This window comes from Pseudomonas sp. W2Oct36 (genome assembly GCF_041060465.1).
GTDB lineage: Bacteria > Pseudomonadota > Gammaproteobacteria > Pseudomonadales > Pseudomonadaceae > Aquipseudomonas > Aquipseudomonas graminis_B.
In genome coordinates, this window is record NZ_JAUERW010000007.1 from 57672 (window position 1) to 173014 (window position 115343).

General features: G+C 59.2%; 100 protein-coding genes, 7 tRNA genes, 1 other RNA gene and 2 pseudogenes (2 of these 110 cut by a window edge). 61 read left to right on the forward strand and 49 right to left on the reverse strand.

Annotation, left to right across the window (positions count from 1 at the left end; genetic code table 11):
- Positions 1–129, forward strand: partial view of a PilX N-terminal domain-containing pilus assembly protein gene (locus tag QWI18_RS12025; RefSeq protein WP_369318909.1) — the 3' portion only. The gene continues 363 nt to the left of window position 1, outside the view; the window shows 129 of its 492 coding nt (coding positions 364–492); the start codon falls outside the window, past its left edge; it ends in the stop codon at positions 127–129.
- Entirely contained in the window at positions 126–548 is a 423-nt protein-coding gene (locus QWI18_RS12030) for a type IV pilin protein (protein WP_369318910.1), read from the forward strand. The genes QWI18_RS12025 and QWI18_RS12030 overlap by 4 nt, the downstream gene beginning before the upstream one ends.
- 3 nt (positions 549–551) lie before the next feature.
- On the opposite strand, the gene QWI18_RS12035 is transcribed toward QWI18_RS12030, so the two are convergent.
- From QWI18_RS12035 to QWI18_RS12060, 6 genes are read right to left on the reverse strand one after another with little or no spacing between them, the layout of a single operon-like run.
- The gene (locus tag QWI18_RS12035) at positions 552–962 is read right to left on the reverse strand and encodes a type IV pilin protein (RefSeq protein ID WP_065987665.1); all 411 of its coding nucleotides are present in this window, start codon (positions 960–962) and stop codon (positions 552–554) included.
- Positions 963–973: 11 nt separating this feature from the next.
- Complete coding sequence (locus QWI18_RS12040) at positions 974–5335, reverse strand: pilus assembly protein (RefSeq protein WP_369318911.1); 4362 nt, start codon at positions 5333–5335, stop codon at positions 974–976.
- Positions 5336–5359: 24 nt separating this feature from the next.
- Positions 5360–5938 (reverse strand): PilX N-terminal domain-containing pilus assembly protein, encoded by a 579-nt coding sequence (locus QWI18_RS12045; RefSeq protein WP_369318912.1) that lies wholly within the window; start codon positions 5936–5938, stop codon positions 5360–5362.
- Positions 5935–6729, reverse strand: coding sequence for a PilW family protein (locus tag QWI18_RS12050; RefSeq protein ID WP_369318913.1), 795 nt, complete (start codon positions 6727–6729; stop codon positions 5935–5937). Before QWI18_RS12050 ends, QWI18_RS12045 begins: the two co-directional genes overlap by 4 nt.
- Positions 6726–7286 (reverse strand): type IV pilus modification protein PilV, encoded by a 561-nt coding sequence (gene pilV / locus QWI18_RS12055; RefSeq protein WP_369318914.1) that lies wholly within the window; start codon positions 7284–7286, stop codon positions 6726–6728. Before pilV ends, QWI18_RS12050 begins: the two co-directional genes overlap by 4 nt.
- Positions 7280–7816: a GspH/FimT family pseudopilin gene (locus tag QWI18_RS12060; protein WP_369318915.1), complete on the reverse strand. Its 537-nt coding sequence runs from the start codon at positions 7814–7816 to the stop codon at positions 7280–7282. Before QWI18_RS12060 ends, pilV begins: the two co-directional genes overlap by 7 nt.
- A 191-nt stretch (positions 7817–8007) precedes the next feature.
- On the opposite strand from QWI18_RS12060, the gene thiO reads away from it, so the two are divergent.
- The gene (gene thiO / locus QWI18_RS12065; protein WP_369318916.1) at positions 8008–9105 is read left to right on the forward strand and encodes a glycine oxidase ThiO; all 1098 of its coding nucleotides are present in this window, start codon (positions 8008–8010) and stop codon (positions 9103–9105) included.
- Here thiO and QWI18_RS12070 read toward each other — a convergent pair.
- The 6 genes and pseudogenes from QWI18_RS12070 to QWI18_RS12095 form a co-directional block, all read right to left on the reverse strand.
- A pseudogene (locus QWI18_RS12070) lies at positions 9081–9525 on the reverse strand (hypothetical protein). The gene thiO and the pseudogene QWI18_RS12070 overlap by 25 nt on opposite strands.
- 14 nt (positions 9526–9539) lie before the next feature.
- Positions 9540–10109: a nucleotidyltransferase domain-containing protein gene (locus QWI18_RS12075; RefSeq protein ID WP_192133138.1), complete on the reverse strand. Its 570-nt coding sequence runs from the start codon at positions 10107–10109 to the stop codon at positions 9540–9542.
- Between the two features lie 76 nt (positions 10110–10185).
- Positions 10186–11526: a sigma-54-dependent transcriptional regulator gene (locus tag QWI18_RS12080; RefSeq protein ID WP_369318917.1), complete on the reverse strand. Its 1341-nt coding sequence runs from the start codon at positions 11524–11526 to the stop codon at positions 10186–10188.
- Between the two features lie 2 nt (positions 11527–11528).
- A complete protein-coding gene (locus tag QWI18_RS12085) occupies positions 11529–13121 on the reverse strand; it encodes a PAS domain-containing sensor histidine kinase (RefSeq protein ID WP_296308078.1) in 1593 nt (530 codons plus the stop codon).
- Complete coding sequence (locus QWI18_RS12090; protein WP_369318918.1) at positions 13111–13350, reverse strand: PP0621 family protein; 240 nt, start codon at positions 13348–13350, stop codon at positions 13111–13113. Before QWI18_RS12090 ends, QWI18_RS12085 begins: the two co-directional genes overlap by 11 nt.
- A gap of 152 nt (positions 13351–13502) precedes the next feature.
- Complete coding sequence (locus tag QWI18_RS12095) at positions 13503–14525, reverse strand: outer membrane protein assembly factor BamD (protein WP_065987656.1); 1023 nt, start codon at positions 14523–14525, stop codon at positions 13503–13505.
- Positions 14526–14676: 151 nt separating this feature from the next.
- Here QWI18_RS12095 and rluD point away from each other — a divergent pair, with 151 nt between their 5' ends.
- From rluD to QWI18_RS12130, 7 genes are all read left to right on the forward strand, one after another.
- Positions 14677–15639, forward strand: coding sequence for a 23S rRNA pseudouridine(1911/1915/1917) synthase RluD (gene rluD, locus QWI18_RS12100; protein WP_065987655.1), 963 nt, complete (start codon positions 14677–14679; stop codon positions 15637–15639).
- 8 nt (positions 15640–15647) lie between these two features.
- Positions 15648–16376: a peptidoglycan editing factor PgeF gene (gene pgeF / locus QWI18_RS12105; protein ID WP_369318983.1), complete on the forward strand. Its 729-nt coding sequence runs from the start codon at positions 15648–15650 to the stop codon at positions 16374–16376.
- A gap of 174 nt (positions 16377–16550) precedes the next feature.
- Positions 16551–19115: an ATP-dependent chaperone ClpB gene (clpB, locus tag QWI18_RS12110; protein WP_065987654.1), complete on the forward strand. Its 2565-nt coding sequence runs from the start codon at positions 16551–16553 to the stop codon at positions 19113–19115.
- Between the two features lie 348 nt (positions 19116–19463).
- Positions 19464–19539: transfer RNA gene (locus tag QWI18_RS12115), tRNA-Asn, on the forward strand.
- A 20-nt stretch (positions 19540–19559) separates the two neighbouring features.
- Positions 19560–19636: transfer RNA gene (locus tag QWI18_RS12120), tRNA-Pro, on the forward strand.
- Positions 19637–19642: 6 nt separating this feature from the next.
- A tRNA-Lys gene (locus tag QWI18_RS12125) sits at positions 19643–19718 on the forward strand.
- A 93-nt stretch (positions 19719–19811) separates the two neighbouring features.
- A tRNA-Pro gene (locus QWI18_RS12130) sits at positions 19812–19888 on the forward strand.
- A gap of 102 nt (positions 19889–19990) precedes the next feature.
- Here QWI18_RS12130 and pstS read toward each other — a convergent pair.
- Positions 19991–21025 (reverse strand): phosphate ABC transporter substrate-binding protein PstS, encoded by a 1035-nt coding sequence (pstS, locus tag QWI18_RS12135; protein WP_369318919.1) that lies wholly within the window; start codon positions 21023–21025, stop codon positions 19991–19993.
- Positions 21026–21236: 211 nt separating this feature from the next.
- On the opposite strand from pstS, the gene QWI18_RS12140 reads away from it, so the two are divergent.
- Complete coding sequence (locus QWI18_RS12140; RefSeq protein ID WP_369318920.1) at positions 21237–22637, forward strand: diguanylate cyclase; 1401 nt, start codon at positions 21237–21239, stop codon at positions 22635–22637.
- 102 nt (positions 22638–22739) lie between these two features.
- On the opposite strand, the gene QWI18_RS12145 is transcribed toward QWI18_RS12140, so the two are convergent.
- The 8 genes from QWI18_RS12145 to pilB form a co-directional block, all read right to left on the reverse strand.
- Positions 22740–24038 carry an NAD(P)/FAD-dependent oxidoreductase gene (locus tag QWI18_RS12145; RefSeq protein ID WP_065987651.1) on the reverse strand — a complete coding sequence of 433 codons (1299 nt, stop codon included), beginning with the start codon at positions 24036–24038 and terminating at the stop codon, positions 22740–22742.
- Between the two features lie 252 nt (positions 24039–24290).
- The gene (locus tag QWI18_RS12150) at positions 24291–24830 is read right to left on the reverse strand and encodes an MOSC domain-containing protein (RefSeq protein ID WP_065987650.1); all 540 of its coding nucleotides are present in this window, start codon (positions 24828–24830) and stop codon (positions 24291–24293) included.
- Entirely contained in the window at positions 24827–25456 is a 630-nt protein-coding gene (locus QWI18_RS12155) for a DUF1780 domain-containing protein (RefSeq protein ID WP_065987649.1), read from the reverse strand. The genes QWI18_RS12150 and QWI18_RS12155 overlap by 4 nt, the downstream gene beginning before the upstream one ends.
- 298 nt (positions 25457–25754) lie before the next feature.
- Positions 25755–25958, reverse strand: a complete 204-nt coding sequence (yacG, locus tag QWI18_RS12160) for a DNA gyrase inhibitor YacG (protein WP_369318921.1) — start codon at positions 25956–25958, stop codon at positions 25755–25757.
- Positions 25958–26578: a dephospho-CoA kinase gene (gene coaE / locus QWI18_RS12165; RefSeq protein WP_369318922.1), complete on the reverse strand. Its 621-nt coding sequence runs from the start codon at positions 26576–26578 to the stop codon at positions 25958–25960. The genes yacG and coaE overlap by 1 nt, the downstream gene beginning before the upstream one ends.
- Positions 26575–27447 (reverse strand): A24 family peptidase, encoded by an 873-nt coding sequence (locus tag QWI18_RS12170; protein WP_369318923.1) that lies wholly within the window; start codon positions 27445–27447, stop codon positions 26575–26577. The genes coaE and QWI18_RS12170 overlap by 4 nt, the downstream gene beginning before the upstream one ends.
- Before the next feature lie 2 nt (positions 27448–27449).
- Entirely contained in the window at positions 27450–28667 is a 1218-nt protein-coding gene (locus QWI18_RS12175) for a type II secretion system F family protein (RefSeq protein ID WP_369318924.1), read from the reverse strand.
- 2 nt (positions 28668–28669) lie between these two features.
- On the reverse strand, positions 28670–30364 hold the full coding sequence (gene pilB / locus QWI18_RS12180) for a type IV-A pilus assembly ATPase PilB (RefSeq protein ID WP_369318925.1): 1695 nt from the start codon (positions 30362–30364) through the stop codon (positions 28670–28672).
- A gap of 224 nt (positions 30365–30588) precedes the next feature.
- Between pilB and QWI18_RS12185 the strand changes: the two genes are divergently transcribed.
- From QWI18_RS12185 to QWI18_RS12205, 5 genes are all read left to right on the forward strand, one after another.
- Positions 30589–31023 (forward strand): prepilin-type N-terminal cleavage/methylation domain-containing protein, encoded by a 435-nt coding sequence (locus QWI18_RS12185; protein WP_369318926.1) that lies wholly within the window; start codon positions 30589–30591, stop codon positions 31021–31023.
- 70 nt (positions 31024–31093) lie between these two features.
- Positions 31094–31169: transfer RNA gene (locus QWI18_RS12190), tRNA-Thr, on the forward strand.
- A 529-nt stretch (positions 31170–31698) separates the two neighbouring features.
- Complete coding sequence (yecR, locus tag QWI18_RS12195) at positions 31699–32154, forward strand: YecR family lipoprotein (RefSeq protein ID WP_369318927.1); 456 nt, start codon at positions 31699–31701, stop codon at positions 32152–32154.
- Positions 32155–32241: 87 nt separating this feature from the next.
- Entirely contained in the window at positions 32242–32448 is a 207-nt protein-coding gene (locus QWI18_RS12200; protein ID WP_369318928.1) for a hypothetical protein, read from the forward strand.
- A 91-nt stretch (positions 32449–32539) separates the two neighbouring features.
- Complete coding sequence (locus QWI18_RS12205; protein WP_369318929.1) at positions 32540–32830, forward strand: hypothetical protein; 291 nt, start codon at positions 32540–32542, stop codon at positions 32828–32830.
- Positions 32831–33159: 329 nt separating this feature from the next.
- On the opposite strand, the gene nadC is transcribed toward QWI18_RS12205, so the two are convergent.
- Complete coding sequence (gene nadC, locus QWI18_RS12210) at positions 33160–34008, reverse strand: carboxylating nicotinate-nucleotide diphosphorylase (protein ID WP_369318930.1); 849 nt, start codon at positions 34006–34008, stop codon at positions 33160–33162.
- A gap of 384 nt (positions 34009–34392) precedes the next feature.
- Here nadC and QWI18_RS12215 point away from each other — a divergent pair, with 384 nt between their 5' ends.
- The 5 genes and pseudogenes from QWI18_RS12215 to QWI18_RS12235 all read left to right on the forward strand — a co-directional run.
- Positions 34393–36633, forward strand: a complete 2241-nt coding sequence (locus QWI18_RS12215) for a DUF1631 domain-containing protein (protein ID WP_192133104.1) — start codon at positions 34393–34395, stop codon at positions 36631–36633.
- Positions 36634–36757: 124 nt separating this feature from the next.
- Entirely contained in the window at positions 36758–37306 is a 549-nt protein-coding gene (gene ampD, locus QWI18_RS12220) for a 1,6-anhydro-N-acetylmuramyl-L-alanine amidase AmpD (RefSeq protein WP_296310638.1), read from the forward strand.
- A gap of 15 nt (positions 37307–37321) precedes the next feature.
- On the forward strand, positions 37322–38158 hold the full coding sequence (gene ampE, locus QWI18_RS12225; protein ID WP_369318931.1) for a regulatory signaling modulator protein AmpE: 837 nt from the start codon (positions 37322–37324) through the stop codon (positions 38156–38158).
- A 365-nt stretch (positions 38159–38523) separates the two neighbouring features.
- Positions 38524–39933, forward strand: a complete 1410-nt coding sequence (potE, locus tag QWI18_RS12230) for a putrescine-ornithine antiporter (protein ID WP_369318932.1) — start codon at positions 38524–38526, stop codon at positions 39931–39933.
- Positions 39930–42212: pseudogene (locus QWI18_RS12235) on the forward strand (Orn/Lys/Arg decarboxylase N-terminal domain-containing protein); the annotation flags it as partial. The gene potE and the pseudogene QWI18_RS12235, both read left to right, overlap by 4 nt.
- 45 nt (positions 42213–42257) lie before the next feature.
- On the opposite strand, the gene QWI18_RS12240 reads toward QWI18_RS12235, so the two are convergent.
- From QWI18_RS12240 to QWI18_RS12255, 4 genes are all read right to left on the reverse strand, one after another.
- The gene (locus QWI18_RS12240) at positions 42258–42530 is read right to left on the reverse strand and encodes a hypothetical protein (protein ID WP_296310633.1); all 273 of its coding nucleotides are present in this window, start codon (positions 42528–42530) and stop codon (positions 42258–42260) included.
- Positions 42531–42633: 103 nt separating this feature from the next.
- Positions 42634–43482, reverse strand: a complete 849-nt coding sequence (locus QWI18_RS12245) for an HPP family protein (RefSeq protein ID WP_369318933.1) — start codon at positions 43480–43482, stop codon at positions 42634–42636.
- A 2-nt stretch (positions 43483–43484) separates the two neighbouring features.
- Positions 43485–43688 (reverse strand): hypothetical protein, encoded by a 204-nt coding sequence (locus QWI18_RS12250; protein WP_369318934.1) that lies wholly within the window; start codon positions 43686–43688, stop codon positions 43485–43487.
- Between the two features lie 476 nt (positions 43689–44164).
- On the reverse strand, positions 44165–45343 hold the full coding sequence (locus QWI18_RS12255; RefSeq protein WP_192133090.1) for a sugar transporter: 1179 nt from the start codon (positions 45341–45343) through the stop codon (positions 44165–44167).
- A 407-nt stretch (positions 45344–45750) separates the two neighbouring features.
- Here QWI18_RS12255 and QWI18_RS12260 point away from each other — a divergent pair, with 407 nt between their 5' ends.
- The 3 genes from QWI18_RS12260 (at position 45751) to QWI18_RS12270 (ending at position 49581) form a co-directional block, all read left to right on the forward strand.
- Positions 45751–48522 carry an autotransporter outer membrane beta-barrel domain-containing protein gene (locus QWI18_RS12260; RefSeq protein WP_369318935.1) on the forward strand — a complete coding sequence of 924 codons (2772 nt, stop codon included), beginning with the start codon at positions 45751–45753 and terminating at the stop codon, positions 48520–48522.
- 119 nt (positions 48523–48641) lie between these two features.
- Positions 48642–48845 (forward strand): DUF6021 family protein, encoded by a 204-nt coding sequence (locus QWI18_RS12265; protein ID WP_369318936.1) that lies wholly within the window; start codon positions 48642–48644, stop codon positions 48843–48845.
- Between the two features lie 280 nt (positions 48846–49125).
- Positions 49126–49581 (forward strand): lysozyme inhibitor LprI family protein, encoded by a 456-nt coding sequence (locus QWI18_RS12270; RefSeq protein WP_369318937.1) that lies wholly within the window; start codon positions 49126–49128, stop codon positions 49579–49581.
- Between the two features lie 176 nt (positions 49582–49757).
- On the opposite strand, the gene ssrA is transcribed toward QWI18_RS12270, so the two are convergent.
- From ssrA to QWI18_RS12295, 5 genes are all read right to left on the reverse strand, one after another.
- Positions 49758–50149, reverse strand: a transfer-messenger RNA (tmRNA) gene (gene ssrA, locus QWI18_RS12275).
- Between the two features lie 113 nt (positions 50150–50262).
- Complete coding sequence (locus tag QWI18_RS12280) at positions 50263–50553, reverse strand: hypothetical protein (RefSeq protein WP_065987624.1); 291 nt, start codon at positions 50551–50553, stop codon at positions 50263–50265.
- Between the two features lie 208 nt (positions 50554–50761).
- Positions 50762–53578: an FAD-binding and (Fe-S)-binding domain-containing protein gene (locus QWI18_RS12285; RefSeq protein WP_369318938.1), complete on the reverse strand. Its 2817-nt coding sequence runs from the start codon at positions 53576–53578 to the stop codon at positions 50762–50764.
- A gap of 74 nt (positions 53579–53652) precedes the next feature.
- Positions 53653–54798 carry an FMN-dependent L-lactate dehydrogenase LldD gene (gene lldD / locus QWI18_RS12290; RefSeq protein WP_369318939.1) on the reverse strand — a complete coding sequence of 382 codons (1146 nt, stop codon included), beginning with the start codon at positions 54796–54798 and terminating at the stop codon, positions 53653–53655.
- A 67-nt stretch (positions 54799–54865) separates the two neighbouring features.
- Positions 54866–56572: a lactate permease LctP family transporter gene (locus QWI18_RS12295; protein WP_369318940.1), complete on the reverse strand. Its 1707-nt coding sequence runs from the start codon at positions 56570–56572 to the stop codon at positions 54866–54868.
- A 428-nt stretch (positions 56573–57000) separates the two neighbouring features.
- Here QWI18_RS12295 and QWI18_RS12300 point away from each other — a divergent pair, with 428 nt between their 5' ends.
- The gene (locus tag QWI18_RS12300; protein ID WP_192132982.1) at positions 57001–57768 is read left to right on the forward strand and encodes a GntR family transcriptional regulator; all 768 of its coding nucleotides are present in this window, start codon (positions 57001–57003) and stop codon (positions 57766–57768) included.
- Between the two features lie 122 nt (positions 57769–57890).
- Here the strand turns inward: QWI18_RS12300 and smpB are convergent, their stop codons facing one another.
- A complete protein-coding gene (gene smpB / locus QWI18_RS12305; protein ID WP_065987620.1) occupies positions 57891–58373 on the reverse strand; it encodes an SsrA-binding protein SmpB in 483 nt (160 codons plus the stop codon).
- 127 nt (positions 58374–58500) lie between these two features.
- Here smpB and QWI18_RS12310 point away from each other — a divergent pair, with 127 nt between their 5' ends.
- The 3 genes from QWI18_RS12310 to QWI18_RS12320 are packed head-to-tail and all read left to right on the forward strand — an operon-like array spanning position 58501 to position 60659.
- A complete protein-coding gene (locus tag QWI18_RS12310; RefSeq protein WP_065987700.1) occupies positions 58501–59904 on the forward strand; it encodes a sodium-dependent transporter in 1404 nt (467 codons plus the stop codon).
- A 7-nt stretch (positions 59905–59911) separates the two neighbouring features.
- Positions 59912–60346, forward strand: coding sequence for a type II toxin-antitoxin system RatA family toxin (locus QWI18_RS12315; protein WP_065987619.1), 435 nt, complete (start codon positions 59912–59914; stop codon positions 60344–60346).
- Complete coding sequence (locus QWI18_RS12320; protein ID WP_192132978.1) at positions 60339–60659, forward strand: RnfH family protein; 321 nt, start codon at positions 60339–60341, stop codon at positions 60657–60659. Before QWI18_RS12315 ends, QWI18_RS12320 begins: the two co-directional genes overlap by 8 nt.
- An 87-nt stretch (positions 60660–60746) precedes the next feature.
- On the opposite strand, the gene QWI18_RS12325 is transcribed toward QWI18_RS12320, so the two are convergent.
- Positions 60747–61271, reverse strand: a complete 525-nt coding sequence (locus QWI18_RS12325) for an outer membrane protein assembly factor BamE (protein WP_192132976.1) — start codon at positions 61269–61271, stop codon at positions 60747–60749.
- Positions 61272–61369: 98 nt separating this feature from the next.
- Between QWI18_RS12325 and fur the strand changes: the two genes are divergently transcribed.
- On the forward strand, positions 61370–61777 hold the full coding sequence (gene fur / locus QWI18_RS12330) for a ferric iron uptake transcriptional regulator (RefSeq protein ID WP_065987616.1): 408 nt from the start codon (positions 61370–61372) through the stop codon (positions 61775–61777).
- 111 nt (positions 61778–61888) lie between these two features.
- Here the strand turns inward: fur and recN are convergent, their stop codons facing one another.
- The gene (gene recN / locus QWI18_RS12335) at positions 61889–63562 is read right to left on the reverse strand and encodes a DNA repair protein RecN (RefSeq protein ID WP_369318941.1); all 1674 of its coding nucleotides are present in this window, start codon (positions 63560–63562) and stop codon (positions 61889–61891) included.
- 277 nt (positions 63563–63839) lie between these two features.
- Here recN and grpE point away from each other — a divergent pair, with 277 nt between their 5' ends.
- The 7 genes from grpE (at position 63840) to greA (ending at position 73953) form a co-directional block, all read left to right on the forward strand.
- Complete coding sequence (gene grpE, locus QWI18_RS12340) at positions 63840–64406, forward strand: nucleotide exchange factor GrpE (protein ID WP_065987614.1); 567 nt, start codon at positions 63840–63842, stop codon at positions 64404–64406.
- A gap of 102 nt (positions 64407–64508) precedes the next feature.
- Positions 64509–66428 carry a molecular chaperone DnaK gene (gene dnaK / locus QWI18_RS12345; protein ID WP_065987613.1) on the forward strand — a complete coding sequence of 640 codons (1920 nt, stop codon included), beginning with the start codon at positions 64509–64511 and terminating at the stop codon, positions 66426–66428.
- 322 nt (positions 66429–66750) lie between these two features.
- Positions 66751–67881: a molecular chaperone DnaJ gene (dnaJ, locus tag QWI18_RS12350; RefSeq protein WP_065987612.1), complete on the forward strand. Its 1131-nt coding sequence runs from the start codon at positions 66751–66753 to the stop codon at positions 67879–67881.
- 10 nt (positions 67882–67891) lie between these two features.
- A complete protein-coding gene (gene dapB, locus QWI18_RS12355; protein WP_369318942.1) occupies positions 67892–68698 on the forward strand; it encodes a 4-hydroxy-tetrahydrodipicolinate reductase in 807 nt (268 codons plus the stop codon).
- Positions 68699–68999: 301 nt separating this feature from the next.
- Complete coding sequence (gene carA / locus QWI18_RS12360; RefSeq protein ID WP_065987610.1) at positions 69000–70136, forward strand: glutamine-hydrolyzing carbamoyl-phosphate synthase small subunit; 1137 nt, start codon at positions 69000–69002, stop codon at positions 70134–70136.
- A 122-nt stretch (positions 70137–70258) separates the two neighbouring features.
- The gene (carB, locus tag QWI18_RS12365) at positions 70259–73480 is read left to right on the forward strand and encodes a carbamoyl-phosphate synthase large subunit (RefSeq protein WP_369318943.1); all 3222 of its coding nucleotides are present in this window, start codon (positions 70259–70261) and stop codon (positions 73478–73480) included.
- Entirely contained in the window at positions 73477–73953 is a 477-nt protein-coding gene (greA, locus tag QWI18_RS12370; RefSeq protein ID WP_037015137.1) for a transcription elongation factor GreA, read from the forward strand. Before carB ends, greA begins: the two co-directional genes overlap by 4 nt.
- 171 nt (positions 73954–74124) lie before the next feature.
- Here the strand turns inward: greA and QWI18_RS12375 are convergent, their stop codons facing one another.
- Positions 74125–74433 (reverse strand): YhbY family RNA-binding protein, encoded by a 309-nt coding sequence (locus QWI18_RS12375; protein ID WP_369318944.1) that lies wholly within the window; start codon positions 74431–74433, stop codon positions 74125–74127.
- A gap of 107 nt (positions 74434–74540) precedes the next feature.
- Between QWI18_RS12375 and rlmE the strand changes: the two genes are divergently transcribed.
- The 18 genes from rlmE to QWI18_RS12465 all read left to right on the forward strand — a co-directional run bounded on the left by rlmE (position 74541) and on the right by QWI18_RS12465 (position 92952).
- A complete protein-coding gene (rlmE, locus tag QWI18_RS12380) occupies positions 74541–75191 on the forward strand; it encodes a 23S rRNA (uridine(2552)-2'-O)-methyltransferase RlmE (protein ID WP_192132956.1) in 651 nt (216 codons plus the stop codon).
- Positions 75192–75380: 189 nt separating this feature from the next.
- Positions 75381–77291, forward strand: a complete 1911-nt coding sequence (ftsH, locus tag QWI18_RS12385) for an ATP-dependent zinc metalloprotease FtsH (RefSeq protein ID WP_065987606.1) — start codon at positions 75381–75383, stop codon at positions 77289–77291.
- An 8-nt stretch (positions 77292–77299) separates the two neighbouring features.
- A complete protein-coding gene (folP, locus tag QWI18_RS12390) occupies positions 77300–78151 on the forward strand; it encodes a dihydropteroate synthase (protein WP_369318945.1) in 852 nt (283 codons plus the stop codon).
- Between the two features lie 16 nt (positions 78152–78167).
- Positions 78168–79511 (forward strand): phosphoglucosamine mutase, encoded by a 1344-nt coding sequence (glmM, locus tag QWI18_RS12395; RefSeq protein ID WP_192132954.1) that lies wholly within the window; start codon positions 78168–78170, stop codon positions 79509–79511.
- A gap of 66 nt (positions 79512–79577) precedes the next feature.
- Positions 79578–80333, forward strand: a complete 756-nt coding sequence (gene tpiA, locus QWI18_RS12400) for a triose-phosphate isomerase (protein WP_192132953.1) — start codon at positions 79578–79580, stop codon at positions 80331–80333.
- A 4-nt stretch (positions 80334–80337) separates the two neighbouring features.
- Positions 80338–80721, forward strand: a complete 384-nt coding sequence (gene secG, locus QWI18_RS12405; protein WP_122535425.1) for a preprotein translocase subunit SecG — start codon at positions 80338–80340, stop codon at positions 80719–80721.
- Between the two features lie 44 nt (positions 80722–80765).
- Positions 80766–80851: transfer RNA gene (locus tag QWI18_RS12410), tRNA-Leu, on the forward strand.
- A gap of 97 nt (positions 80852–80948) precedes the next feature.
- Positions 80949–81025, forward strand: a tRNA-Met gene (locus tag QWI18_RS12415).
- 127 nt (positions 81026–81152) lie between these two features.
- Complete coding sequence (rimP, locus tag QWI18_RS12420) at positions 81153–81611, forward strand: ribosome maturation factor RimP (RefSeq protein ID WP_065987699.1); 459 nt, start codon at positions 81153–81155, stop codon at positions 81609–81611.
- A gap of 59 nt (positions 81612–81670) precedes the next feature.
- Positions 81671–83152 carry a transcription termination factor NusA gene (gene nusA, locus QWI18_RS12425; RefSeq protein ID WP_065987602.1) on the forward strand — a complete coding sequence of 494 codons (1482 nt, stop codon included), beginning with the start codon at positions 81671–81673 and terminating at the stop codon, positions 83150–83152.
- Between the two features lie 27 nt (positions 83153–83179).
- Entirely contained in the window at positions 83180–85705 is a 2526-nt protein-coding gene (gene infB, locus QWI18_RS12430; protein WP_369318946.1) for a translation initiation factor IF-2, read from the forward strand.
- Positions 85706–85866: 161 nt separating this feature from the next.
- Positions 85867–86268 carry a 30S ribosome-binding factor RbfA gene (gene rbfA, locus QWI18_RS12435; RefSeq protein WP_065987600.1) on the forward strand — a complete coding sequence of 134 codons (402 nt, stop codon included), beginning with the start codon at positions 85867–85869 and terminating at the stop codon, positions 86266–86268.
- A 3-nt stretch (positions 86269–86271) separates the two neighbouring features.
- Positions 86272–87189: a tRNA pseudouridine(55) synthase TruB gene (gene truB, locus QWI18_RS12440; protein WP_065987599.1), complete on the forward strand. Its 918-nt coding sequence runs from the start codon at positions 86272–86274 to the stop codon at positions 87187–87189.
- A 151-nt stretch (positions 87190–87340) separates the two neighbouring features.
- Entirely contained in the window at positions 87341–87610 is a 270-nt protein-coding gene (gene rpsO, locus QWI18_RS12445; protein ID WP_037015114.1) for a 30S ribosomal protein S15, read from the forward strand.
- A 172-nt stretch (positions 87611–87782) separates the two neighbouring features.
- Positions 87783–89888, forward strand: coding sequence for a polyribonucleotide nucleotidyltransferase (gene pnp, locus QWI18_RS12450; protein WP_065987598.1), 2106 nt, complete (start codon positions 87783–87785; stop codon positions 89886–89888).
- Between the two features lie 294 nt (positions 89889–90182).
- Positions 90183–90533, forward strand: a complete 351-nt coding sequence (locus QWI18_RS12455; RefSeq protein WP_065987597.1) for a BON domain-containing protein — start codon at positions 90183–90185, stop codon at positions 90531–90533.
- Between the two features lie 454 nt (positions 90534–90987).
- Positions 90988–91989, forward strand: a complete 1002-nt coding sequence (locus QWI18_RS12460) for a response regulator (protein ID WP_192132949.1) — start codon at positions 90988–90990, stop codon at positions 91987–91989.
- Between the two features lie 3 nt (positions 91990–91992).
- Positions 91993–92952, forward strand: a complete 960-nt coding sequence (locus tag QWI18_RS12465) for a GGDEF domain-containing protein (protein ID WP_192132947.1) — start codon at positions 91993–91995, stop codon at positions 92950–92952.
- A 40-nt stretch (positions 92953–92992) separates the two neighbouring features.
- Here QWI18_RS12465 and QWI18_RS12470 read toward each other — a convergent pair whose 3' ends face one another.
- The 12 genes from QWI18_RS12470 to QWI18_RS12525 form a co-directional block, all read right to left on the reverse strand.
- Positions 92993–93796, reverse strand: a complete 804-nt coding sequence (locus QWI18_RS12470; RefSeq protein WP_192132945.1) for an ABC transporter ATP-binding protein — start codon at positions 93794–93796, stop codon at positions 92993–92995.
- A gap of 65 nt (positions 93797–93861) precedes the next feature.
- Positions 93862–94650, reverse strand: coding sequence for an ABC transporter permease (locus QWI18_RS12475; RefSeq protein WP_192132943.1), 789 nt, complete (start codon positions 94648–94650; stop codon positions 93862–93864).
- On the reverse strand, positions 94647–95555 hold the full coding sequence (locus tag QWI18_RS12480) for an ABC transporter permease (protein WP_192132942.1): 909 nt from the start codon (positions 95553–95555) through the stop codon (positions 94647–94649). Before QWI18_RS12480 ends, QWI18_RS12475 begins: the two co-directional genes overlap by 4 nt.
- A gap of 4 nt (positions 95556–95559) precedes the next feature.
- A complete protein-coding gene (locus tag QWI18_RS12485) occupies positions 95560–96675 on the reverse strand; it encodes an ABC transporter substrate-binding protein (protein ID WP_192132940.1) in 1116 nt (371 codons plus the stop codon).
- 34 nt (positions 96676–96709) lie between these two features.
- Entirely contained in the window at positions 96710–97621 is a 912-nt protein-coding gene (locus tag QWI18_RS12490) for a TauD/TfdA family dioxygenase (protein WP_296307482.1), read from the reverse strand.
- 165 nt (positions 97622–97786) lie between these two features.
- Positions 97787–98548, reverse strand: a complete 762-nt coding sequence (locus tag QWI18_RS12495; protein ID WP_296307480.1) for a hypothetical protein — start codon at positions 98546–98548, stop codon at positions 97787–97789.
- A gap of 362 nt (positions 98549–98910) precedes the next feature.
- The gene (locus tag QWI18_RS12500; RefSeq protein ID WP_074888520.1) at positions 98911–100191 is read right to left on the reverse strand and encodes a TRAP transporter large permease; all 1281 of its coding nucleotides are present in this window, start codon (positions 100189–100191) and stop codon (positions 98911–98913) included.
- A complete protein-coding gene (locus tag QWI18_RS12505; RefSeq protein WP_065987588.1) occupies positions 100191–100718 on the reverse strand; it encodes a TRAP transporter small permease in 528 nt (175 codons plus the stop codon). Before QWI18_RS12505 ends, QWI18_RS12500 begins: the two co-directional genes overlap by 1 nt.
- A gap of 63 nt (positions 100719–100781) precedes the next feature.
- Positions 100782–101765, reverse strand: a complete 984-nt coding sequence (locus tag QWI18_RS12510) for a TRAP transporter substrate-binding protein (RefSeq protein WP_369318947.1) — start codon at positions 101763–101765, stop codon at positions 100782–100784.
- Positions 101766–101847: 82 nt separating this feature from the next.
- Positions 101848–102735 carry an SMP-30/gluconolactonase/LRE family protein gene (locus tag QWI18_RS12515; protein ID WP_369318948.1) on the reverse strand — a complete coding sequence of 296 codons (888 nt, stop codon included), beginning with the start codon at positions 102733–102735 and terminating at the stop codon, positions 101848–101850.
- A 66-nt stretch (positions 102736–102801) separates the two neighbouring features.
- Positions 102802–103626: an NAD-dependent epimerase/dehydratase family protein gene (locus tag QWI18_RS12520; protein WP_369318949.1), complete on the reverse strand. Its 825-nt coding sequence runs from the start codon at positions 103624–103626 to the stop codon at positions 102802–102804.
- A gap of 253 nt (positions 103627–103879) precedes the next feature.
- On the reverse strand, positions 103880–105136 hold the full coding sequence (locus QWI18_RS12525) for an OprD family porin (RefSeq protein ID WP_065987584.1): 1257 nt from the start codon (positions 105134–105136) through the stop codon (positions 103880–103882).
- A gap of 513 nt (positions 105137–105649) precedes the next feature.
- Between QWI18_RS12525 and QWI18_RS12530 the strand changes: the two genes are divergently transcribed.
- The 6 genes from QWI18_RS12530 (at position 105650) to QWI18_RS12555 (ending at position 112781) form a co-directional block, all read left to right on the forward strand.
- Positions 105650–106597, forward strand: coding sequence for a substrate-binding domain-containing protein (locus QWI18_RS12530; protein ID WP_065987583.1), 948 nt, complete (start codon positions 105650–105652; stop codon positions 106595–106597).
- Positions 106598–106692: 95 nt separating this feature from the next.
- On the forward strand, positions 106693–108204 hold the full coding sequence (locus QWI18_RS12535; protein ID WP_369318950.1) for a sugar ABC transporter ATP-binding protein: 1512 nt from the start codon (positions 106693–106695) through the stop codon (positions 108202–108204).
- Positions 108205–108208: 4 nt separating this feature from the next.
- Positions 108209–109168: a ribose ABC transporter permease gene (locus tag QWI18_RS12540; RefSeq protein ID WP_192133276.1), complete on the forward strand. Its 960-nt coding sequence runs from the start codon at positions 108209–108211 to the stop codon at positions 109166–109168.
- Between the two features lie 68 nt (positions 109169–109236).
- Entirely contained in the window at positions 109237–110322 is a 1086-nt protein-coding gene (locus tag QWI18_RS12545) for an alcohol dehydrogenase catalytic domain-containing protein (RefSeq protein WP_065987580.1), read from the forward strand.
- Between the two features lie 186 nt (positions 110323–110508).
- The gene (locus tag QWI18_RS12550; RefSeq protein ID WP_369318951.1) at positions 110509–112041 is read left to right on the forward strand and encodes an FGGY-family carbohydrate kinase; all 1533 of its coding nucleotides are present in this window, start codon (positions 110509–110511) and stop codon (positions 112039–112041) included.
- Positions 112042–112043: 2 nt separating this feature from the next.
- Positions 112044–112781: an SDR family oxidoreductase gene (locus QWI18_RS12555; protein ID WP_369318952.1), complete on the forward strand. Its 738-nt coding sequence runs from the start codon at positions 112044–112046 to the stop codon at positions 112779–112781.
- Positions 112782–113002: 221 nt separating this feature from the next.
- On the opposite strand, the gene QWI18_RS12560 is transcribed toward QWI18_RS12555, so the two are convergent.
- Together QWI18_RS12560 and QWI18_RS12565 are read right to left on the reverse strand one after the other, a co-directional pair.
- The gene (locus tag QWI18_RS12560) at positions 113003–114019 is read right to left on the reverse strand and encodes a LacI family DNA-binding transcriptional regulator (protein WP_369318953.1); all 1017 of its coding nucleotides are present in this window, start codon (positions 114017–114019) and stop codon (positions 113003–113005) included.
- A gap of 189 nt (positions 114020–114208) precedes the next feature.
- Positions 114209–114877 (reverse strand): hypothetical protein, encoded by a 669-nt coding sequence (locus QWI18_RS12565; RefSeq protein ID WP_065987576.1) that lies wholly within the window; start codon positions 114875–114877, stop codon positions 114209–114211.
- Positions 114878–115287: 410 nt separating this feature from the next.
- On the opposite strand from QWI18_RS12565, the gene QWI18_RS12570 reads away from it, so the two are divergent.
- On the forward strand, positions 115288–115343 hold the 5' portion of the coding sequence (locus QWI18_RS12570) for an MFS transporter (protein ID WP_369318954.1). 1150 nt of this gene lie beyond the right edge of the window; 56 of the gene's 1206 nt are visible here — the first part of the coding sequence; it begins with the start codon at positions 115288–115290; the stop codon falls past the right edge of the window.

Genomic DNA, 115343 nt, shown 5'->3' on the forward strand with positions numbered 1-115343 from the left:
GGTGGCGGAGACGGTCAGTTTCGGATCCTGTACCGCGTGACGGCCATCGGCATTGAGGGCGACTCACGCACCGTGATCGAAAGCATTCACACCGAGGAGCGTCGCGTGATGTGGCGGCAGCGGCAATGAACAGACCATCCGCGGGTTTCACCCTGATCGAGCTGCTGATTGCCATCGCCATCGTCGCGATTCTCGCCGCCGTCGCGTATCCGCAATACAGCGAATACACCCGGAAAACCCGCCGCTCGGAGATCGCCGGGGTGCTGGTTGAAGAGGCGCAGAAGCTTGAGCGGTTTCATTCACGGGCAGGGCAATACTCGGACGTCAGCGGGCCTCCGGCGTTTAGTCATGAGGTGTCGATGGGGAATGCGTTTTATCGGATAGGGGCTGAGCGCAAGGAGCGGACGTTCACGCTGACCGCTTCGCCGGTTGGCGGAGGAATGATGGCGGGCGATGCGTGTGGGAATTTTGTGCTGGAAAACACTGGCAAGCGCGACAATCTCGGGATGTCAGGGGCTGCCAGTGTGGCGGGGTGTTGGGGGCGATAGTGCTTATTTAAAGCAGTCGGTGCCGCCAGCCGAGGTTTTGTTCCCGAGTTGATCAATAGTTAATGCTCCGCATGCATCTTGCGTTTGCTGATCCCGAGGTGCGGCCGTGAACGAATATGCCGTCGCATTCGCTGTAACGCTCAACTGGTATTTGCCGGTTTGTGAGAGCGGCTGCGTGCTGGCAAAACCCAACGCGGTGAGATTGGTAACCGCATACGTATTGTTCTGAGCGTAGTACCGCTCCATTCGGGCCACGGCGTCATTGAGCATCACTATCCCTTCGGAGCGATAACCGCGCTGGACGTATTTGGTGTAGGACGGATAAGCGATTGCCGCTAGGATGGCAACGATGGCGACGGTAATCATCAACTCGATCAGCGTGAAGCCGCGTTGAGAGCGGTTTGAACAATGCATTAAGTACAGCCTCATGGAGTGTATGGAATAACGCGCCAGTTCTGGCGGCCATTGAAAGCGGTTCCGGTGTTGACGGCGGTGGGTTCGCCGCTCGAATCAGTCGAGTACTTGCTGCCACCGATGCTGCCAACGTCTACACCCCCGGCGCTGATGCTCATCCCGCTGACGACGGTGTCGTTGTAGTTGTCAGCGCTTGAGATGGTGCCATTGCGTCGAAGGTTGAATACGGTGAAAGCCGTGCGACTTCCCGTGGTCGGATCAAGGCCATATAGCCATCCTGTGACGCCCGGGCTGCACACGTCGGTAACCGGCGTTCGCGTCGATGCAAACAATACGCTGCCGCTGAGGACCAGCGGGTCGACCAGCCGCTCACCCAGAAGCGTGTTGCCCACGGCAAGGTCGAGATACCAGCCCGACTTGGCGGTCCAGTCCACGGTGTTATTACTCACGATGCGGACATCGTTACTGGTTCCCGCAAAACTGACGTTATTGGCCTGCGACGTAATCGTCTGAGCCTGAAGGCTGCCCCGCGTTAACGTTGGCGTTGACGATGCTGCGGCGCCGACCGTTTGTTTATCCCAGATGCCGTACAAGGTCTGCAGGTCGGTGCTGGCCTTGTCGGCCGTCGCGAAATAGCGCCCCGTTCCGAACAACACGATCGTTCCCGCTGCAGTCGGATGTGCTACGACCGTCGGTGGTGCGGTAATGGACTGCACGGCGGCCCCGGCCGTATCGCTCGCGGTCGCGGTGTAGAGCGGTTTGTTGCCAAACGCTACTTTGTAGTTGCTCGCTGTGGCGTTTGCCGTCAGCGAACTTGCAATCAGGTCAAAGCGCCATAGGTTGCCAAGCAGGTCCCCGGCGTACACGTAATCTGCATAGCCGTCGGCGTTTGCGTCCAGCACCACGGGAGAAGACAGCCCGTTGTTGCCGGTCACCGAGGTGGTCAACTTGCTGATCGTGGCACCTGTGGCGGCATTGAGGATGAACAGTGATGCATTGCCGTTGTTACCGCTGTAGCCATTGCCGACTATGACGCCCCATTCTCCGGAGTGCAGCTTGGCGATTACAGGAACGGAAAAACTTGAGCCTAGATCCACGTCGTTCTGTGATGTGAACTCCCAGAGCAGGCTGATGCTGTCGGGGTTGGTGATGTCCAGCGCAAAGATTTCTCGCCCGCCCGCACCCAGCGTGCCCACCAGAATCGTGTGCCACGCGCTGCCAAAGTATACGTCTGCGACGACCGGCGTGCTGTCGACGAAAAAACGATGGAGAGCGGAGTTGGAGTTGTAATCCTTATTGGTCAATGCATTGAGGTTCGAGATCACTGCCGTGGGAATGAATGCGAACTTTTCGACGCCGGTCAGGGTATCGAACGCATGCAACATCCCATCGTTGGCGCCAACGTAGACTTGCCCGCGTCGAGTGCTCTGGGTCGTCTGGAACGTCCCGTAGGCGCCGCTCTGCCCATCAAGGGTATCGGCAACGGATGCGTCATAGAGGGATGTGTCCACCACCACTGGCGAAGAGTTGACCAAGTCACCGATCAGCGAAGCGCGGCGGCGGTATGTAGAGGTGGCTTTACTGGTGTCACCTTTCACGAAGTCCACTTGATCGGACGTTAGTGTCGTCTGCAAGTTGATGCCGGCGTAGGTACGGTTCGCCAGGTTGGCATACGTGAACGCCTGCAGGCCGTTAGTGGTCGTGCCTGCCATCTGGATGTTGCGCGAACTCCATGTAGGCACCACCTGCGAGGCAGACCAGTTCTGCACGCTGCTGGTGCTGCCATCCGCTTTGTTGATCGTGGTGGTGGTCTTGATTAGGTCGCCGCTCCAGGTGGCGACATTGAGGCTGTTCAAATACGTCGCGGCCGCATTGCTGGTGCCGAGCGCAGGGACCACTGCCGGTGTCGCCACCGAGTTATTGGTTTGCAGAATCTGGTTGAAGGCGGCGTCGAGCTGTTGCTTGAGGGTCGAGGCGTTGGTCACCAGAAAGTAATTGTTAGGCGTGCCCGATTTTGTCGAATCCCACTGTCCCGCCACCGGCAGGCTGCTGCTGGTGTTGGTCGGGCCGCCGAAGCCGCCCCACTTGGCCGCGTACCACAATGGATCCTGCAGGTTAGTTATGGAGGTCGTTGGCGAGGCGACGAACCTGCGGGTATGGGTATCGCCCCGGGATGAAGGTGATACCGCCTGGTTTTGGTCTTTGCGTCCCGGGAGCAGGTCGGCCGTGTTGTTGCAGGTCGCGGTTGATGTTGCGCATGCACCGGGAAGTCTCGTACCGGGCGTATCGAGCGAGTAGTGAAGGTTTCCGTTGGCCCCCCCTGTCACCTCCAGATAAATACCGTCGGTGGTGGTGCCGGAAATGGTATAGCCCATGTGCGACTCGGCGCCCGATACCGAGTAGACGGTCTGCAGCGTCACATCCAGCGTGCCGAGGGCGTTGACCGCGACGGTATAGAGCACAATGGCGTCCATGTCGTAATCGCAGCCCTGACCGCAGTCGTCGAACACCACCCGGAAAACCGCCTGCGCCCGGCCGCCGTTGATATTGGCGTTGGTGGGCTGGCCAGTCATGTTGTACAGCGAATCGATATAAAAGCCGGTGATTTGCTCGGTAATGCCGCTGCTCGCCACTTTGCCAAATGGCACCAGCGTGATTGAGCCCGTGCCGACGGGCATTTGAATCCGCGGTAGCGTCGACGAGAGTGCGATGGAGAAGGTCTGGACCTTTTGATTACCTAGAGAGGTAATCGGGTTGGTGTTGGCGAAATAAGCCACTGCCGCTGCGTTGAAAGTGCCCTCTTTGGTGGGCTCTTCCGGCAACCCCCTGATGTTACCCAGACTGGACGCTGCTTTTGCAGTCGGCGCCTGATCGCTAGCGCCTAGTGTCTGGCCGATATTTATGTTTTTGCTGCCACCCACATCCGTGTTCCAGATCGTCTGTCCAAGCGCATTTACGTCTAGATTGGTCAGCGCAGCGGAACTGCCTGGGGCCGCGTTTATTGTGTATTTGCTGCCAGGCAAGTCAGAGTCATAACTGGGTGTTACGTCACTGAAAAGTGTCTCGAATGGCTTGGAGCAACTCGGATAAGTTGGCGGTGTAGCGGCTGCGTTCGGCGTCGCCGAATAAGGGTTGCTCCACGTCGTGACGCTGGTCAGGCTCAAGCCGCCGCTGGTGTCAGCATTCCCGGATTTGTAATTAGCGGTGGGAGTAGTCTCGCCGCTGAAGTAGCGCATGGTCTCAAACATCATTTCGCCGAGCGGATTCCCCCAGTTCGGGCAGTTGGCGTTCGGCATGGGCGTGACGTAGATATTGCAACCGGTGGTGCTGAGCCTCAGCCCGTCCAGCGTCCCGATGATAGCGCCTTTCACGTAGTTGCCGTTTCTGTCCTGTGTGCCAAAGATTCCCGTCGAGGCATCGATCTCGGCCGAGAAGCTGCCCATCGCCTTGCGGACTACACCTCCCTGAATATTGTTCTGGTAGGTGCCCGTTACAAGTCCGAAGTACATCTGGTTGCCTTCACCGTAATCGTGAAGGATGCCTGTGGGTTTATAGGTGCCATTGGGATAGAGCTTGCAGTTGCTTTCGATGAAGCCTGATTTACAGACCTCGACCCGTACCTGGTAGTTGGTGGGGGAAACATCGACGTCGCTAAAGTTGGTATTGGTTGCCTTGGACCCGCCCTGGGTCACTTCCCGAGATACCCAGCCAAAGATGCGAATGTTCGACACATTGGATAGCACGCGCAGCAACGGCGCGCTGCTCTGTGTGTTGTTGGCGAAGAGCGTGTAGTTGCCGGCACTGGGATTCGACAGCGGGGTGTAGTCCGACAGGTCGTAACCATCCACGTTACGGCTTGAGTACTCCTTGCCCCACGTGTGCGCGTCGGTCGAAATATAGGCGCGGGTAAGAATGGTCTGCGAGGTGGTGTCTACCTCGCGATAGCCGCCATAGAGCACTTTGCGCAGCGCATCGGCGCGTGAGGTCGTCAGGTAATTAAGGTAATCACCGCTCCAGTTTCCCGGGCATTTTTTGAGGTTCGCAACTGTCGTTTTCGACTGCGCCGAGAAGTAACCATTGTTGTAGCTGTAGCACGTGAGTGAATCGAAATAGCCCAGGTAAGTAATTGAGGGCTTATAACGAATATCGATAGAGCCGTCACCGTCCAAGTCGGAGGCGTCGTTATAGGCAGGGAAAAACAACTTGTGGTCGCGGCCCACTACCAGCATGTTCAGCGGCGGTACGGAGTTGTTCAGGAACAGCGGCAGCTGCGCGGGGACCTGGCTCACGGCAGCGTACGCCACGCCGAACGGCAGCAGGATCAGACAGGCCAGTGCTACGATGAAACTGCTGAGCGTGATTGGCTTATTCATGGTCGTTCACTGTCTGGCAGGCGCTTAAGAGTCGGAAACGGCAAAAACCGTGCGAAGGATGACGCGTTGCGTGGTTGTGTCGCTGGAGCATCTGACGTTGGAAGCGCAGGCGGTGATTTCGTAATAGTGACGGCCGCAGTCTCTGGCCAGAAGCGCACAGTTGTTCTGCGCCTGACCGTCCAGGAACTTCAAATCGGTCACATACCATTCAATCTCGACGTTATTGCCGGTGGCCGGGTTGTATTGATATGTGGTAACCAAATTGATATTGGCGCTGTTGGCGGCGGTGAATGCCGGTAGATAATCGCCGTTTACCAAGGTCGTCGGGACACGCATGCAGGGCTTGTTCGTATTGCCGGCGATCGTAGTGCATTGCCACTGGTTAATGCTCAGCTCACCGATTCGGAGCCCCGCTTCGGCGGCGTTGGTCAGGGTCTTCTGGAGCCTGAGGTTACCGGTGATCCGGGATTCGAGCGACACCCCCCGCATGCTGGAAAGTGCAAGCAACGTGATGATCAACAGCATCATCAGCGCCACCAGAAGAGTGGCGCCGGTCTGGTTGCGGTGTTGCCAGCGCGCAAGCGTATTGATCGGGGGCCTCATGGCATCTGATTCCGGATCATGATGGTCCCCTGCACAATTTGATAAATACCTTTCGTATCGTTGTAGCTGGTGCCATAGCGCCCGTTCCAGTCTTTGAGCGCGAGTGAAATATCCGTGGTTGTATCCCGGATCATCGGTGTGCCCGAGCTCTGCATCAAAGCGCTGTAACGGACCGCCGCAATGGTACCGGTCGGCGCAGTAGCAGTGTATTTGGTGACGGCTTTCGGGTCAGTAGGGTCCGATCCATATTCAAAGCGCAGATCCTGGACACCGCTCACGAGCTGCTGAGTGATGGCGCCGTTGGTGCATGTAATGGCTTTGTTGTCAGAATCGAAGGCTATTTTCTGGACAATTTTCGGGCGCACGGTGGCCGGCACCGGCTTCGCCGAATAGGGTGCAGTGATGCTGTCTTTGTCCCCCGTCGCCAAGGCCGTTCCCTGGCAGGTGACGTCGAGTTTGCTGGTGGCCTGATACTGAACGCACAAGGCGGATTCGGATATCGCCACGACGGAGGCGCCCAGTGGAAAATTGCAGCCGCTCAGAGAGTTGTCGGCGGGAATTACGGCGCCGAGGCTGCTGCGATAGCCGGCTTTCAACAATTCCTGGCTCAGGATGGCCAAGGTGAAACGGCCATTTTCCTGATTGCCCATCTGCGCTTGCTGAAAAAGATAAGTCCGCTGGTTGCTGATGAAAATCTGAGTCACGCCGAGGATCAGGAGCAGGCCGATGACCATCGCGACCATTAGCTCGATCAGTGACAGGCCTTTTTGCCGGTTAGCTAAGGCTTTCATTTGATGCGTGTCCTCAAGCGATAGGTGCAGGTACCTGGCGTCGTGAGACTGGAGCCGGTCATGCAGTCAGCGGCGTTCTTGACCTTCCAGGCAACCTGAATCTCCAGATCGGCGTTCGTTGCGCTTGAGGTCGTGCAGGCTGATACATCGCCTGGCGTAGGTGTTTTGCAGATGTAGAAGCTGTCCGAGTCAAGCAGGCTGTCGGCGCCTGGCAACATGGTGCCTGCACGTGATGCCCAGCAACCGATCTGCTCGGACAGCGCTGACGGTGAAGGTGTGCAGTCTGAAGCGGGACTTGGGAACGAGGCGCCCGGCGCCTTCAGGCATGAATTGCCGGTGGTGCAATCCGCGGGTGCGCTGCGAATGATTTCGACGAGATCGTCCACAAGCATGATCGCGGTATTACGCTGAACAGAATCCTGAGTGTAGGGAATGGCCTTGCTTTGAAGGGCAACCATGCCAAGCACACCCACTACAATAATGAGCAGGCTGACCAGGACTTCGATCATGCTGAAACCAGCTGAGCGACCGCGCGCGAAGCTACCGTTCATCAGCATCCCCCAGGGCGCGTCGAGACGGGAGGAGCGATGCGTCCACTGGACTGCACAGAGATAAACTGCGGTATAACGGAGGCGTCATTGGCGTATGAGACCTGGAAGCAGGCTGTGGCAGAGGATGTACCTGTCGGCGAGAAAGCAATGCTGCCCACTGCGGTCGTAATCGTGATACCGGATTGCAGCCCCGAGGCGCCAATTTGTCTCAGCGTCTGCTGAGTCGTTTTGACCGAGAGATCTCCCGCCCAGTTGGCGCTACTGCTCCCGGGGGCCGCAATGGTGACAGGCGTACTACGAGTCACCGCTTCCGCTCGAGAGTATTGCAGCAGGTTATAAAGCTCATCGGCCCCTGCCCTCACGTTACTGCGGTGAATCAGGCTGACGAAACTCGGCACCGCAATGGCGGCAAAAATGCCAACGATCATTACGGTCACGATCAGCTCGATCAACGTAAACCCGCCATTAACGCCCTTGTCAGGACATTGCCAGCTGCGACGCGGATTCGGGCGCGTCAGACCAGAGCTGAGATCCATCAAGGAAATTCCATTTTTTGCATTGAAATATGGTGATACTACTCAGCTCCTAAGTCGCTAAGTAGTAGATGTTCGGGAATTTTCGGCGGACCGGTGGCACACAGTATTTCTTCGGCTGCGTTCGCGTCAGGTTGATTGCCATCTGACGGGCGGATTGCGGCGCATATAATTCGTGGATGGTTGGGTTCAGCATGTCCGGGCAACACATCATTATCATCGGCGGCGGCGTCATCGGCCTTCTGACCGCCTTCAACCTCGCCTCCAAAGTCCGAAGCGTAACGCTGATCGACCGATCGGAAGTCGGCCAGGAATCCTCCTGGGCCGGTGGCGGCATTGTGTCTCCGCTTTACCCGTGGCGCTACAGCCCCGCCGTAACGGCACTCTCGCACTGGTCGCAGGATTTTTATCCACAGCTCGCCGAGCGCTTGCTGGCAATGACCGGCATCGATCCGCAAGTCCACAAAACCGGCCTTTACTGGCTGGACTTGGACGACGAAGCTGAGGCGCTCGAATGGGCAGCGCGTGTGAATCGTCCGCTGACGTCGGTGGATATTTCTGCGGTCTACGACGCCGTGCCGGTCATGGGCGGCGGCTATTCGCGAGCGGTGCACATGGCCGACGTCGCTAACGTCCGCAATCCGCGTCTGGTCAAGTCGCTCAAGGCTGCGTTACTGGCATTGCCCAACGTGGTGATTCGCGAGCACTGCCAGGTCATCGACTTTGTGCGCGAAGGTGATCGCGTCCTGGGTGTCACGACGGACGGGGGCGATGTGCTGGGCGACAGTGTGGTGCTGGCGGCCGGCGCATGGAGCGGGGATCTACTTGGCAAACTGGGGCTGGCGCTGCCTGTTGAGCCGGTCAAAGGTCAGATGATTCTCTACAAATGCGCCGCCGACTTTCTGCCGAGCATGATCCTCGCCAAGGGCCGTTACGCCATCCCCCGGCGTGACGGGCATATCCTCATCGGTAGTACGCTCGAACACGAAGGCTTTGATAAGACCCCCACTGAAAATGCTCTGGAAAGCTTGAAAGCTTCGGCGATCGAATTGATCCCCGCGCTGGCGGATGCGCACGTGGTCAGGCACTGGGCGGGGTTGCGACCGGGGTCGCCTGACGGCATTCCATTCATCGGGCCGGTGCCGAATCATCACGGCTTGTGGCTCAACTGTGGCCATTACCGCAACGGCCTGGTGCTGGCGCCGGCTTCGTGTCAGTTGCTGACGGATTTGCTGGTCGGGGAAAGGCCGATTATTGATGAAGCGGCTTATGCGCCAGAGGGGAGACTGTAACCATGAGCGGCCATCTCCGACGCCAGTAGCCCTCGAAGTGCTTCGGTACTCGTGAGTAGCTCCGCAAGCAACGCGTCATCGATATCCATGTAGCCTTCGTACTCAGCGAGGTTTCTGCGCTCGTGGCAAAGCGCAAAGAGCCGTACCTGCACTTTATCCAGATTCAGCGTGTGTGGAAGGCACTGAAACACAAGATAGCGGCGGTCCGACCGGTATCCTTTCAGGCGCAGTGCCGACAGCGCCATTGCGTGTGCAGCGTTATAGGCCAGATCAAAACGGCTGGCGTATGAAAGAGCGGAATTATGAGCGTCCAACAGCCTATCAAGGGCCGAGCGGACCAGTCCGATATTCGTTCTTGTCAGCAGGCTCGGCTTTCAATCCGCCGGTACGTACCAAGTTCGCCAAAGGCTCGTTGCCCATTCCGTGGGTTCTCCCTAATCGCTTCCGATGATGTCGATCTTTTCCTGCTCTGCCACTCGGGTCACGAAGCTGTTGCCGGTGGCGAGCTTCGCTTTCCAGTCCGACGGCGTGTAGAGCGTTGGGTTGATGGGCCTGCCCAGCATCTCTTCGAGCGGGATCATACGCTCCATCACTTCGCTGTAGCTGACGCCTTCACCGATCAGCATCAGATCTAGGTCGCTGGATGTGTTGGCGGTCCCTTTCGCAACCGAGCCGTAGATAAACGCTCGCTGAATCTGGTCTGCGAAAGGCAGCAACTCCACTCGAAGGTGATCGGCGATGCCGAATGTTTTGCGCACAAGGCCAGTCAGTTCGGGGTACACCGGACTTTCAGGATTCGCCTGATAATGGATTTGGTTGCCCTGCCGGGTTGCGGTCAGCAAACCTGCTGAGTGCAATTTCTCCAGCTCACGAGTTGTGCTGCCTTTGCCGACCTGGACCCAGCGACTGATTTCGTTGGTATAGAAGCTCCGCTCCGGATTGCCGAAGAGCAGGCCCAGCACTCGTTGCTGAGTCGTGGTGAAGAGCGCGTCGCCGATGTTCATAGGGATCTGTCTAGATAAGTCCCAAAAAGGGAACGATAGGTCCCTTTTTGGGACCTGTCCAGCGCGGCGTAATCCATCACTCCAATCCCAACTTCTTCAACCGATAACGCATCGACCTGAACGTCAAATTCAAACGCTGCGCTGCCGCCGTGCGATTCCAGCGGGTTTCCTCCAGCGCCTGCAGGATCAGTTTGCGCTCGATGCTTTCCAGGTAGTCTTCCAGGTTATCAATGTTGGCCAGGCTCGGGCCGTTCTCCTCGGCGGGGCGTGATGGCTCGGCCAGGCGCAGGTCCGCGGTGTCGATCTGATCGTCTTCGCACAGCGTGTATGCCCGCTCAAGCATGTTTTCCAGCTCGCGCACGTTGCCGGGGAAGCGATAGCCCTTGAGGGCCGCCAGCGCATGGGGCGGTAGGACGGTCGCTGGCTCACCGGCGTACTCGGTCAGGCGGCGCAGTACGCTGTTGGCGATCTCTTCGATGTCTTCGCGACGTTCGCGCAACGGCGGCACGCGCAGCTCGATGACGTTCAGTCGGTAATACAAATCCTGCCGGAAACGCCCGGCAGCCACTTCCTGATTAAGGTCCTTGTGGGTCGCGCACAGCACGCGAACATCCACCACTTGCTCCTGCTGACCGCCGATGGCGCGAACGGACTTTTCCTGGATCGCGCGGAGCAGTTTCACCTGCATCGCCAGCGGCAGATCAGCCACTTCATCGAGAAACAGGGTGCCGCCGTGGGCGACCTGAAACAGCCCGGGCTTGTCTTCGTGGGCGCCGGTGAAGCTGCCTTTGCGATGTCCGAAAAATTCGCTTTCCATCAGCTCTGAAGGGATCGCGCCACAATTGACCGGCACAAACGGCTGCTCGGCGCGCGGGCCTTGCTCATGAATAAGCCGGGCGACCAGTTCTTTGCCGCTGCCCGATTCGCCGCTGATGTAGATCGGCGCCTGGCTGCGCGCCAGTTTGGCGATCTGCTTGCGCAGCGCCTGCATCGGCGGGGAGCTGCCCAGCAGGCGATGGTCAATGCGGTTTTCTTCGGCAGGCGCGGTGCGCAGGCGCAGGGCGCTGGACACCAACTCACGCAAGCGTGTCAGGTCGACCGGCTTGGTCAGGAAATCGAACGCGCCGGCTTTCAGTGCATGGATCGCCGTGTCGAGGCTGCCATGGGCGGTGATCATCGCCACCGGTACCTGGTTGTGGCGTTTCTGAATGTGTTGCACCAACTCCAGGCCGTTGCCATCGGGCAAGCGCATGTCGGTCAGGCACAGGTCGAACGGCTCGCGGGCCAGCCACTCTTGCGCTTCCTTGACGTTGCGCGCACTGCGGGTGTCCAGTTTCATCCGACCGAGCGTGATTTCCAGCAGCTCGCGAATGTCCGGCTCATCGTCGACGATCAGGATCTTTTGCCGTTGGCTCATGTTCAGCTCAGCTTGAACGGATGGGCGAAGGTCATTCGCATGCAGCTTCCGCCACCTTCCCGTGGAATGTAATTGAGGCTCGCCTGATTGCTTTCGCACAACTCGCGCGAGAGATACAGGCCCAGGCCGGTTCCTTTGCTTTCGGTGGTGAAGAAGGGTTCGAAGATTTTGGCCAGATGCTCTTCGGCAACGCCTGGCCCGTCGTCGAGGACGTCCAGCGTCGGCAGTTCGCTGAACGGGGCTTGAAACAACCTTAGCCAAACTTGCGCGTGTTCGTGGAGCTGGCCGCTGTAGCGCAAACCGTTTTGCACCAGATTGCTCATCACCTGCTGCAATTGTTCGGCGTCCATCTGCGTACTGAGCACGCCTGCGCCGATGTCCAGATGCACGCTTTGACCCGCCGTTAGCTCATCCCGAAGGTTAACGACGAACGCCTCCAGCCATTGCTTGAGATCGAGCAGATGGGGTTCGGTCTGACGTCGACGAGACAGCTGCAGAACGTTCTCGATCACCAGATTCATCCGCCGCGATTGATCGTGAATGATCTGATTGAGACGCCGGTCCGGCGCGGTCAGTTCCTCCGATTCCAGCAGCAGTTGCGCGGCATGACTGATGGCGCCCAGCGGGTTGCGGATCTCGTGGGCAATACCGGCGGTCAGTCTGCCCAGCGCGGCCAGTTTGAGCTGCTGGGCCTGTTGGGAAATCTGCGACAGGTCATCGAGAAATACCAACGTGTGGCGATGACTGCCGCGTGCCAGTGGGATGAAACCCGGACGCAGCACCGGACCAATGGCCGAAGTGGTGATGCTGCGCGGGGCCATCGACGGGTTGGTCATCCATTGACCCAGGCGCTCGACCAGTTGCGGCGAATAGGCGTCGACGATTTCGCCCAGCAAGCGCTCGTGGCCCAGTAAATTCAGCGCGCTCTGGTTGGCGAGCAGTACTTTGTGGTCCTCGTCGAGCACCAGAATGCCGGTGCGCATGCGCTGCAGGATCAGCGCGTTGAGTTCTTCAAGGTTGTCGACGTCAGCGGCGCGACGTTCGGCGATGTCTTCACTGAGCTGCAAGCGGCGTGACAGGGCCTGGACCAGCAGGGCCGCCGCAAAGCACAGGGCGCCCAGCGAGCCGGCCTGCACGAAATGGTTGGCGGCAGAGGGCTTGTGATAGCTGATGTAGAAGGTCAGATAGATGATGCCGATGGCTGACAGCGCGGCAATCAGCAGGCCGGTTCGCTTGCGCAGGAGCACGTTGCTGATCGCCACCGAGGCGATGATCAGGTTGCCAATGCCGCTCGGTGCACCGCCCCCGGCGTAGAACAGCGCCGCCAGCATCAGCGTGTCGGCCATGGCGAGGGAGAACAGTTGCCCCTGGCGGCTCGGGCGTTCGAGCAGCACCACGACAAGGATGTTGAAGACCAGATACAGCCAGCAGCCGATGCGGAACAGCTCGATGTCGGCCAGCTCCAGCAATTCGGCGTCCAGGCTGCTGGAGATCAGCAGCACCAGCAGCACGCCGATGCTCAGACGATAGAGGTGATACAGCCGCAGGATGCGTTGGGCCTGAGGCGTCGCCAGCGACAGGCTGTCAGCGGTCACGTGCAGCGGGGCCCTGCAAACGGTGCGCTTCGGTGCAATACCATTGCTGGTTTTGGCTCAGCGCGCTATCGCGGGGGACATGCACGCCACATTGCGCGCAACGCACCATGGGCGCTGCGTCGAGTTCCGGCGTTGCGGGCTTCGGGCGTGGGGCAGGGCCTTTGACCAGGCGTTTGAAAAACCAGACGACCGCCACAATCAGGGCGAGCCACATAATCAAGCGAATCATGTCTGTCAGCTTATGAAGTGAAGAGCGCGCAGTGTAGCCAAGCGGATGTCGGGCGCACAGTCATCTCCATCGCCGGATGCTGTCGGAAAGTGGTCGGGCATGAAAAAAGGCCCCGAAGGGCCTCTTTTAGCTGACGTTTGGCAGGGACTGAATCAGTCGAACAGGCCAAAGGTCATGTAGCTGAAGATCGAGCGGCTTTTCGGCGTGCCGTCGTCGTCATCGTTTTTCTTCTCTTCGTCAGCCGACTGGTTCTCAGGCAAGAGTTCGGCAGGGATGGCTTCCTTGGCGTCCTGATACTGCTTGATCACGTCCTGATTGGCGCGGGTTTGTCCTGGCGGCAGCGGCGGACGGCTTTCAATCAGACCCAGGGTCGCCTTGGACAGCCAGGAACGGTTGTCGGCCTCTGCCGTGCGCGCTTCGAACTTGCCATCTACCAGCTGCGGGTGATCTGGATAGTTGGTTTTCAGGACTTCCAGGCTGGTTTCAGCCAGGTCGTCCAGGTGCAGACGCTGATAAGCCTCGACCATGACCGCCAGGCCGTCACCGACCGATGGGGTTTCCTGGAAGTTTTCGACAACGTAACGACCGCGGTTGGCCGCTGCGACGTAAGCCTGACGGGTCAGGTAGTAGTCGGCAACGTGAATCTCGTAGGCCGCCAGCAGGTTGCGCAGGTAAATCATGCGCTGCTTGGCGTCAGGGGCGTAGCGGCTGTTCGGGTAGCGGCTGGTCAGCTGGGCGAACTCGTTGTACGAATCGCGAGCAGCGCCCGGGTCACGCTTGGTCTGATCCAGCGGCAGGAAGCGGGCAATGATGCCGACGTCCTGGTCGAACGAGGTCAGGCCCTTGAGGTAATAGGCGTAGTCGACGTTCGGGTGTTGCGGGTGCAGACGAATGAAACGCTCGGCCGCCGACTTGGCAGCCTCGGGCTCGCCATTCTTGTAGTTGGCGTAGATCAGCTCGAGTTGCGCCTGGTCAGCATAGCGACCGAACGGATAACGCGACTCCAGCGCCTTGAGCTTCTCGGTGGCGCTGTTATAGCTGTTGTTGTCCAGATCGGCCTGCGCCTGCTGGTACAGCTCGACTTCACTGAGGTTTTCGTCGATGACTTCTTTCTTCGAAGAACAGGCAACAGTAAGTCCGAGGATGGCTATCAGCAGCAGGTGTTTCACTTGCATGGCGGCTTGCGTCCCTATAACGGCCTGCTGTCTTGCGCAGGACCGTCCTGTTATGATGGGCGCCCCGTGGAACCCCCGGGACAAAAGACGCCGTATTTAACCACAAGCGCACAGCCGAAACCAAAGGCCAGTGCCACCTCCTAGTTTGAGCATGTCTGAGATCATAGAACTCCGCGCAGAGGTGCCGTCCGAATTGGGCGGTCAACGCCTCGACCAAGTCGCCGCCCAACTATTCGCAGAGCACTCGCGCTCGCGCCTTTCCGCCTGGATCAAAGACGGCCGCCTGACTGTGGATGGCGGCGCTTTGCGCCCGCGTGACATCGTGCATGGCGGCGCCGTTCTGCTCCTCAAAGCCGAGCAGGAAGCCCAGGGCGAGTGGATCGCGCAGGACATCGAGCTCGATATCGTCTACGAAGACGACCAGATCCTGGTGATCAACAAGCCGTCCGGTCTGGTGGTGCATCCGGCAGCAGGTCATGCCGACGGCACCCTGCTCAACGCCTTGCTGCATCACGTGCCGGACATCATCAATGTCCCGCGTGCCGGCATCGTGCACCGCCTGGACAAGGACACCACCGGTCTGATGGTGGTCGCCAAGACCATCCAGGCGCAGACGCAACTGGTCACCCAACTGCAGAATCGCAGCGTCAGCCGCATCTATGAGTGCATCGTCATCGGCGTGGTGACCTCGGGTGGCAAGATCAACGCACCCATCGGTCGTCATGGCCAGCAGCGTCAGCGCATGGCGGTCATGGAAGGCGGCAAGCCTGCGGTCAGCCACTACCGGGTTCTGGAGCGTTTCCGTTCGCACACCCACGTGCGGGTGAAGCTGGAAACCGGGCGCACCCACCAGATCCGCGTACACATGGCCCACATCAACTTCCCGCTGGTCGGCGATCCTGCCTACGGCGGTCGTTTCCGTATTCCGCCTGCAGCCAGTGTCACCATGGTCGAATCGCTGAAACACTTCCCGCGTCAGGCGCTGCATGCGCGTTTCCTTGAACTGGATCATCCGACGACCGGTAAGCGCATGAGCTGGGAATCGCCGCTGCCGGACGACTTTGTCTGGCTGCTGACCCTGCTCAAGCAAGACCGCGAAGCGTTCATCGGATGACTGAGCGCGTGACGGACTGGCTGATTCCCGACTGGCCTGCGCCGGCGGGTGTCAAAGCGTGCGTCACGACGCGTTCGGGCGGTGTCAGTGTGGCGCCGTTCGACAGCTTCAATCTCGGCGATCACGTTGATGACGATCCGGCAGCCGTTGCACATAACCGTTCGGCGCTGACCACACGCCTGCACGTTCAGCCTGCATGGCTGAAGCAGGTTCACGGTATTGACGTCGTCGAGGCTGCACCGGCAGATGTACTTCAGGCTGATGCCAGCTGGAGCCGAACCCCGGGCGTTGCCTGCACCATCATGACGGCTGATTGCCTGCCGGCCCTGTTCTGCAACAAAGCCGGTACTCAGGTCGCCGCTGCCCATGCAGGTTGGCGCGGTCTGGCGGCAGGTGTGCTTGAGGCGACTGTGGACAGTTTTGCCGATGCGTCATCCGACATCCTCGTCTGGCTTGGCCCTGCCATCGGGCCGCAGGCATTCGAAGTCGGTCCCGAAGTGCGTGAAGCCTTTATAGCCATGCACCCCGAGACGGCCGATGCGTTCGTGCCGGGCGCCAACGCCGGCAAATTCATGGCCGACATCTATCAGTTGGCGCGTCTGCGTCTCGCTGCCCACGGTGTCACAGCGGTCTACGGCGGCGGTTTTTCGACCTATAACGATGAGCGCTTCTTTTCTTATCGCCGTGGCGCACGCACTGGACGCTTCGCTTCGCTTGTCTGGGTCGAAGCCCGGTAGCCTCCGCCGCTCCACTCATTCCTCCCGAATCCTCTCCTTCAAGCTAATGTTGACCCATGTCAACCAGTGCGCGCTTGAATCCTGCCTAATCGACCGCATCTAAAGAACCATCTGGCAGGTTTTCTTTATTAGGTGTGTTCATTGCTCCGGCCTGCCCATATAGGAAGGTGAAGAATGCGTATTGACCGTTTAACCAGCAAATTACAACTCGCTCTCTCAGATTCTCAATCACTGGCGGTGGGCCTGGATCATCCGGCTATCGAACCCGCGCACCTGATGCAGGCGCTGCTTGAGCAGCAGGGCGGTTCGATCAAGCCTTTGCTGCTGCAAGTGGGCTTCGATATCAACAGCCTGCGCACCGCGCTGACCAAAGAGCTCGACCAACTGCCGAAGATCCAGAACCCGACTGGCGACGTGAACATGTCGCAGGATCTGGCGCGCCTGTTGAACCAGGCCGATCGTCTGGCTCAGCAGAAGGGCGATCAGTTCATCTCCAGCGAGCTGGTGTTGCTCGCCGCGATGGACGAGAACAGCAAACTCGGCAAGCTGCTGCTCGGCCAGGGCGTCAGCAAGAAAGCCCTGGAAAACGCCATTAGCAACCTGCGGGGCGGCGATGCCGTCAACGACCCGAACGCCGAGGAATCCCGTCAGGCGCTGGACAAGTACACCGTCGACCTGACCAAGCGCGCCGAGGAAGGCAAGCTCGACCCGGTGATTGGCCGCGACGACGAGATCCGTCGGACCATCCAGGTACTGCAGCGTCGGACCAAGAACAACCCTGTGCTGATCGGTGAGCCTGGCGTGGGTAAAACCGCCATCGCCGAGGGCCTTGCCCAGCGCATCATCAACGGCGAAGTGCCGGACGGGCTGCGAGGCAAGCGTCTGCTGTCGCTGGACATGGGCGCACTGATCGCGGGTGCCAAGTTCCGTGGCGAATTCGAAGAGCGCCTGAAAGGCCTGCTCAACGAACTGTCGAAGCAGGAAGGGCAGATCATCCTGTTCATCGACGAGCTGCACACCATGGTCGGTGCCGGCAAGGCCGAAGGCTCGATGGATGCCGGCAACATGCTCAAGCCGGCGCTGGCCCGGGGTGAGTTGCATTGCGTGGGCGCCACGACGCTCAACGAGTACCGCCAATACATAGAGAAGGACGCTGCCCTCGAGCGTCGCTTCCAGAAAGTGCTGGTGGATGAGCCGAGCGAAGAAGACACCATCGCCATCTTGCGCGGCCTCAAAGAGCGCTATGAGGTTCACCACAAGGTGGCGATCACTGACGGCGCAATCATTGCGGCCGCCAAGCTCAGCCACCGCTACATCACCGACCGGCAACTGCCGGACAAAGCCATCGACCTGATCGACGAAGCCGCCAGCCGCATCCGCATGGAGATCGACTCCAAGCCGGAAGTGCTCGACCGTCTTGAACGTCGCCTGATCCAGCTGAAGGTGGAAGCGCAGGCGCTGAAGAAGGAAGACGACGAGGCCGCGATCAAGCGCCTGGAAAAGCTCCAGGAAGAGATTCAGCGCCTTGAGCGGGAATACGCCGACCTCGAAGAAATCTGGACCTCCGAAAAAGCGGAAGTGACCGGTTCTGCACAGATCCAGCAGAAGATTGAGCAGTCCCGCCAGGAACTGGAAGCGGCGCGGCGTAAGGGCGACCTCAACCGCATGGCCGAATTGCAATACGGCGTGATTCCCGATCTGGAACGCAGCCTGCAGATGGTCGACCAGCACGGCAAGCCGGAAAACCAGCTGCTGCGCAGCAAGGTGACCGAGGAAGAGATTGCCGAAGTCGTGTCCAAGTGGACCGGCATTCCGGTTTCGAAGATGCTCGAAGGCGAGCGTGACAAGCTGCTGAAAATGGAAGAGCTGCTGCACCAGCGGGTGATCGGCCAGAACGAAGCGGTTGTCGCCGTGGCCAACGCGGTGCGCCGGTCGCGTGCCGGGTTGTCGGACCCGAATCGTCCGAGCGGCTCGTTTATGTTCCTCGGCCCAACCGGTGTGGGTAAGACCGAGCTGTGCAAGGCGCTGGCGGAGTTCCTGTTCGACACCGAAGAGGCCATGGTGCGCATCGACATGTCTGAGTTCATGGAAAAACATTCCGTGGCTCGTCTGATCGGCGCGCCACCTGGCTATGTCGGGTACGAAGAAGGCGGTTATCTGACCGAAGCGGTACGCCGCAAGCCTTACTCGGTCATCCTGCTGGACGAAGTCGAGAAAGCGCACCCGGACGTCTTCAACGTCCTGCTGCAAGTGCTCGAAGACGGGCGTCTGACCGACAGTCACGGGCGTACGGTGGATTTCCGTAATACCGTGATCGTCATGACCTCCAACCTCGGCTCGGCTCGCATCCAGGAGCTGGTGGGTGATCGGGAAGGGCAGCGCGCGGCGGTCATGGATGCGCTCACCACGCACTTCCGTCCGGAGTTCATCAATCGGGTGGACGAAGTGGTGATCTTCGAACCGCTGGCCCGCGATCAGATCGCAGGCATCACCGAGATTCAACTCGGCCGACTGCGCAAGCGTCTGGCGGAGCGCGATCTGGGACTGGAGCTGTCCAGCGAGGCGATGGACAAGCTGATCGCTGTCGGCTACGACCCTGTGTATGGCGCGCGGCCGCTCAAGCGGGCCATCCAGCGCTGGATCGAAAACCCGCTGGCTCAGTTGATTCTGTCGGGTGGCTTCATGCCTGGTACCAGCATCAGAGGCACGGTGCAGGACGACGAGATCGTCTTTGGCTGATCCGCACTTCTATATAGAGGCGCAGAGGGCTCTCCTGGTGGGGGCCCTTTTTTATGCGCGGTGATTTATTCGCCGAGCGCAGGATTTTCGCGAGGTTGAGGGCGATCCGCAAAAAATTCGCAAATCATTGTCTTGAAAGCAATTTAGAGGGTTGACAGGTGTTTCTGGAAATGTAGAATAGCGCGCCTCAGAGACGTGAACGCAGCGATGCAGACAGGTCGAAGAGGCTGAAAATGCGGTAGGTTCAGTGAGGTAAACGCCAAATTCGTTTGGTGCAAAATTACTGAATTTGTTGTGTTGAAGCGCGTCAAACGCTGCATCTGAAATTGATAGATTTGAAAAGATCGTTCCGTGATAGCTCAGTCGGTAGAGCAAATGACTGTTAATCATTGGGTCCCAGGTTCGAGTCCTGGTCACGGAGCCAATTTCAAGAGGTAGTACCGTCGGGGTATAGCGCAGTCCGGTAGCGCGCCTGCTTTGGGAGCAGGATGTCAGGAGTTCGAATCCCCTTACCCCGACCATTATTTGGGTCGTTAGCTCAGTTGGTAGAGCAGTTGGCTTTTAACCAATTGGTCGTAGGTTCGAATCCCACACGACCCACCATTTTTGACCTGGCTTCATCGGGTTGGATCTTAGGGAGTGACGCCATTCGCGTCACCCGCTCTGGAAACGCCTTAGGGTGTTTTCATGTTTCACCGGGGTATAGCGCAGTCCGGTAGCGCGCCTGCTTTGGGAGCAGGATGTCAGGAGTTCGAATCCCCTTACCCCGACCATTTTCGCCTAAGCAGTATCCGGGCAGAAAATACCGCTTCAACGCCACTCGCGCTGAAGCTACAAAAAAGCGTCCCTCGGGACGCTTTTTTCGTTTCTGGCTTTCACTGAGCCTTGGGCGGATTAGCCCAGTACGCCTCGATCTGATTTTTCAGGTCATCCGGGATCGGCGCGAAGTCCAGCGAGCGTGCGTGTTCCTGCCCGCTCTCCAGCGTCCAGCGAAAGAAATCCTGGACGGTCTTCTGACGATCAGCGTCCTTGGGTTGCCTGTACATCACGATGAACGTCGCTGCGGTGATCGGGTAAGCGTTTTCCCCCGGCGCGTCGAGCATCGACAGGTCAAAATCCTTCGCGTTTTTCCAGTCTGCCGTCGCGGCTGCCGCCTGAAAGCTTTCGGTGCTCGGCGTCACGAACGTGCCGGCAGCGTTCTGCAACAGCCCATAATTCAACTTCTGCTGTTTGACGTAGGCGTACTCGACGTAGCCGATCGAGTTCGGCACCTGTTTCACGTACGTCGCCACGCCCTCGCTGCCCTTGCTGCCCATGCCCACCGGCCAGTGCACCGATGCGCTTGCCCCGAGCTGACTCTTCCATTGCGGGCTGACCTTCGCCAGATAGCTGACCCAGTTAAACGTGGTGCCGGAATCATCCGAGCGGTACACGACGCTGATTTTCGCGTCAGGCAGTTTCACGCCCGGGTTGAGGGCGGCGAGGGCCGGGTCATTCCATTTGCTGATCTTCCCCAGGTAGATGTCGGCCAGCACTGGGCCTGTGAATTTCAGGGTGCCGGGTTTTATCGAAGCGATGTTGATGACCGGTACGATGCCGCCGATCACAGAGGGAAACTGCTGCAGCCCGAAGGATTGCAGGTCTGCCGAGCTCATCGGCCGGTCGGTCGCACCGAAATCCACGGCGCCTTCCTTGATCAGCGCAATCCCTGCGCCAGAGCCGATGTATTGGTAGTTAACCTTGATCTGGGTCTTCTGGTTGTAGTCAGTCGCCCACTTGTACAGCACCGGATAAATAAACGTGGAGCCGGCGCCGGTGACCTCGGACGCTGCGCCTGCCGTGGCGGCCATGGATAGATTGAGCGCGATGCCAAGGCCTGCGGCCAGCATCAGTCGGGAGAGCTGCGACATGGATGACTTCCTGTAATCGAGCGACATCGGGGTGAGATGCGTTGATGGGATCACAGCAAACAGCACGTTTTTATGACAAGGCGTGACAGAATTCCTTCTTTGATAGCGTGATCAATTGCCACGGCCAGGTCAGTTATTTACACGTCGCTCCGGTGCGGATTCATGAGGCCGGGTATAGACTTCAGGCAGTCTTTTCAGGATCGGCCGTGTTATGAAGTCGCCAACTCCTTCATTCGAGCAACAGCGACTTGAAGCGCTGCATCTTCTCGAAGTACTCGACACCCCACCCGAGGTCGCGCTGGACCGGATCACTCGTCTGGTGGCGCAAGTGCTGAACGTGCCGATTGCCCTGATATCGCTGGTGGATCAGGACCGCCAGTGGTTCAAGTCCCGAGTGGGGCTTGAGGCTGTCGAGTTGCCGCGGGAGCTCGCTTTCTGTGCGCACGCCATCCTTGAGGCCACCGAGCTTGTGGTGCCCGATGCCATCGAGGACGCGCGGTTCTGCAACAGCCAACTGGTCACCGGCGATCCCCATGTCCGCTTTTATGCCGGCGTACCCATACGCACCAGCCAGGGCTTCGCTGTGGGCACGCTTTGCGCCATTGACGCACGGCCCAGAATCCTTACCCCAGACGAGCTGTCCATCCTCCACGACCTGGCCGAGATCGTCAGCCGCGAAATGCAGCTGCGGGAAAACCTGATGCTGACGCGGATTCAGAAGAACCGCTCCGAAGCAATGTTTCAGGCCAGCGAGGCAGGCTATCGCTCGATGTTCGAGCTGGCCTCGGTGGGCATTGCGCTGGTTGCGCCGGATGGTGGCTGGATCAGCGTCAACGCCGCGCTGTGCGACGTCCTTGGCTACGCACCCGATGAGCTCAAGCACCTGACGTTTCAGGACATCACTCACCCCGACGATCTGGACAGTGATCTTGAGATGCTGCATCAGTTGAGTGTCGGCCAAATCAACAGCTACCAGATGGAGAAGCGCTACCTGCGCAAAAACGGCAGCTCGGTCTGGGTCAATCTGAGCGTCACGAAGAAGCTGTCCGAAGCCGGAGAGCTGGAATATTTCATCTCCATCATTCAGAACATTCAAGCGCGCAAAGAGCTTGAGCAGGAAGCCCGACATGACGCCCTGACCGGCCTGCACAATCGCCGCGCGCTGGACTCGCTGTTGCCGATCGCTCAGGCCCGTGCCGACCGCTCCAGGTTGCAGCTGGCGTTGATGTTCATCGATCTGGATGGGTTCAAAGTCATCAACGACAGTTACGGGCACGATGCCGGGGATGATCTGCTGCGCGCTGTTTCCACACGTTTGCAGAGCTGCATTCGCAGGACTGACAGCCTGGTGCGGCTGGCCGGTGATGAATTCATCGTGATCCTGGAAGGCATCACGCCGGGTGTGGAGGAGGCCCGCGAAGTGGCTCAGAAACTCCTCGTCGCGATTGCACAGCCCCTCACGATCAAAGGCGATGTCATTCGCTGCAACGCCAGTATCGGCTTTTCCATGTACGAACCCGGCTCGGGCAAGGCTCCTGACGAACTCATGCGCGAAGCCGACCGCTGGATGTACAAGGCCAAGCATCTGGGCAAAGGGCAGGTGATGCCTTAGCGCAGGCGTGCGCTCGTGGCAGACGAGTTGCGGGGTAGGTTGTGCAGAATGTCGAGGAATGAGGCCCGCCGCACTGGCGCGGCGGACCTGTAGGACTGAGCCTTAGTGCAGCTTCATCCGTGGCTCGGTGCCGCGGCCGATTCGGCTGCCCAGCATGAGCATCAACGTGCGGAACATGCCGTAGAGTGCCATCTGGTGCATGCGGTACAGCGAAACGTAGAACATCCGCGCCAGCCAGCCTTCGAGCATGACACTGCCGGTCAGATTCCCCATCAGATTACCGACTGCCGAGAACTTCGACAGCGAGATCAGCGAGCCGTAGTCCTGATAGCGATACTCGGGCAGCGTGCCGCCCTCGATGCGCAGCTTCAGCGATTTCACCAGCAACGACGCTTGTTGATGCGCCGCTTGCGCACGGGGCGGGACATTGCGGTCGGTGCCTTTTTGCGGGCAGGCCGCGCAGTCGCCGAAGGCGAAGATACTGTCGTCGCGGGTGGTCTGTAGCGTCGGACGCACCTGCAGCTGATTGATGCGGTTGGTCTCAAGACCGGCGATGCCCTCCAGAAACGCCGGAGCGCGAATGCCCGCCGCCCAGACCTTCAGCGTTGCAGGAATCACCTGACCGGTCGCAGTCACCAGGCTGTCAGCTGTCACCTCGCTGACCGCCGAGTTGGTCAGCACCGTCACGCCGAGTTTCTCCAGCGTCTTGTGTACCGGGCCGCCAATACGCTCCGGCAGTGCCGGGAGGACGCGCGGCCCGGCCTCGATCACGGTGATGCGCAGGTTTTCCGGCTTGATCTGGCCGAGCCCGTAGGCCGCCAGTTCATGCGCCGCGTTGTGCAGCTCTGCGGCCAGCTCGACACCGGTCGCGCCGGCACCGACGATGGCGACGTTGATTTCTTCGGCCGCATCGTTCTGGCTGGCGTGGGCCTGCAAATAGCGATTCAGCAATTGCTGATGGAAGCGCTCGGCCTGCTTGCGCGTGTCGAGGAAAAGGCAGTGCTCAGCCGCGCCTTTGGTGCCGAAATCATTGGTCGTGCTGCCCACGGAAATGACCAGCGAGTCGTAATCCAGGCTGCGCGCCGGGACCAGCGCATTGCCGTTTTCGTCGAGGGTCTCGGCCAGGTGGATCTGCTTGTTCTCGCGGTCCAGCCCGGTCATGCGGCCCATCTGAAACTGAAAATGGTTCCACTTGGCTTGCGCCACGTAGTTCAGTTCGTCCTCATAAGAGTTGAGCGAACCGGCGGCCACTTCGTGCAGCAGTGGTTTCCAGATGTGGGTCAGATTGGCGTCCACCAGCGTGACGCTGGCCTTGCCTTTCTTGCCGAGGGTTTTACCCAGACGGGTAGCCAGTTCCAGACCGCCAGCGCCTCCGCCGACAATCACAATACGATGGGTCATGGAGATATCTCATAAGGCTTAAGGAATTCTGTGTCAGCGAAACCCGCGCGAGCGCGAGGCAGCTCATAGCGTCAGATCGCTCGGCAAATGGGTCAACGGGCCCGGTCCGAGCACCACCCCAAGGAGCAGCCGAAGCCAAAAAGGCCAGCGCTCGACTTGGGGTGGGGGCTCGAATGTACGCTTCGACACGCGCTGGGTCGGCAGGTTTCAGGCCGCTGATCATTTGAGGCGCTTTATCAACATTGACCCGGATCAGGAGGCGGCGCTGTTGGCTGCGTTAAAGTCATGGACGCTCGGTTCGATCGGCTCGATACACAACACGTCGTCCAGACGCACGATGCCGCTTTGTATCACTCGCGCGGTGATTCCGCCATGGCCGCGAACGGCCTGAAAAATGCCGTGGCCCAGGCGCTGCTCAAGGCGCGCGCAGGGCTGGCACCAGCCGGTGGTTTCGAAGATCGCCTGACCGATGCGGAAGCGTCGGTTCTTCAGGCTGAACAGGTTGATGCCGCTGATCACGATGTTGCGTCGCAAATCCTGGGGCAACACCGGATTGTCCTCGGCCCGCCCCATCAGCGAACTGACCACTGCAAAGTGTTCCCACTGGATCAGCGTCACCTGTCGAGCGTTGCGCGGGCCGGGGCGGGCATGATCGCCCGTCAGGCCTGCTTCGCGACGGGCTTCCACGGCGTCCAGCTCAACCATCTCGCCCCGGGATTCCGGGCGCACGCCAATCCAGCGCACACGCCCGCGCTGAGGTACATCGGCGATCAATTCCTGCAACGGGCTCATAAACTGATTCCTACATCAAACACCACGCTGCGGCCCAGATTGGTCCGCAGGAAATCCGGGGCATCCGGATGGGCGAACAATACCCGGGCGAAGGTCGGCCCGACCAGCGAGAGTGACCGCCAGCCCTGACGCAAATACTCGGTGGGCGGCGGAAAGTGGCTGTTCAAGTCGAGCACCTCGCGCTTGAGGCTGGCGAAGGCAATGATGTCCAGCTCGCCCACATCCAGCCCACGCTCTTTGTAGTTGTGGGCCTTTTTGCGCAGCGTGGGTGCCAGGCGCCGGAGCAGCTCGGCAGCGGGAATGCGCTTGGGTTTGGCTTCGCGCCGCACCAGTTGGCTGAGGGAAAACGCGCTGCGTCGACGTTGCAGTTCTTCACGCCACTCATCGTTGAGCCGACGGCCTTCATCCAGGACAAAGAACACTTCAAAACACGCGTCGCGAAACAGTACGTCCGGCGGCTCTTGCCCGGCAGGCAGGAAGTCGTCAGTACGATGGGGAATATTCAGGCCCTGCAGCAACCGCTCGCACACCCAACGTTCGCGCTCCCACTTGCGCGCATTGGACAGAAACGCATTGGCTTGCTCGGCCTGGCTCGTCAAAAGACGCAGATAATCAGAGTCATCCATGGCGCCAAGCTTAACGCTGCTGAGGGGATAAGAAATACTTGAGCGGAGATAAAGTTGGGCGGGGCGGTGCTTATCGGCTCAAGAAATTGCCGCTAGCCCATTGTGGTAGTGAGCTTGCTCACGAAGACGGCATTGGAACTGCTGGATATCCAGCGGATGTACCGGCCTCTTCGCGAGCAGGCACGCTTACACAAAACGTCATCCCGCTCGCCGCTCGCTTTTGTTGACGGGATGCTCTCAGCTCTTGGGAGATATGGCAGCACTGGCGTTGTTCGTCCTGTGTGGCTGCCCACTTAGATCAATGTTGACGAGGGTCGAAGTCACCCGAAAACAGCTCGTCTTCAGCATCCGGCGCCACCGGAATCGCATGTTCTTCCGACGCCCAGGCGCCCAGGTCGATCAGCTTGCACCGGTCCGAACAGAACGGCCGAAATTTACTCTCCGGCTTCCATTCCACGGGCGCTCCGCAGGTTGGGCAATCGACGGTCATTGGTTGGCTCATCATTGGCCTCCACGCAAAGTTAAATAAAAGTGATGCAGACGCTCGACCTCGCTTTTCAGCCAGGCCGGGTCACGGTCATTGACGATCACATCATCGGCCCGGCTCACGCGCTCTTCGCGACTGGCCTGCGCCTTGAGAATCGCCCGCACCTGTTCCTCGTTGGTCTTGTCGCGCAACACCGTGCGCTCGATCTGCACCGATTCCGGCACATCAATGACCAACACCCGCTGAACCATCTGGTGCTGAGAAGTCTCCAGCAACAACGGCGACACCAGAATCGCGTAAGCCGATTCAGCGCGCGCCAGATATTGACGGATTTCCTCGCGGATCAGCGGATGCAGCAGGCTTTCGAGCCAGACACGCTGTTGCGGGTCCTTGAAAATCAGCTCGCGCAACGCCGAGCGATTCAGCGTGCCATCGGCCTGCAACACGCTTGCGCCGAAGTGCTCAGCAATCTGCGCCAGGGCAGGGCGCCCGGGCTCGACGACCCAGCGTGCAGCGTGATCGGCGTCCACCAAATGCACGCCCAGATCCACGAAGCACTGAGCCGCCGCACTCTTGCCGCTGCCGATGCCACCGGTGAGGCCCAGAATCCAGGGTTTTGACGCAGGAGAAGTCATCTGAAGCCGGCGATCTGCAAATACGAAGTGGTTATTTGATCACCCCAGAGCAAAGCGATCCACCCCGCGAGCGCCAGATAAGGACCGAAGGGGATCGGCGTGCTGGTCTCAACGTTGCGCAAGCGCAGCAGAATCAGGCCCAACACCGCCCCAACAATCGACGACAGCAGAATCGTCAGCGGCAGAATCTGCCACCCGCCCCACGCGCCAAGCATGGCCAGCAACTTGAAATCGCCGTAGCCCATGCCTTCCTTGCCGGTGATCAGCTTGAACAGCCAGAACACACACCACAACGCCAGATACCCCGCGACCGCGCCCCACAGCGCATCGGTCAGCGAGGTGAACAGGCCGAAGGCGTTGACGATCAGGCCGAGCCACAACAGCGGCAACACGATTGCGTCCGGCAGAAGCTGGTGGTCGGCGTCGATCAGGCTCATCGATAGCAGGCCCCACGTCAGCACCAGCATCGCACCTGCCTGCCAGCCGAAACCGAAATGCCAGGCGATGAAGGCTGAGAGTAGGCCGCACGCTAATTCAACCAGCGGGTAGCGCTTGCTGATGGGGGCTTTGCACTGGGAACACTTGCCGCCTAGGAACAGGTAGCTCACGACCGGGAGGTTCTCCCATGGGCGGATTTGGTGTGAGCAATGCGGGCAGCGGGAGTGAGGGAGGATTAGGTTGAAGGTTTCTGGTTGCGGCTCGGCGGGGAGGTCGAGCATTTCTCGGGACTGGGTTTTCCAGTCGCGGATCATCATTTTGGGGAGGCGGTAGACTACGACGTTGAGGAAGCTGCCGACTAGCAGGCCCAAGATGAGTGCGCATAAAACAAAGGCCAGCGGGGAGCTGGCCAGTAGGTCGAGGAGGGGCATGGTTAGACGACTTGTCCGAGCTTGAAAATGGGAAGGTACATGGCGATCACGAGTCCGCCGACAATGACACCGAGGAAAGCCATGATCATAGGCTCCATGAGGCTTGTCAGGCTGTCGACCATGTTGTCGACTTCGTCCTCGTAGTAGGTCGCGACTTTATCGAGCATAGAGTCCAGCGCGCCGGATTCCTCTCCAATCGCGGTCATCTGTATGGCCAGCATCGGAAACACGCCGGTGCTCCGCATGGAGAAATTGAGTTGCATGCCGGTAGAGACGTCCTGTTTGACTTTGTTGACGGCGTTCTTGAAGACAACATTTCCGGTGGCGCCAGCGACGGAATCAAGCGCCTCTACCAGAGGAACGCCTGCGGCGAACGTCGTGGACAAGGTCCGTGCGTATCGCGCTACTGCGGATTTGTACAACAAAGGACCTATAACGGGCATCTTAAGGAGTGCTCGGTCAAGGCCGTTTCTAAACTTTTCGGAGGTTCGGTAAGCACGCCGAAACAGGAAAATACTTAACACGATCCCACCCAGCAGCATCCACCAATATTCTTGAACAATTTTGGACAGCCCGATTACCATTAGCGTGAATGCTGGGAGCTCAGCTCCGAATCCATCAAAAATGGTCTGAAACTGGGGTACAACTTTTAGCAGCAAAATGCCCGTCACGATAAACGCGACCACGACGACAGCAATTGGGTAAGTCATCGCTTTTTTAATTTTAGCTTTCAGCGATTCGGTCTTCTCTTTGTAGGTCGCGACTCGATCCAATAGTGTTTCAAGGGCACCTGCCTGTTCCCCTGCATCTACCAAGTTGCAGAAAAGGTCATCGAAATATAACGGCTTTTGCCTTAGCGCCGTGGCGAAGCTGTGCCCCGCAGCAACTTCTTGTTTAATCTCGTCTACGAGCTTGCGCATGTTCGGGTTGTCGTGCCCCTCGCTGATGATGTCAAAGGACTGCAGCAAGGGGACGCCCGCTTTCATCATCGTAGCCATTTGGCGACTGAAAAAAGCAATGTCCAGAGGCTTGATCTTCTTCCCTTTGCCGAAAATCGAAACGGACTTTTTACGCACTTTGGTCGGATTAATACCCTGCTTACGCAGCTGAGCTTTTACCAAAGCCGGGTTGTGCCCATTAATCTCGCCGGTAACCTTGGTCCCCTTCTTATCCAGCCCTTCCCAAGCATAGAGACTGACTTTTACTGCTTTGGTCACCATACTTAATCCTTGGTTACCCGGTTTATTTCCTCAAGACTTGTCAAACCCTGCATTGCCTTCATCAGCCCAGACGTTCGCAGATCATTGAAACCATCTCTGCGCATCTGTTCAGAGATCTGGATTGAGTTGCCTTCCTCCATAATGATGCGCTCCAGCGCCGGCGTACTCTTCACCACCTCGTAGATACCTACTCGGCCTTTGTAGCCGCCATTGCAGTGCTCGCAGCCCACTGGTGAGTAAAGCTGGAACGAGCCAATTTGCGACTCGGGGAAACCTTCCGCAATCAATGTCTCCCGAGGGATCTCGACTTCCTTTTTGCAGTGCGTGCAAAGTTTGCGTGCTAGCCGTTGAGCGATGATCAGGTTAATCGCCGTTGCAATGTTGAACGCTGCTACGCCCATGTGGTGTAGGCGGGTCAGCGTTTCGGCCGCGCTGTTGGTGTGCAGCGTAGACAGAACCATATGGCCGGTTTGCGAAGCCTTGATAGCAATCTCGGCGGTTTCGAGGTCTCGAATTTCCCCAACCATTATCACGTCAGGATCCTGACGTAAGAACGCCCGTAGAGCCTGTGAGAAGTCCATACCTTGACGCGGGTTGACGTTAACCTGATTGATGCCTTCCAAGTTAATCTCAACCGGGTCCTCCGCAGTGGAAATATTGATGTCCACGGTGTTGAGAATGTTCAGCCCTGTGTAAAGCGACACCGTTTTACCCGAGCCAGTTGGTCCAGTGACGAGGATCATGCCCTGGGGTTGGCGGAGCGCCTCTAGATATAACTCCTTCTGTTCAGGCTCATATCCCAGCGCGTCGATACCCATTTGTGCAGTGGTAGGGTCCAGAATCCGCATCACGATTTTTTCTCCCCACAGAGTGGGCAGCGTGTTGACCCGGAAGTCGATGGCACGATTTTTCGAGATCCTGAGTTTTATGCGACCGTCTTGAGGTTTCCGGCGCTCCGAAATATCGAGGCTCGCCATGACCTTCAAGCGCGCAGCAATGCGGCCTGCCAAGTGGATGGGCGGCTTTGCTACCTCATGAAGTATGCCGTCTGTGCGAAGCCTTACCCGGAAGATCTTTTCGTAGGGTTCGAAGTGCAGGTCAGATGAACCAAGGCGGATAGCGTCCATCAGCATTTTATTTACGAAGCGAACGACCGGAGCATCATCGGCGTCTTGGCCGGCAATGGCAGTTTCTTTGCTCTCATCGACCGCCTCTATTTCGAGACCAAGGTCAACATCCGCCAAATCTCCCATGCCTGCGTTGCCGTCGAAAAACTTATCAATGGCGGCGGTTAGCTTATCGTCTTCGACCAGAATCGCTTCAGTTGTCAGCCCTGTGCTGAACTGGATGTCAGTAATGGCTTGATGGTTAGTGGGGTCTGAAATCCCTACAAATAACTTGTTGCCCCTGCGCCAGAGCGGGAGCGCGCAGTGCTGGCGAATGAGTTTTTCACTGACCAACCCTTTTGGTTGGGTTTCTTTCTCAAGGGTGCCTAGATCGAGAAAAGGAATGCCGAACTGGTCCGAAGCGACTTCGGCCAGCGTTATGCTTTTCAACAGCTTTGTTTCGACGAGATGATGAACCAGCGAAACCTTGTCACGCCGCGCTTGTTCGTGGGCTTTTTGCGCCGTTTTTTCTGTGAGCAGCTCAGCTATAACGAGTTGTTTAGCCAAGCCGGTTAGGACGACATCAGTCATTACAGCCACCAGATCCAGACATTGAATCGTTTATAGCCTAGTCAAGCTTGGCTGCCAAATTCGCAATGCGAAGGTGACGGAAATTGTCACTTTGTGCTGACTCCGCGTGTCCTGTGCGACTGCAATCGCGGAGAACGGGTCAAAAGTTTAAGCGGTTACAAGCTGGCACGTTGCGTGCATTGACTATTTTGAGCAACACCAAATTGACGCTTGGAGTAGTAGCGATGAATTTACAAAAAGGTTTTACGTTAATTGAGCTGATGATTGTCGTGGCGATCATCGGGATCCTTGCCGCGATCGCAATCCCTCAATATCAGGATTACGTGGTGCGCGCGCGCTGGGCTGACAACAACACTGCGATTGCTCCTGTGAAAGCAGCAATCGCAGAGTGCCTGCAGACTAACAACAGCGTCCTCGCCAGTTGCGACACCCCCGCAAGGCTGTTGACGACCGTCGGGTATGCAGGTCTTCCTGCTGCGACCCCTAACATGAACGCTGTGGTTATGACTCCTGGTACTGCGGCAATCGTGGTAACTGGTACAGCGGCGGCAGGTGGTTGCACTGTCACTTGGACGCCGGGCGTTGCTGATGCTAACCGCATCACTTGGGCTAGTGTGACAGGCGGTGGCTGCACTCGTTCTCGTACTGGTGTGAACTAACGACACCGCCAGAGTCGGCGTTTCGTAGGTGGGGCTGGCTAGAGCTTTTACTTACACCACAACGCTTTTCGCCGAAATAGCTCAGTCGGTAGAGCAGCGCACTCGTAACGCGAAGGTCGTAGGTTCGATTCCTATTTTCGGCACCAGAAACGCAAAAAGCCCGGTCCTCAAGACCGGGCTTTTCGTTCCAGCATCTGCAGCAATCCGCCAACCAGCGAACCTCCATCGGAATCCCGTCCTCACAGTGAGTATTTTGCCGATTCGCTGGCGTCGGTACGCTTAGCGTCCGGTGCGAGGACGAATTCGCCTGACTAAATGGCGTGGTTCGGATTCGGAATTTTGTCTACCTCGAGAAGACCCCGCTGAATCCGAAAGCATTCCGAGAGTTAGTCTCGAGACGCATTAAATGCGAGAGATGGCACCACAAGTCGTTGCGTTGTGCCGCGTTGCTGATGATCGGCACTGCGTTACTCGTGATGTGAAGTGGTGCGCAACCTGTGCTCACATCAGAAGCGGAGCTATCTGTCGGCTGAAAGCTGCCGCCACAGCGATACGCTTTGATATATTCCGCGGACATTTTTGCCCCTTCTCAACACAAGGATGTCCAGATGCGCGCAGTCTTGATCGCTGGCTTGTTCGTTTCGCTTGCTGCCTGCTCCACTCACAAGAATTTCTATGCAACAGGCGGAAGCCGCGCGGACGGCGTTATCGATGTGGCGTACGACTTCAATAGTCTGGAAACGCCGGTGCGTCGATAACAATCAGGCATACACCATCGCCAAGTCCAAATGTGCGTTGTGCGGCTATGCCGACGCCGAGCCGTTTGGTGGGAGGACGCAAACCTGTCAAGCGCGGCGAGGATTTGGCGAATGTTCGGCCTGGCAAGTTTCGATCAAGTACCAGTGCCTGGGCAATTTGGGGCAGGTGTCGCAGCCTGTGAATTACCTAGGGTCTGGCACCCCGGTAGCTCCTGCCCAGGTGCGTGCCCCGTCCTATTCACCAAACCCTGCCGCTGCGGCGCAACCGATGAGCAAGGAGGATTTCCAGCGCGAGCAAGTACAGAAGTTGATGCAGGAGAACGTCTCGTATGAGGAATATCAGCGGCGGTACCGGATGATCATGGGGCAGTAACAATGCTTCAATGAAACGCTATTCCTCCTCATGGCCCAATGCGACGGCTAGGTCATTATTCCCTGCCCAGCAAAAGGATGCGCGAGCATGTTTGATACCCTGACCGAAGAGATTTTTCGTGTTGCCTGCTTCCCCATCGGTTGGCCCTTGGTGCGGCTGGTCACGCTAGGCAAGTATCCATCGAAGGGCTCATGGCTTGCCTGTACGCCGGAAGCTGAGTGGACTGCTGCTGTAGGGCTTGCCATTTTAGTCGTCGCATTGATGGCAGCCATGAAACAGTTCGTTTTTTCTTAGCGCGTCAATAACATCGCCGAGAGGTGCGATCACTGGGTGCGTATCCTGGCAAACCTGGAGACCCAGGAATCGATGAGGAGACCCGCAGGAGATGAGATACAAAAGGATTTTGACGCGCATCGTCGTGTACGGCATCTACTCCGCCTGCCTACTGCTGTACGCGCTTTTTCAAGGGTCTGAATACGATTGGATGAACACTGGCTCGCCGCTGGATGCACCATCGGATTGGGGAGAAAACGGCTCCAGCAATCGGTCTGTGCTAAGAGGACTGGCGGTCGCGACAGCGATCGGAATGCAGCTGTTGATCTACGGCAACTTCACCACGCGTGAGGCAATCTTGACGTCTATCTTGCTCGGAGTCGTGCTCGCAGTATTTTGGTAACTAGAATCCCATGACTAACCTTTGAACTTGGAAGGGTGCAACCCAGGCGAGGGCCGCATTCCTTTTCAGGCGACGCGGCCCACATCCCATATCCCGAATCAACAAATCCCCGGCGGAATCCCGTCCTTATTGAAATCCTTCAACCGTTCCTTCTCCTCCTCAGTCGAGTGAGCCGGAACGTCTTCTTCAGGTTCGACAGGTTGCTTCTCGTCAGCCATCGTCATTTCCTCATCGGTCTAATCAACAATCCAATCTCAAGAACCTCGAGCTCCTAACAAGCAGAGCCCGATCACCCGGCGCAGTTCAACCTTTAAGAGGCTGCCACCATCTCAAAGGCTCAACCGCATCGACAAATCCACCGCCTTCACATCCTTAGTCAGCGTCCCGATGGAAATATAATCAACACCAGTCTCAGCAATGGTACGCAAAGTCGCATCAGTCACACCGCCGCTGGCCTCAAGCTTGGCGCGTCCGGCAGTGAGGCGCACGGCTTCGCGCATGTCGTCCAGGCTCAGCTCATCAAGCATGATGATGTCGGCACCGCCGTCGAGGGCTTGCTTGAGTTCGTCGAGGCTCTCCACTTCGATTTCCACGGGTTTGCCCGGCGCAATCTTGTGCGCGGCGGTGATGGCTTCCGCAATCCCGCCACAGGCAGCGATGTGGTTTTCCTTGATCAGGAAGGCGTCGAACAAGCCGATGCGGTGGTTATGACAGCCGCCGCAGGTGACGGCGTACTTCTGCGCCATTCTCAGGCCGGGGAGGGTTTTGCGGGTGTCGAGCAGGTTGACCTGAGTGTCCGCGACCATGTCGGCGTAGTGCTGCGCGCGGGTGGCGACGCCTGACAGCAGCTGCAGAAAATTGAGTGCGCTGCGTTCGCCCGTCAGCAGCGAACGCGCGGGGCCTTCCAGGTGGAACAGCGCCTGATTCGGCTGCACGCGATCGCCGTCAACGACCTGCCAATGCACCGCGACGCGCGGGTCAAGCTGACGGAAAACAGCATCGACCCACGCTGTGCCGGCGATCACCGCTGCGTCGCGGGAGATTACAGTGGCCTTGGCCAGGCGCTCTGCCGGAATCAGCTGCGCGGTGATGTCACCACTGCCCACATCCTCCACCAACGCACGGCGCACGTTGGCTTCAATTTCGGCAGTGAGGGCGTCGAGACGTAGGTTTGGCATATCAGGCTCCACGAACTAACTGCGCCGAGTATATGGCAGGCGCGTGTACCAACCTATGTAGGCCACGTGTCCATTCGGGTGCATAACCTGCACTTTGTCGGTTTTTTCCTCGCTTATGCGACAGATTGTGATTTTGAGGGTCTATCGCTGCGCACGTCCCTTCGCCGCCTCCTATTATTCCAATCAAGGCGAAGTGTCCGCTGGCGAGCGGCCCGGATTTACCTGATACTTTCGCCTTGTATTTGACGTCATAGCGTTGACGTTAGCCTGCAACATCCCCAGGGATAAAATGTTGAGATCCGTTTGAATGGAGTCAAGTCTTCATTCGCTGCGGGGTGTAGCTGTTGTTAAAGCAGTTGTGTCGACGGTGTGAAGGAGTCCTTGATGCAGAACGACGGAAACAAAGTGGTGCCCTTGAAGGCAGGTGCGGATCATCCGGGATCCTCGCCTGTCGCTCGGCTGCCCGTCGTTTTGCTTCAGGTTCGTGACCGAGCCGCGCAGCAGTTGAAGGAAAGCCTGCAGACGCTGTTCGATAACGCTGACGACACGCTTTTCGAAATGGCCGACCGTGCTCACAACAACGCTGAGCAGAACATCTTCTTCGAAGCCATGCGCGACTTGCGTCTGAAGCGCAAAAGCATCGAGCGCAACTTCCTCGACAAATTCTTTGAAGCATTCCTGCGCCTGGGTCAGTACGAAGTGGCCGAGCCCCCGATGCCCGAGCCCGTTTCCTACGACAAGTTAGCCTTGGTCCATAACGATGATCTCGAACGCACCGTTGCGGTTGACGCCATGGTGGTCAAGGTCATGAGTCGCGACGGTATCGCCCTCGGTCAACTGACCACGCGTTTGAATGTTCTTATCCCTCAGCCGTTGACCGACGAGACCAATCCCTTGGGACCGACGCTGCTGTGCGACTATTTCCTGCAGGCCGGGCGCAGTCTTGGCGTTGAAATCAAGGTGAAGCTGATCATTCTCAAGTTGTTCGAGAAGTACGCCTTGAGCAACGCCGATCAGCTCTATGAGGAAGCCAACCAGTTGCTAATTTCCGCAGGTGTATTGCCGGAACTGAAGGCGTTGCCGTCCCGTCGCTCCACTGATCGTATCGCCAGCGTGCCGCCTTCGAGCGAAGCCTTGCGTGCCGACAACGCCGCTATTCTCCAGGCGACCGAAAGTCTCGATAAAAGCGTGCAGGACGTGTTTTCCGCGTTGCAGGAGTTGCTGGTGCATGTGCGTGGCCACCTGACGCCGCGCCCCGAGTCGGTGACCGATGCGCGTCCGATTTCCAGTCAGGACTTGCTGCGTCTGCTGTCCCACTTGCAGCAGTACGTACCGAAAGCCGAGGAGAGCGACGACTTCGACCTGCGCGCCCAGCTTGAGCAGTTGATCAGTCGTGTCAGCGCGAGAAGCGGCAAGTTTCGCGTTGTGGGTACGATGGATGAGGACGTCATCAACCTCATATCGATGTTGTTTGAATTCATTCTCGACGACCGCAACCTGCCAAGTTCGCTGCGGGCGTTGATCGGCCGCTTGCAGATTCCGATGCTCAAGGTCGCGGTGATCGACAAGAGTTTCTTCAGCCGTGGCAGTCACCCTGCGCGTCGGCTGCTGAATGAAATCGCCTCTGCGGCGCTCGGTTGGGGTGGTCGCGACGACACCCAGCGTGACTCGCTTTATGCCCGCATCGATCAAATCGTCCAGCGCCTGCTCCACGATTTCGTCGATGACCCGGCAATCTTCACTGAGCTGCTGGTGGACTTTCTGGCCTTTACCGGCGACGAGCGTCGTCGCAGTGAGTTGCTTGAGCAACGCACCCGTGACGCCGAACAAGGCCGCGCACTGGCAGAGTTGGCCCGTCAGCGGGTGCAGCAGGCGCTGAACGATCGCCTGCTCGGCAAGACCCTGCCGCAGGTCGTTGTTCGCCTGTTGCAAGAGGCGTGGAGCAAGGTGCTGTTGCTCACGTGCCTCAAACACGGCGATCAGTCAGTTGAATGGACGTCAGGCCTTCAGGCGATGGACGATCTGATCTGGAGCGTCGAGTCCCATGACGAGCCGGAAGCACGACAGCGTTTGCTCGAGCTGGTGCCTGGGTTACTCAAGTCCCTGCGCGATGGCTTGAGCAGTGCCGCCTTCGATCCGTTTGCCACCAGCGAATTCTTCAGTCAGCTCGAAGCGCTTCACGTCCAGGCGTTCAGCCACGTGACGAAAGCACCTGGCACGACCACCGTTGGCGACCAAGTCGCGTCTGATCATGGGCCGACGATGATGGCCGTGGTCGAAGAGATCGTTCTCGTTGGGCCGGGCGAGCAGATTCAGACCGAGCCATCGATGCAGTTGCCTGCCGACGACGAAGGTTTGATGCAAGTCGAAAAGCTTCGCCTGGGCAGTTGGGTCGAGATCCAGGAAGACGAATCCCATAAGCTGCGCTGCAAGCTGGCCGCCATTGTTGATCCGAGTGGGCGCTATGTGTTCGTCAATCGCACGGGTATGAAGGTGCTTGAGAAAACCCGCATGGGCCTGGCGGTGGAATTTCGTCGCGGCGCTATTCGTGTCCTCGACGACGCCCTGCTGTTCGACCGCGCCCTTGAGTCGGTACTGGGCAATTTACGCAAGCTGAAGGGCTAGGGCGCAGATCGATCCTACGACTTCTTGCTTCGAATTCGCGCAACCTCAGGGTAGATTCGCCATCCACATCCTTTCCTGTCGCGGGCATACTGCGCGCTGTTGTTTCACGTCCTAAGGATTTTCCATGCATCTGGACCCTGCCACCGGCTGGTGCCACGGCGCGCAGCATTGCCCTTCACCCAATTTCAATGCCCGGCCTGATAATGAAATTTCGTTGCTGGTGATTCACAACATCAGCCTGCCGCCCGCGCAGTTCAAGACCGGCAAGGTCCAGGCGTTTTTTCAGAATCGGCTGGACGTCACAGAACACCCTTACTTTGAAGGCATCGCTGAACTGCGGGTGTCTGCGCATTTCCTGATTGAGCGCGATGGAGCGGTCACTCAATTCGTGTCGTGCCTCGACCGTGCCTGGCACGCAGGTGTCTCGATCTTCGACGGTCGAGAGACGTGCAATGACTTTTCCGTTGGCATCGAGCTTGAAGGCACGGATGATCAACCTTTCACCGGCGCGCAGTATGAGGCGCTGATCGAGTTGACCCGCCAGTTGCAGGCGGCGTGGCCAGCGATCACGGGGCAACGCATATGCGGTCACAGCGACATTGCACCGGGGCGCAAGACCGATCCGGGTCCGTGTTTTGACTGGGAGCGGTTTCGTGCCGCCCTGGACGTTTGAAGTGAGGAGCAGCTAATGAGTTTTCTGGTTTTGCTGCTGGCGGTCTGGATCGAGAAGTTTTCGGCCCTGCGCCAGCGCATTCAGCGCGACGGGCCATGGCTCAATCAATTGAGCCGGTTGGAATCCAATCCACGCTCAGCCAAGCGACCGTGGTGGATTTTAATGGTGACGGTTGTGCTGCCTTTGGTGGTCCTTGCCCTGGCATTGGTGATTGTCGGCTCGGTGGCCTACGGCTGGCTCGCGCTGCCGATCCACTTGCTGGTGCTGATTTACAGCCTCGGCCGTGGCGACGTCAAAGCCGCGCTCGGCTCGTTTCGAGATGCCTGCCGTCGAGGCGATCAGGAAGCGGCGGTGCTGGTTGCCGAACGCGACCTTGGGGTCCAGGCCGAGAATGAAGAACAGCTACTGGGCGGCGCTCAGACATATTTGCTGTGGCAGATTTATCAGGGCTTTTTTGCGGTGATTTTCTGGTATTTCGTGCTCGGCCCTGTTGCGGCGTTGGCCTACCGCTTACTGGCCCTCGCCTCGGAGCACGGCAAAACCCCGGCACTGGTCGAGCGTGCGACACAGGGAAGGCATGCCTTTGACTGGGTGCCCGTGCGCTTGCTGGCCGCCAGCTTTGCGCTAGTGGGCAACTTCGTCGCGGTCAGCCGGGTGATGCTCAGCGAACTGCTCAACTGGAACATCAGCGCCTCCCGCCTGATCAGCAAAGTCGGCTGCGTTGCTGGCGAGGTTCCTGCGCCCGTGGTGGGCGTCGAGGGCGTCAACAGCCTCGACGTGCTGTGGGAACTGCTCATCCGCTCGGCCATCGTCTGGTACGTCGGGTTTGCGCTGATCACGTTATTCGTTTGAAACGTCGGGAGCCGGCAAGCCGGCTCCCGCCTGTTCAGCCCTCGCTTCGCTTGGTCCAAAAAGACCTGTCCGAATTGACCGGCGTTGCCGCTTCGCTACCTGACCACTGATTGATATAGATCAATACCCCTCCAGTCCTTGACGCTATCCTCTTTTGCCTTCGGCAAGACGCCGCCATCCCTCTGAACTGACAGTTCTTCTTAACGTTATTCACCCTTCAAACACATAATTAGCCCAAGTAAAGATGGCTTGTCGCCAGCAACTAGCGGCCGGCCGTTCTTGATTAACAAGACGCTGTTTTCTTGATTAACAACAATCCTTTGCTATAGCTAAATCCTCTCACCTTTTGCAAACAGGGCAACGGAATGTCAGTCGCTAAGAAAATGAGCGTCGGTCAGCTCACGATGTTGACTGCGGTCAACATGCTCGGGTCCGGCATTGTGCTATTGCCCACCAAACTCGCCGAGGTGGGCGGCATTTCCATCCTGTCCTGGCTGATTACGGCCACCGGTTCGCTGGCTTTGGCCTACGCTTTTGCGCGGTGCGGCATGCTCAGTCGCAAGACCGGCGGCATGGGTGGATACGCGGAATACACCTTCGGTAAATCAGGTAACTACATCACCAACTACACCTACGGTTTGTCGTTGTTGATTGCCAACGTGGCCATCAGTATCACCGCAGTTGGATATATACAGACGCTGTTCGATATCAAGTTGGGTTCGCTTCAAGTTGGCCTGGCCACCATCGCGCTGTTATGGATCACCACGTTCGCCAACTTCGGCGGCGCACGTATTACCGGCAAGATTGGCGCGGTGACCGTATGGGGCGTTATTGCTCCGGTGGTGCTGGTATCGACGATCGGCTGGTTCTGGTTCGACAGCAGCACGTATGCGGCCGGATGGAATCCCCACGACAAAACCTGGTACGAGGCAGCGGGCGCTTCGGTAGCGATTACCCTGTGTGCGTTTCTCGGCCTGGAGTCGGCGTGCGCCAACGGCGATGCGGTGGAGAACCCCGAAAAGAATGTGCCCATCGCAGTGCTTGGCGGGACACTTGGCGCAGCAGTGATTTACATCGTGTCCACCAACGTCATTGCCGGCATCGTCGACAACGCGGCACTGGTTTCCTCAACGGCGCCGTTCGGGCTGGTGTTCGCCAAGATGTTCAACCCCATGATCGGCGACATCATCATGGGGCTCATGGTGCTCGCCTGCGTCGGCTCGCTGTTGGGCTGGCAGTTCACGGTGGCGCAGGTGTTCAAAAGCTCCGCAGACACCGGTTACTTCCTGCCTATCTTCGCCAAAGCCAACAAGCACGGGGTGCCCATCATCAGCATGCTGATCCTGCTGGCGATCCAGACCGCCCTGGCGCTGCTGACCATCAGCCCTGACCTGGCCAAACAGTTCGACACACTGGTCAATCTGGCGGTGGTCACCAATCTGGTGCCGTACATCCTGTCGATGGCCACGCTGATGACCCTGCAAAAGGTCTCCAACGTGCCGCCGCAAAAAGCCCTCATCACCAACATCGTCGCCGGGATCGCCACCGCGTACAGCTATCTGGCGCTGTACAGCTCCGGCGCCGAGGCGTTGATGCTTGGCGGTGTGGCGACCATCGTCGGTTACACCCTGTTCGGCTTCGTCAACACGCGCCTGATCAAGCTTGAAGCGCTGAACAACAGCGTGCCGACCCAGACCGTTTCCGCGCAGCACATCGTCGGCGAGCCGATCCCCGTCAACAACCTGAACCTGGCCACCCTGGAGACTCGACCATGAGCGACAACAGACACCTGCTTGGCATGCTGGCGCTGCTGGTCAGCAGCCAGCCCGACAAACGCAGCGTGTTCGGCCGGGCCCTGATCCAGCTGATCAGCGATGTAGAAGACCGCGCCATCAGCGTGCTGACCTCCGAAAGCCTCAGCGACGCGAAGTCGATCCTCAGCACCGATCCGGCGATCCAGTGTGTGTTGCTCAGTTGGGAAATGGACAGCAGCGACGACCACAAGCAATGCATCGATCTGCTCACCACGCTGCGTGAGCGCAACACGCGTGTGCCGGTGTTTCTGATCAGCGATCGCAGCACGGCATCGAGTGTGCCGTTGATCGTCATGCAGCACGCCGATGACTTCATCTGGCTGCCGGAGGACACCAGCCGCTTCCTCAGCGGACGCATCATGGCGGCCATCGAACGCTACCGTCAGGCGGTGTTGCCGCCGATGTTCGGTGCGCTGCTGAAGTTTGCCCGCAGCTACGAATATTCCTGGCACACCCCGGGACACGCCGGCGGTACGGCCTTTCTGAAAAGCACGGCAGGCCGAGCCTTCTACGAGTTTTTTGGCGAGAACCTGCTGCGCTCCGACCTGTCGATTTCCGTCGGCGAACTCGGCTCGTTGCTCGATCACAGCGGCCCGATCGGCCAGGGCGAGCGCTATGCGGCGAAGGTGTTTGGCGCCCATCGCACGTACTACGTAACCAACGGCTCGTCGATGTCCAACCGGGTGATCCTGATGGCCAGCGTCACTCGTGACCAGATCGCCCTGTGCGACCGCAACTGTCATAAGTCTGCCGAACACGCGATGACGCTGTCCGGCGCCATTCCCACCTACCTGGTGCCCACGCGCAACCGCTTCGGCATCATCGGCCCGATCCTGCCGCAGACCTTGAGCGCCGAGAGCGTCAAAGCCGCCATCGCCAGCAACCCGCTGGTCAAAAGCCACATCGACCCGACGCCGGTGCATGCCATCGTCACCAACTCCACCTACGACGGCCTGACCTACAACGTCACCCGCGTTGAAGAGCTGCTGGGGCAGAGCGTTGACCGGCTCCATTTCGACGAAGCCTGGTACGGCTATGCCCGGTTCAATCCGCTGTACAAGGACCGCTTTGCCATGCACGGCAGCCCGGATGATCACGATCCGTCCAAACCCACCGTATTCGCCACGCAGTCAACTCACAAGCTGCTCGCGGCGCTGTCCCAGGCCTCGATGATTCATGTCCGTAACGGCCGCAACCCGATTCCCCACGGGCGGTTCAACGAGTCCTACATGATGCACGCGTCGACCTCGCCCAATTACGCGATCATGGCGTCCTGTGACGTCAGCTCGGCGATGATGGAGGCGCCTAGTGGGCAAATTCTGACCAACGAATCCATTGAAGAAGCGGTGGCGTTCCGCCAGGTCATTTCGCGCATGCAGACCGACATGCTGAGCCAGGACGACTGGTTCTTTTCTTGCTGGCAGCCGCCTACGGTTCAGGTCGGGGCCACGGCGATTGCATTTCACGAAGTCGATCCGGTTCGGCTCAAGACTGACCCGAACTGCTGGGTCTTGCACCCCAACGAGGTGTGGCACGGCTTCGGCGACATCGAAGACGGCTACTGCATGCTGGACCCGATCAAGGTGTCCATCCTCAGCCCGGGGATGGGGGATGACGGCAACCTGATGGACTTCGGCATTCCGGCCTGCTTGCTCAGTGCCTACCTGGGGCACCAAGGCATCATCGTTGAGAAGACCACCGACTTCACCATCCTTTTCCTGTTCTCGATCGGGATCACCAAGGGCAAGTGGGGCACGCTGGTCAACGCGTTGCTGGACTTCAAGCGTGACTACGACACCAACCTGGAACTGGAGCTTTGCCTGCCCGAATTGCTGACGGCGAATCAGCAGCGCTATGCCGGCATGGGCTTGAAAGATCTGGCAGAGGACATTTTCGCCGCGATGAAAGAGACCAAGACCACAGCGGCCATGTCGAAGGCGTTCGGCACGTTGCCCAAGGCCGAATTCAGCCCGGTGGAGGCGTACGAGAAGTTAGTCAAAAACGAGGTAGAGCAGGTCACCCTGGAAGAGGCCGCCGGACGAATTGCCGCGACTGGCATCGTGCCTTATCCGCCTGGCATTCCGCTGCTGATGCCCGGGGAAAACGCGGGCCCTGCAGATGGGCCGTTGCTGGCCTATCTTCGGGCGCTGGAAGGCTTCGATCGGTCATTCCCCGGCTTCACCCACGACACCCACGGGATTGAAAGCGAAGCGGGGGTGTATCGGATGCTGGTCTTGAAATAACTGCAGCGCTGGAAGGGGTAAACCGTCTGGCGCCCCTCCGGCTCAGTTGCTCTGGGCCTTCTGCAGCGCTTGCTGCGTCAGCGCCACACATTCACGCCCGCCGTCATCGTTGTGCCGCGCCAAGGCTGCTTCGGCGCGGTGCACGGTCGTGTCGATATCGCTTTTGACCGCATCGCTGAGATGGGGGTTGGCGACTTTCGCGTCACGAACCTTGCTCAGGTTCATCTGGCACTGATTGTTGTCGTCGTTGGCATTTGCCGCGAAGGGCAGGGCACATGCAGTCAGGAGCAAGCCGGCAAGCAGGGCGTGTTTCATGTGGGTTTCCGCAGAATTAGGGGTGTGGCTCGTTATCGGTACGAGCCTTGTGCATCAGACCTCAGATTCCGGATTTCTGCCAGTGGGTGCCGGACGCTGGCTATCAGTTGACCAGCGTGATGATGCCCACCACCTTCTTGTCACCATCCAGCACCGGCAGGTATTTGCTGTCATTTTTGGCGAGCATTTTCATCGCGTCAGCCATCGAATGATCCAGCGAGAGGCTTTGCGTACTGCGCGAGAGAATCCGGGCGGCGTCGATATCGGAACGGTTGCGTCGCAGCGCATGGGCTTCGGTCTTGTGCAGAATCTCCTCAAGGTCCTCGCGAGAAACATCGACGAACTCGCCCATTTCCTCCAGCTCCTTGTCGAGATCTTCAGCGTTGAAGCCGTCGCTGTTGAGTGGCACCTGTTCGGGCGTCGGCAGCTCACTGGCCTGCGCCTTGGGGTAACGCACCCTGGTCAGGTTGTTGTAGATCAGCGCGCCAGCCAGCAGACACACTGCGTTGAGCATCACCGGGCCAAGCACTTGAAGGCCCATGGGCGACAGCTCGTTCTTCGAGGTGACGATGCAGATCGCGACCGCAGCAGCGGGCGGGTGCAAACAGCGGAGCACGCACATGAGCAGGATGGACGAGCAGACCGCCAGGCTAGCGGCATTAATGGTGTTGCCGAGCAGCCTGATGGACAACAGCGCCACCAGCGCGGCGATCAGGTAACTGCCGAGGATCGCCCACGGTTGAGCGAGCGCGCCGGTCGACACCGCGAACAGCAGCACCGCCGACGCGCCCACCGGCCCCAGCAGGTGCAGCGTGATGTCGATGCCGTACAACTCGCGGCAGAACACCGCGCTGACGAAGATGCCCAGGCACGCGCCGATGGCGGCACGCGACCATTCGGCAGGGTGGGTGTTTAGCGAGTGGGGGATAAAACTACGCAGGAGGTTTTTCACGATCAACACATTTCAAGAGAGAGGATAAAAGCGTTGAAGCCCACCACCTCATTGCTGAAGTGGTTTTCCGCCGAAGGCATCATGAAGGCGCCGAAGCGATTGTTCTCAACGAGACCGTGGCCGTTCTTGCGGGCGATGACATGTTGTGAGTAATAGTTCTTTCCAAATGTTGGAAAACTAACGTGCAACGTGACGTCTCGGGTCATGTCGATTGCTCCGCATGTAACAGAACGTTGAAAGCGTGAAAGGTGCTGATAAGTGTCAGCTACTTGGCCTTAGTTGGCCGGTGCCACAACACGACTGTCCTCATCGTCCGCGGTCATCAAGACCGATCCCAGATCGAAGAGTTTGAGGGCGACGACGTAGCTGGTGAGCGCTGCGAGCGTCAAGCAAGTAAGGAGATGAACGATCATTTTTCCTGCCCTCGGTTCGTGTTTGGGTGTGAGGGCGATGTTACGCCCATCAGTTTTGAGCGGAAGGCATTAGCGGGAATGTTGGTTATCGATGGGAATGATGGATCGTTCGCCGTGGCGCGGCGAACGCAGTTCATGTGGGAGTGAGCTTGCTCACGAATACGGGCTTTCAGACGCTGGCTGTCTGGCGGATACACAACTGTTTGCGAGAAAGCTTGAGCGACATCACGGTCGCTCGCGCCTTCCATACTGCGCTCGGCGTTTCGTCTTTATGCCCGAATGGTTTCGCCATAGCGATGGGTCGCCAGGCACGCCAGCAACAAACCACTGATCGCGACCATCCCGCCCACCAGTCCGATGTTGGCCACGCCGAGCTGGCTGATCACCACGCTGCCCAACAGCGCGCCGCCGCCGATGCCAATGTTGTAGATGCCCGAATGCAGCGCCATGGCCACGTCCGTGGCGTCCGGCGCCATCGCCAGGACCTTGGACTGCATTACCAGACCAAAGCACATGATCGCCATGCCCCAGACCACGCTCAGCGTACCCATCGACGATGAGTTGCCGGACAGCGGCAGCAGCAGAATCAGACACGCCGCCAGGGCGCCGATCGCAGTGATCAGCAGGCCGCGCGGGTAACGGTCGTTGTAGCGGCTGAAGATCACCGACCCGACGATCCCGGCGCCGCCGAACAGCAAGAGGATAACGGTGGTCATGTCGCCATTCATCTTCGCCACGATCTGTGCGAACGGTTCGATGTAGCTGTAGGCCGTGAACTGCGCCGTCACCACCAGCGCCGTCAGCAGGTAGAGCGACATCAGCGCCGGGCGCTTGAACAGCATCGGCAGGCTGCGCAACGAGCCCGAGTTCTGGCTCGGCAGCAGCGGCAGCGACTTCATCAACACCAACACTGTAAGGCCCGAGGCAATGGCAATCGCCAGGAAGGTTGCGCGCCAGCCCAGCGCTTCGCCGAGCACGCGTCCCAGCGGAATGCCGAGCACCATCGCCAGCGCTGTGCCGGTTGCCAACAGACCGAGGGCTTGAACCTGCTTGCCCTCCGGTGCCACTCGCACCGCCAGCGATGCGGTCACCGACCAGAACACGGCGTGGGCCACTGCGATACCGACGCGACTGACCAGCAGCATGCCGAAGCTCGATGACAGGCTCGACATCACATGGGCGGCGATGAACGTCAGAAACACAAACAACAGCAACTTGCGCCGCTCGATGTTGCGGGTCATCAGCATCATCGGCAGCGACGTGAGGGACACGATCCACGCATAAACCGTCAGCATCAGGCCGACTTGGGCGGTGGTCATGTCGAAGCTATGACCGATGGCGCTCAACAAACCCACCGGTACGAATTCCGTGGTGTTGAAGATGAACGCTGCCAGGGCCAGCGCGATCACGCTCAGCCAACTTCCGGTGTGTGCATTAGTGGTATTCATCAATACGAATGCCCTCCTGAAGAATTCGGTTTGCCGTTTCCCCAGTGAAAAACGCCGACAAGCAGAAAGACCGCTCGAGGCGTGTGCCTGGGCGGTGCATGCGGTCAGCTGAATATTATGAGTATGGGGAGATGCGACGAGATGTTGCGGATTCTACGCCGTTGTCATCGTTGTCACAACCGCGGCCGGGCGCGGTCGCCGGGTCACAAGCCGGTGCTGATCGAAGGCTTCAGGCGTGTGCCTAAGCGGCGTTTTCCCGCAACGCACCTGTGGATAAGGCTCGCGCCGTTTGACATGTCGGGGTTTGTATCCTTCGCTTGTACTGTCAGGGCGACAATTGGACGCACTTGCTTGAGTGCGCTCTTTATAGGGATGTAAGCACGCGGGTCATTCCGCAGGACGTTGTGATGAAACAGCCCGATCGGGCATTTTTCCGCCAGTTTCTCCGTGTGTCTTGTGTATCAGTGCTGTTGCCAGTCACGCCGATCGAAGCGGCTTGCACGTTGGTGTCAGGGACAGGAAATGACAACTACGTATGCGACAGCAGCACCAGTCCGGGCCTGGTCGATCTGGCCGGCGATAACGTGCTGACATTTCCAGCTGGCGGCACGGGCGTGGTGACGGGCAACATCCTGTTTGGCAACGGCGCCGACCGGATTGTCATGAGCTCCGGCCGGGTGCAGGGCACCATCAACCAGGGCGCGGGCACAAACGTGATGGTGATGGAGGCCGGGACCATCACCGGCAGCCTCATGCAGGGTCCCGGTATCGACAACTTTTTCATGAGCGGCGGCACCCTCCAGTCACTGGCGCAGGGTGATAGCCGCGACGTGTTCTCCATGAGCGGCGGGACCATCGTCGGGGCGTTTGAAGACGGTGATGTCGCGACCCTCAGCGGCGGCACCATTGGCCGCGTCGACATGAAGCTCGACAACAATCTCTTCGACATGTCGGGCGGCCGGATCATCGCCAACCTCGTCACCGGTTTCGGCCGCGACACTATTGTCGTTTCGGGCGGCAGCATTGGCGGCAACATCAGCGTCAGTGGCGGCAACGACAGCATCAGCGTGAGCGGCGGGACGGTATCCGGCGAAATCCGCGCCAGCTTCGGCGACGACACGTTCGCGTGGAACGGGGGCGGAGTGATCCAGTCCTCCGTGCTGATGGGCGACGGCAATGACCGCGCTTCAATCAGCAACCTCAATGAAAGCACGCTGATTTCGAACCCTTTGCTAGACGGCGGACTGGGTAATGACCAACTGACGTTTTTCCAGACCCTCAGCGCCGGGGCCGGGCGCTACCTGGGGTGGGAAGCGATTGATCTCACCGGGCAGTCGCGTTTCACGCTCGACACCGACCTCTTTCTTGGCGACAGCGTGAGCAACACCGGCACGTTCAACATCGACAGCTCCAGTACGTTGGAGGTGACCCAAGGCGCCATTCGCCCGTACGCCGCAGGGCAGCTCGCCTCGTTGAACAACGCCGGGACTGTCGATATGACCGCCAACAGCGTCGTGGCCGGCGACACACTTACCGTGTACGGCAACTACCTGGGCAATAACGGCCGGTTGCTGCTGCAGACGGTTCTAGGCGACGACCGCTCGGCCAGTGACCGACTGGTGGTGTCCCAAGGGGCAATCAGCGGCAACACCCAGCTGGGCATCAGCAACCTTAACGGGCTGGGCGGACTGACACAGGACAACGGCATCGAAGTGGTGCAGGCCGTCAATGGAGCGACCAGCACCAACGACGCTTTTGTGCTCGGCAACCGCGTCGTGGCCGGCGCTTACCGCTATCAGTTGTTCAAGGGCGGCGTGACGGCCGGGACCGAGAACAGCTGGTTCCTGCGCTCTTCGGTGGCTGCGGTCCGAAGCCCATTGAGCGTACCGCCGCCCACCGCACCGCCTGTGGTGGATCCGACACCCCAGCCCGTCACGCCGTCGCCTGTCATTCCGACGCCTATACCAACGCCTATACCAACGCCTATACCAACGCCTATACCAACACCAACACCAACACCTGTTCCCGTGCCAGTGCCAGTGCCAGTGCCAGTGCCAGTGCCTCCGGTCCCTGTCGATCCGGACGAACCGGCCGTTGAGCCACCGACCCTTGCTCCCGTCCCACCGCCTGCTGCTCCGGTTACACCCTCCGTTGCGCCTGCCGTTGTCTCGCCAATCCCGGCCCCGTTAACGGCACCATTGCCAACGGCGTCGCCCGGCGCCGAGCCCATCCCGTTATATCGCCTGGAAGTGCCGATCTATTCGGTGTTCGTGCCGGCTGCGCAGATCATGGCGCGTGAAGCGCTGGGCACTTTTCATGATCGTCAGGGCGATCAAAACCTACTCAGCGGTGCGCCCGGCGGATGGGCGCGGCTGTATGGCAGCGACATACGCAGGGACTGGGCCGGCGATGCCTCGCCGCATTTCGATGGGTCGACCAAGGGCTACCAAGTGGGCCACGACCTGTATGTCGCACCGACTGATTCCGGCCGGGTGCAACGCGCTGGCGTCTTCGTCGGCCAGAGCCGGTTACAAGGCAGCGTCGAGGGATTCGCCGAAGGCTTCAAGGGCACAAAAGCCGGCCGCATGAAAATCAACGGCGACCACTTCGGCGCCTATTGGAGCCTGGTCGACCCGGGCGGCTGGTACCTGGACGCCGTCGCCATGGGCACACGTCTTGGCGGCAGCAGCCGATCCGATCAAGGCATCAGGCTCGACACCGACGGCCATGCCATCAGCCTGTCTCTGGAAACGGGCTACCCGATGGCCGTCTCCGAACGCTGGGTCGTTGAACCTCAAGTGCAGGTCATCCACCAACGGATCGACCTCGACCGCCAGAACGACGGCATCTCCAACGTCTCGTTTGACGCACAGGACTACTGGACGAGTCGAGTCGGCGCGCGCTTGAAGGGTCGATACTTGATCGACAACTTGCCCGTCGAACCCTACCTGCGCGCGAACGCCTGGCAGGTGCTGGATGGCAAGGACACCGTGACCTACAACGGCGTCGACCGGATCAAAACCCGACACAGGTCCTCATCCACCGACATTGGCGCTGGCTTGATCGTTGGTGTGGCGAAGGGAGTAAGCGTGTACTTCGCGGTGGACTACGCCGCCCAGCTGGACAGCAATGAACTGGCGGGAGTCAGCGGCAGTATCGGCATTCGTGCGAGTTGGTGAGCCGTGTGATGGGCAGGCGATTTCGAAACCGCCCGTCTAATCCGCGGCACTTGGCGCGCTTGTGGGCTTCTCATGGTCATGGTGCGGACAACTCGCACGTAAACGAGGAGATCGAATTCATGGCTAATGACGCTTCGCTTACAGGGACCAGCGCGCAGACGGATCCGGATAAGGATCTTGGGTTTAATGAGGAATCGCCCGATGTTTCCGACCCGCAGGTAGACCCGACTGAGCCCGCGCGGACCGAAAACGATCCGGTGACTGAAGAGCCAACCACTCGCCGTGGGAATGATGAGCTGTTGCCGGGGAAGGGCGGGGTCTGATCGACTCGCGCTGAACCCAAAAGCCCTGCTGATTCGAGCGGGGCTTTTTTATGGCAAAAAAGAAATAAAGGACTGACAGGATGGGGGAGCATCTCCGATTGTGCAGCTGAACTGTTTCGGAGCAGCGTGAGATGAAAAGGTCAGGCACTTGCTGTTGACGGGGATCGGCTTAATGCTTGCCATTAATCATTCGAAACGGGGCAGCAGGGTAGGGATTGTGCGCGGCCTGCATCTCCGGCAGCATGCCGGCGCTTACTAATCACCTTCAGGGATGAGAAACATGAAACGTGTGTTCACAGTGTTTGTTATAGCGGGATTGCTTGCGACCGGCGTATCACATGCCGATGTCGGCCGAGAGGAAGAGCTGGCTAGGGCGGTGGACCAATTCGCGGCGAAGCTGGAGGCAGAATGGAAGCGGTGTTTGAGCAACCCGAATACGCGAACGACAAACGATAGCGAACGGTGCGCACTTGTAATGATGCAAGCGGCTAATGACGCGGTGAAACAGAAGTACCAGGAGAAGCTTGTCATTACTCAGCAGTACGCCGAGCAGGAAATGCTATCAAAAGGCGTTCCGGCCCTGCTTCCGCAGGCGCAGGAGGCATGGGAGCAGTACGTCAATGCGGATTGCCGAGTCGTCGGTGCGTTGATAACCGGGACAGCAAGCACTACCTATCAGCTTGTGTGCGAGTACAAACATCAGATCCAACGACTACACGCCCTTGACGAATGGTGAGTTCGGCAACCGTCCCCTTGAGATCGTTGTTGCTCAGGCTGAAGCCCGATGAAATGAGGCGAAGCCTACCGGGCTGAGGGTGTCGTCAAGCTTGGCTTCTACAGACAAAACCGGCCATAAAGGCACAAAAAAAGCACTTGCGCAAAGCGCTAAGTGCTTGATTTGTATTGCGTGTTTGGTGGAGCCGGGGGGATTTGAACCCCCGTCCGCCAGTACTCCGCTTTCGGGCCTACATGCTTAGCCATGTCTATTAAGTTAACCCTCAGCGACCCGACGGGCAGGGTGCTTTGGGCGAGCTGTGTAAGTTTTAGCCGATTCGTCCACAGCGTACTGCACGGCGATCCTGTTCTATATGACAATCACTTTGGGTTTACAGGCATCCCCTGGTGATTGCTGGAGCCGAAGCTACCAGAAGGAAGGCTAGCACCGCTTACGCGGCGAGAGCTTGTTCCCCGTAGGTTTCGTCATTGGCAACTATAGAAAGTTGCAACAGTGGATTTACGACTTCTGTTACCAAGTCGGCATGCCCCTAGAGTTTCATCACCGGCGTCGAATCCTAATCGGCCCCAATTCTGCTGCTCTAGCAGTCAGGCGGCGGAGTCTACCCGAATCAATGAGATACGTCGACCGTCCGCCTGACATTCCGCTCGCGACGGCCTTGGAGCCGTCGCGATTCGGCAATTACTTCGCGGCACCGCCGTCGCTGCCGTCACCGCCGGTTTTCAGCTCAGTGATTTTCTTGGTGGTGATCGAGATGCACTCTTTGTCATCGCCACGTTTTTGCGCGGCGGTGGCATCAGCAACGGTTTTTTCGATGTCAGTCTTGCTGTCGCCGGTCAGATTGGTGGTAGTCGACGCTTCAGCATTCTTCAGTGTCGCGATATTCGCGCCGCACAGGTCATCAGCAGCGAAAACCGGGGAGCCCAACAGTGCAGCGGTAAGAAACAGTCCAGTCAGTGCGGTGCGCTTCATGTGTATCTCCTTGAGCCTGTTGACTCGGTGTCGCCGCTCAATTTGCCGGTGCCCGAGATAGAGGGAAAAGCGCCGAATGGTTTGTGGCGCCTAAAGAGATGGACTGCCGCCTGTCGCAGGGGTTCTATTTTTTTTCACGATGCTGTGAAAAAGCCACGTTGCCGGATGTTTCGGGATTATGGGGCGATCTACGCCCCGTTTATGTGCATTAAGCGGTTCTTGGTTGAGTCACTCGATCCACGAGATAGACCAAGCCGTGGTAGTCGATACCGCCGTGTTGCGTGAGCCCGATCTCGCACGTCCGGCTGGTCGAAATGCCTTCATCACAGTACTGAACCGCGTCTTTCAGCGAGCGCAGCGCATGGGCGTTCAGCTCCGGTGTGGTGAAGCCTTTGTCGCCCGCGAACCCGCAGCAATGAATGCCTTCGGGCACGACCACACTCACGCTGCACATCCTCGCAAGGTCGATCAGCGCCTGGCTCTCACCCAGGTGTTGCGTGCTGCAGGTGACGTGAACGGCGATGGGCGCCTGCTGCGGGGTGAACACCAGCTTATCCAGCAGATGGGTGCGGATGAAACGTACCGGGTCATACAGGTCGAGCCGTGTTTCCTTGAGGTCCTGAACCAGGCGCAACGTGCAAGGGCTGGTGTCGCAATAGATCGGATCAAGCCCGCCACGACTGGCCTTGGTCAGCGCGGCGAGAAGCTGCTGGAGTTTGTCTTCAGCCTGCCCGGCGTAGCCCTTGGAGGCGAAAGGCTGGCCGCAGCACAGACTGTCCTGGTTTTCCGGAAACACCACTTGATAGCCGGCTTTCTCCAGCAGCCCTCGGGTCTTGTCCATCAGCGACATCTGTTCGCGATCCCCCGCCGCAGGCCCCATGACGCGGGACACGCAGGCGGCCAGATAGACTACGCGGGGGCGCGTATCTTCAAACGGGGGCGTGAAGCGAATAGCGTGCTCGGGTTGCGGCATCGCCGGCGTCCACTGAGGTACGCGGCCCGACGACGCCTTGCTCAGCGCGCTGGAAATCTTCGCCAGCCTCGGCGCGCCAAGCAGCATGCGTGCGCCATTGGCCGCATGCAGCGTAAATCGCGCGCCCTTCAACGCTGTCGCAAAATGCTGACTGATCCAGCTGGCGGCCTTGTCATGATGCGCTTGGTCCCCACGAAGCTTTTTCACCAGTTCGCCGGTATTGATGCCGACCGGGCAACGTTGCGCGCACAAACCGGTGGCGGCGCAGGTGTCGATGCCCTGGTACTGGTAGTCGCGCTCCAGCTGAGTGGTGTCGGTGCCCGCACGTTTTTTCGCCTGAATGTCACGCCACATGACGATCCGCTGCCGTGGACTCAGGGTCAGCCCTTTCGACGGACACACCGGTTCGCAAAAGCCGCACTCGATGCATTTGTCGACGATCGCATCGGCAGCGGGCATGGGTTTCAGGTGCTTGAGGTGCACCTGCGGATCCTCACTGAGCACGACGTCCGGATTAAGAATGCCGTCGGGGTCAAGCAACCGTTTGAGTTGCCACATCAGCGCATAAGCCTCGCCGCCCCACTCAAGCTCCACGAACGGCGCCATGTTGCGGCCGGTGCCGTGTTCAGCCTTCAGCGAGCCGTTGAACTCCACGGCCACCAGTTGCGTGACGTCGTCCATGAACGCGGAATAACGCGCGATTTCCTGCGGGTCGTTGAACCCTTGGGTGAAGACGAAGTGCAGGTTGCCCTCCAACGCATGGCCGAACAGGATCGCTTCGTCGTAGCGGTGCTTTTCGAACAGTTCGATCAGTCGCCGAACGCCGACGGCCAGTTGCTCGACGGGGAAGGTGACGTCTTCGATGATAACGGTCGTACCGGTCTCACGCACCGCGCCGACGGCAGGGAAGGTGTCTTTGCGAATGGCCCAGAGCCGCGCGTTTTCGATCGCGTCTTCGGTGAAATCAACCTGCTTCTCGACCGGGAAATGCGCGATGGACGCCATGATCTGGGCCAGTTGTTCGTGCAGCAACGGCCGGGTCGCGGCGCGGGCTTCGATCAACAGCGCGCAGGCACCCTCCGACAGCTCACGAACGAATGCCGGCATGCCTGGCTTGTTCTGCACCGAACGCAGGCTGCGTCGATCAAGCAGTTCGACGGCAGCGACTGGCTGGGTTTTCAGAACCGTTACGGCGTTGCAGCAGGTTTCGATGTCGGGAAAGACAATCAGCGCCGTTGCCTTGTTCGGGTGATCGGGCACCGTGTCGTAGGTCACCGCGCTGATGAAACCCAGCGTGCCCTCCGAACCCACCAGCAGGTGACTGAGGATGTCGAGGGGTTCGTCGAAATCCACCAAGGCGTTTAGCGACAGGCCGCACGTGTTCTTCAAGCGGTACTTGTGGCGGATCTTCGCAGCGAGTTCGGTATTCGCGCGCGTCTCACGGCCCAGTTGCGCGAGGCGGTCGAGCAGCTCGGCATGGCTGACTTTAAATGCAGCGACGCTGGCGGCATCTTCCGTGTCCAAGCGTGTGCCGTCGGCGAGCACCAGCCGAATGCCGGCGAGGGTGTGGTAGGTGTTCTGGGCCGTGCCGCAGCACATGCCGCTGGAATTGTTGGCAACGATGCCGCCGATTTTTGCTGCGTGCATGGACGCCGGGTCTGGACCGATCTTGCGCCCGAACGGCGCCAGCCAGACATTGGCCTGTGCACCGATGACGCCCGGTTGCAAACGGATCTGCGCACCTTGCTCGCGTATTTCACGGCCGTTCCAGTTGTCGCCGAGCACGATCAATACTGAGTCGCTGATGGCCTGCCCCGACAGGCTGGTGCCCGCCGCGCGGAAGGTCACGTAGACTTTATCCGCCTGCGCCTGCGCCAGCTTCAGCAGCGCCACGACTTCGTCTTCTGATTCGACGCGGATGACCAGTTTGGGGATCAGCCGATAAAAACTGGCGTCGGTGCCAAAGGCCAGGGTCGAGAGCGGGTCGTCGAAGCGTCTTCCGGCAGGAATGAGGCTGTTCACTCCGTCCAGAAACGCGGCGGGCAAGGCCATGCGGTTTTCCTCGTGGGTGCATCTCGGTGGCGGCTGCGGCCTCTGTCGGGCCGCATGCGGGGGATCAGCGCGGGTCAGGCGCCCAGTTCGCGAACCAGTGAATCGCGAGTGATCTCGCTGATCGACTTGGCACCGGTCAGGACCATCGCCACGCGCATTTCCTTCTCGAACAGATCCAGCAGGTTTTTCACCCCGGCCTCACCGTGAGTGGCCAAGGCGTAGATGAACGCGCGGCCGATCAGCACGGTGTCGGCCCCGAGGGCGATCATGCGCACCACGTCCAGGCCGCTGCGAATGCCGGAGTCGGCGAGAATCTTCAGATCGCCTTTCACCGCGTCGGCAATGGCCGGCAGCGCACGGGCACTGGACAACACGCCATCGAGCTGGCGACCGCCATGGTTGGACACGACGATGCCGTCGGCGCCGAATTTCACGGCATCCCGGGCGTCTTCCGGGTCGAGGATGCCCTTGATGATCATCGGGCCGTCCCAGGAATCGCGAATCCATTCCAGGTCTTTCCATGAAATCGACGGATCGAAGTTGTTGCCCAGCCAGGCGATGTAGTCGGTGAGACCGGTAGGGTTGCCGCGATAGGCCGACACGTTGCCCAAGTCGTGGGGGCGGCCGTTGATGCCGACATCCCACGCCCATTGCGGGTGAGTCATGGCTTGCAAGACGCGGCGCATCGGCCCGCTTTTGCCGCTCATGCCGGAATGCGCGTCACGGTAACGCGCGCCCGGGACGGGCATGTCGACGGTGAACACGAGGGTCTTCACGCCGGCGGACTTGGCTCGCTCCAGCGCATTCCGCATGAAGCCGCGGTCTTTCAGCACGTAGAGCTGAAACCACATGGGTCGCTTGATCGCCGGAGCGACTTCTTCAATCGGGCACAACGAAACCGTCGACAGCGTGAACGGAATGCCCTTGGCGTCTGCAGCGCGCGCGGCCTGCACTTCGCCACGGCGGGCATACATGCCGCAGAGACCGACTGGTGCCAGTGCCATCGGCATGCTCAGGGTTTCACCGAACAGCGTCGTCTCCAGACTCAGCTCGGACATGTTCTTCAGGATGCGCTGGCGCAGCGCAATGCTGGCCAGGTCGGAGACGTTGTGGCGCAGGGTGTGCTCGGCGTAGGCGCCGCCGTCGGCGTAGTGAAACAGGAAGGGCGGCAGTTTGCGCTGAGCGGCGGCGCGGTAGTCGGTGGAGGCAGAAATGATCATGGGATCTCGCAGATGAGTGAGCGGGGGCCACAGCCGGGCGCTAAAAACGCACCCGGCGCTCGTCTGATTAATGAACCAGCATGCCGGTGAACCAGTACGCCTGGGCGTAGGTGATGCAGCCAACGATGGTGGCAAAGAAAATGCTGTGCTTGAGGGTGAAGCGGAACAGGTCGGATTCTTTACCCACCAGGCCAGTCGCCGCGCAGGCCACTGCGATCGACTGCGGGGAAATCATCTTGCCGGTCACGCCGCCGCTGGAGTTGGCCGCCACCATCAGCACGTCACTGACGCCCAGTTGATGTGCGGTAGTCGCCTGCAACGAGCCGAACAGCGCGTTCGACGAGGTGTCGGAACCCGTCAGGAATACGCCCAGCCAGCCGAGGAACGGCGAGAAGAACGGGAAGGCGCTGCCTGTCCCGGCGAGGACCAGCGCCAGGGTGGAGGACATGCCGGAGTAGTTCATGACGAAGGCGAAGGCCAGCACCATGCCGATGGACACGATGGCCCAGCGCAGTTCGATGAGCGTTTCTTTGAACGTGGTCAGCCCGGTTTTGGCGCTGATACGCAGCACGATCATCGCCAGAATCGCCGAGATCAGAATCGCGCTGCCCGAGGCGGCCAGCAGGTCAAACTTGTACACCGCTGGCATGGCGGTCGGGTTGGCGACAATCGGCGCCATCTTCATGACCAGTTGATCCAGGTGCGGGACGGGGAAGTTCATGGTCAGCCCTTGCAGCGGACCGCCTGCCGCGAACAGCGCCTTGAACGGCTTCAGCGTCCAGATCGTCACGACGACTGTGAGGATCAGGAAGGGCGACCATGCTTTGACGATGGTGCCCGCCGAGTACGGCGATTTCTTGGTGGTGCGCGGCTGACCAAAGCCGCCTGCATTTCCTGCGCCGCCGCCCATGACTGCGGCACCGCCTGGCGCACCGGCGATCTGCGCATCGGCTGCGCGAGCGGGCTGCCAGACTTTCAGGAAGAACGTCAGGGCCACGAGGCTGACCAGCGCTGAGGTAATGTCAGGCAGTTCCGGGCCGATGAAGTTGGAGGTCAGAAATTGAACGATGGCGAAGCTGCCGCCCGCGACCAGCGCCGCCGGCCAGGTCTCCTTGACGCCTTTCACGCCGTCCATCATGAACATCAGCCAGAACGGCACGAACACCGACAACAGCGGCAATTGACGACCGGCCATTGCACCGATCTTGAACGGGTCGAGGCCCGACACCTGACCGGCCACGATGATCGGAATACCCAATGCGCCAAACGCCACGGGTGCAGTGTTGGCGATCAGGCAGAGGCCGGCGGCGTACAGCGGGTTCAAACCCAGGCCAACGAGCAACGCAGCGGTGATCGCCACCGGTGCGCCGAAGCCTGCGGCCCCTTCCAGAAACGCGCCGAAGCAGAAACCGATCAGCAAGACCTGCAGGCGCTGGTCGTCAGTGATCGACATGACCGAACTGCGAATGATTTCGAACTGGCCGCTTTTGACCGTCAGTTTGTAGAGAAACACGGCGGCGACGATGATCCACGCGATCGGCCACAAGCCATAGAGGAACCCGTAACCGGCGGAAGCAACGGCCATGTCGGCAGGCATCTGGAACGCGAAGATCGCGATCAGTATGGCGAGAACAAGCGTGATGGCGCCTGCGACGTGGCCCTTGAGCCGGAATATCGCCAGCGCGACAAAGAAGAAAACGATCGGAATGACAGCCGCCAGCGCCGAAAAGCCCAAGCCGCCAAGAGGTGTGTAGAGCTGTTGCCAGGTTTGCATGTATGAGGCCCCTAATTGTTTTTGGTTAGGCCCGGTGTCCATGTCTTACGTGCGCGGCTCCTGCAGGTGACAACTGCTTGTCTGTCTTCCTGCCGGCGCTGACGAACGAGTCGCACAGCTCACCAGCTCAAGCGTTCCGCCGTCGGGAAGTGCCTGCAGCGTGGGACAGCGGCAAGCCGTCCATCGCCGGCATTGTAAATTGGTAATACCAATTTACAATGTCTTGGCGCTAGGTTAGAAGCCTTGCCGATGGTGTGTCAATTTATGACGCTTAAACTTTCGTAGCAGCTCGCCCGGATTTCGCCCGCTCTTCGCCTGAGAGGGCGATTTCTCCTACATCTGCCGGGTGAATGTCTGGTTACGATGGGCGAGAATATGCGCCCCGCGGCCATGTCAGGCGGGGCAGTCGGGATGTGGAGTGAAGGGTTATGGGGTTTGATCAGGTGCGTCAGCGCCGCTTGTCCGACGATATTGTCGAGCAGCTGGAAAGGATGATTCTGGAGGGCACGTTGCGCTCCGGCGGTCGCCTGCCGGCTGAGCGAGCGCTGGCCGAGCAATTTGGTGTGTCACGTCCCTCGTTGCGCGAAGCCATTCAAAAGCTGACGGCCAAAGGGCTGTTGGTCAGCCGTCAGGGGGGCGGCAACTACGTCGTCGACAGCATTGGATCGACGTTCAGCGATCCGCTGCTTCATCTGCTGGAAAGCAGTCCGGAAGCCCAGCGCGACCTGCTCGAATTTCGCCACACCCTTGAAGCCTCCTGCGCCTACTACGCGGCGATACGTGCGACAGATGTTGATCGGATGCAGCTGCGCGAAGCCTTTGATGCTTTGCAGGACTGCTACAGCCGTGCGGAGGAAGTGAGCCGCGCGGAGGAGGGCGCGGCGGACGCCAATTTTCACCTCGCCATCGCCGAAGCCAGCCACAACGCCGTGTTGCTACACACCATTCGCGGTCTGTTCGATCTGCTGCGGCGCAGTGTCGTCACCAACATTGGCGGCATGTACAAACAGCGCGCAGAAACCCGGGACATGCTGATTGATCAGCATCGTGAGTTGTACCTGGCGATTATCGAAGGGCGGGCGGACGACGCTCGAGAAGTGTCGAGCCGTCACTTGCTGTACGTGCAGGAAGTGCTGGAGGAAGTGCGCCAGCAAGTGCAGCGAACTGCCCGGGCTGAGCGGCGCAGCCGGATTTGAGGAGGTGATGTTGCGCACGATGGGGAACGTGCCGCTGATAACCAGCCGGCGCTGCTGAACGTGCATTTTTACCGGGCCTCAGCCGAGACCCGGTCTTGCCGAAACAGGCGGGAGAGACTGAGTCAGTCTTCCTTGCCCTTGTTCCGCACTGCGCGTTGCAGCTCGCGATTGGAATCGCGTTCGCGCTCGGTGTCGCGCTTGTCGTATTCCTTCTTGCCTTTACCCAGAGCAATCTCGCACTTGATCAAGTGCTGCTTCCAGTAAAGGGCAAGGGCCACGCAGGCATAGCCTTTTTGCTGAACAGACGACGTCAGCTTCTCCAGCTCGCGCTTGTTGAGCAACAGTTTACGGGTGCGTGTCGGGTCAGCGATGACGTGGGTACTGGCTGTCGTCAACGGCGAGATATGGCTACCCATCAGCCAGGCCTCACCGTCCTTGAGCAACACGTAACTGTCAACCAGCTGCACCTTGTTGGCACGCAGGCTTTTTACTTCCCAGCCAGCCAGGACCAGACCGGCCTCGAACTTGTGTTCGATGAAGTAATCGTGACGCGCCTTTTTATTTTGCGCGATGGTCCCTGTGGGATGTTTCTTGAGCTTAGCCATAGGCGACGCATTATAGGGATCAACGGGCGTCTCGGCTATGGGCTCGCACGCTGAAGCTGTGTGCTTGAGCACGTGGAGTGAATCCCGGACAATGCGCGATCTTTTTTGCGTGTTGGACGTGTCAACGATGTCGACGGACAAGGTTTCGGTTCACGGGAGTTGGGCCAGTCGCTGGGTGTTCATCCTGGCTGCCACCGGCTCTGCCGTGGGGTTGGGCAGCATCTGGAAATTCCCCTACATGGTCGGCGTCTACGGCGGCGGTGCGTTTGTGCTGGTGTTCCTCGCGTGCATCGCCCTGATCGGTATTCCGGTGATGATCGCCGAGACGCTCATCGGCCGTCGTGCGCGGCAGAGTCCGGCCAACGCGCTGCGTTCGCTGGCGCTCGCCGCCGGGCATTCGTCGAAGTGGTCATGGGGCGCGTTTGCCGGCATGGTCACCGCGTTGCTCATCCTCTCTTTCTATAGCGTCGTGGGGGGCTGGTCGCTCGAGTACATCATCGATGTCGGCAAGGGCGATTTCAAAGGCGTCACGCCTGACGGTGTCGGTGCCTATTTTGGCGAGATGATCGCTGATCCATGGCGCCTGGTCGGCTGGCACACGCTGTTCATGCTGCTGTCGGCGATCACCATTGCCAAGGGCGTCAACGCCGGCCTTGAGCGCAGCCTGCGCATCCTGATGCCGTTGCTGTTCGTGCTCATCGTGATTCTGTTGGGTTATAGCCTGACCACCGGGCACTTCATGGAAGGCGTGCATTTCATGTTCGACTTCACGCCTGAGAAGGTCCTTGATGGTCTGCTCCCGGCCATGGGGCACGCGTTCTTCTCGCTCAGCGTGGGCGTTGGATCGATCATGATCTACGGCGCCTACATGACCAAGGAGGCTTCGATCAGCGCGACAGTGGTCGGCGTGGCATTGCTCGACACGTTTGTGTCGCTGCTGGCGGGCCTTGCATTGTTTCCGATTGTGTTCGCAGCGGGCCTGAATCCAAGCGAAGGGCCGGGCCTGATGTTCGTTACCTTGCCGTATGCATTTGGTAACGTCGCCTTCGGTACCGTCATGGGCGTGGTGTTCTTTATTCTTGTCGCCGTCGCGGCCTGGAGTTCGGCCATTTCCTTGCTCGAGCCCATGGTCGCGTACCTGGTCGAGCGTACAAAGGTGCGCCGTGGCTGGGTGACTTTCTGGCTATCGTTCATCTGCTGGTTCGTGGGCCTTGGGACGGTTTTCTCTTTCAACATCTGGAAGCAGGCCAAATTCTTCGTGAACGAAGGCGGCGGGTTCCATCTCTATCAGTGGGGATCGTCGTCGGGGCTGGATTTCTTTGGCGTGATCGATTTCTTCACCTCGCGGATCATGCTGCCGTTGGGTGGATTGTGTTTCGTGGTATTCGCAGGTTGGGTGATGGGACGCGGTGCGGTGCGCGACGAGTTGTCGGTACGTAGCCCGGTTCTGTTCGCTTTAACGTTCTCTTTGATGCGCTATGTGGCGCCGATCGGCATCTTGATTGTCTTTGCCGCTCAGCTTTGGAAATGACGCTGACATGACTACGCATATTCAACGTTCCGCCCTTTTGCCGTATCCCGCCCAGGCGCTTTATGACCTGGTCAATGACGTGAGTCGCTACTCCGAGTTTCTGCCCTGGTGTTCCGGCGCCAGTGTGCTGGAGCAGAGTGATACCTCAATGCGTGCGCGTGTCGAGATCGCCAAAGGCGGCTTGAGCCAGCACTTCGTCACACGCAATACGCTGACCCCCGGGCAAACCATCGAGATGAATCTGGAGGAGGGGCCTTTCAGCCAGCTGCACGGCGTCTGGACCTTCAAGGCCCTGAATGAAAAGGCCTGCAAGATCAGTCTGGACCTGTCGTTCGACTACAGCGGCTCGATAGTCCGCGCAACATTGGGGCCGCTGTTCAATCAGGCCGCCAACACTCTGGTTGATGCCTTCTGCCAGCGAGCCAAAGAGCTGCATGGCTGAGCGGCTGATTCGCGTTGAGGTGGTGTATGCCGCCGTTGACCGTCAGACGTTGCTCGCACTGGATGTGCCTGCCGGAACATCAGTACGCGCTGCGGCTATCGCGTCGGGCATGGCCGAGCGTTTTCCTGAGCTGGATCTCGCGCAGTGCCCGATGGGCATCTTCGGCAAGCTCGTTGGCGATCCGGAGCGGCGCGAGCTGGATGACGGTGACAGGGTCGAGATTTATCGCCCGTTGCTCGCTGATCCGAAAGAGGTACGGCGTCTGCGCGCTTTAAAAGCCGCGGCTTCAAGAAAGGCGCAAAAATCGATTTAATTTTCTCATCGGCACGATTGAGAGACGTAAAAAAGCCCGGGATGTCCGGGCTTTTTTGTGCGGCTGATTCTACTGGGAAACGGTGGATCAGCGCGGATTTGTGTCCAGTGGTTCCTGGGAAGGAACGGGCACGGTCTCGACCTTGTCGACATCGTTCTGAATCTGCTCAAGCAACGAACCAGGCTTCGGCGGCTCTTCCTTCGGCGGCTGCGTCCCTTGATTTTCGGGGGTGACAGTCGTGTCGCTGCTATTGCCGAGAATGGCCTCGTCGCGGCTGACGCCCGGCTTGAAGTCACCGGACAGGCTCGCCAGTTGATCATTGCCGTTGAATATCAGGCTGACACGCTCCTGCTGGCGTTCACCACCACCAGGCTGCAGGCTGTACAGATAGTCCCAGCGTTCAGGGTGGAAGGTGTCGGTCAACAAGGGGTTGCCCATGATAAACCTTACTTGCCGACGGGTCATTCCCGGGCGTAACTGGTCTATCATGTCCTGCGTGACGACATTGCCCTGTTGGATGTCGATTTTATAAACCCCGGGGAATGAACAACCGGCGAGTGCGAGCAGTCCCACGAAGGTGAAACTGGTTAGCAAGAGCTTGGTGTTTTGCATCGGTGGGCGACTTCCACTATCTTGGCTGGGACAACGTAAACCCCGATCATACCTGCATTAAGAGAAGCTGCGAAGCAGCGTCTGCGAGAAAGCTGACCATGGTTGAAAATAGCGAACTACGCAAAGCCGGACTTAAAGTGACCCTGCCGCGGGTCAAGATCCTTCAAATGCTCGATTCTGCGCAGCAGCGTCACATGAGCGCGGAGGACGTCTACAAGGCGCTGATGGAGGCCAACGAAGACGTCGGTCTGGCAACGGTTTACCGAGTTCTGACTCAGTTCGAAGCAGCCGGATTGGTGGTTCGCCACAATTTCGACGGCGGCCATGCGGTATTCGAGCTGGCTGACGGAGGTCACCACGACCATATGGTCAACGTGGAATCCGGCGAGGTTATCGAGTTCTTCGACGAAGAAATCGAAAAACTGCAAAAAGCCATTGTGAGCAAACACGGCTTCGAGCTGGTTGATCACAATCTGGTGCTCTACGTACGCAAGCAAAAGGTGTAAGCCTTTTGTGAAGTACGACAAAGGCGACCCGCGGGTCGCCTTTGTTGTGTCTACGTTGCGGGATCGGGATACCGCCACATCAACGCCGTCCGGCTCAGGCCATAATGATCGTCACGATTTGGACGTGACCACCATCTTCTTGGCGTGCGCAAGCGACTCCTTGGTCAAATCGATCCCTCCCAGCATTCGCGCCACTTCTTCCACGCGTTCATTTTTGCTTAGCTTGGACACCGCCGTGCGCGTCGCATCCGCTTCACGAACCTTGTGCACGAACAGGTGTTGATGCCCTTGGGCGGCCACTTGCGGCAAGTGGGTAACCGTCATGACCTGGCCGCGTTCGCCAAGACGTCGCAGCAGCTGGCCAACAATCTCAGCCGTTGGGCCACCGATACCAACGTCGACTTCGTCAAACACCAGCGTCGGAACCCGGGATGTCTGTGCGGTGATCACCTGTATCGCCAGGCTAATTCGCGACAGCTCCCCGCCCGACGCCACTTTCGCCAGCGCCTTGAGCGGCTGACCCGGGTTGGCGCTGACCAGCAGCTCAACCTGCTCCAGCCCGTTAGGTGACAGTTCTTTATCTACGTTCTCACGCAGCTCGATATTGAAGCGGCCGCCCGGCATGCCCAGCCGCTGGATTTCGTGCTCGACCTTGTGGGCCAGCTCCGGTGCAGCGCGGTGACGCAGGTCACTCAGTTCGCGCGCCTTCTCTTGATAGTGCCGCGCGTAGGAACCTACCTCATGCTCCAGTCTCTCGATCGCTTCATCGTTGGCGTTGAGGGTTTCGATCTCGTCGAGCAATTTCTGATGCAGCGCCGCGACTTCAGTCGGCTGCACGCGGTGTTTGCGAGCCAGCGTGTAGATGGTGTCGAGGCGCTCTTCGATTTGCTGCAGGCGGGCGGGGTCCGCTTCGAAGCGATCGAGGAAACGATTGATCTCGCCGACGGCCTCTTCGACCTGAATCTGCGCACTGGAGAGCAGGTTGGTCGCTTCATTCAGTGCATCGGGCGTGTTGTTCACGCTGCTGAGTCTGTTGAGGCTGGCGGTCAGTGCGTTCAGCGCATTGCCCGAATCGCTTTCACTGCACAGCTCGACCACTTGCCGGCAGATGCCCAACAGGCTCTCGGCATTGGTCAGCGTGGTGTGTTCCTGTTCCAGCCGCTCGAGTTCGTTTTCGCCGAGGCTCAGGCTTTCCAGCTCTTCAAGCTGGTAGCTCAGCAACTGATGCTTGGCACGCTGCTCGTCGCCGGAGTTGGAAAGACGTTCAAGCTCCTGCCGCGTTTGCCGCCACCGCTGGGAGGCCAGATGAACCTGGCGGGCGAGATCGGTGGCGCCCGCGTATTCGTCCAGCAGTCGCCGATGGGTATCGGTCTTGAGCAGTGACTGATGCTCGTGCTGGCTGTGAATGTCGATGACCAGTTCACCAAGTGCTTTCAGGTCGCCCTGGGGGCATGGCGTGCCATTGATGTAGGCGCGTGAACGGCCTTCGGCAGTAATGACGCGGCGCAGAATGCAGGGGCCGTCGGTTTCGAGGTCCCGCTCCTTCAGCCAGGCGCTTGCTTCAGGGATATCCGACACGTCGAAGGTCGCGAGAATGTCTGCCTTGTCGGCCCCTGGCCTTACCACGCCACTGTCGGCGCGATCGCCCAGCGTCAGGCCGAGGGCGTCGAGCATGATCGACTTGCCGGCCCCGGTTTCCCCGGTGATCACACTCATGCCGCGATCCAGTTCGAGATCGAGATGTTCAACGATGGCGTAGTTATGTATGGACAGGTGGACCAGCATCAGAGCGGCTCCCAAACAATTTGTCTGGTTATTTATACAGTGTTTTGGTTTGGGCTGACAATGCCCGCCCTTAGCTCGATTTGAAAGGTCATCGCCCATTTTTAGCATCAAACCTGCATTTCGCCACCGTGCGGGGCCGTCGAACTCATGTCGGAACATTTGTAGGGTTATTCAGCCGATCCTGCACCTAAACCCCTTGAACCCGAAAATTACGACCCCATATAGCCGGGCAGAGGCGTGAGTTGAGCTCACGGATGTAATTAGAAGGAGAGAATTTATGGCTGACGAACAGAACCCGGACATGCAGGCCCAGGATCAGGCTGCCGACACGGCGACTTCTCAAGATGATCTGGCAACCCGTGTGCAAGTGCTTGAAGAACAGCTGAAGGCGGCGCAGGACCAGTCTCTGCGTGTGGCTGCGGATCTGCAGAACGTCCGCCGCCGTGCCGAGCAAGACGTTGAGAAGGCGCACAAGTTTGCGCTCGAGAAGTTTGCGAGCGATCTGCTGCCGATCGTCGACAGCCTTGAGCGTGGTCTGGACTTGTCCAACTCGGATGACGAGAGCATCCGGCCGATGCGGGAAGGCATCGAGCTGACGCTGAAAATGTTCTACGACACGCTCAAGCGCTACAACCTTGAAGCCATCGACCCACATGGCCAGCCGTTCAACGCCGAGCACCATCAGGCAATGGCGATGCAGGAAAGCGCTGACGTCGAGCCGAACAGCGTGCTCAAGGTGTTCCAGAAGGGTTATCAGCTCAATGGCCGTCTGCTTCGCCCGGCCATGGTCGTGGTCAGCAAGGCGCCATCGCCTGTTTCGCCGTCGATTGACGAGCAGGCTTGAAATTAGCTGAGTGGCCCCCATTTACAGGCCAAGCGTTTAAGAATTACCGCAATTTGTAAATGCAGTTGCGGCAACCAAATTTAAGTTTCGGGAGAGTCAAAAATGGGCAAGATTATCGGTATCGACCTGGGGACCACCAACTCCTGCGTCTCGGTTCTGGAAAACGGTAAAGCCAAGGTTATCGAGAACGCCGAAGGCGCTCGTACCACCCCGTCGATCATTGCGTATGCCAATGATGGCGAGATCCTCGTAGGCCAATCGGCCAAGCGTCAGGCAGTCACCAACCCGCACAACACCCTGTACGCGGTGAAGCGTCTGATCGGCCGTAAGTTCGACGAAGAAGTCGTGCAGAAAGACATCAAGATGGTCCCTTACAAAATCGCCAAGGCTGATAACGGCGATGCGTGGGTTGAAGTCAACGACAAGAAAATGTCCCCTCCTCAGATTTCGGCTGAAATCCTGAAGAAAATGAAGAAGACCGCCGAAGACTACCTCGGCGAGACCGTGACTGAAGCAGTCATCACCGTCCCTGCTTACTTCAACGACAGCCAGCGTCAGGCCACCAAAGACGCCGGTCGTATTGCAGGTCTGGACGTGAAGCGCATCATCAACGAACCGACCGCAGCCGCGTTGGCTTACGGTATGGACAAAGCGAAGGGTGATCACACCGTCATCGTTTATGACCTGGGTGGCGGTACGTTCGACGTCTCCGTTATTGAAATCGCTGAAGTCGATGGCGAGCACCAGTTCGAAGTGTTGGCCACCAACGGCGACACGTTCCTGGGTGGTGAAGACTTCGACATCCGCCTGATCGATTACCTGGTTGACGAATTCAAGAAAGAATCCGGCATGAACCTGAAAGGTGATCCGCTGGCGATGCAGCGTCTGAAAGAAGCTGCCGAGAAAGCGAAGATCGAACTGTCTTCGAGCAATTCGACCGACGTGAACCTGCCGTACATCACTGCAGATGCCACCGGTCCTAAGCACTTGAACGTGAAGATCTCGCGCGCCAAGCTGGAATCGCTGGTTGAAGACCTGGTTCAGCGCACCATCGAGCCTTGCCGCATTGCGTTGAAAGATTCGGGTATCGACATCGGCGCGATCAACGACGTGATCCTGGTCGGCGGTCAGACCCGTATGCCACTGGTTCAGCAGAAGGTCACCGAGTTCTTCGGTAAAGAAGCGCGTAAAGACGTCAACCCTGACGAAGCCGTCGCTATGGGTGCAGCCATCCAGGGTGCGGTACTGGCCGGCGACGTGAAAGACGTTCTGCTGCTGGACGTCAGCCCGCTGACGCTGGGTATCGAAACCATGGGCGGCGTGATGACCGCGTTGATCGAGAAAAACACCACGATTCCTACCAAGAAATCGCAGGTGTTCTCGACTGCCGACGACAATCAGGGCGCAGTGACCATTCACGTGCTGCAGGGCGAGCGTAAGCAAGCGGCTCAGAACAAGTCCCTGGGCAAGTTCGACCTGGCCGAGATTCCGCCAGCACCACGTGGCGTGCCTCAGATCGAGGTAACCTTCGACATCGACGCCAACGGCATCCTGCACGTCGGCGCGAAAGACAAGGCGACGGGCAAGACTCAGTCGATCGTGATCAAGGCCAACTCGGGTCTGTCGGACGAAGAAATCCAGCAGATGATTCGCGACGCTGAAGCGAACTCGGACGAAGACCGCAAGTTTGAAGAGCTGGCATCTGCCCGTAACCAGGGCGATGCGCTGGTTCACTCGACGCGCAAAATGATCTCCGACGCTGGCGATAAAGTCACCGCCGAAGAGAAGACCGCTATCGAGGCTGCACTGGTTGCACTTGAAGCCGCTGTGAAAGGCGACGACAAGGCTGCCATCGACGCCAAGATCGAAGAGCTGTCGAAAGTCTCCGCGCCGGTCGCTCAGAAAATGTACGCCGAGCAAGGCGAAAAACCTGAAGGCGGTGCTCAGCCCGCTCAGGAAGAAAGCAAGCCGGCCGACGACGTTGTCGACGCCGAGTTCGAAGAAGTAAAAGAAAACAAGTAAGCGCAGGCTCACTTGATCGCCGGTTGACCACCTTCCAGTGGTCGCTGGTAGGATGTCGCCGCGCGGGAGCTTGCTCCCGCGTTGGCGTGTCTGGAACACCCGAATTTTCAAGCGCGCGATTCCGTATCGCGGGCTTTGTGGCAAAGCCGGATGCTCCTGCACTCCGGCTTGTTCAGCCGCTTTTCTCGGTCGATCGAAGGCCGTTGAACCAAGACCAGGATCGTTGAATTGACGTGAGTTGGGTCCGGGCCTGAAAGGGGCTCAACGAGTTCGGCAGACTCAGGAGGGTCATGCCGGACGTCCTCAAGAGTGCGGAAAATTTATGTCAAAGCGTGATTATTACGAAGTATTGGGCGTGGAGCGTGGCTCCAGTGAAGCAGACCTGAAAAAGGCTTATCGCCGTCTCGCCATGAAATATCACCCTGACCGCAACCCGGGTGACAAGGCTTCGGAAGACGCCTTCAAGGAAGCCAACGAAGCCTACGAAGTGCTTTCCGATGCCAGCAAGCGCGCGGCCTATGACCAATACGGTCATGCCGGCGTCGATCAAGGCATGGGTGGCGGCGGATTCGGCGGCGGTGGCGCCAACTTCTCCGACATCTTTGGCGATGTCTTCAGCGACTTCTTCGGCGGGGGTCGCGCTGGCGGTGGTGGTCGTGGTGGTGCCCAACGTGGCAGCGATCTTCGCTATACCCTCGAGCTGAATCTTGAAGAAGCGGTGCGCGGCACGACTGTCAGCATCCGTGTGCCGACGCTGGTCAACTGCAAGCCGTGTGACGGCAGCGGCGCCAAAAAGGGCTCGTCCCCGGTGACATGCCCGACATGCGGCGGCATCGGCCAGGTGCGCATGCAGCAGGGCTTTTTCTCTGTTCAGCAGACCTGCCCGCGTTGCCACGGCAACGGCAAGATCATCTCCGATCCTTGCGACTCCTGCCATGGCGAAGGCCGTGTGGAAGAGTCCAAGACGCTGTCGGTCAAAGTGCCGCCAGGCGTCGATACCGGCGATCGCATTCGTCTGTCGGGCGAAGGTGAAGCGGGGACGCAGGGCGGCCCAACGGGCGACCTGTACGTCGTGATCAACGTGCGTGAACACGCGATCTTCCAGCGCGACGGCAAGCACCTGTACTGCGAAGTGCCAATCAGCTTCACCGACGCTGCACTGGGTGGTGAGCTGGAAGTCCCGACGCTGGATGGTCGCGTCAAACTGAAGATCCCGGAAGGCACGCAAACCGGTAAGCAGTTCCGCCTGCGCGGCAAGGGCGTTGCCCCTGTACGTGGTGGCGGCGCCGGCGACCTGATGTGCCGTGTTGCCGTCGAAACTCCGGTCAACCTCGGGCGTCGTCAGCGTGAATTGCTCGAAGAGTTCCGTGCCTCCCTTGAAGGTGACAGCTCTCACTCGCCTAAAGCCAGTGGCTGGTTCGAAGGTGTGAAGCGTTTCTTCGGCGATCTCTAAGGGGCAGGGCATGCGACGCATTGCAGTGATGGGCGCCGCCGGGCGCATGGGCAAGAACCTGATCGAGGCGGTGCAGGATCGTGCGCCGCTCACCGGGCTGACGGCGGCAATCGTTCGTCCCGGCAGCACGATGATCGGTGCCGACGCCGGCGAACTCGCATCGCTGGGGCGTATCGGTGTTCAGTTGACCGGTAATCTGGAGCAGGTTGCCGACGAGTTCGACGTCCTGATCGACTTCACATTGCCGGACGTCATGCTGAAAAATCTGGCGCTCTGTCGTAAGGCGGGCAAGGCGATGGTCATTGGTACCACCGGCTTGAGCGTCGAACAAAAGCGCCTGCTGGAGGAGGCGAGCCGGGACATTTCTGTCGTCTTCGCGTCCAATTTCAGTGTGGGTGTGAACCTGTCGTTCAAGCTGCTGGATCTGGCGGCGCGAGTGATGGGTGAAGATGCGGACATCGAGATCATCGAAGCTCATCACCGCAACAAGGTCGATGCGCCGTCGGGTACGGCGGTCAGCATGGGCGAGGTCGTTGCCAATGCCTTGGGGCGTGACTTGAGCAAGGTCGCTGTCTACGGTCGTGAGGGCTACACGGGTGTTCGTGACCGCGAGACGATCGGTTTCGCCACGGTCCGTGGCGGTGACGTCGTAGGTGATCACACTGTGCTGTTCGCCGCCGAGGGCGAGCGCCTGGAGATTACGCACAAGGCGTCAAGTCGCATGACATTCGCCAAGGGCGCAGTGCGTGCAGCGCTGTGGCTCGATGGCAAGGCGCCGGGTCTTTACGACATGCAGGACGTGCTCGATCTGCGTTGAGTGGTCCGGTGCTCTGAATCTGACAAGTAACAATGCGGGCAGGAGAGGGGCTTTCCCTGTATCCTGCCCGCAGTTTCAAGCCATTACACACCCGCTACGCGATGTCCCGTCGCACTCCCCAGCCCTCACGGCAATTTTAGCGGTGGATTAAAAAGACCTCTTTCTGTAAGCTACAGCTTTAGTGTGTCCACTAAAAGCGCGCAGATAATTCTATGAAAAAAGCGGGGTGACGTGTCTATACGTCATTCCGCTTTTTTACAACCTGCGATCGCCCTTTCAGGCTTTATTACGGGAGGTCTTCTTGACTAAGCCAGCCATACTCGCCCTTGCTGATGGCAGCATTTTTCGCGGCGAAGCCATTGGTGCCGACGGTCAGACCGTTGGTGAAGTGGTGTTCAACACCGCAATGACCGGCTATCAGGAAATTCTTACCGATCCTTCCTATGCCCAGCAAATCGTCACCCTGACTTACCCGCACATCGGCAACACCGGCACCACGCCGGAAGATGCCGAGTCTGACCGCGTCTGGGCGGCGGGTCTGGTGATTCGCGACCTGCCACTGGTGGCGAGCAACTGGCGTAACAAGATGCCGCTCGCTGAGTATCTGAAAGCCAATAAAACCGTTGCGATTGCAGGCATCGACACTCGCCGCCTGACGCGCATTCTCCGCGAGAAGGGCGCTCAAAATGGCTGCATCATGGCTGGCGACAACATTTCCGAAGAAGCGGCCATCGCGGCAGCACGGGGCTTCCCGGGCCTGAAGGGCATGGACCTCGCCAAGGAAGTCAGCACGAAAGACACCTACGAGTGGCGCTCCACGGTCTGGAATCTGCAGTCCGACAGCAGCCCCGAAGTTGCCGCAGCTGATTTGAAGTACCACGTGGTCGCCTGGGACTACGGCGTCAAGCTGAACATCCTGCGCATGCTGGTTGAGCGTGGTTGCCGTGTGACGGTCGTACCTGCGCAAACCCCTGCCAGTGAAGTGCTTGCCCTCAAGCCGGACGGCATCTTCCTGTCCAACGGCCCTGGCGACCCGGAGCCCTGCGACTACGCCATTCAGGCGATCAAGGATGTGCTGGAGACTGACATTCCAGTCTTTGGTATCTGCCTGGGTCACCAGCTGTTGGCGCTCGCTTCCGGCGCTCGTACCATCAAGATGGATCTGGGCCACCACGGCGCCAACCACCCTGTTCAGGACCTGGACACCGGCGTGGTCATGATCACCAGCCAGAACCACGGTTTTGCGGTGGACGAAGCGACTTTGCCTAGCAACGTTCGCGCGATTCACAAATCGCTGTTCGACGGCAGCCTGCAAGGCATCGAGCGCACCGACAAGGACGCGTTCAGCTTCCAGGGCCACCCTGAAGCGAGCCCGGGCCCGACCGACGTCGCGCCGCTGTTTGATCGTTTCATCACAGCGATGGACAAGCGCCGCTAAGGCTGCCTTGCGACTGTAGCGAGCAGGTGGCCGCGGCGGATCGGACAAGGTTCGATAGCCCGCCCGGCACCTGAGATGTTCAAGACGGCTTGCCGACTGACACAGGATTCGAGTGACAACCCATGCCAAAACGTACAGACATTAAAAGCATCCTGATTCTTGGCGCTGGCCCGATCGTGATCGGCCAGGCCTGCGAATTCGACTACTCCGGCGCCCAGGCCTGCAAGGCCCTGCGCGAAGAGGGTTACCGCGTCATTCTGGTCAACTCGAACCCGGCCACCATCATGACCGACCCGGCCATGGCGGATGCGACCTACATCGAGCCGATCAAATGGGCGACCGTCGCCAAGATCATCGAAAAAGAACGCCCCGACGCGCTGCTGCCAACCATGGGCGGCCAGACCGCACTGAACTGCGCGCTGGACCTGGAGCGCGAAGGCGTTCTGGAGAAGTTCGGCGTTGAGATGATCGGCGCCAATGCCGATACCATCGACAAGGCTGAAGACCGCTCCCGTTTCGACAAGGCCATGAAGTCCATCGGCCTGGCTTGCCCGCGTTCCGGTATCGCCCACAGCATGGAAGAGGCCAATGCGGTCCTCGAAAAGCTGGGTTTCCCGTGCATCATTCGTCCGTCCTTCACCATGGGCGGCACCGGTGGCGGCATCGCGTACAACCGTGAAGAGTTCGAAGAAATCTGCGCCCGCGGTCTCGACCTGTCGCCGACCAAAGAGCTGCTGATCGACGAGTCGCTGATCGGCTGGAAAGAATACGAAATGGAAGTTGTCCGCGACAAAAAGGACAACTGCATCATCGTCTGCTCCATCGAAAACTTCGATCCGATGGGCGTCCACACTGGCGACTCCATCACCGTTGCGCCGGCACAGACGCTCACCGACAAGGAATACCAGATTCTGCGTAACGCCTCGCTGGCGGTTCTGCGCGAGATCGGCGTAGAAACAGGCGGCTCGAACGTTCAGTTCGGTATCTGCCCTGACACCGGCCGCATGGTTGTGATCGAGATGAACCCGCGGGTTTCTCGTTCTTCTGCACTGGCTTCCAAGGCCACCGGTTTTCCGATCGCCCGAGTGGCAGCCAAGCTGGCTGTCGGCTACACGCTGGACGAGTTGCAGAACGAAATCACCGGCGGCAAGACCCCGGCGTCGTTCGAGCCATCGATCGACTACGTCGTGACCAAACTGCCACGCTTTGCGTTCGAGAAGTTCGCCAAAGCTGACGCGCGCCTGACCACTCAAATGAAGTCAGTCGGCGAAGTCATGGCCATCGGCCGGACTTTCCAGGAATCCCTGCAGAAAGCCCTGCGCGGCCTGGAAGTGGGTGTCAGCGGTCTCGATCCGAAGCTGGACCTCAGCAATCCGGAAAGCATGAGCATTCTCAAGCGCGAGCTGACGGTTCCGGGTGCCGAGCGCATCTGGTACGTCGCTGACGCTTTCCGTGCCGGCATGACGGTTGAACAGATTTTCGGCATGAACATGATCGACCCCTGGTTCCTGGTGCAGATCGAAGATCTGATCAAGGACGAAGAGAAGGTCAAGACCCTCGGCCTGTCGGCGATTGACCGCGACATCATGTATCGCCTCAAGCGCAAGGGCTTCTCCGATGCCCGCCTGGCCAAGCTGCTGGGTGTGACCGAGAAGAACCTGCGCACGCATCGTCACAAACTGGACGTGCTGCCGGTCTACAAGCGCGTTGACACCTGCGCAGCCGAGTTCGCCACCGACACCGCGTACATGTACTCCACGTACGAGGAAGAGTGCGAAGCCAACCCGACGAATCGCGACAAGATCATGATTCTGGGTGGCGGTCCGAACCGCATTGGCCAAGGCATCGAGTTCGACTACTGCTGCGTACACGCCGCGCTGGCCCTGCGTGAAGACGGGTACGAGACCATCATGGTCAACTGCAACCCTGAAACCGTATCGACCGACTACGACACCTCTGACCGTCTGTACTTCGAGCCGGTGACCCTGGAAGACGTGCTGGAAATCGTCCGCGTCGAGAAGCCGAAAGGCGTGATCGTCCAGTACGGCGGCCAGACCCCGTTGAAGCTGGCGCGCGCACTGGAAGCTGCAGGCGTGCCAATCATCGGCACCAGCCCGGACGCCATTGACCGTGCAGAAGACCGTGAGCGCTTCCAGCAGATGGTCGAGCGACTGAACCTGCGTCAGCCACCAAACGCCACCGTGCGCAGCGAAGACGAAGCCATTCGGGCGGCGGCGAAGATCGGCTACCCGCTGGTGGTGCGTCCGTCCTACGTACTGGGCGGCCGTGCGATGGAGATCGTCTACGAAGAAGACGAACTCAAGCGCTACCTGCGTGAAGCGGTTCAAGTGTCCAACGACAGCCCGGTGCTGCTTGACCACTTCCTCAACTGCGCCATCGAAATGGACGTTGATGCGGTCTGCGACGGCACCGACGTGGTGATCGGCGCGATCATGCAGCACATCGAACAGGCCGGTGTTCACTCCGGTGACTCGGCATGCTCGCTGCCACCGTATTCGCTGCCGGCGCATATCCAGGACGAAATGCGTGAGCAGGTCAAGAAAATGGCCCTGGAGCTCGGCGTTGTCGGTCTGATGAACGTGCAGCTCGCATTGCAGGGCGAAGACATCTACGTCATCGAAGTGAATCCGCGCGCATCGCGTACGGTGCCGTTCGTGTCGAAGTGCATCGGGGTCTCCCTGGCGATGATTGCCGCTCGCGTCATGGCTGGCAAAACGCTGAAAGAACTCGGCTTCACCAAAGAAATCATTCCGAATTTCTACAGCGTGAAAGAAGCGGTGTTCCCATTCGCCAAGTTCCCGGGCGTCGACCCGATCCTCGGCCCAGAAATGAAGTCGACCGGCGAAGTCATGGGTGTCGGCGACACCTTCGGCGAAGCCTTCGCGAAAGCCCAGATGGGCGCTAGTGAAGTCCTGCCGACTGGCGGCACGGCCTTCATCAGCGTGCGTGACGACGACAAGCCGCTGGTGGCAGGTGTGGCACGCAGCTTGATCGAACTGGGCTTCGACATCGTTGCAACCGCTGGCACCGCACGCCTGATCGAAGAGGCCGGGCTGAAAGTTCGCCGCGTCAACAAGGTGACCGAGGGCCGTCCACACGTGGTCGACATGATCAAGAATGACGAAGTCACGCTGATCATCAACACGACCGAAGGGCGCCAGTCGATCGCTGATTCCTACTCCATTCGCCGCAATGCCCTGCAGCACAAGATCTACTGCACCACGACTATCGCTGCGGGCGAGGCCATCTGTGAAGCGCTGAAGTTCGGCCCTGAAAAAACCGTACGCCGCTTGCAGGATCTACACGCAGGACTGAAAGCATGATCAAGTACCCAATGACCGTTCAGGGCGCTCGCGCCCTGGAAGAGGAACACGCACACCTGACCAAGGTGGTTCGTCCCAAGCTCAGTCAGGACATCGGGACTGCGCGCGAGCTGGGCGATCTCAAGGAAAACGCCGAGTACCATGCCGCCCGCGAACAGCAGGGCATGGTCGAAGCGCGCATCCGCGACATCGAAGGCCGGATCCAGAATCAGGTGATCATCGACGTCACCACCATCCCTCACACTGGGAAAGTGATCTTCGGCACTACCGTCGAAATTGCCAACGTGGAGACAGACGACCGCGTCACCTATCACATCGTGGGTGAGGACGAAGCTGACTTCAAACTGGGCAAGATTTCGGTGGGCTCGCCGCTCGCTCGCGCGTTAATTGGCAAGGAAGAGGGCGATGTCGTCGCTGTGAAGACACCAAGCGGTGTGATCGAGTACGAAATCGTGGAAGTGCGTCACGTTTGATGAGCAACACCCGCATTGCGCGGGTGTAGATTCAGACAGCGGGTTCGAAGGTCATTGCATGGCCTATCGAACCGGCGGTCGCATGTCGGGTCTGACCGGTTCGGCGCTCAACTTTGCAGCTGGGCATCCAATCTAACGGCCAGCGCGTGTTCGCCGCTGACCCGAAGAGGATCAGTTGAAGCGGTGGACGTTGGACAGCTGCTTGTTTACCTTCGGGTTCTTGCGGTAAATCAGCGCCATTTTGCCAATGACCTGCACCAGATCGGCCTTGCCGACTTTGCACAGTTCAGCGATGGCTGCCAGGCGGCCTTCGCGGTCGAGGATGTTGAGTTTGATTTTAATCAACTCGTGATCGCCCAGTGCGCGCTCCAGTTCGGCCAACACACCTTCAGTCAGACCATTGTCCGCCACGATCAACACCGGTTTCAGATGGTGGCCAATGGATTTGTATTGTTTCTTCTGCTCTTGAGTGAGCGGCATAATCTGACCTCTGCGTCTGATCTTGTAAAAAGCGGCGGCCAGTTTACCCGAGCGAGTCCGGGACCGCCCGGTTAATCGCGACTCGTCCTAATTTTTTGAGGTGCTCCGTGGCACGTTCCAAAACCAGCCATAACTGGCTTAAAGAACACTTCGACGACAAGTACGTCAAAATGGCGCAGCGGGATGGCTACCGTTCCCGCGCCAGTTACAAGCTCCTGGAGATTCAGGAGAAGGACAAGATCATTCGTCCTGGCATGACGGTCATCGACCTTGGCGCGGCGCCAGGCGGCTGGTCGCAGGTGACCAGTCGTCTGATTGGTGGTCAAGGTCGGCTGATTGCATCTGACATCCTGGAAATGGACAGCATCCCTGACGTGACTTTCATTCAGGGGGATTTCACCCAGGATGAGGTACTGGCGCAGATCCTCGAGGCTGTCGGTAATACGCAGGTAGACCTTGTGATTTCCGACATGGCCCCCAATATGAGTGGATTGAGCGCTGTTGATATGCCCCGCGCAATGTTCCTCTGTGAGTTGGCGCTTGATTTAGCCGGCCGTGTGCTGCGCCCAGGTGGCGATTTCCTGATCAAAGTCTTCCAGGGTGAAGGGTTTGACGTGTACCACAAGGACATCCGCAAGCTGTTCGACAAGGTACAGATGCGCAAGCCTTTGTCGTCGCGAGACCGTTCCAGGGAGCAGTACTTGTTGGGTCGCGGCTTTCGCGGCGTAGAAGGATCGGCAAGCGATGAGCGCCTTTGATCAAGCGATAGCTTTTTTCAAATGGCTTAATCAAGGGAGCGTAACCAACATCGCGTAGTCAAAGTTTCACAAAGGGTTACAGACGCCGCCTGCCACGCCTGTAGGATCTGTAGTACGTTAGGCCGGTAAATATCATGCGAGGCACGCTCCAGCGTGGAGCTTGCTTCAGAGGGTAGCTAATTGAACGATATGGCAAAGAATTTGATCCTGTGGTTGATTATCGCGGCGGTTCTCGTGACCGTGATGAACAACTTCTCCAGTCCTAACGAGCCACAGACCCTCAACTATTCCGAATTCATCCAGCAGGTGAAGGACGGCAAAGTCGAGAAGGTTGCCGTTGACGGTTACGTCATTACCGGCAAGCGCAGCGATGGCGACTCCTTCAAGACCATTCGCCCTGCCATTCAGGACAACGGTTTGATCGGTGATCTGGTCGACAACAACGTTGTGATCGAGGGCAAGCAGCCAGAGCAGCAAAGCATCTGGACTCAGCTCCTTGTCGCCAGCTTCCCTATCCTCGTGATTATTGCTGTCTTCATGTTCTTCATGCGTCAGATGCAGGGCGGTGCGGGGGGCAAAGGCGGACCGATGAGCTTTGGTAAAAGCAAGGCGCGTCTGCTCTCCGAGGATCAGGTCAAAACCACGCTGGCTGATGTCGCCGGCTGTGATGAGGCCAAGGAGGAAGTCGGCGAGCTCGTCGAGTTTCTGCGCGACCCGGGCAAGTTCCAGCGCCTCGGCGGTCGCATCCCTCGCGGCGTCCTCATGGTGGGTCCTCCAGGTACAGGTAAAACCCTGATCGCGAAGGCCATCGCGGGTGAAGCCAAGGTTCCGTTTTTCACGATCTCCGGTTCCGACTTTGTCGAAATGTTTGTCGGCGTGGGTGCAAGCCGTGTTCGTGACATGTTTGAACAGGCCAAGAAACACGCGCCTTGCATCATCTTCATCGACGAAATCGATGCCGTAGGCCGCCATCGTGGCGGTGGCATGGGCGGTGGCCATGATGAGCGTGAGCAGACGCTCAACCAGTTGCTGGTTGAGATGGACGGCTTTGAGATGAACGACGGCATCATCGTGATCGCCGCCACCAACCGTCCAGACGTTCTCGACCCTGCGCTGCTGCGTCCAGGCCGTTTCGACCGTCAGGTGGTGGTAGGCCTGCCCGATATCCGCGGTCGTGAGCAGATTCTTAAAGTACACATGCGCAAAGTGCCAATGGGCGACGATGTTCAGCCAGGCGTGATTGCTCGTGGTACCCCGGGGTTCTCCGGTGCCGATCTGGCCAACCTGGTTAACGAGGCATCGCTGTTCGCTGCCCGCACCGGTAAGCGCATCGTCGAGATGAAAGAGTTCGAATTGGCGAAAGACAAGATCATGATGGGCGCTGAGCGCAAATCGATGGTCATGTCCGACAAAGAGAAGCGCAATACCGCTTATCACGAGGCAGGTCATGCGATTGTTGGCCGCGTCGTGCCAGAGCATGATCCGGTCTACAAAGTGTCGATCATCCCGCGCGGTCGTGCGTTAGGTGTGACAATGTTCCTGCCTGAGGAAGATCGCTACAGTCTGTCCAAGCGTGCCCTGATCAGTCAGATCTGCTCGCTGTACGGCGGTCGAATCGCGGAAGAAATGACGCTTGGCTTCGATGGTGTCACCACGGGTGCTTCCAACGACATTATGCGGGCCAGCCAGATCGCTCGGAACATGGTCACCAAATGGGGCCTCTCGGAGAAGCTTGGTCCATTGATGTATTCGGACGAGGAAGAAGGCGGTTACCTGGGGCGTGGCGGTGGCGGTCAGAACGCCAGTCTCTCCGGGGACACTGCTCGTCTGATCGACTCCGAAGTGCGCAGCATCATTGATCAATGCTACGGCACCGCGAAACAGATCCTCACGGACAACCGTGACAAGCTGGAAGCGATGGCTGATGCGTTGATGAAATACGAGACCATCGATGCCGAGCAGATCGATGACATCATGGCAGGCCGCACACCGCGCGAGCCTCGTGATTGGGAAGGTGGTTCCGGAGATTCCGGCACCCCGATCGCACCTGTAGGTCCGCGTCCGGAATCGCCGATTGGCGGCCCTGCTGCTGAACACTAAGGTCTGACATGACTTCTGCGCTTCACCCGACCCGGTTGCCTTGCGGCAACCGGGTTCTTGATTTATCCCGCACGCACGTGATGGGGATCCTCAATATCACCCCTGATTCCTTCTCGGACGGCGGCCGTTTTGCGCAGCGCGACCTTGCGCTGCGTCATGCCGAAGCGATGATGCTGGCGGGTGCGACCTTGATCGACGTCGGGGGTGAGTCAACAAGGCCCGGCGCGCGGTCGGTTTCTCCCGTTGAAGAGCTGGAGCGCGTGGCACCTGTCGTTGAAGCCATCAGCGCCGAGCTCGATGTGATTATTTCGGTCGACACCTCCACGCCGGCGGTCATCCGCGAGACTGCACGTCTGGGGGCAGGGCTCATCAACGATGTTCGCTCGCTTCGCCGTGACGGGGCGCTGGACGCCGCTGCGGCAACGGGTTTACCCGTCTGCCTCATGCACATGCGGGGCGAACCGACGGACATGCAGAATGACCCTCACTACACTGACCTGGTCGGTGAGGTCAGTGCATTCTTGCGCGAGCGCATGGAGCAGTGCGTCGAAGCGGGTATTCCTGCCGAGAGAATTATCCTTGATCCGGGATTCGGGTTCGCCAAGACCCTTGAGCATAACTTGAGCCTCTTCAAACATATGGAAGCGCTTCATGCATTGGGTCGTCCACTGTTGGTCGGTGTCTCCCGCAAAAGCATGATCGGCAAGGTTCTCGACAAACCTGTTGACCAGCGTCTGCACGGCGCTCTGGCGCTTGCCGCCGTGGCGATGGTCAAAGGCGCAAAAATCCTGCGTGTGCACGACGTCCCGGAGACGGTCGACGTAGTGCGTATGATTGCTGCTGTTCAGTCAGCAAAATAAGAAATCTGGAGCACCCATGAGCACCAAGAAATATTTCGGTACCGACGGTATCCGCGGTCGTGTAGGCCAATTCCCGATCACCCCTGATTTCATGCTCAAGCTTGGCTGGGCGGCAGGGATGGCATTCCGGAAAATGGGTGCATGCCGAATTCTGGTAGGCAAGGACACCCGTATTTCGGGCTACATGTTCGAGTCGGCGCTCGAAGCCGGCTTATCTGCAGCGGGTGCGGACGTGATGCTCCTGGGGCCGATGCCGACGCCTGCGATCGCTTATCTGACGCGTACATTCCATGCCGAAGCGGGCATCGTGATCAGTGCGTCACATAATCCGCATTACGACAACGGCATCAAATTCTTCTCCGGGCAGGGCACCAAGCTGCCTGATGAAATCGAGCTGATGATCGAGGAGTTGCTCGACTCGCCGATGACCGTCGAGGAGTCCGAGAAACTCGGCAAGGTGTCCCGTATCAACGACGCCGCTGGCCGTTACATCGAATTCTGTAAAAGCAGCGTTCCGACCAGCACTGACTTCGACGGGCTGAAGCTCGTTGTCGATTGCGCCCATGGTGCGACGTACAAGGTAGCGCCAAATGTGTTCCGTGAGCTTGGCGCCGAGGTCACTGTGCTGTCGGCGGCTCCCAACGGGCTCAACATCAATGACAACTGCGGCTCCACCCACATGGGAGCGCTGCAGGCCGCCGTTGTCGAGCATGGCGCTGACCTGGGCATCGGTTTCGACGGTGACGGCGACCGTGTGCTGATGGTCGACCATACCGGCGCGATCGTTGACGGTGATGAGCTGCTGTACATCATTGCGCGGGACCTTCAGGAGCGCGGTCAGTTGCAAGGCGGTGTCGTGGGTACGCTGATGAGCAACCTCGGACTGGAGCTGGCGCTTGCGGATCTCAATATTCCGTTCGTGCGAGCCAATGTTGGCGACCGCTATGTCATCGCCGAGCTGCTGGAGCGCGATTGGCAAGTGGGCGGCGAGAACTCGGGCCATGTCGTCTGCTTCCGGCATACCACAACGGGGGATGCAATCATCGCTGCATTACAGGTACTGCTGTCGATGAAGCGTACCGGACAGAGCCTCGCGCAATCGCGCGAAGGCCTGAAGAAATGCCCTCAGGTATTGATCAATGTGCGGTTTGAGGGAGGAGGCGTTGATCCGGTCAAGCACCCCGCCGTTATTGAAGCCTGTGACCGCGTGACCGTCGCCATGGGCGGGCGTGGGCGTGTGCTTCTGCGCAAGTCTGGTACCGAGCCGCTGGTGCGTGTAATGGTCGAGGGCGAGGACGAAATCCTGGTTCGCGGGTATGCCGATGAACTGGCAAAACTGGTTGCTGAAGTTTGCGCCTGATTTCGGCTTGCCAGTGTTGAAACTGTTGGGTAACATCTGCGCCCACTTTGACCGACGAGGTACAGCATGCGTCGCCCTATGGTAGCTGGTAACTGGAAGATGCACGGTACCCGCGCCAGCGTCGCTGAGCTGATCGAGGGTCTTGCAAATCTCGCCCTTCCGGGTGGCGTAGATGTGGCGGTCTTCCCGCCAAGCCTGCACGTGAGTCTTGTGGTTGATTGCCTGGAAGGGCAGTTGATCTCCGTCGGTGCGCAGAACTGCGCCCATCAAGCAGGGCAGGGCGCGTTGACTGGCGAAGTGTCGTCGACCCAGTTGGCGGATGCAGGTTGCAAGTTTGTGCTCGTAGGGCATTCGGAGCGTCGTCAGGTAATGGGCGAAAGTAACGAGGTCCTGAACCGCAAGTTCGAGGCTGCACAGGCAGCAGGTCTGATCCCGATACTTTGCATCGGCGAGACACTCGAGGAGCGAGAAGCAGGCAAGACGCTTGAGGTTGTCGGGCAGCAGCTGGGCAGCATCATCGAAGAACTTGGCGTCGGTGCTTTCGTTAATGCGGTCATTGCTTACGAGCCGGTCTGGGCCATTGGTACCGGATTGACTGCCTCGCCTGAACAGGCGCAGGAAGTGCACGCAGCGATTCGTGCGCAGTTGAGACAAGAGAATCCTGAAGTCGCACAAGGTGTGCGTCTTCTATATGGCGGCAGCGTGAAGGCGGCCAATGCGGTCGAACTGTTCGGCATGCCGGATATCGATGGAGGCCTCATTGGTGGCGCCTCCCTGAATGCAGATGAGTTCGGTGCGATCATTCGCGCCGCGGGAAACTGAAAAAATGCTGGAAACAGTCGTAGTCGTTCTTCATCTGCTGGGTGCTCTGGGCGTTGTTGCTCTGGTTTTGCTGCAGCAGGGTAAAGGTGCCGACGCTGGCGCATCATTTGGAGCAGGTGCATCAAATACTGTGTTCGGTGGACAAGGTTCCTCTACCTTTCTCAGTAAACTTACTGCTATACTTGCCGCCTGTTTCTTCATGACCAGCTTAGGGTTAGGTTACTTTGCTAAAGAGAAAGCTCACCAGCTGACTCAAGTAGGTTTGCCAAATCCAGCGGTACTGGAAGTGAAGCAAAAGCCGGCAGCAGATGATGTTCCGGTTTTGGAGGGGCAACAGAAACCAGCTGCAGTGCCTGCTGATGTTCCTGTCACTCCAGAGCAAAAGTAATACCGGATTCGCAGCTGTTTTTGGGGCTGAAAAAGAGTTGTAATGCCGAGGTGGTGGAATTGGTAGACACGCAACCTTGAGGTGGTTGTGCCCATAGGGTGTAGGGGTTCGAGTCCCCTTCTCGGTACCAATTAACAAGAAAGCCCGCAGTAGCGGGCTTTCTTGTAGGTGGATGTGTCGGATTGACCCAAATTTGGATCGGTCGTATACTTCCGCCCCAGCTTTGTCGCGGGGTGGAGCAGTCTGGTAGCTCGTCGGGCTCATAACCCGAAGGTCGTTGGTTCGAATCCAGCCCCCGCAACCAGTTTTAGCGGAGCCCCTTTTCAGGGGCTTTTTGTTAGCTGGACACTTTATGACGCCGCTTTTCGCCGGCGTTTTCATGATTGGGCTTTTGCCCATTTTTTATTTGCAGCATGCACGAGGGGGTTCAGGTGTCGAGCAAGCTAGAAGAGTTGCAGGCCTTGCTGGCCCCGGTGGTCGTGGCCCTAGGCTATGAATGCTGGGGTATCGAGTTTTCGTCTCAAGGGCGTCACTCGATGTTGCGCGTCTATATCGATAAAGAAGGCGGCGTGCTGGTGGACGATTGCGCGATCGTCAGCCGTCAGATCAGCGGTATTCTGGATGTAGAAGATCCAATCAGCTCCGAATACACGCTCGAAGTTTCCTCTCCAGGCATGGAACGCCCACTGTTTACCATTGAGCAGTTTGCGGAGTTTGCCGGGGCACAAGTGAAGATAAAGCTGCGTTCACCGTTTGAAGGTCGACGCAACTTTCAAGGCCTTCTCCGCGGGGTGGAGGAGCAGGACGTCGTGGTCCAGGTTGAAGATCACGAGTTTCTGTTGCCGATCGATCTGATCGACAAAGCCAACATTATTCCCACGTTTGACTAAGACGTGCCAGATACAGCGGATCCCGCGGATCCAATGGCTTGCGAAAGGCGAGGCGTACGATGAGCAAAGAAGTACTGCTGGTTGTTGAATCGGTATCCAATGAAAAAGGCGTACCGGCCGATGTGATTTTTGAAGCGCTTGAGATAGCGCTGGCTACGGCCACCAAGAAGCGTTTTGAAGATGAAGTAGATCTGCGTGTCGAGATCAATCGTCAAACAGGCGCCTATGAGACATTCCGTCGTTGGACGGTGGTCGAAGAAGACGATCTCGACGATCCGGCGATCGAAACGTGGCCGAGCAAAGTTGCGCTGACGCACCCCGGTGCCAACGTTGGCGATGTAGTAGAAGAGAAGATCGATTCCATCGAGTTCGGCCGCATCGCTGCGCAGACTGCCAAGCAAGTCATCGTGCAGAAAGTTCGCGAAGCCGAGCGAGCTCAAGTCGTGGACGCCTACCGTGAGCGTCTGGGCGAAATCATTTCCGGCACTGTTAAAAAAGTTACACGTGACAATGTCATCGTCGACCTTGGCAACAATGCCGAAGCTCTGCTGGCGCGTGAAGACATCATTTCGCGGGAAACTTTCCGCGTAGGTGTCCGCGTCCGAGCATTGCTCAAAGAAATCCGCACCGAGAACCGCGGCCCTCAGTTGATCCTGTCGCGTACTGCGCCGGAAATGCTGATCGAGCTGTTCCGGATTGAAGTTCCGGAAATCGCTGAAGGGCTCATCGAGGTGATGGCTGCCTCTCGTGATCCTGGATCGCGTGCAAAGATCGCAGTTCGCTCCAAGGACAAACGCATTGACCCGCAGGGCGCGTGCATCGGCATGCGTGGTTCGCGCGTGCAGGCTGTTTCCGGCGAGTTGGGCGGCGAGCGTGTGGATATCGTGCTTTGGGACGATAACCCGGCGCAGTTCGTCATCAACGCCATGTCGCCTGCCGAAGTGGCAGCGATCATCGTTGATGAAGATGCCCACGCCATGGACATCGCTGTAGGCGCAGATAACCTCGCCCAGGCGATTGGCCGCGGTGGCCAGAACGTGCGGTTGGCCAGTCAGTTGACTGGCTGGACCCTTAACGTGATGACCGAATCGGACATCCAGGCCAAGCAGCAAGCGGAAACCGGTGACATCCTGCGCAACTTTATCGACGAGCTGGAAGTCGATGAGGATCTCGCTCAGGTTCTGGTAGACGAAGGCTTCACCAGCCTGGAAGAGATTGCCTACGTACCGTTGGAAGAAATGCTCAACATCGACGGCTTTGACGAAGATACCGTCAACGAGCTTCGCGCTCGTGCCAAGGATCGTTTGTTGACTAAAGCCATCGCTACTGAGGAAAAGCTGGCAGACGCCCATCCGGCCGAAGACCTGCTCTCGCTTGAGGGTATGGACAAGGATTTGGCGATGGAACTGGCGGTGCGCGGCGTAATTACCCGCGAAGACCTGGCCGAGCAGTCTATTGACGATCTGCTCGACATCGACGGCATTGACGATGATCGTGCCGGCAAGTTGATCATGGCCGCCCGAGCCCATTGGTTCGAGTAAGTAGATGCGGCCTGAGGAGAGAAGTGCATGACGCAAGTCACGGTGAAAGAACTGGCCAAAACGGTCGACACACCGGTAGAGCGCCTGTTACAGCAGATGCGTGAGGCAGGTTTGCCGCACAACGCCGCCGAACAAGTTGTGACCGATATCGAAAAGCAAGCCCTGTTGACGCACCTGAAAAGCGGTCACAAGGCCAAGGTGGAAGAGCCGCGCAAGATCACTTTGCAGCGCAAGACCACCAGTACCCTGCGCGTTGCTGGCAGCAAAAGCATCAGCGTTGAAGTACGCAAAAAGAAAGTTTTCGTTCAGCGCAGCCCGGAAGAAATCGAAGCCGAACGCAAGCGCGAGCTGGACGAACGTCGTGCGGTAGAGAATGCCGCTCGCCAAAAGGCTGAAGAAGAATCCCGTCAGCGTGCTGAAGAAGAAGCGCGCCGTCAGCCTTCGTCTGGTGCCCCGGCTGCCGAGGCTGTTGCAGCGCCGGCACCGGCACCGCAAGCTGCCGAGCCAGCCCGGGAAACTCCGGCTGCGGCACCTGCGCCTGCTGCCGATCGCAAGAAAGACGAACCGCGTCGCCCTGACAAACCACGCAACGACGATAACAATCGTCGCAGCGGCGGCGGTGGTGACGGCGATCGCAAGAACGCCCCGCATCGCGCATCGGTCAAGGAAAAGGCGCCAACGCCACGCGTTGCTCCTCGTACTACCGACGAAGAAAGCGATGGCTTCCGTCGCGGCGGTCGCGGCAAGGCCAAGCTGAAGAAGCGCAACGCGCACGGTTTCCAGAGCCCTACCGGCCCTGTCGTTCGTGAAGTGAAGATCGGCGAGACCATCAGCGTGGGCGATCTTGCTCAGCAGATGTCGGTCAAAGCGGCCGAGATCATCAAGTTCATGTTCAAGCTGGGTACTCCGGCCACCATCAACCAGGTTCTGGATCAGGAAACTGCCCAGCTGGTCGCTGAAGAACTGGGCCACAAAGTGACCCTGGTCAGCGACACCGCGCTGGAAGATTCCCTGGCCGAGTCCCTGAAGTTCGAAGGTGAGACGTTCTCCCGTGCGCCGGTTGTAACGGTCATGGGTCACGTTGACCACGGTAAGACCTCGCTGCTCGATTACATCCGTCGCGCCAAGGTTGCTGCTGGCGAAGCCGGTGGTATCACCCAGCACATCGGTGCGTACCACGTAGAAACCGAACGTGGCATGGTGACGTTCCTCGATACCCCGGGTCACGCTGCGTTTACCGCAATGCGTGCCCGTGGTGCCAAGGCAACCGACATCGTGATTCTGGTTGTCGCTGCCGACGACGGCGTAATGCCGCAGACCATCGAAGCCGTGCAACACGCCAAGGCTGCCGGTGTTCCGCTAGTTGTTGCCGTGAACAAGATCGACAAGCCGGGCGCCGACCTGGACCGTATCCGCAGTGAACTGTCCGTTCACGGCGTAACGTCCGAAGAGTGGGGTGGCGAGACGCCTTTCGTCTCGGTCTCCGCGAAGATGGGTACGGGCGTTGACGAGCTGCTTGAAGCCGTTCTGCTGCAGGCCGAAGTTCTGGAATTGATGGCAACGCCGTCGGCTCCGGGTCGTGGTGTTGTCGTTGAATCGCGTCTGGACAAGGGCCGCGGCCCGGTTGCGACTGTTCTGGTTCAGGACGGTACGTTGCGTCAAGGCGACATGGTTCTGGTTGGCTCCAACTACGGTCGCGTTCGGGCAATGCTCGACGAGAACGGCAAGCCGATCAAAGAAGCCGGTCCATCGATCCCTGTCGAGATTCTCGGCCTGGACGGTACGCCGGACGCTGGCGACGAGATGAGCGTTGTTGCCGACGAGAAGAAAGCCCGTGAAGTGGCTCTGTTCCGTCAAGGCAAGTTCCGCGAAGTCAAGCTGGCCCGTGCTCACGCCGGCAAGCTGGAAAACATCTTCGAGAACATGGGTCAGGAAGAGAAGAAGACGCTCAACATCGTCCTCAAATCCGATGTCCGCGGTTCTCTGGAAGCGTTGCAGGGTGCATTGAATGGCCTGGGTAACGATGAAGTGCAAGTGCGCGTAGTGGGCGGCGGCGTCGGTGGTATCACCGAAAGCGACGCCAACCTGGCACTGGCCTCCAACGCTGTACTGTTCGGCTTCAACGTGCGTGCCGATGCTGGCGCGCGCAAGATCGTCGAGCAGGAAGGTCTGGACATGCGTTACTACAACGTCATCTACGACATCATCGAAGACGTCAAGAAAGCCCTCACCGGTATGCTTGGCAGTGACGTTCGGGAGAACATCCTGGGTATCGCTGAAGTCCGCGATGTGTTCCGCTCGCCGAAATTCGGCGCGATCGCAGGTTGCATGGTCATCGAAGGCGTTGTCTTCCGTAACCGTCCAATCCGTGTACTGCGTGAAGACATCGTTATCTTCGAAGGCGAGCTGGAATCCCTGCGTCGCTTCAAGGATGACGCTTCCGAAGTACGTGCCGGCATGGAGTGCGGTATTGGCGTCAAGAGCTACAACGACGTCAAGGTCGGTGACAAGATCGAAGTCTTCGAGAAGGTCCAAGTGGCTCGCAGCCTCTAAATCGCGAGCTTCAGGAGTCATGGCTTGCGCCGCATGAAAGTGCCAGGCGTCGGTCATGGACTCTAAACGCAACGCCCGGTCCGGCTCTCGCCAGGCCGGGCGTTTGCCGCTTTCAGACCACATGGCTTTTGCCATGGGTCAGCAGTGACAGGTAACAAGACATGGCAAAAGAATACAGCCGTACCCAACGTATCGGCGATCAGATGCAGCGTGAGCTGGCACAGCTGATCCGTCGTGAAATCAAAGACCCCCGCGTGGGGTTGGTCACCATCACCGCCGTCGACGTCAGCCGTGATGTCGGCCACGCCAAAATCTTCATGACCGTGATGGGGCAGGACAGCGCCGAAGAAATCGCGCAGTCGATCAAGGTGCTCAATGCTGCTGCAGGGTTCCTGCGTATGCAGCTGGCCCGTGAGATGAAGCTGCGCAGCGTTCCGCAACTGCATTTCCATTACGACGAAAGCGTTGCCCGTGGCGCGCATTTGTCGGCATTGATCGAGCGTGCGGTGGCTGAAGATGGTCAGCACCAAACCGCACCCAAGCAAGACGGTCCGGAGGAATAAGGCGTGGCTCAGGTCAAGCGTATTCGCCGTAACGTCAGCGGGATCATCCTGCTCGACAAGCCGCTGGGCTTCACGTCCAACGCCGCGCTGCAGAAAGTGCGCTGGTTGCTCAACGCCGAAAAAGCCGGCCATACGGGCAGTCTCGATCCGCTGGCAACCGGCGTTCTGCCGCTGTGCTTCGGTGAAGCCACCAAGTTTTCCCAGTACCTGCTCGATTCCGACAAGGGTTATGAAACCCTGATGCAGCTCGGCAAGACCACCACCACGGCCGACGCCGAGGGTGAGGTGCTGCAGACGCGGCCTGTGACCGTTGGTCGCTCGGATATCGAGGCGGTGCTTCCGGCATTTCGCGGCGATATCAGTCAGATACCGCCGATGTACTCCGCCCTCAAGCGGGACGGTCAGCCGTTATACAAGCTGGCCCGAGCAGGGGAAGTGGTGGAGCGCGAACCGCGTTCTGTTACTATTGCGCGCCTGGAATTATTGGCGTGTGAAGGTGAGACCGCTCGTTTGGCTGTCGACTGCACCAAAGGCACCTATATTCGTACCCTCGTGGAAGATATCGGTGAAAAGCTGGGCTGCGGTGCTTACGTCGCCCAGTTGCGTCGCACCCAGGCCGGTCCTTTCACGCTGGCCCAGACGGTAACGCTGGAAGAGCTGGAAGCCGTGCATGCCGAAGGCGGTAACGAAGCGGTTGATCGCTTCCTGATGCCATCGGACAGCGGATTGCTGGATTGGCCGCTGCTGCAGTTCTCCGAGCACAGTTCGTTCTACTGGCTGCATGGCCAGCCGGTGAGAGCCCCCGACGCGCCGAAGTTTGGCATGGTGCGGGTGCAGGATCATGAAGGCCGCTTCATCGGGATCGGTGAAGTGAGTGAAGACGGGCGCATTGCGCCGCGTCGACTGATTCGGTCAGAGTGACCGGACCCGTCGCGGCAGGGTTTCCTGGCACGGCGGTACGAGGGTGGCTGTTAACAGGCATGGTCACTCCTCACATTTAAATACGAGAGTCAGCTCTCGGCCTGTTGAAACCGTCTCTCAGGAGCGGTTTCTTGATAAAAGGAATGCCCACATGGCACTCAGCGTTGAAGATAAAGCTCAGATCGTAACCGACTACCAGCAAGCTGTTGGTGATACTGGTTCGCCAGAAGTGCAAGTTGCACTGCTGACTGCCAACATCAACAAACTGCAAGGCCACTTCAAGGCCAACGGCAAGGATCACCACTCCCGTCGTGGTCTGATCCGTATGGTAAACCAGCGTCGCAAGCTGCTGGATTACCTGAAAGGTAAGGACGTTAGCCGTTACAGCGCCCTGATCGGTCGTCTGGGTCTGCGTCGCTAATAACGACTCGGATAGAGGTTGGTTGGTCGTCATGTTCCGCTGGTTTTACCAGTGGGCTGGCGGGCTCCCAGCCTCTAGTTGTATCTGGACTGCCGAAGGGTCCGATTCCCCTCGCTGCCCAAGAATTCGCAAGAAACCAGTTCCCCAAGAGCCACAAAGAAGGTAGGAAACCGTGAACCCGGTAATCAAGAAATTTCAATTCGGTCAATCGACCGTAACCCTCGAGACTGGCCGTATCGCCCGTCAAGCCTCTGGTGCTGTATTGGTCACCGTTGACGACGACGTCACCGTTCTCGTGACTGTGGTCGGCGCCAAGCATGCAGACGCAAGCAAAGGCTTTTTCCCTCTTTCCGTTCACTACCAGGAAAAGACCTACGCCGCTGGCAAGATCCCTGGTGGTTTCTTCAAGCGTGAAGGCCGTCCTTCCGAAAAAGAAACACTGACCTCGCGTTTGATCGACCGTCCGATCCGCCCACTGTTTCCAGAAGGCTTCATGAACGAAGTGCAGGTTGTCTGCACCGTCGTCTCCACCAGCAAGAAAACCGATCCGGACGTCGCTGCGATGATCGGTACTTCGGCTGCGCTGGCAATCTCCGGTATTCCGTTCGACGGCCCGATCGGTGCCGCGCGCGTTGCTTTCCACGAGAGCACCGGCTACCTGCTGAACCCGACGTACGAGCAACTGAAAGCATCGAGCCTGGACATGGTCGTTGCCGGCACCGAAGAAGCGGTACTGATGGTTGAGTCGGAAGCCAAAGAGCTGACCGAAGACCAGATGCTGGGCGCCGTGCTGTTCGCCCATGACGAATTCCAGTCGGTCATCAAGGCCGTCAAAGAGCTGGCCGCCGAAGCTGCCAAGCCAACCTGGAACTGGGCGCCGAAAGCTGAAGCCACTGAACTGCTGGGCGCCATCCGCTCCGAGTTCGGCGCAGCGATCTCCGAGGCCTACACCATCACCGTCAAGGCCGATCGCTATGCTCGCCTGGGTGAGCTGAAGGATCAGATCGTTGCCAAGCTGGCTGTTGAAGACGGCAGCCCGTCCGCCAGCGAAGTCAAAGCGGCATTCGGCGAGATCGAATACCGCACCGTTCGCGAAAACATCGTCAACGGCAAGCCGCGTATCGACGGTCGCGACACCAAGACTGTGCGTCCGCTGAACATCGAAGTCGGCGTTCTGCCGAAGACTCACGGTTCGGCGCTGTTCACCCGTGGCGAAACTCAGGCGCTGGTCGTGGCCACCCTGGGTACCGCGCGTGACGCTCAGCTGCTCGACACCCTCGAAGGCGAGAAGAAAGACCCGTTCATGCTGCACTACAACTTCCCTCCGTTCTCGGTGGGCGAGTGTGGTCGCATGGGTGGCGCCGGTCGCCGTGAAATCGGTCACGGCCGTCTGGCCCGCCGTTCGGTTCAGGCCATGCTGCCGGCTGCCGACGTGTTCCCGTACACCATCCGCGTCGTATCGGAAATCACCGAGTCCAACGGTTCCAGCTCCATGGCGTCGGTCTGTGGTGCTTCGCTGGCGCTGATGGACGCTGGTGTTCCAATGAAGGCGCCGGTCGCCGGTATCGCCATGGGTCTGGTTAAAGAAGGCGAGAAGTTCGCCATCCTGACCGACATCCTGGGTGACGAAGACCACCTGGGCGACATGGACTTCAAAGTGGCCGGTACCGCCAAAGGTGTCACCGCGCTGCAGATGGACATCAAGATCAAGGGCATCACCGAAGAGATCATGGAGATCGCTTTGGGTCAGGCGCTGGAAGCACGTCTGAACATCCTGGGTCAGATGAACACCATCATTGGTCAGTCGCGCACCGAGCTGTCGGAAAACGCTCCGACCATGATCGCGATGAAGATCGACACCGACAAGATCCGCGACGTGATCGGCAAGGGCGGCGCTACCATCCGTGCCATCTGCGAAGAAACCAAAGCGTCGATCGACATCGAAGACGACGGCTCGATCAAGATCTTTGGCGAAACCAAGGAAGCTGCTGAAGCTGCACGTCAGCGCGTTCTGGGCATCACCGCTGAAGCCGAGATCGGCAAGATCTACGTCGGCAAGGTCGAGCGCATCGTTGACTTCGGCGCGTTCGTTAACATCCTGCCGGGCAAAGACGGTCTGGTGCACATCTCCATGTTGAGCGACGCTCGCGTAGAGAAGGTCACCGACATCTTGAAAGAAGGTCAAGAAGTCGAAGTGCTGGTGCTGGACGTGGATAACCGCGGCCGTATCAAGCTTTCGATCAAAGACGTTGCAGCTGCCAAGGCGTCGGGGGTTTAACCCGTCTCCTGCAGTTGATGAAAAAGAGCCCTTCGGGGCTCTTTTTTTTGAATGCAATTAATGGCTTAGGGAGCCAGACCGTCGTCGGGCGGCTCGTCAGAACATGCATCTTGCAAGCGGAACTTTCGTAAAGCGGGCAATCTGCACGACAGCTGTGGATCCATGAAAACATAAGTCTTTGATTTATAAGGAATATATTTGTGATCGTGTGTTGGCACAGCGCTTGCGACATTGTAGGTAACCCTGCAGCCAATCAGATTGGCGCAGATTCTGAGAAAAACAGGAGTTACCCGTATGAAGAAGTTCGCTATTGCTGCTGCTACCGCCACTGCTCTGACTCTGACTATGGCCAACGTAGCCATGGCTCAGACCTCTGCTCAAGCTCCAATGACTGTAGCTGCAAACGAAGTCGCCAAAACCAAAGAAGCTACTTCTGACACTTGGATCACCACCAAGGTAAAATCTGACCTGCTGACCGAAAAAGGCATTCCAGGCTCCGACATCAAGGTTGAGACCAACAAAGGCGTGGTATCCCTGTCGTCGACTGTCGCTATCACTGATGCGCAGAAAACCACCGCTGTTGCGATCACCAAGAAAATCAAAGGCGTGAAAGCTGTTTCGGCTGATGGCCTGAAAGCTGAGTAATTACATTCTGCTGAACCTGGAAGATAGCCGGCTGACAGTGTGAAAGTCGTCAGGCGACTGATTCAAGGTTCATGCGAAGGGCCACAAGGATGTGGTCAACAAAAACCCCGACGTTCGCGCCGGGGTTTTTTTATGCCCTCATTTCTGCAAGACCAGCTTGTTTCGCAGCTGAGACGAGCATTTGACATCTTCTCGCCATGCCCACTGAGTTATCCTCCTACGCCGCGCGCTATCCAAGTGAAGGTGTCTAAACCATCCAATTGATAGAAGTCAGTTAGGCTGTGCACAGTAATTGCATATCACGCAGCCCATTGCTGGATGGGTGGCGAATCTACCCACAGCCTTGACACTTTGATGACCTGTCATCGGCTACAGTCTGGCGTACCTTCGCTTCTCTGTGGCGAAGCTGCTTTACTCCGGGCCAGGCCTGAAACTCTTTTGCTGTGAGAAGTAGATGCCCACGATTCCCTTACTGATTTGCGACGACTCCAACATGGCGCGCAAGCAGCTGATGAAGGCCCTGCCGCCCGAGTGGGATGTGTCGGTGACCACGGCGGCCAATGGCCGTGAAGGGATCGAGGCGATTCGCCAGGGTCTGGGCCGCGTTGTGTTGCTGGATCTGACGATGCCGGACATGGACGGTTATCAGACGCTGGCCGCCATTCGCGCGGAAAGCCTGCAGGCCAGTGTCATCGTTGTCTCCGGTGACGTTCAGGAAGAAGCGGTGCGGCGCACCCTGGAACTGGGTGCGCTGGCCTTCCTGAAAAAACCGGCTGATCCCGATCAACTGCAGCAGACCCTTGAGCGACTAGGCCTGTTGGGAGAGAGCGCCAATCAGTCTCTGGCCCTGGCATCGGGTGGCGATCAGGCCGCCATCAGTTTCAATGACGCATTCCGCGAGACCGTGAACGTCGCAATGGGCCGCGCCGCCGCGTTGCTGGCGCGGGTCTTGGGCGTGTTCGTGCAACTGCCGGTGCCCAACGTCAACATGCTGGAGGTGGGCGAGCTGCACATGGCGCTGGCGGATGCCCAGGCCAATGACCGGCTCACGGCGGTGTGTCAGGGCTATATCGGTGGCGGCATCGCCGGCGAAGCGCTGTTGTTGTTTCATGATTCGGAAATCTCCGACATGGCGCAACTGATGAAGGTCGACGACGCCGACTACTCTGACATGGAGATGTTGCTGGACCTGTCTTCCATCCTGATCGGCGCTTGTCTGAGCGGCATTGCGGAGCAGCTCGACGTCGCCTTTTCCCAAAGCCACCCCCAAGTGCTGGGCTTGCACAGCGGCATTGAAGAGCTGATCCGTCTCAACGAGCGGCGCTGGAAGAAGACGCTGGCTGTGGAGATCAGTTACAGCCTGGAAGGCCATAACATCCATTTCGATCTGTTGATGTTGTTCACCGAGGACTCGGTCGAGCTGCTGTCGCGGAAACTCGCCCATTTGATGAGCTGATTCATGAACGATCGTATCGATTTCAAAGAATTGCACTGGCTGCTCACCGTGACGCAGAACATCGACGTCGGCGTGGTGGTGCTGGATCAGGAGTACCGGGTGCAGGTCTGGAACACCTTCATGGAGAACCGTTCCGGGATACTGTCGTATGAAGCGGCGACCCGTTCGTTCTTTTCGCTGTTCCCGGAGATCAACGAGCGCTGGCTGAAGAACAAGATCGACAGCGTGATTACGCTGGGAACCCCAGCGTTCACGATCTGGGAGCAGCGCCCTTATCTGGTTCATTTCAAGAGCTATCAGCCCATCACCGGGCAAGAAGACTTCATGTACCAGAACACCACGATGTATCCGCTGCGGTCGACGACCGGGGTGGTCAGCCATGTGTGTCTGGTGATCTACGACGTCACCGATGTGGCGACGAACCGTCTGCAATTGCAGGCCGCCAACCGCGAGCTGCAGAAGCTATCGAGCACTGATCGCCTGACCAGCCTGTACAACCGCGGTCACTGGGAAGAAGCGCTGCGTCTGGAGCATGCTCGGCACGTCCGTTACGGCACTACGGCGTCACTGGTGATGTTCGACATCGATCACTTCAAGCGCGTCAACGACACCTACGGGCATCAATGCGGCGACCGGGTGATCCAGCGGGTGGCGGACGTCGTGCGTGAACACATCCGTGAAGCTGACATCGCCGGTCGTTACGGCGGCGAAGAGTTTGCGGTGTTGCTGCCCGACACCGACAAGCAAGGCGGCGCCATGTTCGCCGAGCGTCTGCGCGCCGCCGTCGAGGCGCTGGACGTCATGCAGGAAGGCGAAGCCATTCATTGCACGATCAGCCTGGGCGTCGCTGACATGACCTCGCCGATGGACGATCACAAAACGCTCATCGAGCGCGCAGATCAGGCCCTGTACGAATCCAAAAAGAACGGTCGCAATCGCGTGTCGGTGGATACGTCGGATTGAAGCACCGGCGGAGGGCCGCCTCGAAGGCGGTCTTCACCCGCTAGGACAACTCCGCGAAATCGCTGAGCACGTCATCCCTTAGAGAGATAAACCGTGCGTCGCTGCGATTGCGCGGGCGGGGCAGGTCGATGTCGACGATACGCCGGATGCGCCCCGGATGCGGCTGCATCACCACCACCCGATCACCGAGATAAACCGCCTCATCCACATCATGGGTGACATGGACCATGGTGATCTTTTCCTGCTGCCAGATGTGCTGCAACTCACGCTGCAATCGCGTACGGGTCAGCGCATCCAGTGCGCCGAAGGGTTCGTCAAGGAGCAGCACGCTGGGCCGATTGACCAGTCCCCGGGCGATCGCCACCCGTTGCGCCATGCCGCCGGAAATCTGGTGCGGGTACGACTCAGTGAAATCCTGCAGGCCAACCAGCTGAATGTGTTCGCGTACGGTGTCACGCTTTTGCGCGGCGCTCAGCGGTGCGTTCTTCAGGCCGACCGCGACGTTCTGCTCAACCGTGAGCCACGGGAAAAGCCGGTGATCCTGGAACACGATGCCGCGCTCAAGCCCCGTGCCCCTGATCGGCTTGTCGTCCAGCAGGATGCGGCCGTCGAATGCTTCGTCCAGGCCGAGGATCAACCTGAGGAGCGTTGATTTGCCACAACCACTGGCACCGACGATGGTGATGAACTCCCCCGGCGCGATGTCCAGCTGGACGTTGTCCAGAACGTGCAGTTGGGTGTCGGCGCCTGCATGGGTAAAGTGCTTGCTGATGTTTTCCAGGCGCAGCCCGTTGCCCTGTGACGGGGCGAGGGGCTGGGCGGTAAGCGGTTGGGTACTGGGCATGAGCGTTCCTTCTGACATTCGGTTTGGGGAAGCGAGAGATTCGGGAGAGGCCGAGCACGACGACCTCAGCGAGGGGCAATGCCGTACAGCCGTTGCAGGCGTCGTTCAAAAAGACGCGCCAAGAGGTTAAGCCCCCAGCCGACCAGCCCGATGACGATCATGCCGAACAGCACGAGGTCCATCATGAAGTGCTCGCTGCCATCGATCAGCGTATTGCCGATGCCGCTGCCCGACACCAGCAGGTATTCGGCGCCGATGGTCGCCAGCCACGAATACACCAGCGCCAGGTAGATACCGGTAAAGATCGAAGGCAGCGCTGCGGGCAGCATGACGCCGGTGATCGTCTGCCAGCGGGTGAAGCCGTAGACCTTCGCGACTTCCAGCAGCGCCGGGGAAACGCTGCGCAAGCCGTCGCACGTGTTGACCACCACCGGCACCAGTGCTGCGAGGGACAGGAACACCACTTTGGCGACGTCGCCCAGACCGAACCACACCGAGATCAGCGGGATCCAGGCGAACAACGAGATCTGTTTGAACGTGTTGAAGCTCGGGCCCACCACTCGCTCGAACAGCCGCGAAAACCCCAGCAGACAACCGAGCACCAGACCCAGTGTGGTGCCGATGAAAAAGCCGCTCAGGTCGCGGGCAAGACTGGCGGAAATCGCACGCCAGAACTGCCCGGACGTCACTTGCTCCCAGGTGGTGACGGCGACCTTTTGTGGCGAAACCAACAAGCCGGAGCTGCTCCAGCCCTGGCTGGACGCAAGCCACCAGACTGCCACCGCCAAGAGGGGAACCACCCAACCTCGATAGCGGTGGGTCTGGGTGCCGTGTGGGATTGTCAGTGTGCTCATGCCAACCTCCCGGTCTTGACCGGACGGCCTCGGTTTAGGCGCCGCTCGATGAATTCGAAACCGCGATCAATCAGTAGCCCGAGGGTGCCAACCACCACCACGGCGGCCATGACCAGATCCAGCTGAAACAACTGCCGACCATAGGCGATCAGGTAGCCCAGCCCTTCGCTGGACGCCAACAGCTCAACCATCACCAGCGACAGCCAGGCCTTGGTGAATCCCAGACGCAGGCCGGTGAAGATCGGCGCGACGGCGGAGGGCAGGACGATGTCGGTGACGATCTGGCGTTGGCTGAATCCGTACGCGCGGCCCACTTCCAGCAGGCGTTTGGGCACTTCATGGAAGGCTTGCAGCGTACACAGCGTCACCGGGACCAGCGCGGCGTGGGCGATCAATACATATTTCAGCGGCTCGCCGATGCCGAACAGCAGCAGTGCAAACGGCATCCAGCCCAGTACCGGAATCTGCACCAGCGCGTTGAACGTCGGCAGCAGATAATCTTCGACGGTTTTCGACAACCCCATCGCCAGCCCCAGGGTGATCCCCAATGCCGAGCCGATCATAAAGCCCACCAGCACGCGCTGCAGACTGGCGGAGGCGTTCAGCCACAAGTCGCCGCTGCTGACCAGATCGCCCAACGTCTGGTAAACGAACGCGGGAGGCGGCAGTACTTGTTCCGACAACCAGCCGCGCTCCGTGCCGAGGTACCACAGGCCCAGCAGCACGATGGGCAGCAACCAGGCCAGCGCGACGTTGGCCGCGCGGGTTAGCCAGGGCTTGGTGGATGCTGGCGCCGCAACTCGCTGAGCGGGGCGGGTTGGGGCGTTGGGCAGACGCTTGACCGGCGCTAGGGTTTTCACAGGAATGTGCTGCCGATCAAGCGCTTCAGCGGTGGCTCGGGCCATGGCATCAACCTCCGTTGTTGGCGGGTTTGTCCGAAGACGCCGTCGCCGTGTTCGCGGCTTTGCCGTCCGCACCGTAGGCGGTCCAGTAGTGCTCAAGACCTTTGGCTTTCAGCGCATTGTCCAGATAGCGAGTGTCGAACCAGCCTTCGACGCTCACAGGGCGGCGAATCATCTTCTCGTCCCTGGCCTGATCAGCGACGGCCTGATAGCTGTCGCGCAGGAACGCATCCACCAGCGGTGACGCGCTGTCGCGCAAATCCAGACCACCGAAGTCGGCTTGCAGCGAGGCCAGCGGTTCGTTGGTCTTCGCCCACTCGTTGAGCACGGCGTCGCGGTTGCTGGCTTCGGATTCCCATCGCGCGGCATCGACCAGCACGTTGACGACTTTCTGCACATTGTCGGCGTGCTGTTTTTCGTAATCCCCACGGACCACCAATGCGCACTGGCGGGTGTAGCGCACGTTGTTGTCAGGGTTATCGAAGATGATGTCGGCCAGCCCTTGATCGCGCAGTTTAAACAGCTCGCGCCCGCCGAATGCGGCATCGACGCCTTTGGACGCCAGCGCGGCCTGGCTGCTGCCGCTGTCCAGATTGATCACTTTCAGGTCGCGCTCGGTCATGCCGTGATCGGCCAGTAACTTGATCGACACCAGGTGGGCGTTGGTGCCACGGAACACCGCGACCTTCTTGCCCTTGAGGTCTTCGACGCTCTTGATCTCGGAGCCTTTGGGGACGGCCAGATACACATTCGAGCGCACGCCGATGGCCGCAAGCAATTTGGTGTCCAAGCCATTGGAACGGCCGACTACCGCGGGCAAGTCGCCTTCGTAGGCGAAGTCCAGTTGCTGATTGGAAAGTGCCTCGTTGACGGCCGGCCCGGCGCCCTTGAAGAAGAACCACTGCACTTCGGTGTCGGTGCCGGCGAAGGCTTTTTCAAGGAGCTGCTGGTTGCGCACGATGCCCAGGGACGAGCCGCTGAACGTGACCGGATCACCGCCACCGGCGCTGGCCACACCAATGCGCAGAACGTCGGCTTCGGCCAAGGGCATCATCAGCAGCGCCGCCAGTGCGGTAGCTACGCGTGTCTTGCTGAATAGAGATGTTCGCTTGGGATTTGCCATGGCGTTTCTTCCTTGGAGAGTGGGTGACGCGCGATCAGGCAGCCAGGTGTTTCTTGTCGGCTTCGGTCTTGGGCGAGAGGGTTTCGGGTGTGGGTTTGATGGCCTGGCTGGCGCGTCCGTCGACGCCGACCGGAATGTCGCCTGCCACGGTGGTACGGCGCACAACGCGCTCGGCCTGGCCATAGTCGTTGACGGCGATGTGTTGGGTGGCGCGGTTGTCCCAGATCACCACGTCGCCTTCGTTCCAGCGCCAGCGCACGGTGTTGTCCAGGTGCGTGATGCGATCGTGGAACAAGCGGATCAGCTGTTTCGAGTCGTTGCTGCTGACGCCTTGAATCTGTTTGACGAAGTGGCCGAGCAACAGGCTGGGCTCGCCGGTTTCAGGGTGCACGCGCACCAGTGGGTGTTCGGTTTCGTAGACTTCGGCGGTGAACTGCTCGCGGTAGCGTTTCACGCCCGCTTCGCCGGTGTCGCGGGGTGCCGCGTAGTCGTAGACGTTGGTGTGCAGCGCGCGGAGGCCGTCGGCCAGGGTTTTCAGGCTGTCGGGGAGGTCAGCGTAGGCAGCCGCGGTGTTGGCCCACACGGTGTCGCCGCCGTAGGGCGGGATGACCACGCCACGCAGGATCGAGATTTTCGGGTAGTTGGCGACGAAGGTGACGTCGGTGTGCCACGAATTAGCCCGAGTTTCCCTGGCGTCGAGGTGCAGGATGGCGCTGCTTTTCTCGGCGGAGCGAACGGTGGGGTGAGGGACCTGATCACCGAAGCGGCGGGAGAAGCCTTCATGCTGTTCGTCGCTGAGAAACTGCTCACGGAAGAAAAGCACCTTGTGCGTGAGCAGCGCCTGATTAATGAAATCGAAATCCTGCGTGGAGACATCTGCGGAGAGTTTGACGCCGCTCACCTCGGCACCGATTTTTCCCGCAACGGGTTTGATCTGAATCGCCATGTCCTTGACCTCGATCTGGGCTATTGAGGCTCAGATCATAAGGATATAAATCGACGCTTCGCTAATCACTATTTGGCATAAATATAGAAGGAGAGTTTATGCAGCAGATTAATCTCCGAGGCTCAAGGTCATAAGCCTTTCGTTTTGCGGCATCACCCGATCACTTCACATCTGTGGCACATCCTCCTGCATACCCTGGTCCTTCCAGGTGCCGAGTGATCGGCGCAGCCGGCTGGCCAGTGAACTGCTGCCGTGGACGTTGTGGTAGTGAAACACCGCTGTGGCGCGCAGGGCGTCTTCGGCCACGGGCATGTTGGTGTGCAGCGAGCGATAGCCCCAGAACAGGTAAAGGTGGCCGGGTTGCATGGCGATGCGGGTAAAGGCGTTGTCAGCCTTCGCGGCTTTGCTCCTGAGGCGGCGCTGCACCCAGCCGTTGTCCACGCGCACCTTGTCGAGCAGGTTGGCGAAGTAGGTGCGGCGGATTGGCCGACGGTTCGGCAGCATCAGCAGGTCGCCGCGTTCTCCGCTGGTGGGCATGCAGACCGGGAGGATGGTGGTCAGCACAAACGAGTCGTAGTGAAAGATCAGCGATTCGCGACGCCCGCCGCTGCCGGTCAGGCAGCGCAATGTCTGGGTCATGCCATTTTCGCTTGAGCGATCGCCGGTGACGCCCGCCACGATGCGTCGGCATAAATCGACGAAGTCCCGCGACGAGCCCCACTCATGGAGCGGCGTTCCCTGCACGGCCTGTCGGCCAGAGAGGGCCACGTAATCGTTGCCGCTATCGGCCACGGTCCGGGCAACCAGTGCTTGCAGTGATTCCAGCTGGGACGAACTGGCCCAGTCCGGCAAAACAGCGTATCCGTCACTGTCGATGGCCTTGATCAAGCTCTGAACCTGAGCTTCCGAAAAAGTCGTGTAAGGCATCTGGCGCAACCTCATGACGTAGACCGAGGAACAGCGAAACCCGTCGGACCTACTGCTTGAGATGTACCGGTTCAGCCGGGCGAGGCCAGAGCCTAGCAGCTAGCACAACTTTATCCACGCGCAAGGAAGGAATATTTCAAAATGTTAATTTTCAGCTAAAAAGCCGAGGTTTTCCGTCCGTTTATGAAACAGATCGGCGAAGAACGCGCCGGATAGATGGGCGGCGAGACGTAACGAATTTGTGTCACTGAATATGTCGACGCCTGTTCCTTCCGTGAGACAGGCCAGGATGTCTGCCAGGGGCGATAACTGAAAACGCCCTCGGAAAGAGGGCGTTTTTTAGCGCTTTCACTTCACGTGACTTACAGCACCACGCTCGGCAGCCACAGCGAGATCGCAGGGATGTACGTCACTGCCATCAGCACCAGGAACAGTGCGACATAGAACGGCAGCAGCGCTTTCACCGTGGCCTCGATCGTGACCTTGCCCACTGCGGCGCCGACGAAGAGCACGGCTCCCACAGGCGGCGTTATCAGCCCGATGCCCAGGTTGACCAGCATGATCATCCCGAAGTGCACCGGATCGACGCCGATGCCGACGATCACCGGCAGCAGGATCGGGGTGAGGATGAGGATCAGCGGCGCCATGTCCATCACCGTGCCCAGCAGCAGCAACATGACGTTGATGCACATCAGGATCACGTAGCGGTTGTCCGACAGCGTCAGAAACGCTGTGGTGATCTTCATGGGGATTTCCATCAGCGTCAGGATGTAGCCGAAGCTGGCGGCGAAACCGATCAGGATCATCACGATGGAAACCGTGCGCACGGCCCGATGCATCAGCTTGGGCAGGTCGCGCCATTTGTAATCGCGGTAGATGAACATGGTGACGAAGAACGCCCAGAGCACAGCGATCGCCGCGGACTCGGTGGCGGTGAACACCCCCGACAGGATGCCGCCGAGGATGATCACCATCGCCATCATGCCCCACAGGGCCTCACCGGCAATTTTCAACGCCTTGCGCAGCGGGATCACTTCGCCCTTCGGGTAGTTGCGCTTACGGGCGAAGATCATGCACAGCACCATCAACACGGCGCTGAGCAGCAGGCCCGGCATGATCCCGGCCATGAACAGCGACGCGATCGATACGGTGCCACCCGCTGCCAGCGAATACAGCACCGAGTTGTGGCTGGGTGGTGTGAGCAGCGCCTGCACCGAACCACTCACCGTTACCGCCGTGGAGAAGTCGCGGGGATAGCCATTGCGCTCCATTTCCGGAATCAGCACCGAACCGACCGACGCGGTGTCGGCAACCGACGAGCCAGAGATGGCGCCGAAGAACGTCGAGGCGACGATGTTAACCAGCGACAGGCCGCCGCGCACGAAGCCCACCAGCACACCCGCAAACGCCACGAGCCTGCGGGACATGCCGCCCTCGGCCATGATCGCGCCGGCCAGCACGAAGAACGGGATCGCCAGCAGCGAGAACTTGTTCACGCCACCCGCGACCTGAATCATCAGTGCGTCGAACGGGATCTCGATCCACCATGCGCCGATCAGCGCAGACAGGCCCAAAGCGAACGCCACCGGCATGCCGACCAGGATCAGTGCGATGAAGCTGCCCAACAGAATAAATGCGTCCATCATGCTGCCTCTTCGCTGGATTCGACCACGTCGTAACTCACCACTCGACGGTGACGCTGGTCACCCAGAAACAGCTTCTCCAGAACGAAGATCAGCGTCAGTACGCCACCGATGGGAATCGGCAGATAGGAGATGCCAACCCGCAGCCCCGGCATTTCACCCAGAAACTGATTCCAGGTGTTCAGGCACAGCTTCATGCCCTTGACCGCCATGAACACGCAGACCACGGCCATGAGGATTTGCACCAGCACGGCGGCAGCCTTGCGTGCGTTTTCCGGCAGGCGGTCAGTGGCCATATTCACGGCCATGTGCGCGCCGGCCCGGTAACTGGCAGCGGCGCCAAAGAAGGTGAACACCACCATCAACAGAATGGCAGTCGGTTCCGGCCAGCTGGAGCCGGTACCCAGGACGTAGCGGGCGAAGATGCCCCACGGGATGATCAGCGCCATGGTCAGCATCGACAGGCCCGCGATCCCGATGCAGAGGCGATACAGTGCGTCATTGAAGCGCAGAATCGTGTTTTTCATAGGCTCACCACAACGACGGTGGACGGCCAGGGCCGCCACCGCCGTGCTATCGGGCTGAAGGACTTATTGGACCGCTTCGATGCGCTTGATCAAGTCAGCGTAAGGCGCGCCATACTTGGCTCGCACGCCCGCTGTCGCGTCGTAGAAGGCTTTCTTCTGCTCAGGCGTCAGCGTGATGAACTCCACACCTGCCGCCTTAAGCTTCGTCTCGCTTTCGGCCGACTTCTTGTCCCACAGAACGCGCTCTTCAGCCTGGGCCTCGACTGCAAGTTTCTTCACCAGCGCCTGCTGTTCCGGGTTCAGTTTTTCCCAGGCGGCTTTGGACATCACCACAGGCTCCGGCAGGATCAGATGCTCGGTCAGGGTGTAGAACTTGGCGTTCTGATAGTGGTTGTGTTCAAGCAGGGTGGGCATGTTGTTCTCGGCGCCGTCGATGACACCGGTCTGCAGGGCGCTGAAAATTTCGCCCGTCGCCATGGCAATACCGTTGCCGCCCATCGCGTTGATGGTGTCGATGAACACCGGGTTGCCCTGCACGCGGATCTTCATGCCCTTGAGGTCGGCTACGTCGTGTACCGGCTTCTTGGTGTAGAGGTTGCGGGTGCCGCCGTCCATCCAGGCCAGGGCGACCAGTTTGGCTTCGGAGTTGGTGATTTTGTCGAGCATTTCCTGGCCGATTTCGCCATCGATAACCTTGCGCATGTGGGCGTGATCACGGAACACGAAGGGCAGGTTGAAGACGTTCACGTCCGGTACCACCGGCCCGACGATGCCGAGGCTGATGCGGGTCATCTGGACGGCGTTGGCCTGAACCTGTTCGACGACTTCCTTCTCGGAGCCGAGCACACCGCCGGCGAACATCTTGAAGCTGATCTCGCCTTTGCTTTGCTCCTCCAGTTTCTTGCCCATGTTTTGTTCAGCGACAACGGGCGGATAACCTGCGGGGTGTACTTCAGCGAATTTGATTTTGGTTTCCGCCAGCGCTGTGTTCGAGAGGCACAGCGCGAGAGGGAGTGCGGCGAGGAGCAACGTGCGTTTGAATTCCATGGATGTTCTCCGGTGTTGTTATTGTTTTTTCAGATAGAACGGGGCAGCGGTACGGCGGCGCAGCGGTGGCCGAGGGTGTGGCTCAGCCGTTGAACAGGGGTTCTTCGAGGCCCTTGACCCCAGGGTTTAACGCGAACACGCCGCCGGCCAGCGGCTGGTCGCTGATGTCCCCGCCGGGGCGTATGGAGGTGACGTAAAGGGTGTCCAGGCCTGAGCCGCCGAAGGCACACATGGCCGGTTTTTTAACCGGCACCTTGAGTGAGTGATCCAGCTTGCCTGCGGGGGTGAAACGGTGGATCACGCCCTCGTCATTGCCGCAGATCCAGTAACAGCCCTCCGCGTCGATCGCTGCGCCATCAGGGCGGCCGGCGTGGTGATTCATGTCCACGAACAGCCGACGGTTGTGCGGCGTGCCGGTGTCGATGTCGTAATCGAACGCCCAGATCTTCTGCACGGAGGGGTGGGAGTCGGAGAGGTACATGACGCGACCGTCGGGGCTGAACCCCAGGCCGTTGGGCACGATCATGTCGGTGAGCTGCGCGGTCAGTGGCTCGGGCTGGCCGGCGCTGTAGCGATACAACGAGCCCACTGCCAGCGTTCTGGCCATGTCCATGAACATGGTGCCGGCCCAGAAGCGGCCCTGGCGGTCGCAGCGACCATCGTTGAAACGCATATTGTCGGTCGCGTGCTCGACGCTGCTCAGCAGTTGCGTGGCGACAGTGCCATTGTCCTGGGGATGAAGGCGGAACAGGCCGCTTTCCATGCCGGCCAGCCAGCTGCCGTCATCGTAACGGGCGATGCAGGCGAGCATTTCCGGCGTTTCCCAGCTTGTGGTGAGACTGTCCTGCGGGCTCCAGCGGTGGAGGCGACGGGCCGGAATGTCGACCCAGTAGAGCGCCTGTTCCCGGGCGTTCCAGACCGGCGATTCACCGGTTGCGTTGCGTGCATCGAGAATCAGCTCAGCTTCCATGACGATCATTCCCTGATTTTTATGATGAGAGGCCGAACTTGCAGTCGGCCTGGCCGTCGTTGAGGCCTACTCGTCGCCGAACGGCCCGCTCGCCACGAATGCACCACCCTGATAAACCATGGCGGGGTCGTCGGAAGCCGGCATCGGTTGTGCTTCGACCTTGGCGCGAAACTGCTCGGAGCTGTCTTTCGGCTGATAGCCCAAGTGATTGGCCAGGCGGTTATCCCACCAGACCTTGCTGTTGTCCGACGCGCCGTAAACGATGGTGTGGCCGACGTTCGGGGTGAACAGGCCGCGCTCGATCAGTTGGGTCAGGTCGTCGTAGCTCAGCCAACTGGCGAGCATGCGGCGGTTCTGTGCTTCAGGGAATGAGGAGCCGATACGGATGCTGACGGTTTCGATGCCATACCGATCGAAATAGAAGCTGGCCATGTCTTCACCGTAGGATTTCGACAGGCCGTAATAGCTGTCCGGGCGACGCATGGCGCTGGCGTCGATGACTTCATCCTGACGGTAGAAACCGATGACGTGGTTGGAGCTGGCGAAGATCACTCGCTTCACGCCATGTCGGCGCGCGGCTTCGTAGATGTGGAAAACGCCGCAGATGTTCGGGCCGAGGATTTCTTCAAAAGACCGCTCCACCGAGACGCCGCCAAAGTGGACGATGGCGTCGACGCCTTCGACCAACTCGTGAACCGCGTTTTTGTCGGCCAGGTCGCAGATCTGGATTTCTTCGTGGGGGCCGGCTGCCGGTGCCATGTCGGCGATATCGGAAAGACGCAGGACCTTGGCAAACGGACGCAGGCTTTCGCGCAGGACTTTACCGAGGCCGCCTGCGGCGCCCGTCAGCAAAATGCGGTTGAGCGGGGCCTGGGCGTTGAATTCAGTCATCGTGGGAAACCCTGATTCTGATGTTGTTTTTATGGTGTCATCGGTTGTCGTATGACGCTTGCGGGATTATCGACAGGGCCCACAAATTTTGTCAACGCGACGAAGGTGTAAGCCCCTTTGACGCCGGTTTGTACATGTCGTCCGAACAGCGCAGCTACCGGGAGAATGCCGTGCCTGCAGTTTGCAGTGTGACGCCCGACGCTTTCCCGGCTAAATCCGGTCCCACTGACTGCCCGGCACGACGCTTGAACGCTTACATCAGCGAGATCGGGTAGCTGACAAACACTCGGTTTTCGTCGAACTCGTTGGTGCTGTAATCACGTCGCATCGAGGAGTTGCGCCACCGGACGTTCAGGCTCTTGAACGTACCGCTTTGCACCGTATACGCCAGCTCGGACTCGCGTCCCCACTCCTTGCCGTCGGTCACGGTACCGGTGTGCACGTTATCGCCGCTGATGTAGCGGTTCATCATTGTCAGGCCGGGGACGCCGAATATCGCAAAATCCAGGTCGTGGCGCAGTTGCCAGGAGCGTTCCTTGGCATTGTCGTAGCTGGAGTTGTAACTGTCGTTGGCCAGCGTGCCGCCGCTGGTGCCGTTGACACGCATCCATTGATCATCGCCATAGACCTTTTGCAGGCCGAGGTAGACGGTGTTGCCCTTGTAGTTAGCGGAAAGCATCGCGTAGGCGGTCTTGTTATCCAGCTCGCCGGCCAGCTTGTTGCCGTCCTCTTTGCCGAGGAAGTAGCCCAGGTTGGCCCCCAGGGTCCAGTCGCCGATGGGTTGCTTGTGGATAACGTTGAGGAACTCCTGCTGGTAGACGTCTTCCAGCTGCGCGTACCAGAGCCCGACCTGAGTGCGCTTCTCGTTGAAGGTGTATTCGCCGCCGCCAAAGTTGAAGCGGTCCGACTTGAACGCAGCGGATTTACCGTTCATGAACATGTCTTCCATGCTCGCATCGTTGCGCGGGCTGTTGCCGCGGAACTGGCCGCCGTACAGTGTCAGGCCGGCGATCTCCTTGGAGGTGATCTGCCCGCCGCGGAAGGTTTGCGGCAGAGAACGACCGTCATCGGAGCGCAGGATCGGCAGCACCGGCATCCACTCGCCGATCTTCAATTCGGTGTTGGAAAGCCGCGCCTTCGCCGCCACACCCAGGCGGCCAAAATTGTCGGCGGGGCGCCCGTCGTCATGGATCGGCAACAACTGAGTGCCGCCCGTGCCCTTGCCGCCATCGAGCTTTTGCGAGTACAGGCCCAGTACATCGAGGCCGAAGCCGACCGTGCCCGGGGTGAAGCCCGATTTCACGTCGAGGATGAAGTTTTGCGTCCACTCTTCGGCGTAGTTCTGAGGGTTCGCCGCATTGGTGAAGTTGCGGTTGAAGTAGGCATTGCGCAGGTTGAGCGTGGCCTTGGTGTCATCGATAAAACCTTCAGCGAGGCTCATCAATGGCAGGCTGAACGCGACGCTGCCGGCGCCAAGCAACAGCCACGAACGGTTGGTCTGGATCTTCATTTCTTATTGTTCTCCCTTTCTGCTGACAAAACGGTCCCGCACCGGAGGTCGCCGCCGAGGCGCCGAAGGCGTGGACATGGGTGCTCAAGTCACCGGTTTTGAATGAGGCTCACTGGCTGATCGAAACGGCCGTCGTCGATCAGTCCCTCGCGGTGGCGGCGTGGGCAAACACAGGCGCACGCGCGGACACAGGCACAGCGGGGTCAACAGAATGAGAAGGGGAGGTGGGGCGGATTTCTTGGGGCGACAGGCGCCGATTGACTGTCATCGTCATGGAAGCATTCCTTTTTATTTTTGTTATCAGTTATGCGTTGTCGTACAACGCGATCTTGAGTATCGGCAGAGATCTTTAGACTGTCAACGCGCGGGGCGAGGAAACTCGCCAACGGTCGTCTTGCCAGCCTTACCAACGGTTGCCAGCGGATATTGCGGCCCCCCCGTTTCTCTGCTAATTTCGAAAATGTTAACGATGACATTTCCGCTTTAAAAATAAAAACAACGGGATTTTTCGCTATGACAACTCGCCTCAAGAAGGGCTTCTCCGCCGTTCTCTGTTCCCTCGCCGTGGCTGTCGCCTGCGGCAGCGCCCTCAACGTTCAAGCCGCAGACGCCGCCAAGACCGGTCCGCTGAAGATCGGTGCGTCGTTTCAAGAGATCAACAACCCGTATTTCGTGACCATGAAGGACGCTCTTCAGGACGCCACTGCCAGCATCGGTGCAACGCTGCTGGTCACTGACGCGCGCCATGACGTGTCCAAGCAGATCAGCGACATCGAAGACATGCTGCAGAAAGGCATCGATATCCTGATCATCAACCCGACCGATTCGGTGGGCGTTCAGTCCGCGGTCAAGCAGGCCCATGACAAAGGCGTGGTGGTCGTCGCAGTGGACGCACAGGCCAATGGCCCGCTGGACTCGTTCGTTGGCTCGAAGAACTTCGACGCCGGGGTGCAGGCCTGCGATTACCTGGCCAAGAACATCGGCGGCAAGGGCGACGTCGGGATTCTCGACGGCATCGCGGTAGTGCCGATTCTTGAGCGCGTGCGCGGCTGCAAGGAAGCCCTGGGCAAGTACAAAGACATCAAGATTGTCAGCATCCAGAACGGCAAGCAGGAGCGTGATCAGGCGCTGACCGTGACTGAAAACATGCTGCAGGCGCAGCCCACTCTCAAAGGCCTGTTCAGCGTCAACGACAACGGCTCGCTCGGCGCGCTGGCTGCCATCGAGTCCAGCGGCATGGACGTCAAGCTGACCAGCGTCGACGGCGCGCCCGAAGCCATCAAGGAAATCCAGAAGCCCAACAGCAAGTTCATCGCCACTTCCGCTCAATACCCACGCGATCAGGTACGTCTGGCCCTCGGGCTGGCGCTCGCCAAGAAGTGGGGCTCACAAGTCCCGGCGACCATTCCGGTCGACATCCTGCTGGTGGATCAGGCGAAGGCGAAAACCTTCACCTGGTAACGGCCGTGGCGCTGCTCGCCTGAGGCTTTTTGCCCAGGCGGGCGCCACGGATTGATGCGAGTTGCGCAGCGATATTCTGCTGCGACGAGGTGCCCATGAGCTGCCTTCTGCAATTGGAAAACATCTGTAAAAGCTACCCCGGCGTGCAGGCGCTCAAGTCGATCAACCTGCAGGTCGAGCGCGGCGAGATTCACGCGCTGCTCGGTGAAAACGGTGCGGGCAAATCGACCCTGATGAAGATCCTCGCGGGCGTCGAGCATCAGGACAAAGGCAGCATTCTCATTGACGGCGCGGAGCAGCATTTCGCGACCTACAACGAGGCCATTGCCGCCGGCATCGGCATTGTCTTTCAGGAGTTCAGCCTGATCCCCTATCTCAATGCCGTGGAAAACATTTTCCTCGGCCACGAGATCGTCAACGGCTTCGGCTTGCTGCGCAAAGGCGAGATGCGCGAGAGGGCCATCGCGCTGTTCGACCGGCTCGGCGTGAAGATCAATCTGGATTGCTCGGTGCAGCATTTGAGCGTGGCCGAGCAGCAGTTTGTCGAGATCGCCAAGGCACTGGCCCTTGAAGCGCGTTTGCTGATTCTCGACGAACCCACCGCCACCCTGACGCCGTCCGAGGCCGAGCTGCTGTTCGACATCATGCGCGAGCTGAAAAGCCAGGGCGTAGCGGTGATCTTCATCTCCCACCATCTGGAAGAGATCTTTCAGGTCTGCGACCGCATCAGCGTGCTGCGCGATGGCGCTAACGTCGGCGCACTGACCGTCGCCAACAGTGACATCGACACGCTGGTGGAGATGATGGTGGGGCGGCGTCTGGAAGCGAGCTTTCCGCCCAAGCAGTCCCGGGCCCAGGGCGAAGTGGTGCTGCAAGTGCGTGACATCCAGCTGACCCGCAACGGCCCGCACAACAGTTTCAATCTGCACAAGGGCGAGATTCTCGGCTTTGCCGGGCTGGTAGGGTCCGGGCGCACGGAACTGGCGCTGGGGGTGATCGGTGCGTTGCCGGTGGTCAGCAAGGACGTACTGTTGCGGGGGCAGCCTGCGCACCTCAATGATCCGGCGCAGGCGCTGGCCAGTGGCATCGGTTTGTTGCCGGAAAGCCGCAAGAGCGAAGGGCTGATTGTGGATTTCAGCATCCGCGAGAACATCTCCCTGAACAATCTGGGCAAGTACGAAGGCGCGGCTCACCTGCTTGATCGGCACAAGGAAGACACCACTACCGCTCAACTGATGAAGCAGCTGTCGATCAAGGCGCCGAGCTGTGAAAGCCGGGTCATTAATCTCAGCGGCGGCAATCAGCAGAAGGTGGTGATCGCGCGCTGGATCAATCACCACTGCGACATCCTGATCTTCGACGAGCCGACTCGAGGCATCGACGTCGGCGCGAAAGCGGAGATCTACACCCTGATGCGCACACTCACCGAACAAGGCTTCGCGATCATCATGATCTCTTCGGAACTGCCGGAAATCATCGGTATGTGCGACCGCGTGGCCGTTTTCAACAAGGGCGCCATCGTCAACATGCTGGAGCCTTCGGCCATCAATCCGCAGGAAGTGATGCGCCACGCCACCGGGAGTCTGAACAGTGAACACCTCCATTAAACCCATGAACGCGCAACCCAACCGGATGCAGCTCAACTTCGCCCGATTGATCCGCTCGCCCGCCTTCTATCCCTTCATTGGCCTGGTGGTGGTGACGGTCTTCATGATCTTCGCCAGCGACAAGTTTCTCACTGGGGCGAACCTGGAAAACATCGCCCGCCAGGTGTCGATCAACGCCATCATTGCGGTCGGCATGACTTGCGTGATCCTCACCGGCGGCATCGATTTGTCGGTCGGTCCGGTGATGGCCTTGTCCGGCACGCTGACCACCGGACTGATGGTCGCAGGCGTGCCGGCGCCGATCGCCATCCTCATCGGTTTGCTGATTGGCGTGGGCTTCGGAGTGGGCAACGGCATCTTCGTCGCGTACCTGAAAATGCCGCCGATCATCGTCACGCTGGCGACCATGGGCATCGCGCGCGGGCTGGGCCTGATGTACACCGACGGCTACCCGATTGCAGGGATGCCGGACTGGTTCGCCTGGTTCGGACGCGGCACGCTGTTCGGCATCCAGGTGCCGATTCTGATCATGCTTGCCACCTACTTCTTCGCCTGGGTGCTGCTGCAGCACACCCGCGTCGGTCGCTACGTTTATGCCATCGGCGGCAATGAAGAAGCCGTGCGTCTGTCCGGCGTTCGCGCCTCGCGGTTCAAGCTGCTGGTGTACTCGATCAGCGGGCTGACGGCAGCGATTGCCGGGCTGGTGTTGTCGTCGCGGCTGATGAGCGGGCAACCGAACGCGGGCGTCGGCTTCGAGCTGGACGCCATTGCGGCCGTGGTGCTGGGCGGCGCCTCGATTGCCGGCGGGCGCGGCGTGATCATCGGCACGCTGGTGGGCGCGATGCTGCTGGGCGTGCTGAACAACGGCCTGAATATGCTCGGCGTCTCGCCTTATGTGCAGAGCGTGATCAAGGGCGGAATCATTTTGCTGGCGATCTTCATCAGTCGGCAGCGGCATAAATAAACCGAAAAGCAGCGCGTGTAGAAGCTCGCTTCTACACGCCATCCAACGATCAAAACAGGTGAACCGACATGGAACAAAACACAACAAATACCATGCAGGCCGTCGTCTGCCATGCGCCGAAAGACTACCGTCTGGAGCAGATCAGCAAGCCCGTTGCGCGGGCCAATGAACTGGTGATTCGCATCGGTGCCTGCGGGATCTGCGCCAGTGACTGCAAATGCCACTCAGGCGCGGCGATGTTCTGGGGCGGCGAGAGCCCGTGGGTCAAGGCGCCCGTGGTGCCGGGCCACGAATTTTTCGGCTATGTGGATTCGGTGGGCGAGGGCGCTGAAGAGCACTTCGGCGTGAAGGTGGGTGACAAGGTCATCGCCGAGCAGATCGTGCCGTGCGAGAAGTGCAAGTTCTGCAAATCTGGCAAGTACTGGATGTGCGAAGTGCACAACATCTTTGGCTTCCAGAAGGACGTCGCCGAGGGCGGCATGGCGCAGTACATGCGCATCCCGAAGACCGCTATCGTGCATCACATTCCCGAGTCGGTTTCGCTGGAAGATTCGGCGTTGATCGAGCCGATGGCCTGCTCGATTCACACGGTGAACCGCGGTGATGTTCAGCTCGACGACGTGCTGGTGATCGCCGGCGCCGGCACGCTGGGTCTGTGCATGGTGCAGGTCGCCGCGCTGAAAACGCCGAAGAAGCTGGTGGTCATCGACATGGTCGACGAGCGCTTGGAGCTGGCGAAAAAATTCGGCGCCGACGTGGTGATCAACCCGAGCCGCGACAATGCCAAAGAGATCATCAACGGCCTCACCGACGGCTATGGCTGCGACGTTTACATCGAGACCACGGGCGTGCCGATCGGCGTCACCCAAGGCCTTGATCTGATCCGCAAGCTGGGCCGCTTTGTGGAGTTCAGCGTGTTCGGCGCCGAGACCAGCGCTGACTGGTCCATCATCGGCGACCGCAAAGAACTGGACGTGCGCGGCGCTCACTTGGGCCCGTATTGCTACCCGATTGCCATCGATCTGTTCGAGCGCGGGCTGGTGACGTCGGAGGGCATCGTCACCCACGACTTCGGTCTGGACGACTACGCCGAAGCGTTCGCCCTGGCGGACTCGACCAAGTCGATCAAGGTGCTGCTCAAACCGGTGAACTGATAACCCCCATTCTGTAGGAGCGTGGCTTGTCCCGCGATCTGCCGGGCACCGGCAGCAAACCTCGCCACGCGGTGAATCAGGCATACCGTGGCCTCATGATTGCGACCGGTTCCCGGTCGATCGCGGGACAAGCCACGCTCCTACAGGTTTTGCGTAGCACTCCAATAACAACTAGAGCGCACCCGGATGGATTACGTCATCGGTGTCGACATCGGCACCCAAAGCACCAAGGCATTGCTGGTCGATGGTCAGGGCCGGATCGTCGCGCAGCACAGCCACAGTTATAAGGTCGACACCCCCAAACCGCGCTGGGCGGAGCAATGGCCACAGGTCTGGCTCGACGCCGTGGAAATCTGCGTCGCCGCCTGCATGGGCAAGAGCGCGTTGCCCAAAGACAGCGTCAAAGCCCTGTGTGTCAGCAGCCTGTACGGCGGCTCCGGCATTGCGGTCGATGCGCAGATCAAACCCTTGTACCCGTGCCTGATCTGGATGGACCGCCGCGCTGAGGAACAGGTCGAGTGGGTCAATCAGCACGTGGATCTGGAGCGGCTGTACGCGATCACCGGCAATGCGGTGGATAGTTATTACGGCTTCACCAAAATGCTCTGGCTCAAGGACAAGCAGCCGCAAGTCTGGGCCGACACGCGCTACCTGCTGCCGCCCAACAGCTACGTCAATTACTGCCTGACCGGCGAGGTTGCGGTGGACCACAGCTCTGCCGGCAACATCGGCGGCGTCTACGACGTCAAGGCACGGGGCTGGTCGGCAGAGATGCTCGACGCGCTGGGCATCCCGGCGTCGATGATGCCCGAGCGGCTGGTTCACTCCGGTGAGGTGGTCGGCGGTCTGTTACCCGAATGGGCCGATCGGCTTGGGCTTAGCCCTGACATTCCGCTGCTTGGGGGTGGGGTAGATGCCGCCATGGCGACCTTCGCCGCAGGCGTTACCCAGGCCGGCAACCACGTGGCCATGATCGGCACCAGCATGTGCTGGGGCTACCTCAATCAGCAGGTCGATGCCCGGCATGGTCTGGTCAGTTTTCCCCACGTCTTCAACGGCGCCAAAGACCTCTACATCTTCGGCGGCGCGATCACCGCCGGCGCCTCGGTCAGCTGGTTTCGCGAGCAGTTCTGCCAGGCCGAAGAGCAGCAGGGTCGCGAGAGCGGCGAAGACAGCCACGTCATACTCGAACGCGCGGCGATGAAGGTCCCGGCCGGCAGTGACGGCGTGCTGTTCCAGCCTTACCTGATGGGCGAGCGCAGCCCGGTGTGGGACGCCAAAGCCAGCGGCAGCTTTGTCGGGCTGAGTCTCTATCACAGCCGGATTCACCTCTACCGCGCGGTGCTCGAAGGCGTCACCTTCGCGCTTCGGCATAACATCGAAGCGGGCACCAAAGGCGCGCAATCCCTAGACCCTCGTCTGATCGTGGTCGGCGGTGCCAGCCATTCGGACTTGTGGATGCAGATCATCGCCGACGTCACCAACTTCCCGGTCTACACCATCGTCCAGGAAGTCGAAGCGGCGCTAGGTGCCGCCTTACTGGCGGCCCACGCCGTCGGTTTGGTGGATGAGGCGCAGGTTCATAAAGGCTGGGTCCAACTGGAGCGCCGGGCCGAGCCTCAAGCGCAGAACGTCGAGTTGTATTCGCGACTGTTCGCCGATTACGTGGCGCTGTATCCGGCGCTGAAACCCATCATGCATCGCTTGCAGGGAGCGTGACTGTGAACACGGCTCAATTTGATTTCAGCGGCCAGCGGGTGCTCGTCACCGGCGCCAGCAGCGGCATTGGCTGGGAGGTCGCGCAGCAACTGCTGAACAGCGGCGCCGAGGTGTATGCGATGGGCCGCGATGCAGCGGCGCTGGAAAACCTGGCAGGGCAGGGCTGTGTGGCGTTGCGCGTGGACGTGGCCGATCAGCCGTCATTGGCCGCAGTGTTGGCGGACTTGCCGGTGATGCACGGGCTGGTCAACTGCGCCGGGATTTCCATACTGGAGTCCGCGACCGAGGTGAGCGCCGGGGCGTTCGATCAGGTCATGGCGGTCAACGTGCGGGCGGCGGCGATGATCGCCGGGGCGGTGGCGAAAAAGATGATCGCCGAAGGCGTGGCGGGGAGCCTCGTCAACGTGTCGAGTCAGGCTTCGTTGGTGGCGCTGGATGATCATCTGAGCTATTGCGCGTCGAAGGGCGCGATGGACGCCATGACCCGGGTGCAGTGTGGCGAATGGGGTCGCCACGGGATTCGCGTCAACAGCGTCAACCCTACGGTGACCCTGACGCCCATGGCGCAGATGGCCTGGAGCGAGCCGAGCAAACGCGACCCGGCGCTGGCGGCGATTCCCCTCGGCCGCTTCGCCGAAACCGCAGAAGTCGCGGCCCCAATCCTGTTCCTGCTGAGCAGCGCAGCGTCGATGATCAGCGGTGTGTCGCTGCCGATTGATGGAGGATATACGAGCCGCTAGAACGCAACTCGCAATGGTAGGAGCGTGGCTTGTCCCGCGATCTGCCGGGCACCGGCAGCAAAGTCTGTCGACGCGGTGAAACAGAAATACCGTAGCGTCTGTCATCGCGACCGGTTCCCGGTCGATCGCGGGACAAGCCACGCTCCTACAGGGGACCGCGTCGAGTTGGGGAGGGTAAGAGTTTCACGGGAGAGGTTTGGCGATGAGTCGATAATAAAGGCTCACCCGCTAACGCCATTCTCCAGCTCCCCGACAATCACCACCTGCGCCTTCGGCAGATGCCGATCCTTGATTCGCTCCAGCAGCAGTTTCACCGCGCTGCTTCCCGCCAGCGACGCATCGTGGGCGATGCAGGCGATGGGGATGCCGAAGATGTCGGCGAAGGGCAGCCGGTCAATGCCGCAGATGGCCACGCTGTTGTGGGCGATATCGCGGTCGCGCAGGGCTTTCATGGCGCCCAGGGTGATGAGCTGATTGAAGCCGAAAATCGCGTCCGGTAGCGGGTGGTCGCGCAGGTAATCCAGTGTGCTCTGATGCGACGGCTCCAGCGTGTAATCCCCGGCAAACACATCCACTTGCACCGGCTTGCCGCTCTCGGCGATCGCCGCCTTCACGCCCTTCAGGCGTTCCTCGGAAATCCGCGAATGCGCAGGGCCGGTCAGCACCAGCATGCGACGCATCGACGGGCTTTGTGCCAGCAGGTAACGGGCGCCTTTCAGGCCGCTGTGATAGTTGTCGAGCACCACATGGCTGAACGGGCTGGCAGGCAGCGCGCGGTCCAGTTGCACCACGGGAATGTCGCCGTTGCTCAGGCGACTGAGATAGACCGGCTGGTACGCCGGCTCGTCCGACACCGGCGACAGCACGATGCCGGCCACGCGGTAACTGAGCAGCGTATCCACCGCCTTGGCCTCGAGTTCTTCAGAGCCGTCGGTGTCCACCAGCATGATGGTGTAACCACGGGTTTTCGCCTCGCGGGAGATCGCCTTGATCATCTCGCTGTAGAAGGGGTTGTCCACCGACGCGGTAATGACACCGATGATCATGCTCTCGCTGCGCTTGAGGCTGCGGGCAAAGGCATTGGGGACGTAATCGAGTTCTTGCGCCACTTCCAGAATGCGCGCCAGGGTGGCGGGCTTGACCAGATCGGGTTTGTTCAGCGCTCGGGAAACAGTGACAGGCGTCATGTTCACTCGGCGGGCGATGTCGGAAATGGTGACGGGGGTTTTCTTGCTCATGGGCGATTGGCTGCCTGAAATCCGGGACAACCTGCGGGGCAGTCGCATCCCTCCAAAGAGTGCCAAGGCTAGCACGATGGAGGGCGCCAAAGGGATGCCGATGTCGGTCCTGACAGGCAAACCGATGGCTTTATCTTCGGGCGTTGGTCGAGCGTCCGATGACGCTCGGCCAATACGCAGGCGCCGGGTTTAGATGCTGGTTTCCATGGCCTCGGCGACGGCACGAGGTCTGGCTTTGACGGGCATGGAAATCTGCAATTCGGTGAACTCGTCAAAGCGCGAAAGCTCGCGGCGCAGTTCAAGGATGTAATCCAGCGCGCCGCTCAGGCAGATGCTGTAGGCCAGCAATTCGACGCCTTCTTCGACGGTGGTTTTCGCCAGTCGCGCGTAGCCGCCCTGAAGGATGCCGTGCCACAGCGAGCCCATGCCGAAGAGTCGCGAGAAGATCAGCACCAACAGGCCCGCCATGACGAAACCGAAGGCCGGGCGCACTGAAAAACGAGCCAACCCCGAGACCACGTCGCGCCACGCGTTCCTGTAACCCAATGCCTTATAGACGCAGGTGCCAGCCGTCAGCAGTGCAGGCCACAGCCAGAAACTGTGACTGATCGGGTCAAACAACCCGTCCAGCTCACGGATCAGCATGCAGGCGAAGAAGCCGCCAATCAGGATGCCAACGCCACGTTGCCCTGGCTGGCGCGCCGAAAGCCAGAACACACCGGCGATGAGCGCCAGCATGACTTCCTGACTGACCTCGGTGAACGAGGTTTCGAGAATGTCGGTCTTGGCGACAAAGATGTCGATGAACACCATGCCGATACTGAAGAGCGTCAGCGTCAGCATGACGGCGAAACGCATCAGTGCTGACTTAACAAGTTGTAGATCGTTATTCACACGTTTTTCACTGTTGAGCGGGTATTAAGGCCGGGACTCTAAAGAACTTTTCCGGGTTAGCCAAACGGCCGCTTAGTGCTCTCTTTTAGTTATTCTTCCATTCAGTAACAGTCTTTTGCGGTATCCGGTATTGCGGTTTTTTAAATCTGCCCTGTTGGCCTGATTGTTCTCTCAATATTGTTGCGTTAGGGCGTTGATCCGCGCGAATGGGCGAGACGCACGCAAAGTCAAAGTGTTTAACCTGATGATGAATATTTTCACGCATACATCAAAACTGCCCTGAGCATGAGCCCCGATAACGCTTGCAGGTCTACCTTGCCTGGCCGGTATCAGCGACACTGCGTGTCTTGTTTATACCGGTGCCCGGAGCGCTCATGTCTTTGCCTGCTTCTACCTCCACGCGCGACTTCATCTTCGCCGCCTGCGCGTT

Excerpts from the sequence above, each read along its gene's own strand:
- QWI18_RS12030 (WP_369318910.1), top strand. The coding sequence starts at position 126 with ATGAACAGACCATCCGCGGGTTTCACCCTGATCGAGCTGCTGATTGCC.
- QWI18_RS12035 (WP_065987665.1), bottom strand. The coding sequence starts at position 962 with ATGCATTGTTCAAACCGCTCTCAACGCGGCTTCACGCTGATCGAGTTG.
- QWI18_RS12040 (WP_369318911.1), bottom strand. The coding sequence starts at position 5,335 with ATGAATAAGCCAATCACGCTCAGCAGTTTCATCGTAGCACTGGCCTGT.
- QWI18_RS12045 (WP_369318912.1), bottom strand. The coding sequence starts at position 5,938 with ATGAGGCCCCCGATCAATACGCTTGCGCGCTGGCAACACCGCAACCAG.
- QWI18_RS12050 (WP_369318913.1), bottom strand. The coding sequence starts at position 6,729 with ATGAAAGCCTTAGCTAACCGGCAAAAAGGCCTGTCACTGATCGAGCTA.
- pilV (WP_369318914.1), bottom strand. The coding sequence starts at position 7,286 with ATGCTGATGAACGGTAGCTTCGCGCGCGGTCGCTCAGCTGGTTTCAGC.
- QWI18_RS12060 (WP_369318915.1), bottom strand. The coding sequence starts at position 7,816 with ATGGATCTCAGCTCTGGTCTGACGCGCCCGAATCCGCGTCGCAGCTGG.
- thiO (WP_369318916.1), top strand. The coding sequence starts at position 8,008 with ATGTCCGGGCAACACATCATTATCATCGGCGGCGGCGTCATCGGCCTT.
- QWI18_RS12075 (WP_192133138.1), bottom strand. The coding sequence starts at position 10,109 with ATGAACATCGGCGACGCGCTCTTCACCACGACTCAGCAACGAGTGCTG.
- QWI18_RS12080 (WP_369318917.1), bottom strand. The coding sequence starts at position 11,526 with ATGAGCCAACGGCAAAAGATCCTGATCGTCGACGATGAGCCGGACATT.
- QWI18_RS12090 (WP_369318918.1), bottom strand. The coding sequence starts at position 13,350 with ATGATTCGCTTGATTATGTGGCTCGCCCTGATTGTGGCGGTCGTCTGG.
- QWI18_RS12095 (WP_065987656.1), bottom strand. The coding sequence starts at position 14,525 with ATGCAAGTGAAACACCTGCTGCTGATAGCCATCCTCGGACTTACTGTT.
- rluD (WP_065987655.1), top strand. The coding sequence starts at position 14,677 with ATGTCTGAGATCATAGAACTCCGCGCAGAGGTGCCGTCCGAATTGGGC.
- clpB (WP_065987654.1), top strand. The coding sequence starts at position 16,551 with ATGCGTATTGACCGTTTAACCAGCAAATTACAACTCGCTCTCTCAGAT.
- pstS (WP_369318919.1), bottom strand. The coding sequence starts at position 21,025 with ATGTCGCAGCTCTCCCGACTGATGCTGGCCGCAGGCCTTGGCATCGCG.
- QWI18_RS12140 (WP_369318920.1), top strand. The coding sequence starts at position 21,237 with ATGAAGTCGCCAACTCCTTCATTCGAGCAACAGCGACTTGAAGCGCTG.
- QWI18_RS12145 (WP_065987651.1), bottom strand. The coding sequence starts at position 24,038 with ATGACCCATCGTATTGTGATTGTCGGCGGAGGCGCTGGCGGTCTGGAA.
- QWI18_RS12150 (WP_065987650.1), bottom strand. The coding sequence starts at position 24,830 with ATGAGCCCGTTGCAGGAATTGATCGCCGATGTACCTCAGCGCGGGCGT.
- QWI18_RS12155 (WP_065987649.1), bottom strand. The coding sequence starts at position 25,456 with ATGGATGACTCTGATTATCTGCGTCTTTTGACGAGCCAGGCCGAGCAA.
- yacG (WP_369318921.1), bottom strand. The coding sequence starts at position 25,958 with ATGAGCCAACCAATGACCGTCGATTGCCCAACCTGCGGAGCGCCCGTG.
- coaE (WP_369318922.1), bottom strand. The coding sequence starts at position 26,578 with ATGACTTCTCCTGCGTCAAAACCCTGGATTCTGGGCCTCACCGGTGGC.
- QWI18_RS12170 (WP_369318923.1), bottom strand. The coding sequence starts at position 27,447 with ATGCCCCTCCTCGACCTACTGGCCAGCTCCCCGCTGGCCTTTGTTTTA.
- QWI18_RS12175 (WP_369318924.1), bottom strand. The coding sequence starts at position 28,667 with ATGGTGACCAAAGCAGTAAAAGTCAGTCTCTATGCTTGGGAAGGGCTG.
- pilB (WP_369318925.1), bottom strand. The coding sequence starts at position 30,364 with ATGACTGATGTCGTCCTAACCGGCTTGGCTAAACAACTCGTTATAGCT.
- QWI18_RS12185 (WP_369318926.1), top strand. The coding sequence starts at position 30,589 with ATGAATTTACAAAAAGGTTTTACGTTAATTGAGCTGATGATTGTCGTG.
- yecR (WP_369318927.1), top strand. The coding sequence starts at position 31,699 with ATGCAACAGGCGGAAGCCGCGCGGACGGCGTTATCGATGTGGCGTACG.
- QWI18_RS12200 (WP_369318928.1), top strand. The coding sequence starts at position 32,242 with ATGTTTGATACCCTGACCGAAGAGATTTTTCGTGTTGCCTGCTTCCCC.
- QWI18_RS12205 (WP_369318929.1), top strand. The coding sequence starts at position 32,540 with ATGAGATACAAAAGGATTTTGACGCGCATCGTCGTGTACGGCATCTAC.
- nadC (WP_369318930.1), bottom strand. The coding sequence starts at position 34,008 with ATGCCAAACCTACGTCTCGACGCCCTCACTGCCGAAATTGAAGCCAAC.
- QWI18_RS12215 (WP_192133104.1), top strand. The coding sequence starts at position 34,393 with ATGCAGAACGACGGAAACAAAGTGGTGCCCTTGAAGGCAGGTGCGGAT.
- ampD (WP_296310638.1), top strand. The coding sequence starts at position 36,758 with ATGCATCTGGACCCTGCCACCGGCTGGTGCCACGGCGCGCAGCATTGC.
- ampE (WP_369318931.1), top strand. The coding sequence starts at position 37,322 with ATGAGTTTTCTGGTTTTGCTGCTGGCGGTCTGGATCGAGAAGTTTTCG.
- potE (WP_369318932.1), top strand. The coding sequence starts at position 38,524 with ATGTCAGTCGCTAAGAAAATGAGCGTCGGTCAGCTCACGATGTTGACT.
- QWI18_RS12240 (WP_296310633.1), bottom strand. The coding sequence starts at position 42,530 with ATGAAACACGCCCTGCTTGCCGGCTTGCTCCTGACTGCATGTGCCCTG.
- QWI18_RS12250 (WP_369318934.1), bottom strand. The coding sequence starts at position 43,688 with ATGACCCGAGACGTCACGTTGCACGTTAGTTTTCCAACATTTGGAAAG.
- QWI18_RS12255 (WP_192133090.1), bottom strand. The coding sequence starts at position 45,343 with ATGAATACCACTAATGCACACACCGGAAGTTGGCTGAGCGTGATCGCG.
- QWI18_RS12260 (WP_369318935.1), top strand. The coding sequence starts at position 45,751 with ATGAAACAGCCCGATCGGGCATTTTTCCGCCAGTTTCTCCGTGTGTCT.
- QWI18_RS12265 (WP_369318936.1), top strand. The coding sequence starts at position 48,642 with ATGGCTAATGACGCTTCGCTTACAGGGACCAGCGCGCAGACGGATCCG.
- QWI18_RS12270 (WP_369318937.1), top strand. The coding sequence starts at position 49,126 with ATGAAACGTGTGTTCACAGTGTTTGTTATAGCGGGATTGCTTGCGACC.
- QWI18_RS12280 (WP_065987624.1), bottom strand. The coding sequence starts at position 50,553 with ATGAAGCGCACCGCACTGACTGGACTGTTTCTTACCGCTGCACTGTTG.
- QWI18_RS12285 (WP_369318938.1), bottom strand. The coding sequence starts at position 53,578 with ATGGCCTTGCCCGCCGCGTTTCTGGACGGAGTGAACAGCCTCATTCCT.
- lldD (WP_369318939.1), bottom strand. The coding sequence starts at position 54,798 with ATGATCATTTCTGCCTCCACCGACTACCGCGCCGCCGCTCAGCGCAAA.
- QWI18_RS12295 (WP_369318940.1), bottom strand. The coding sequence starts at position 56,572 with ATGCAAACCTGGCAACAGCTCTACACACCTCTTGGCGGCTTGGGCTTT.
- QWI18_RS12300 (WP_192132982.1), top strand. The coding sequence starts at position 57,001 with ATGGGGTTTGATCAGGTGCGTCAGCGCCGCTTGTCCGACGATATTGTC.
- smpB (WP_065987620.1), bottom strand. The coding sequence starts at position 58,373 with ATGGCTAAGCTCAAGAAACATCCCACAGGGACCATCGCGCAAAATAAA.
- QWI18_RS12310 (WP_065987700.1), top strand. The coding sequence starts at position 58,501 with ATGTCGACGGACAAGGTTTCGGTTCACGGGAGTTGGGCCAGTCGCTGG.
- QWI18_RS12315 (WP_065987619.1), top strand. The coding sequence starts at position 59,912 with ATGACTACGCATATTCAACGTTCCGCCCTTTTGCCGTATCCCGCCCAG.
- QWI18_RS12320 (WP_192132978.1), top strand. The coding sequence starts at position 60,339 with ATGGCTGAGCGGCTGATTCGCGTTGAGGTGGTGTATGCCGCCGTTGAC.
- QWI18_RS12325 (WP_192132976.1), bottom strand. The coding sequence starts at position 61,271 with ATGCAAAACACCAAGCTCTTGCTAACCAGTTTCACCTTCGTGGGACTG.
- fur (WP_065987616.1), top strand. The coding sequence starts at position 61,370 with ATGGTTGAAAATAGCGAACTACGCAAAGCCGGACTTAAAGTGACCCTG.
- recN (WP_369318941.1), bottom strand. The coding sequence starts at position 63,562 with ATGCTGGTCCACCTGTCCATACATAACTACGCCATCGTTGAACATCTC.
- grpE (WP_065987614.1), top strand. The coding sequence starts at position 63,840 with ATGGCTGACGAACAGAACCCGGACATGCAGGCCCAGGATCAGGCTGCC.
- dnaK (WP_065987613.1), top strand. The coding sequence starts at position 64,509 with ATGGGCAAGATTATCGGTATCGACCTGGGGACCACCAACTCCTGCGTC.
- dnaJ (WP_065987612.1), top strand. The coding sequence starts at position 66,751 with ATGTCAAAGCGTGATTATTACGAAGTATTGGGCGTGGAGCGTGGCTCC.
- dapB (WP_369318942.1), top strand. The coding sequence starts at position 67,892 with ATGCGACGCATTGCAGTGATGGGCGCCGCCGGGCGCATGGGCAAGAAC.
- carB (WP_369318943.1), top strand. The coding sequence starts at position 70,259 with ATGCCAAAACGTACAGACATTAAAAGCATCCTGATTCTTGGCGCTGGC.
- greA (WP_037015137.1), top strand. The coding sequence starts at position 73,477 with ATGATCAAGTACCCAATGACCGTTCAGGGCGCTCGCGCCCTGGAAGAG.
- QWI18_RS12375 (WP_369318944.1), bottom strand. The coding sequence starts at position 74,433 with ATGCCGCTCACTCAAGAGCAGAAGAAACAATACAAATCCATTGGCCAC.
- ftsH (WP_065987606.1), top strand. The coding sequence starts at position 75,381 with ATGGCAAAGAATTTGATCCTGTGGTTGATTATCGCGGCGGTTCTCGTG.
- folP (WP_369318945.1), top strand. The coding sequence starts at position 77,300 with ATGACTTCTGCGCTTCACCCGACCCGGTTGCCTTGCGGCAACCGGGTT.
- glmM (WP_192132954.1), top strand. The coding sequence starts at position 78,168 with ATGAGCACCAAGAAATATTTCGGTACCGACGGTATCCGCGGTCGTGTA.
- tpiA (WP_192132953.1), top strand. The coding sequence starts at position 79,578 with ATGCGTCGCCCTATGGTAGCTGGTAACTGGAAGATGCACGGTACCCGC.
- secG (WP_122535425.1), top strand. The coding sequence starts at position 80,338 with ATGCTGGAAACAGTCGTAGTCGTTCTTCATCTGCTGGGTGCTCTGGGC.
- nusA (WP_065987602.1), top strand. The coding sequence starts at position 81,671 with ATGAGCAAAGAAGTACTGCTGGTTGTTGAATCGGTATCCAATGAAAAA.
- infB (WP_369318946.1), top strand. The coding sequence starts at position 83,180 with ATGACGCAAGTCACGGTGAAAGAACTGGCCAAAACGGTCGACACACCG.
- rbfA (WP_065987600.1), top strand. The coding sequence starts at position 85,867 with ATGGCAAAAGAATACAGCCGTACCCAACGTATCGGCGATCAGATGCAG.
- rpsO (WP_037015114.1), top strand. The coding sequence starts at position 87,341 with ATGGCACTCAGCGTTGAAGATAAAGCTCAGATCGTAACCGACTACCAG.
- QWI18_RS12455 (WP_065987597.1), top strand. The coding sequence starts at position 90,183 with ATGAAGAAGTTCGCTATTGCTGCTGCTACCGCCACTGCTCTGACTCTG.
- QWI18_RS12460 (WP_192132949.1), top strand. The coding sequence starts at position 90,988 with ATGCCCACGATTCCCTTACTGATTTGCGACGACTCCAACATGGCGCGC.
- QWI18_RS12465 (WP_192132947.1), top strand. The coding sequence starts at position 91,993 with ATGAACGATCGTATCGATTTCAAAGAATTGCACTGGCTGCTCACCGTG.
- QWI18_RS12470 (WP_192132945.1), bottom strand. The coding sequence starts at position 93,796 with ATGCCCAGTACCCAACCGCTTACCGCCCAGCCCCTCGCCCCGTCACAG.
- QWI18_RS12475 (WP_192132943.1), bottom strand. The coding sequence starts at position 94,650 with ATGAGCACACTGACAATCCCACACGGCACCCAGACCCACCGCTATCGA.
- QWI18_RS12480 (WP_192132942.1), bottom strand. The coding sequence starts at position 95,555 with ATGGCCCGAGCCACCGCTGAAGCGCTTGATCGGCAGCACATTCCTGTG.
- QWI18_RS12485 (WP_192132940.1), bottom strand. The coding sequence starts at position 96,675 with ATGGCAAATCCCAAGCGAACATCTCTATTCAGCAAGACACGCGTAGCT.
- QWI18_RS12490 (WP_296307482.1), bottom strand. The coding sequence starts at position 97,621 with ATGGCGATTCAGATCAAACCCGTTGCGGGAAAAATCGGTGCCGAGGTG.
- QWI18_RS12495 (WP_296307480.1), bottom strand. The coding sequence starts at position 98,548 with ATGCCTTACACGACTTTTTCGGAAGCTCAGGTTCAGAGCTTGATCAAG.
- QWI18_RS12500 (WP_074888520.1), bottom strand. The coding sequence starts at position 100,191 with ATGGACGCATTTATTCTGTTGGGCAGCTTCATCGCACTGATCCTGGTC.
- QWI18_RS12505 (WP_065987588.1), bottom strand. The coding sequence starts at position 100,718 with ATGAAAAACACGATTCTGCGCTTCAATGACGCACTGTATCGCCTCTGC.
- QWI18_RS12510 (WP_369318947.1), bottom strand. The coding sequence starts at position 101,765 with ATGGAATTCAAACGCACGTTGCTCCTCGCCGCACTCCCTCTCGCGCTG.
- QWI18_RS12515 (WP_369318948.1), bottom strand. The coding sequence starts at position 102,735 with ATGGAAGCTGAGCTGATTCTCGATGCACGCAACGCAACCGGTGAATCG.
- QWI18_RS12520 (WP_369318949.1), bottom strand. The coding sequence starts at position 103,626 with ATGACTGAATTCAACGCCCAGGCCCCGCTCAACCGCATTTTGCTGACG.
- QWI18_RS12525 (WP_065987584.1), bottom strand. The coding sequence starts at position 105,136 with ATGAAGATCCAGACCAACCGTTCGTGGCTGTTGCTTGGCGCCGGCAGC.
- QWI18_RS12530 (WP_065987583.1), top strand. The coding sequence starts at position 105,650 with ATGACAACTCGCCTCAAGAAGGGCTTCTCCGCCGTTCTCTGTTCCCTC.
- QWI18_RS12535 (WP_369318950.1), top strand. The coding sequence starts at position 106,693 with ATGAGCTGCCTTCTGCAATTGGAAAACATCTGTAAAAGCTACCCCGGC.
- QWI18_RS12540 (WP_192133276.1), top strand. The coding sequence starts at position 108,209 with ATGAACGCGCAACCCAACCGGATGCAGCTCAACTTCGCCCGATTGATC.
- QWI18_RS12545 (WP_065987580.1), top strand. The coding sequence starts at position 109,237 with ATGGAACAAAACACAACAAATACCATGCAGGCCGTCGTCTGCCATGCG.
- QWI18_RS12550 (WP_369318951.1), top strand. The coding sequence starts at position 110,509 with ATGGATTACGTCATCGGTGTCGACATCGGCACCCAAAGCACCAAGGCA.
- QWI18_RS12560 (WP_369318953.1), bottom strand. The coding sequence starts at position 114,019 with ATGAGCAAGAAAACCCCCGTCACCATTTCCGACATCGCCCGCCGAGTG.
- QWI18_RS12565 (WP_065987576.1), bottom strand. The coding sequence starts at position 114,877 with ATGCGTTTCGCCGTCATGCTGACGCTGACGCTCTTCAGTATCGGCATG.